This window comes from uncultured Polaribacter sp. (genome assembly GCF_947501385.1).
Classification (GTDB): Bacteria; Bacteroidota; Bacteroidia; order Flavobacteriales; family Flavobacteriaceae; genus Polaribacter.
Window position 1 is genome coordinate 1 of record NZ_CANMVP010000002.1, and the last position, 115,343, is coordinate 115,343.

Sequence of the window (115,343 nt, forward strand, 5' to 3'; positions counted from 1 at the left end):
TTTCTGCTCATTCTTAAAAATACGAAATTCTTCAAAAAAATGCAAAAAAAAAGACTGCCTTTTCAGACAGCCTCTTTAATTTATTAAATGATAAACTTAATTATTCATTAGAACCAATGTTTCCTTGTGCTACAATAGTTCCTAATGCTGCTGCACTTAAATGTACATTGATATAACCATCATAGGTTAAAATTTCATCGTATGTAACAGCTGTATTATTATCTAAAGATCCTACTTGTGTACTACTTAAACCTGTATCTCCATCTACAGTATTAAAAGTAAATGCAATTGCTCCTCCCGTTGCTGCATCATTTTCATGAATATGCGCAGGATGCATTCCACCTTGAGGCGTATTTAAAATTGATAAAACAGCCAATGCAGTTCCGTTTACTCTTTTATAGAAAGTAGCGGATCCTGATATTCCTGTTACATCTTTTTCAGCTAACGCATAAGCCTTAGAGTCTCCAGTTAAATCATTTTGTCCTATATCTCCTTGTGCTACAATCGTTCCTAATGCATTTGCACTCAAATGAACATTTACATATCCATCTAAACCTTCAATATCTGCGTACACGAAAGCAGAACCGTCATCATAAGTAGCAACGTTAGTTGCACTCATTCCCGTATCTCCATTTACTGCTGTAAAAGAAAATAAGATGTCTCCACCTTCCACTGCGGTATTTGCATGAATATGTGCTGGGTGCATTCCTCCTGCTGGAGTTCCGCTTAGCATGATTTCAGCTAAAGCTTCTCCGTTTACTCTTTCAGAGAAAGTAATATCTCCAGAAATTCCAGCTACTGCTTTTTCGCCTAAATCATAGGTTTTTGTAGTTCCTGTTAAGTCATTTTGACCAATATCTCCTTGGGCTACAATTGTTCCTAGTGCATTTGCACTTAAATGAACATTTACATATCCATCTAAACCTTCAATATCTGAATACATAAATGCAGATCCATCATCAAAAGCAGCTAGGTTAGTTGCACTCATTCCCGTATCTCCATTTACTGCTGTAAAAGAAAATAAGATATCTCCACCTTCCACTGCGGTATTTGCATGAATATGTGCTGGGTGCATTCCTCCTGCTGGAGTTCCGCTTAGCATGATTTCAGCTAAAGCTTCTCCATTTACTCTTTCAGAGAAAGTAATATCTCCAGAAATTCCAGCTACTGCTTTTTCGCCTAAATCATAGGTTTTTGTAGTTCCTGTTAAGTCATTTTGACCAATATCTCCTTGGGCTACAATTGTTCCTAGTGCATTTGCACTTAAATGCACATTTACATACCCATCTAAACCTTCGATTTCCGAAAAATTATATGTATCAAAATTAGTTGCACTCATTCCTGTATCTCCATTCACAGAAGTAAATGTTAGCAAGATATCACCACCTTCTACCGCAGTATTTGCATGGATATGGGCTGGATGCATTCCCCCATCAGGAGTTCCGCTTAACTTGATTTCAGCTAAAACTTCTCCGTTAGCTCTTTCATAAAAAGTTATGTCTCCAGAAATTCCAACAACTGCTTTTTCTCCTAAATCATACATTTTTGTAGTTCCTGTCAAGTCATTTTGACCAATATCTCCTTGCGCTACAATAGTTCCTAATTCGGTTGCACTTAAATGAACATTAATGTATCCATCAAAATTTAGCAATTGATCATATGTTAAAGAAGTACCATCATTTAATGCATTCACCGTGATACTACTTTTTCCAGTATCTCCATTAACAGGCTGTAAAGTTAAAGCGATATCTCCACCTTCTACTGCTGTATTGAAATGTATATGAGCTGGATGTTCTCCTCCAGCAGGAGTTCCAGAAATATCTAAAACCACAGTTACAGATGCATCTGTATTTTCTATAAAAGTTGCTGAGCCTGAAATTCCTGTGACAGCTTTTTCACCTAAATCATAGATAGTTGTTTTACCAGATGGTAATGGTAACATTATTTCATCGTCATTATTATTACAGTTGTAAAACAATAATGACATTGCAATTACTATTACAATTGAATTTAATTTTTTCATGATATTTTTGTTTAATTATTTCAATGTAAAGTTAAACAACTTTAATCTTTATTTTTTGTGCTATTTATAATTTTAACAAACCTTTAGTAATTCGAGAATAATATAAAAATCAAAACAAGTCGTTATTTAAGCTAAAAAAAAGAGACAATATAAAATATTTTTCTACAAAAAAAATGATGAAATGAAGTTTAGTAAAAACATAAACAGTTTATGTTTAATGACATATATTTAAACATTTTAAAGAGATTTATTCGATTATCTTAATTAAGAAAAAAGATATAAATAAAAAACTGAAAAAATTATTAATAATTTTAATTTGAAACTTAATCAAAAACCTCTAAAGCTTTATTGTAAGCACTTTCAAAACTCATGGGTTTTATATTTGTATTTGCTTTTTCAGCAGTAAAATAAGAAAGTAATTTTTCTGTAGGCATGTTTCCTGTTAGTTCATCTTTTGCCATTGGGCAACCTCCATAGCCTTTTATAGCACCATCAAAACGGCAACAACCTGCTTTAAAAGCTGCATCTACTTTTTCGTGCCATTTGTCTGGTGTTGTGTGTAAATGTGCACCAAATTCAATTGCTGGATATTCTGGAATTAAGTTTGAAAATAGGTAATCAATTACTTCGGGTGTAGAACTACCAATCGTGTCTGAAAGCGATAAAATTTTTACACCCATTTTAGACAATTTCTCTGTCCACTCGCCTACGATTTCCACATTCCAAGGATCTCCATATGGATTTCCAAATCCCATAGATAAATAGGCAACTACTTCTTTTTTAGATTTGTCTGCAATATTTAAAATGGTATCTAAAGCTTCTATAGATTGCGCAATTGTTTTGTGCGTATTTCGCATTTGAAAATTTTCTGAAATTGAAAAAGGATACCCTAGATAATCAATCTCTTCGAATTGTGCAGCGTCACTTGCACCTCTTACATTTGCAATAATGGCCAACAATTTACTTTCGGTATTAGACAAATCTAATTTCGCTAAGACGTCTGCAGTATCTCTCATTTGCGGAATTGCCTTTGGAGACACAAAACTGCCAAAATCAATAGTATCAAAACCTACTTTTAATAGCGAATTGATATACAATGCTTTCTTTTCTGTAGCAATAAAATGAGATTTTATTCCTTGCATCGCATCTCTAGGACATTCTATGATTTTGACTTTTTTCATCTTCTCAAAGATATATAAACTAATGAAGTTGCAAAATGTTTTCAGTTGATTATTACATCCTTTTTGTACTTTCGTTCTCTTTATGAAGAAATCGAATTTTATACTTCCCATCATTGTCATTTCTCAGTTTTGTTGTACTTCTTTGTGGTTTGCAGGAAACGCTGTATTGAATGATTTGATCGTAAACTTCAATTTAAGTAGCAACGCTTTGCAAAATTTGACTTCTGCGGTGCAGTTTGGTTTTATAGTAGGAACACTTTTGTTCGCTTTATTTACAATTGTAGATCGATTTTCTCCTTCTAAAGTGTTTTTTATATGCGCGATTTTAGGCGCGCTGTTTAATAGTTGCTTGATTTTAGAGCGCAACACATTATCTAGCTTAGTTTTATTGCGTTTTTTAACAGGATTTTTCTTAGCTGGAATTTATCCTGTGGGCATGAAAATCGCTACAGACTATTATCAGAAAGGTTTGGGTAGATCCTTAGGTTTTTTGGTGGGCGCTTTGGTTTTAGGAACCGCTTTGCCTCATTTGTTAAAAGACATCATGCCAAGTTTTTCTTGGAAAAACATCATACTCTTTATTTCTATCTTAGCCATTTTTGGAGGATTTCTATTGTTTCTTTTGGTACCAAATGGACCTTATAGGAAAAAGGGAACCTCTTTAGATTTTTCTATCAGTTATAAAGTTTTTAAAAACACCACTTTTAGAAAAGCTGCTTTTGGTTATTTCGGCCATATGTGGGAATTGTACACCTTTTGGGCATTTGTACCTATATTTCTAAAAATCTATGATGATTTGTATGCTTCAGTTCATTTTAATATTCCTTTACTTTCTTTTTTGATTATAGGAATTGGAAGTATTTCTTGTGTTCTAGGAAGTTATTTAGCTGCAAGATTCGGAACTAAGAAAATAGCTTTTTCATCTTTATTACTATCTTGTATTTGCTGTTTAGCTTCTCCATTCTTTTTTATGATTGAAAATGAAATCATATTTATGCTATTCTTACTTTTCTGGGGAATGGTGGTTATTGCAGATTCGCCTTTATTTTCTACTTTGGTTGCGCAAAATGCTCCTGAAAAAGACAAAGGAACTGCGCTTACGATTGTCAATTGTATTGGTTTTTCTATCACCATTATTAGCATTCAAATTATAAGTCAGCTATACAATTTAACGAATTCTAACTTTGTATTTTTAATGCTAGCAATTGGTCCTATTTTGGGCTTGATTGCTTTAAGAGAGAAAGAACTATTTTAAATCCTAATGTTTTCACTCTTGATTTTCTCCTCAAAAAAATATAACTTAGCTAATTCCAAAACATCGGAATTAAAAAATAGGTAAAAAACACACGCTATGAAAACTAAAATATTAATACTTTTTACAGCTGCTTTATTTACAATAAATTTCCAAATAAAAGCACAAGAAAGCACTTCTAATTTATTAAAAAAAGCAACTGCAAAAGCAAAAAAAGAAAAGAAAGCCATCTTTATAAAGTTTGAGGCTTCCTGGTGTGGTTGGTGTCATAAAATGACCAAAGACATGAATGCAAAGAGCACAAAAAAATTCTTTGAAGATAATTATGTAATAGTGCCAGTTGTTGTAAATGAATCTAAAGGAAAAGAGAATTTAGAAAACCCTGGTGCCAGAGATTTGTTAAAGAAATACAAAGGAGATAAAGCCGGTTTACCTTTCTGGTTAATTTTAGATGCAGATTTGCATATAATTACAGATTCTTATGATGCTAACGGTCAGAATTTAGGGGGTCCTGCAAGTGTAGAAGAAGTGAAAGAATTTATCAAAAAGATAAAAAAAACAGCCAAAAAAATTACGGATGAAGATGTTGCCAATATTACAGAACAATTTGTAAAAATATAGATCAAGTTTACACAAAAGAGCTCAAGTCTTAAAACTTGAGTTTTTAACTTTATGGATTCCTAACAAAGCTAATGTTGAGTAATAATTCTACATTAATTGGATCTTTTAATTTTATTCCAATCAAAAAAACATTAATAACTACGACGATTGTGGTGGGATTTCTGGCAATTTATTTTTAAAACTTGGTGCGTTATCTCTGTAAGAAACTAGTTTCTTCTTAGATACCAAAACGAGCAAATCTTCATCTAAAGTAAATAAAGTACCTGTTCTAAAAGAAGCCAATAATAGTTTTTCTAATTCAACAATTGCCTCACTTAATGAGAATTTCTTGAATTTATGCTCTTCAGTATAACGGTATTTAAATTCGAAGGTTTCTTTTCCATCAATGGTAAATAAACGCATGTATACATTTAACAAGCCCTCACTCTTTTTAATAGGTTTGCTTAAGGTTAGCTTTACAAAAGCGTCATTTGTAAGGCTTTGTTGTAATGTTTCAAAAAAAACTTTAAATTCACTCATACTGCAAAGATAAAAAAGCTCAAGTTTTAAAACTTGAGCTTGTGGTATTTTATAATTTACTATTGATTATTAGATTCCTGCCTTCGCAGGAATGACAATAACTCTTAATACTTTAATAAAAAAATTATGCTTTAAAAGTAATTTTACGCATACGTAAGCTTTCTGGAGTCACTTCTAAATACTCATCTGCTTTAATGTATTCCATATTTTCTTCTAGAGAAAAATCTATTTTAGGAGCAATTTTCATGGCATCATCTGTTCCCGATTTACGCATGTTTGTCAATTGCTTTCCTTTAATTAAGTTTACAGCCATATCATCTGATTTGCTGTTTTCTCCAATTACTTGACCAACGTAAATTTCTTGATTGATATCAATAAAGAAACGTCCTCTATCTTGTAAACGGTTTAATGCATAAGCAGTTGCTTTACCAGCAGCAGATGAAACAATAGCTCCTTTAATTTCTTCTGTAAAGTCTCCTTTATAAGGACCATATTCAGAAAAACGATGATTGATAATTGCAGTACCTGCAGTAGCTGTTAAAATTCTGTTTCTTAAACCAATCAAGCCACGAGATGGTATTGTAAATTCTAAGTGTTGTAAATCTCCTTTAGGCTCCATAATCATTAAATCTCCCTTACGTAAAGAAACTAAGTTTACAGCTTTCGAAGCCACTTCTTCTGGCACATCAATAGATAATGTTTCCATGGGTTCGTGTTTCTTACCATCAATCATTTTAATAATTACTTGCGGTCTTCCCACTTGCAATTCATAGCCTTCTCTACGCATGGTTTCAATTAAAACAGATAGGTGTAAAACTCCACGTCCAAAAACATTAAATTTATCTTCAGAATCTGTAGTTTCAACTTTTAATGCTAAATTCTTTTCTAATTCTTTAAACAGTCTGTCTCTAATGTGACGAGAGGTTACATATTTTCCTTCTTTCCCAAAGAAAGGAGAGTTGTTAATGGTAAACAACATACTCATGGTAGGTTGATCTATTTCTGTTCTTGGCAACGCTTCTGGATTTTCTAAATCTGCAATGGTATCACCAATTTCAAAACCATCAATACCTGTAATTGCACAAATATCTCCACAAGGCACTTTGTCTACCTGCGCTTTACCCATTCCTTCGAATACGTGTAATTCTTTAATTCTTACTTTTTTGGTTGAACCATCAGCTTTACATAACATGTAATCTTTACCTACTTCTAAATCTCCTCTAAAAACACGTCCAATAGCTATTCTACCTGTAAAAGAAGAAAAGTCTAAAGAAGTAATTTGCATTTGCGGTGTTCCTTCGTTATATGTAGTTGCTGGAATCGATTCTAAAACAGCATCTAATAATGGAATGATATTATCAGTTTCATTTTTCCAATCTGTAGACATCCAATTGTTCTTTGCAGAACCATAAATAGTTGCAAAATCTAATTGCTCTTCTGTAGCTTCTAATGCAAACATTAAATCGAAAACTTTTTCATGTACAATATCTGGCGTACAGTTTTCTTTATCCACTTTATTTACAACTACAATTGGTGTTAATCCTAATTCTAAAGCTTTACCTAGTACAAAACGAGTTTGTGGCATTGGACCTTCAAATGCATCTACTAATAATAAAACACCATCAGCCATTTTTAAAACACGCTCTACCTCTCCACCAAAATCGGCGTGACCAGGAGTATCAATAACATTTATTTTTGTATTTTTATACATTACAGAAACGTTTTTAGAAAGAATTGTAATTCCTCTTTCTCTTTCTAAATCGTTGTTATCTAACAATAAATCTGTACGTTCTTTACGATCGTCTAGCACCTTTGCTTGATCTATAATTTTATCTACTAAAGTTGTTTTTCCGTGATCGACGTGGGCAATAATTGCGATGTTTCTAATTTCCTGCATTTGTACTTTCTTAAATTTCGTGCAAAAGTAGTTGTTTCTAAGTAATTTAAACAAATTCTAACCGCTTATTTTTAGTTGCTGATGATTCTTAAACGGTTATTGTAGGAAATATGGCTATTTTTAAAGATCTTTCTAAATAATTATCTAATATATAAAACCCTTCAGGTTTTAAAAACCTGAAGGGTTTGTATGTCGTAATTTAAATTTTAAATTTTTCAGAATTAAAAAAGTTGCCAAAATGTTCGATCAGACATCTAACTATTCTGCATCTATATGACTTCCAAACTAAAAGTTATCTTTCTTTTGGAGCATCTCTAAATGCTGAGGGTAAAATATCTGGTATTAATTTTATTAAAAGTGGTAATAACAGCGCACCTCCAGGAAGCATAAAAACAGTAAATGCGGGTATTACTTTACAAATATCTAATAATTGAATTTTAATTTTTAACCGCTCCTCTTCTGTTAATTGTGTATGCGTCGCTTTTTTTATTAGATGCATTGCTTCTTTACTTTGTATCAACTCTTGGTGAAGTCTCAACTTATTTCTATGAAGCAACATCTTTATTTCATCTAAAGTTTGCATTATATTTTCCTACGTTTTCTTTCCGTTTTTATCAAATTTAATTCTCTGCTTGTTTGACCAGCTACAGATGTATTTTCTTCTGCTCTTCTTATTAAGTAAGGCATCACATCTCTTACAGGACCAAAAGGTAAATACTTAGCAACATTATAGCCTTCATTGGCTAAATTAAAACTGATATGCTCGCTCATGCCATATAATTGACCGAACCACAAACGTTGGTCGTCTTTAGAAATATGGTGTTTTTTAGCGAGCTCCATCACTAAATAAGAACTTTCTTCATTATGAGTTCCTGCAAAAAGTGCCATCTTTTTATGTTCCATCATATAGGTAATAGCAGCATCATAATTAATATCTGTTGCTTTTTTATCTGCACAAATTGGAGACTCGTAGCCTTTTTCTTCTGCTCTTATGCGTTCTTTTTCCATATAAGCACCACGTACTACTTTTAAACCAATGTAAAAACCTTTTTCTTTGGCTCTTTCATGTAAGCCTTTTAAATAGTCTAATCTATCATGCCGATACATTTGTAATGTATTGAAAATTAGTGCTTTTTCTGTGTTGTACAATTCCATCATTTCTTCGACTAAGTTGTCTGCAGCATCTTGCATCCAACTTTCTTCACCGTCGATTAACAAAGGTACATTTTGTTTAAAAGAAGCTTTACACACCGTATTAAAACGTTCTCGAACTCTTAACCATTCAGATTTTTCTTCTGCTGTCAATTCCTTCTTTTCAGATATTTTTTGAAACAAAGCAAAGCGTCCGAATCCTGTAGGCTTAAAAACTGCAAATGGAATCGATTCTTTTTCTTCTCCGAAATTGATGATTTTTAGAATTTTAGTTACCGTATCATCAAATTCCTTTTCATCTTCTTTCCCTTCTACTGAATAATCCAACACCGATGAAACTCCCTTTGTATACAACTTTGCTATGTTTGGCAAGCAATCCTCTTCTGTTACACCACCACAAAAATGATCAAAAACAGTAGAACGAATAAGCCCTTCTACGGGTAAGTGTGCTTTTAGAGCAAAATTGGTAACAGCTGTACCGATTCTTACCATTGGCTGGTTTTGAATCATTTTAAAAAGAAAATAAGCTCTTTCTAACTCAGAATCTGACTTTAATGCAAAAGCGATTTCAGTATTATCAAAAAGTTTCATTGATTTGTTTTTTATTTGAAACAAAGATAGGTGAAGACTATAAATAATTCAATAATTTCTATTTAATTTGCACATTCAATATTTTTATGATGAAATCTATAAAAGCAGCAAGCTACCCTGTTCATTTTCAGGAAAAAGGATACCAAGAAATCTCTAGTTTAATTTCTAAAAACAACTATTCTACTATCTTTATTATGGTAGATGAGAATACTTTTGAACTTTGTTATCCTAAATTTATTCAAAACTTAGAGACAGACAAAAGAATTGAAGTCATAGAAATTGAATCTGGAGAAATTCATAAAAACATAGAAACCTGTATTGGTGTTTGGAATGCCATTACTGAATTAGGCGGAGATCGTAAAAGTGTGTTGATTACTTTAGGTGGTGGCGTAATTACAGATTTAGGTGGTTTTGTGGCTTCTTGTTTTAAGCGTGGAATTGATTTTATAAATATTCCGACAACATTACTTTCTATGGTTGATGCTTCTGTTGGAGGAAAAACGGGTGTTGATTTAGGTGTTTTAAAAAATCAGATTGGTTTGTTTGCAAACCCAGAAATGGTATTGGTAGATACTGATTATTTAACCACTGTTTCTGAGAGAGAGATTAAGTCTGGAACTGCAGAAATTATCAAATATGGGATCACGTATGATCGTAAACTATTCAATGAAATAAAGAATAATAAAGGGTTAAATATCAATGATTTAATATTTAGATCTATAGAAATAAAAAACGAAGTTGTTTTACAAGATCCTAAGGAACAAAATCTACGTAAAATTTTAAATTTCGGACATACTTTAGGGCACGCAATTGAGTCTTTTTATTTAAAGTCTAAAGACAAAGAAAACTTAACACATGGTGAAGCGATTGCCATTGGAATGGTTTGTGAAAGTTATATGTCTGAGAAATTATTGGGTTTCCCAGCAAATAAAGTAAGCGAAATAAAAGAAGTTATTTTAGCGATCTATAAGAAAACAGCTCTCTTGAAAAAAGATTTTTCTGCGATTATGGATTTGCTAAAACATGATAAGAAAAACGTAAACGGACAAGTAAATTTTGTACTTTTAAAAGATTTTGAAGATTGTCAACTAGATTGTAAAGTTCCTGAAGAACTGATTATAGAGAGTATGGAGTTTTATAATAGTTAAAAAATATTTGCCGTAAGATAAAAAGAGTCTTTAGCTTTTAAAAATCTAAAGTTAAATATTATTTCATTTTCTTTCCTTCTAAAATCATTTTTGATTGCCATTTTAACCTTTCTAAAGAACCAATATCTAAAGCTCTTTGTCCTGAGAGCATTCCAGAAAAGATAATCGGAATTTTTTTATTGTTTAATTCAATTTCGTATGTTCCTATTTCATAATTAAATGTTGACTTTTTATTTTTTCTTTCATCATTATAAAAAAATAAATCAAAACTTCTCCATATATTATTTAAAAGATGATGCTTTGCTTTCATTTTGCCAAAAAACTCAGAAGCGAATGCATTTGATACAATAATTAACTTGGGTTCAGATTTTTCTATAATTTCAAATGAAATTCTTAATTGTGCATTTAAAAATTCTATATTTTCTAAACTTAGTTTTTCTATTATTTTTTGATTTGTTTCTCTTAGAAAAAATAAATCTAAATGTGTCCATTCTGTTTTGCAAAAATTTGCAACTTCTTTTATTTTCTCAAAATATGGAATATCTTTTTTACTTTGATCTAATTGTTCTGAGTAAAACCCAATATCATTATTTTTATCTTTTTCTGGAATTGTTGAACCTTTAGTAAAAGAAGGGTTTATTCCAATAAATAGGAGTTTATTTTTATAAACTTTTTCAGGTAAAAGAGGATATCTTCTATATTCTTTTTCTGCATCAGAAAATATATTAGAATTTTCAAAATCTTTCCAAATCTGCTTAACAGTTTGTTTATAATCAGCCTCTATATCAATAAAATATTCTTTCATTATTAACTGAATTATACAGACCCTTCAGGTTTTAAAAACCTGAAGAGTCCAATTTATACTTTTCTAAATCTAGAATTCCCTTTTCCCAAATTCACTATCAATAAATTTCGATTTATTTTTAGCCGCATTAAACGTATAAGAAAGGTTTAAAGAAACCATATCAACTTCATATCTATAGTTTGTAGTAGTATAAAACTGATTTGCTCTAGACGTTGTTATTCGTTGTTCGTTTGTATTTAACAAGCCCATATCTATATTTTGCCATTGCAATGTTGCCGTTAATTTATCATCTAAAAATGTTTTTCTAAAGGTGAAGTTTGGTGAATAAAATCGAGAATCTTCACCCATAGCGGTATTTCTATCTGATACATAGTTAAAAGTGAATTGTACAGAAGCATTTTCCCAAAAACTATAGGTAGCATTTAAATTGAAAGAGTAAATAGTTGCTTTGGTATCTATGTTGTAACTTCTTTCCACGCCATCTCTATGCCTAAAGTTTAAAGTACCATCAATATCATACTTATAAATATTTGCACCAATAAAGTTTGTCCAGTTTTTGGTAGGTTTTAAGGTTGCGCCAATTTCTAAACCAATCGAATTACTTTTTCCAACATTCGAATATACTCTATTGATAATGCTATCTATAACAGCTCCATTAGACTCATAAGCCAACGTATTCACACGATTTATTACGTTTTTTACATGCCTATAATATGCTGTTGCATAGATAGAATTTCCACCTTTTAACTTTTTTGTTAAGCCCAATTCAACCAAATCTATAAATTCTGGCAATAAGGTGTTGTCTCCTTGTTCAAAAACTTCGGAATGTTCGCGTTCAGCAAAACTATTCATTTTAAAAGTGGTTGTACGTTCAACTCTTTTACTGTATGCTGTTTTTATGTTTGTTTTATCATCAATTTTGTATTGGAATGATGCTGATGGAAACAGTCTTACAAAATCATAATTGTATACACTTTCAACAGTTTCACTTTGCAGCGCTTCTTTATATACTCTATCCATAGATTCTAAACGCACGCCAGCTGCATAATCCCAATTGCTTTTTGCTCCAGTAACTTGTGCATATCCAGAATGAATGACTCTTTTTAAACTTACGTCACTAGAAAATTCAGGAACTAAAACACCATCTCTTTCATAAACAAACTTCCCAGTATGGTCTAAATCACGGTATTGATATCCTGTTTCGAAGATTCCAAAAGAAAATGGTTTCCATTGGTAATCTAAGTTAAATCGTGTTCCGTACAAAGGATTGTCATTTGTATTGAATTCTTTTTGATATACAATCGTATTATCTGGAAAGCCTAAATTGTCATTTTCTGTGGGACCTCCTAAAAAAGTATATTCATATAGAATGGAAGTCGAAATTTTAGATTCGTTTGAGAATGTATGCGAATAGTCAAAACTTCCTAAAGCAAAATCTCCTTTTCTAACTCTTAAATTATGGTTGAAATAGGTAAATTCATACAACACATTGTTACTACCAATGGGCGAAACTACAGAATTACGATATACTATATCTGCTAACCTCTCTTTGGTACGTTTTCCTGCGAAAAAACCCAAGGAAAAATGATCCGGTTTATTTGGTGTATAATCTATATGAAATCTTCCGTTATAGGTTATTTCATCGAAACTTCGCTCTCCGTCAGAAGGCAAAAACGTTGTTTTATTTTCTGGAGTATTTATAATGAATAAATCTCCTTCTCTTCTACCCGTCTTATCATTTCTTTGATAACTTGCACCAATAGAAACATTCCAATTGTCTGTTCTTTTATTTACAGTTGCATCAATTCCGTATCTTTTTGCAGCTACTTGCGTATCGTACTCTTCTATGGATGGAAATCCGCCACGAATATTCACCTGCGTAAATGTTCCGTTAATTGCGCCTTTTTTAGTAATGATGTTTAAAATACCTCCTTTTCCTTCAGGATCGTATTTTGCAGAAGGTGCCGTAATCAACTCAACACTTTCTAAAGCATTTGCTGGCAATTGCGCTAAGATTGAATTGGCATCTCCTTGAGTTGGTTTTCCATTTATTAACACGGTAAACCCCTTGCTTCCTCTTACACTTATTTCTCCTAAACCATCAACAGTAATAGACGGTAAATTCCGAACCACATCTACCGCATTTCCTCCAACCGTGTTTTGGTATTTCTTAGTATCAAAAACTTGTCGGTCTATTTTATGAGAAACTGTTTGTTTTTCTGATTTTACAATGACTTCATTTAATTGATTTCCAGCACCTAACACTAATTTGATACTTCCTAAATCTTTCTTTTCTCCTTTTTTAGTGATTGAAATTGATGGAATTTTATTTATTTGATACCCTATAAATGAGGCTTCTATATAGTAGTTTCCTGGTTGTATGTTTTCAATGATAAAAAAACCCTCCTTGTTTGTAACAACTCCAGTAACTAATTTTTTATCTATTGTTTCATAAACTGCTACACTTGCGTATTCTAAAGAATACTTGTCTTTACTGTCTACTACTTTACCTGTAATTTGTGCTGCTATATTTTGAAAGCAAACAAAAAAAAGAAGTGTAGCAACTATTTTAGGAATATTTAGTTTCATTTTTATGATCAATGATGAATACGGAAACAAAGAAAATAAAATTTAGCAATCTTATTTGGCTTTTCACATTAAATTATTAAAAATAGTTCAAATCAAAAAAAAAAGCCTCTTCATTAAAATGAAAAGGCTCTGTTTATTTTTTTTTAAAAAGAAATAAATAATTTTTTGAAACCAATTATACTCGAAGCAGAGCCATAGAAGTATTTCGCTGGTTTCATACCCAATAAAATTGGGCACAAGCTTTGACCTAAAAAGGTCAAAAACCAAAATTTTATATTTAGATTCCCGTTTTCACGGGAATGACAATTTCAACGGAAACCCTGAGGCAGAGCCTCGAGGAATTCTTTTCGATTAAATCTTAGTTACTTTTACTGCATTCATACCGCGCATACCTCTTTCTAATTCGAAAGAAACCTTATCGTTTTCAGCAATTTCATCTACTAAACCACTAACATGCGTAAAATACTTCTCGTTATTTTCCATATCGATAATAAAACCAAAACCTTTAGAAGTATCAAAAAAGGAAACTTTTCCTTTTCTAACAGGATCTTCTTCTGGTAAGTCTTCTTTCTTAGTTACAGAAATCTGAATATCTTCTAATTCATATTCTACTTTTAATTCTGGATCTGGCGGAGTATCTGTTAGGTTTCCATTATGATCTACATAAGCAAACTGAATTCCTGTAGATCCATGTTCTTCCTTTTCGGCTTTTCTAGCCTCCATTTTCTTTAACTTGTCTTGACGTTTTTTTAAACGTTTTTTCTCTTTTTCACTTTTACTAAATGTCTGTTGCGATTTTGCCATTAAAATACAAAAGGTTTTTTTAATTAATATTCTGGGAAAGATAGAACACTTAACTGGAAAATTAAACTAAAGTTAACTAGTAAATTGAGTGGAGTGTATGCTGTCTTATTCCTGCAAATATACAATATAATAAGGAATTATTAGCAATAGAAATAAGCTAGATGTTAAAAAAAGTTTAAATAATTAAAAAATAATGCTATTTTAATAGCGTTACTATTATATTTGCAACCAATAAAATTTCACTTATGAAGAATTTATTATCAGTATTAAAAATCTCTGTACCAGATAAAATATTTATCAAAGATCCAGAAACATCAGATTTGGGAAAACGAATTGTTGAGAATAGTATCTTATTAATTGATGACATTGGTTTTGATAGTTTTACTTTTAAAAAATTAGGCACAAAAATAGGTTCTAATGAGAGTTCTATTTACCGTTATTTTGAAAGTAAGCATAAATTACTCTTGTATTTATCTTCTTGGTATTGGGCTTGGTTAGAGTATCAATTAGTCATAGAAACCTTTAGTATTTCTAATCCTTTAGAAAAGTTAGAAAAGGCAATAGCTATTGTAACTAGAACGGTAAAAGAAGATTCTAATTTTTCTCATATTAATGAAACTGTTTTGTACAAAATTATTGTGAATGAAAGTTCTAAATCGTTTTTAACCAAAGAAGTAGATTTAGAAAACAGAGAAGGTTATTTTGAAATTTATAAAAGACTCATTACCAGATTAAATGAAATGATTTTAGTTATAAAACCAAAATATACTTTCTCTTTAAGTTTGGCGAGTACAATTTTAGAAGGTGGTTTACATCAGCATTTTTTACAAAATCACTTTCCGTCTATTACAGATTCTAAAGATGAAGAATTACCTACAAAATTCTTTATCCAATTAACAAAAAACAACTTGCAGTAAACATGAAAGATGCGCAACTAACTCCTTGGAAACGCTTTGTTGGCTTATTACAACTCGAAAAGAAAGATATTTTTCAAATTTTTTATTATGCCATATTTGGCGGAATTGTTGCACTTACCTTACCGCTTGGTATACAGGCAATTATAAATCTAATTCAAGGAGCACAGATTTCTACTTCTTGGATCGTTTTAGTCGTATTAGTAACGGTAGGTGTTGTTTTTTCTGGTGCTTTACAGCTCATGCAATTAAGAATTATAGAAACCATTCAACAAAGAATCTTTACAAGAGCTTCTTTTGAATTAAGTTATCGTTTTCCTAAAATAAAAATGAAGGAGTTGCGAGATTACTATCCACCAGAACTAGCAAATCGTTTTTTTGATACGCTAACAATTCAAAAAGGACTCTCAAAAATATTATTAGATGTACCAACAGCATTACTACAAATTATTTTTGCGTTAATTTTATTATCCTTTTACCATCCATTTTTTATCATATTTGGTATTCTTTTACTTTTGTTAGTATACATTGTTTTTAAATTTACTGCACAAAAAGGTTTGCAAACTAGTTTATTAGAATCTAAAATTAAATACAAAGTTGCACATTGGATTCAAGAAGTTGCAAGAACCGTTGTTAGCTTCAAATTATCTGGAAACACCAACTTAGCAATCGAGAAAAATGATGATTTAGTAAGTAAATATTTAGAAGCTAGGGAGAATCACTTTAAAATTCTTATTCTACAATTTTCTCAAATGATAGGTTTTAAAGTAATTGTAACCGCAAGTTTGCTTTTAATTGGTGGCGGTTTGGTATTGAGACAAGAAATGAATATTGGGCAATTTGTTGCCGCAGAAATCATTATTTTATTGGTCATACAATCTGTAGAAAAATTAATTATTGGTTTAGAATCTTTTTATGATGTTTTAACTTCTATTGAAAAGATAGGTCAAGTTGTAGACAAAGAATTAGAGTCTCAAATTGGAGAAAAACCCATGTTTAAAAATGGTTTAACTATTGAATTAGACGATGTTTCTTATAGTGTAACCAATAGAAAAAAACATATTTTAAAAGATATTTCTCTCACATTAAATTCAAAAAGTAGAATTTTAATTCTGGGAGAAAGTGGTGCAGGAAAATCGAGCCTATTGCGTTTGTTAGCGGGTGTGAACGAACCTACTTCTGGTAATATTTATATCAATAATTTATCGTTAAGCAGTTTACATTTAAACCATTATCGCTCACAGTTGGGTTTGTCACTTTCAGATGAAACCCCTTTTGAAGGTACTATTAAAGACAACTTGGTTTTTGGAAATAGAGATATAAAAGATGATCTTATTTATGAAGCTCTAGATTCGGTTGGGTTAAATCAGTTTTTAAAAGAGCAACCTGACGGTTTAGACACCATAATTTATCCTGAAGGAAAACAAATGTCTTATACCATTGCTAAAAAAATAATTTTAGCGAGAGCCATTATCAAGCAACCAAAAGTAATGATTTTAGAAGATCCATTAGATCAATTTAACTTAGATGAAACTATAAAAATCATTAGTTATTTAACAGATTCAGAAAGACCTTGGTCTTTAATTGTAGTAAGTAGTAAAAAAAGTTGGAGAACTCAATGTAGTAAAATAATAACCTTAGACAAAGGAGAAATTAAATCTATAAATTAATAGCAATGTTAAATATTTCTAACAATCAATTACACAAACAAGTAGATTTAAAAAACTTTAAATCTGGTGAAAAAATTTTTACCAAAGAATATTACAAAGCATTAAACAAGTTTTTATTAGTTTTTGCTGTGATAGGTTTTATCATTTTATTTTTACCATGGACCCAAAATATCACTGCTCAAGGGCAAGTAACCACGTTAACTCCAGATCAACGACCACAAAGTATTCAATCTCAAATTCCTGGTAGAATTGAAGAATGGTTTGTAAGAGAAGGAGATTTTGTAGAAAAAGGTGATACAATTCTTAGAATTTCTGAAATTAAAAGTGATTATTTTGACAGTCGACTAATTGAAAGAACTAATGATCAGATTGATGCAAAAACATCTTCTGTAAGTGCATATCAAGGAAAAGTGCAAGCTTTAAAAAGACAAGTGCAAGCTTTAAAACAAGAACGTGGTTTAAAGACAGAACAAACAAAAAATAAGCTCTTACAAGCCCGATTAAAAGTGCAAAGTGATAGCATTGCTTTTGAAGCTGCAAAAACAAATTTGAAAATTGCAGAAAAGCAGTATGAAAGAACCGAAACTCTTCAAAAAGAAGGTTTAAAAGCGGTAGTAGATGTTGAACAGAAACGTTTAAAACTGCAAGAGACACAAGCAAAACTAATTGCACAAGAAAACAAATTATTAGCAAGTAAAAATGAAGTGCTCAATGCCAAATTAGAGTTGACAAGAATTGGTGCAACTTTCGCAGATAAAATTTCAAAGGCGCAAAGTGATATGTTTACTGCTCAATCTAGTGGTTTTGATGCAAAAGCTCAAGTTTCTAAATTAGAGAATAGCAATAGCAATTACAGAGTAAGAAATAGTCTTTTGTATGTTACAGCTCCTCAAAACGGATATATAAACAAAGCTATTAAAGGCGGCATAGGAGGTACTTTTAAAGAAGGAGAATCTTTAGTGGGTATTATGCCAGAAAAATATGATTTGGCAGTAGAAACGTTTGTGAGGCCTATAGATTTGCCCTTATTGCATATCGGTGAAGAAGTACGTGTACAATTTGATGGTTGGCCAGCAATTGTTTTCTCTGGTTGGCCAAACGTTTCTTACGGAACCTATGGTGCAAAGGTAGTTGCCATAGAAAATTTTATAAGTGATAATGGCAAATACAGAATTCTTTTAGCACCAGATGAAAAAGATCATAATTGGCCAACAGCCATTAGAGTAGGTTCTGGGGCAAGAACAATTGCACTTTTAGAAGACGTGCCAATTTGGTTTGAATTGTGGAGACAGTTAAACAGCTTCCCTCCTAACTACTATCAACCAGAAGGTGGAAAAAAAGGAAAATCTGACGTAAAAAAATAGTCGAATGAAAAATTATATAATTATTATATTTTTATTGATTTTTTCTCAACTAAAGGCACAAGATACAGTTAACAACATCATGACTTTATCAGAGTATTTGGGCTATGTAAAAAACTATCATCCTATTGTAAAACAAGCAAACCTTGTAATTAATAATAGTGAAGCTAAATTGCTAAAAGCCAGAGGTGCTTTTGATCCTAAAATTGAAGTAGATTTCGATAAAAAACTCTTTAAAGAGAAAGAATATTACAACCAATTAAACGGAGCATTCAAAATACCAACTTGGTACGGTGTAGAATTTAAGGCAAATTTTGAACAGAATGATGGGGTTTTCTTAAATCCAGAAAATAATGTTCCTTTAGACGGCTTATATAGTGCTGGTGTTTCTGTTTCTTTGGCTAGAAATTTGTTAATTAACAAACGAATGGCTTCCTTAAAGCAAGCTAAATTCTTTTTAAATCAAGCAAAGGAAGATCAACAAATATTGGTAAATACCATTTTATATGAAGCCTCGCTTACTTATTTTAATTGGCTAAAAACATTCAATGAAAAACTTGTGTATGACTCATTTTTAAACAATGCTAGAATTCGTTTTGAAGGAACAAAAAGAGCTTTTCAAGAAGGAGAAAAACCTGCAATAGATACTTTAGAAGCAGGAATCACGCTAAACTCTAGAAAACTAAATTTAGAAAAAGCACGAATTAAATTAGTAAAATCTTCATTAGAATTATCTAATTATTTATGGTTGAATGAAAATACTCCTATAGAATTAAGAGAAAATATAATTCCAGATTTAAATACAATCAATAAAATAGACGGTACATTTAATATCGCTTTGTTTAATAATGAAAATTTTGAAATTGATAACCATCCTAAAATTAGATCTTTAGAATTTAAAATCAAAAGCTTAGATGTAAACAGACGCCTAAAATTAAACAACTTATTACCAAAAATAGATGTTCAGTATAATTTTTTATCACCAAACGGAGATCAAATAAATTCTTTCAATACCAATAATTACAAAGCGGGGGTTAATTTTAGTATGCCTTTGTTCATCAGGAAAGAAAGGGGAGATTTAAAATTAGCTAAAATAAAATTACAAGACAAAAAACTAGAAAATGAGACTGCCAAAGTGGTTATTACAAATAAAATAAATGCCATTCAGCAAGAATTAGATTCTTATGTAATTCAAAACGATTTTACCTTTAGAATTGTTAGAGATTATGATGTGTTGTTGAAAGCAGAAGAACGTAAATTTTTCTTAGGAGAAAGCTCCTTATTTCTCGTAAATTATAGAGAAGAAAAGTTTATAGATTCTAAATTAAAAGCTATTAGCTTAGAAAACTCTTATTTTAAAGCGAAAGCTAGTTTGTTTAAAGAAGCAGTTATTTCTATCAATTAAAATATAGAAAACACCTAGTTTAGTAGTAAGAAGATGATTAGAATTATTATGTTAGTCATCTTCTTCTAGCTTAAAGAATTCGTTTACAGAAATCTTAAAAACAGCAGAAAGTTTTAAAGCCAACAATGTAGAAGGAACATATCTGTTTTTTTCAATAGAATTAATTGTCTGCCTAGAAACACCAATTTTTTTTGCCAAATCGTCTTGTGTTAAATCTAAAATAGCGCGTTGCACTTTTAGTGTATTTTTCATGTTATTTGTTCATTCTTTTTAAATTCCAAAATACCATCAACTGTACCAACAACATATAAAATAATACTTGAAAATAATCTAGACTTTCTAATTTTTCATTTTCATTAAACAATAAACCAACTCCATAATTAATGAAAGGTTGTACAAGAGTGTAAAGAATGACTAAAATAAATGCGATTCTATAAGATTGTGCTCTTAAGGTTTCAATAAATTCATCTTCGATTTTATCTTTTGAAATAGATAATAGCAACATTCCAACTAATAAAATCCCAGACAAAAGTGGTTTTACCCAATCTGGTTCGTCAAAAAATTTCTTTGCAATCATACCCCCAAAAGCAATAAAGGTGATATAATAACCAAATTTTTTAAATTTATGAGCCAATTGAAACTTATTCATTCTCTCTAAATAACTTCTTTCTCTTTCACAAATGGATGTATTTTTCATACTATATATTTTATAATTAGACAAGTTTACTTTATATAATGACAAATATACTTTACATTTTTGGATTTTACAATTTTTTTTTATTACATTTAAACAATCAATTCACTAAACTTTTAATTATGGAAATTAATTCAACAAAACCAACAACATCTTTTTGGATAATTGGTGTATGTGCGCTTCTTTGGAATTTAATGGGCGTAGGTGCTTACTTATTGCAAGTTTTTATGACAGATGAAATGATTGCCAAACTACCAAAAGAACAACAAGCAGAAATGATGATAACATATCCTGCTTGGATAACTGCCTTATTTGCTTTGGCCGTTTTTGGCGGACTTTTAGGATGTATATTCCTTTTAGCAAGAAAGAAAGTAGCTTATTATTTATTTATCATTTCAGGAATTTGCGCAACGATTCAGCAAGTATATATTTTAACAAATATTGAATTGAATATGATCATCATGCCAGTTATGGTTATTATTGTTTGTGCTTTCTTAATTTGGTATTCTAAGAAATGTATTCAAGATGGAATTCTAAAATAGTAATAATAACGATCTACTAAAAAAAAGCCTGCAACTTGCAGGCTTTTTTATTCGTATAAAGCCGCTAAAAATTCAGCGACACAGGCTGGTTTTTCTTGCCCTTGAATTTCTATAATACAAGAAAAAGTAGCTTTAATACCGTTGTTCGCTAGATCGTCAATGCCAATAACTTTTGCATGCATTCTTAATTTACTTTGTACAGTAACTGGATTTGGAAAACGGACTTTATTCAAACCATAATTCAAGCCCATCTTTAAACTTTTAATGACAAAAACATCTTCTAGTAATTTAGAAATCATCGCAACAGACATAAAGCCATGTGCGATGGTACTTTTATAAGGAGACTCTTTGGCTGCTCTAACTTCGTCTACATGAATCCACTGTTTGTCTAGTGTTGCATTGGCAAAATCATGAATCATTTCCTGGGTTACTGAGTACCAATTTCCTTTAGGTAAACTTCTACCTAGCATAGTTCTAAATTCATTTATATTATTAAATAATTGCCTATCCATACTTCTATCAGTTTAATTTTTTAAGCGTTAAGCTTTTTTTAACATATTAAAAATGTAACATCTTAGTTCAAATTATTAAATTAGGAAAAATTTAATAAATGAAACAACTAATCTTATTTTTTACACTTTTCTCCATATCAATATATGGTCAAAACAATCCTCAATGGATGAGACATTCTTCAATTTCTCCTGATGGATCACAAATTGCATTTACCTATAAAGGTGATTTATACAAAGTAAATTCAGCTGGCGGAAATGCGCAACAATTAACCTATCACAGTGCACACGATTATAAAGCTGTTTGGAACAAGGACGGAAGCAAAATTGCTTTTGCATCTAACAGATATGGTAATTTTGACATTTTTGTGATGAGTTCAAATGGTGGTCAAGCTACCAGATTGACCTTCCATTCTAATGATGAACATCCTTATTCATTTTCTGCAAATGATAATGAAGTTGTTTTTGGGGCATTGAGACAAGATGCTGCAAGTCATAGACAATTCCCTCACTCCTCACAATCAGAATTGTATAGCGTACCAATAAGTTCAGGAAAAGTAACACAACTCTTAACAATTCCTGCAGAATATGTACAATATTCTAAAGATGGAAAAAAGATGATTTATCATGATAAAAAAGGAGGTGAAAATGAATGGAGAAAACATCATACTTCTTCAATCACAAGAGATATTTGGACATATGATACAAAATCTGGTGCGCACAAGATGATTACTTCTCACCATGCAGAAGACAGACAACCTATTTTTAGTAAAGATGAAAAAAGTATTTATTATTTGAGTGAAAGAAGCGGCACTTTTAACATTCATAAGCTTTCTTTAGAAAACCCAAATCAAGATGAACAATTAACAAACTTTAAACTGCATCCAATTCGTTTTTTAAGTGTTGGAAATGGGGTGGTTTCTTTTGGTTATGATGGTGAATTGTATACAATGAGAGAAGGCGAAAAAGCGAAAAAAATATATGTAAATATCATTACTCAAGATAAAGAAAATACAGATAAATTTATTTCCGTAAATGGTGGCATTAATGAAATTTCTGTATCTCCGAACGGAAAAGAAATTGCTTTTATAGCAAGAGGAGAAGTTTTTGTTACTTCTGTAGATAAATCGTTCACCAAAAGATTAACAAATACGCCAGAAAGAGAACGTTTTGTTTCTTGGGGACCTAAAGGTGAATCTGTTATTTACAGTAGTGAAAGAAATGGAAAATGGAGTGTTTTTAAAACTAAAAAAACAAGAATGCAAGAACCGTTTTTTTACGCTGCAACTTTAATAAAAGAAGAAGTTTTAATTGATAATACGTTAGACAATTATTTAGCAGAATATTCTCCCGATGGAAAAAAAATAGCGTTCATTGAAGGAAGAAGAACTTTAAAAATTAGAGATGTAAAAACAAATAAAGAAGTAACACTTTTAACACCAAAAGATTTGTTTCACATGAGAGATGGAGACAAATATTTTACATGGAGTCCAGATAGCAAATGGTTATTAGTAGATTGGAGCAAAACATTAAGTAATAGTGAAGTTTTATTAATGGCAGCAGACGGTTCTAAAAGAATAAATTTAAACGAAAGTGGCTATTATGATGCTTCACCTAAATGGGTAAATGATGGTAAGCAAATGATATGGTTTAGTAATAAAAACGGATTGAAATCATACGCTACAAGTGGTCGTTCTCAAAATGATGTGTATAGTATGTTTTTTACGCAAGATGCTTGGGACGAATTTAACTTAAGTGATGAAGATTATAAATTAAAAGAAGCGATAAAAGAAGTAGAAAAAAAGAAAAAAGAAAAAGAAGAAAAAAATAAAAAGGATGATAAGAAAAAAGGTAAAAATAAGAAGGAGGAAAAAAAAGAAGAAAACCCTTTAACTTTTGATTGGGATAATATGAAAGATAGAACGAAGAGGTTAACCATTCATTCATCACGTCTAGGAGATGCTGTATTATCTAAAAAAGGAGACAAATTATACTATTTAGCGAGTTTTGAAGGTAAATCTAATCTTTGGAGTACAAATTTACGTACTCGAGAAACTAAAATGTTAATGAAACTAAATGTTGGTTTTGGAAGTTTACAATGGGATAAAGAAATGAAAAACTTATATCTTTTAAGTAGCGGAAAAATCACCAAACTAGATCCTGAAACTAAAAAACAAAAAGGAGTTCAAATTAAAGGAGAAATAAAATTAGACGAATATGCAGAAAGAGAAGCTATGTTCTCCCATGTTTGGATTCGTACAAATGCTATTTTTTATCATCCAGATTTTCACGGTGTGGATTGGGGGAAAATGAAGAATGAGTATCAAAAATATTTACCACATATTAGTAATACATATGAATTTTCTGAAATGTTATCAGAAATGTTAGGCGAATTAAATGTATCTCATGCTGGTGCAGGTTATAGAGGTAGTAATGTTTCAAATGCAGATACCACAGCTTCTTTGGGTATTTTTATGAACTATAATTATACTGATGATGGAATTTTGATTGAAGAAATTATTAAAGATGGTCCATTAGATAAAGCGAAATTTAAAGTTACTGCTGGAATGATTATCAAAAAAATTGATGGTGTTTCAATCGAAAAAAATGAGGATGTTGCAAAATATTTTAATAGAAAAGTAGGCAAATTTATGTTATTGGATATATTAGATCCTAAAACTAAAAAAACACAAACTATTACTATAAAACCAATTTCTTTGGGAGACGAAAATCGATTATTATATGATAGGTGGGTGAAAATAAATGAGAAAGAAGTTGAAAAATTAAGTAATGGGCAGTTAGGTTATGTTCACATTCCAGGAATGGGTGATGGTCCTTACAGAAGCATTTACCAAGATATGATGGGAAAATATTCAGAAAAAAAAGGGGTCATTGTTGATACGCGATTTAATGGCGGTGGAGATTTAGTGGCAGATTTAGCAATGTTTTTTACAGGTGTTCCTTTTATAACGTATGCAACTGAAGCTAAGGTTGTTGGTGGAGAACCAACTTCACGCTGGGTAAAACCAACTTTATCTATTTTTAATGAAAGTATGTATTCTGATGGACATTGTTATGCTTCTGGTTACACAGATCTAAAAATTGGAAAAACAGTTGGAATGCCAGTTCCTGGTACTTGTAGTTTTGCAGGATGGGAAAGTTTACCAAATGGATCTTACTGGGGAGTTGTTCCGATAAGCGCAAAAAATAAAGCAGGAGAATGGATGGAAAATAATCAAACTGAACCATTAATACAGGTTAAAAATATGCCTGGACAAATCGATAATGGAATAGATCAACAATTATTACGTTCTATAAGAGAATTGATGAAAGATGTAGAGTAAGTATAATGACTTAAAATAAAAGCGAAGTATTAACTTCGCTTTTTTATATTATTTACCAAAAATATCATCTTTTACCTTCGGAAGTTCTAAGTGGAATTTTACAGCAATCACTCTAATAATTACCACTATAGAAGCAGAAATGATAAAGTTTATATCTTCTTCAACTTTAAAATAATTTAAAATTAAATAGGTAATTCCACCTGCTAAACAAGCAGAGGCATATACTTCTTTTTCAAAGATTAACGGTACTTTATTTGTTAGAACATCACGCAAGACACCACCAAAAACAGCTGAAATCATCCCCATAATTAAGGCAATTAATGGGTGTAAATCATAAGTCAATCCTTTTTCTAAACCTAATAAAGTAAAAACACCCAAACCAATAGTATCAAACAAAAACATCGTTTTACTTAGTGGTAAAATTTTACTTTTAAAAAGAAACGTTAAAAAAACCGCCGAAAAAATAGTGTATAAATAATTTAAATCGCCAATCCAATTAATTGGATGCGCATTTATTAAAATATCTCTTAACATTCCGCCACCTACAGCAGTTACAAATGCAATAATTATCACCCCAAATAAATCGAATTTTTTATCTGAAGCGACCAAAGCACCACTTACTGCAAAAGCAAAGGTGCCTAAAATATCTAACGCATAAATAACATCCATTTTAGGCTGTAATTTCTGTGAATTTTATATGTAAGTCTTTTTGAATTTCATGAATTCTTTCCAATTCACTTGGTAAAATAAAAGCAATCGAATTCCCAGTTTTTCCAGCTCTTGCTGTTCTTCCACTTCTATGTGTGTAGTATTCTAATTGCTCTGGCAATTGGTGGTGGATTATAAACTCTAAACCTCTTACATCAATTCCTCTTGCAGCAACATCAGTTGAAATTAAGTATTGAACGCTCTCATTCTTAAAAGCTCTCATTGCTTTTTCACGATCTCTTTGCTGCATATCTCCTTCTAGAGCACCCACAGAAAAACCTTCGTCTTTTAATTGATTAAAAAGGTTTTGAACGCCTAATTTTGTTCTACAAAAAATAATTCCTCTTTCAGTTCCTCTTCTTCCTATATAAGAAATAATATCGTTCGTTTTTTGCTTAATGGTAGTCTTAACATATTGATGTCTAATATTCTCATTTACCAAAGAATTTCTATCAATTTCTATTCTTTGTGCATTAGCATCCATGTAGGTTTTAATAATACGTTGAATTTCATCTGGCATTGTTGCAGAAAACAACCAGGTATTTCTTTCTCCTGTTGTAAACTTCAAGATTCTATTTAAATCTTGTTTAAAACCCATAGACAGCATTTCATCTGCTTCATCTAAAACCAAGGTTTTAATATTGCTAATGTCAATTTCTCCACGTTCAATTAAATCTACTAACCTACCTGGAGTTGCAACCACAACATGTGTGGTTCTTTTTAATTTACCAATCTGAATGTCAATTTTCTCACCACCAAAAACAGCTTCTAAAAAGATTTTTTCAGAACAGTATTTTGTATATTTAAAAAGCTGTTTTTTAATTTGTTGCACCAACTCTCTTGTTGGCGATAAAATTAATGCTTGAATTTCATCTTTGCTTGTATCAATATGATGTAATATTGGCAAACCAAAAGCAGCCGTTTTCCCTGTACCTGTTTGCGCTAAACCTACAAAGTCTACTTTTGAGTTTAATAAAATAGGAATTGCTTTTTCTTGAATTTCTGAAGGAACTTTAATTCCCAATTCCTTTAATCCTTGAATGTATTCTTTTTGAATTCCTAACGCTGTAAATGTTGACATAATTGCTATTTCTAATATATTTTGCAAAGATACTTTTATTTAGGTGGTTGCAATACTTTCAATACATTTTCTCTAATTCTAGCGGGTTTGTAGCTTTTAGCATCTAACATTCCCCAAATAGTTTTTGCTTTTACTAATAACTCGTTGTTTTTATAAAATTCCATCAAACGTTCAGATTGAAAACCTCTTGTTTCTCCTACCCAAGTTTTTACGGTAATTACATCTCCTAAAACAGCTTGTTTTAAGTACTCAATTTCATGTTTTAACACCACCCAAATATATTCTGGTAAAGGGTTTTCTAAAGTTAGAAAAGACCAATGTTTAAAAGCAACGGTATCCATCCATTTTACGTAAACCACGTTGTTTACATGATTTAAATCATCAATATCTTCTGATGTTACTTCTAATTTTAGTTCAAAAATAGTTTCCATTATTCAATTTTTAACAAACTTAGAAATTTTAATAGTCCTATAATAATTATTGATGTTTCAATTTCGAAAAAACATAAATTATTTAGTTTCTTTGCACGACTTTTATGAACAAACTAGCAAGCGATTTAGGTACAGAAAAAATTAGTAAATTATTGATAAAACAAGCGGTTCCTGCAACTATAGGAATCCTTGTAATGTCTTTAAATATGATTGTAGACACGATTTTCGTGGGACAATGGATTGGTGTTTTGGCAATTGCTGCAATTACGGTGGTTTTACCTATTGCTTTTTTAATTTCTTCGATAGGAATGGGAATTGGTATTGGAGGAAGTTCCATTATTTCTAGAGCCTTGGGCGCCAATAATTCTGAAAAAGCCTTCTTAACTTTCGGAAATCAGATTTGCTTAACCGTTATTTTAGCCATTCTCTTTGTAGTGCTGGGAAATGTTTTTAGTGTTCCCATTCTGAATTTATTTGGAGCCAAAGGAGCTATTTTACCCATTGCATCCGAATATTTTGGCGTGATTATTTATGGCGTTCCATTTTTAGCCTTTGCAATGATGGGAAATCCTGTAATTAGAGCCGAAGGAAAACCCAAATTTGCCATGTATGCGATGATGGTTCCTGCCGTTCTAAACGTTCTGTTAGATATTCTTTTTATAAAAGTTTTTGATTGGGGAATGTGGGGCGCAGGTTTGGCGACTTCCATATCCTATGCAAGTTGTGGTTTGTATATTTTATCTTTCTTTTTATCTTCGAAAAGTGAATTGAAAATAATTCCAAAAAACTTTAAATTAGATTTTAAAATTGTAAAAGAAATCACGAAACTGGGTGGTGTTTCTATCGTAAGACAAGGTGCCATAAGTATTTTAATGATTGTTTTAAATTATTCACTTTTTACCTATGGTGGCGAAATTTCTATTGCCGTTTTTGGAATTATAAATAGAGTAATGATGTTTGCTTTATCTCCTGTTTTAGGGGTTTCTCAAGGATTTTTACCAGTTGCTGGCTTTAATATTGGTGCAGAAAAAAATGATCGTGTTAAAGAAACCATCAAGAAGTCTATTTATTTTGGATCCATTTTAGGAACTATCATTTTTATTGCAATTCTTATTTTTAAAGAACAAATTATTTGGATTTTCACCAATGATGCAACGCTATTAGAACAAACACCAGATGCAATGCTAGTTGTATTTTTGGTAACGCCAATTGTTACCATGCAACTAATTGGTTCCGCATATTTTCAAGCAGCAGGAAAGGCGATGCCCGCATTATTATTAACGCTTCTAAAACAAGGAATATTCTTGATTCCTCTAGCCTACTTTTTACCCATCTATTATGGAGTGAACGGTGTTTGGTGGTCTTTCCCAATTGCAGATACCTTATCTACAATAATAACCGTTTTGGTTTTAAAGCGTGAAGTTGATAAGAATCTAAAACCTCTTTAATTCCAACTTTAAACTTGGAACTTTAAAACCGTAAATCTAAAGAGTTTCTCCATTCAAATTAGTGGTTAAAATATCACTAAACAAATTAAAAAACGGACGTAAAGCCTTAAAACTCTTATCTACTTCTTCTACAAAATTAGGAGATAGCACTTCTGCATCTGTAAAATTTTTACTCGCTATAAATCCTTTTTTACGCAATAGATCAACATCTGGGTGTTCTTTATCAAAACCTCTGGGTGCCGTTTTTAACTCGCTAAAGCTTTCAAATTTACCGCCAAAATGTTTTTTATAATGTTTATTTTCTAAAATGTTTTTAATTTCTGAAGCGTCCAATTCAATTTCTTTTCTAATTCTAAATAAATCTTCTTTGTTTGGATCCCAAAATCCGCCAGCTAAAAAAGACTCTCCTGGTCTAATTCTTAAAAAATAACCACCTCTTAATTCTTTACCTAATCTAGAGTATGAATTTGCAAAATGAACCTTATAAGGAGTTTTATCTTTAGAAAAACGTACATCTCTATAAATTCGCATCATTTTAGATTTCTCTATTTCATCGTGCTTTTGCAAGTTGATGTGTATTTCTGCAAACACGTCTTTTGCATTTTGCTGTGCTTTTAAATAGGTATCTTTATGATCTGCAAACCAATCTCTGTTATTGTTTTTCTTTAAATTCTGAAGGTACTCAAAAGTGGATTTTTCAAATTGCATTTTTTAATAAAATTTTAGAGGATCAATTTACAAAATAGATTTGTAACTTCGAATTTGAAATGCATCAAAAAACAAAAGAGATTCAAAAAAGATTTGAAGGTTTTTTACAGACTTCTTGTTTGTGGAATGGTAATACCGTTTATGAATTAGATCAATTTTATATTCAATTGAAATCTACAAAAATAGATCTTGAAATTAATGAAAATTTACGTTTGGGAAAATATATAGAACGTTTTGTTTCTTACCAATTAGCTCAAGATTTATCCGTAGAAATCATATCAGAAAATATTCAAATTCAACAAGAAAAAAGAACTTTAGGAGAATTAGATTGTATTGTTTTAAGAGATCAAAAAACCATTCATTTAGAAATTATTTATAAGTTCTACCTGTATCATGCTTCTGTTGGAGAAACTGAAATTGAACATTTTATTGGTCCAAATAGAAAAGATTCTTTGGTTGAAAAACTTTCTAAATTGAAAGAAAAACAATTGCCACTACTCTACTCTGATGAATGTTCAGCCTATTTAAGTACCCTCAACTTAAATGCTAAAAACATGGAACAACAAGTTTATTTTAAAGCACAATTATTTGTTCCTTATGCTAATCTAAACATACAATTAAAGCAACTCAATCTAGATTGTATTGTTGGGTTTTATATCAATCAAAAAGAATTAAAACAGTTTTCTAATTGCAAATTCTATATTCCTAATAAAAAAGATTGGTTGGTAATTCCGAACCAAAATGTACCTTGGCTAAACTATACGGATTTTAATCAGAAATCTAATGACTATTTAGAAAGACAGTTTTCGCCATTGTGTTGGTTAAAAAAACAAAATGGAGAAATTAAAAAGTTCTTTTTAGTTTGGTGGGTTTGAAAATGGTTTGAGGTTTGAGGTTTAAGGTTTAAGGTTTAAAATTCAAGATTCCAAATAACACCTTAACAACATTAACTTTGTTAAGGTTTAGTTATCTCATGTAAAAGCTTTAAATAATTATTACAAACTATATAAAATAAAAAAGAGGAGCTTAAATAAATAAGTTCCTCTTTTTAAAATCAGCTAATTCTTAAAATTAGTTCTCTTTATTTTTATCATCTTTAGAAACTTTGTTCCAAATTTTTATTTCATCATCTTTGGTAACACCTGCTAAAACTTCTACATTTACGCCGTCTGAAGTTCCTAATTCTAAAGTTCTTTTTTCAAAAGTACCTTCGCCTGTTTTAACTTCTACATAAGGTTCTTCTGTTTTTTTATCAAACTTTAATAATCCTTCTTTAATAGAAAGAACACTGTCTTTTTTCACCAAAACAATATCTGCATTTGCACTATACCCTGCTCTTATAAAGAATTTATCATCTAAAGAAACATCTGCTTTAATTTTAAATTGTACTGCGCCACCTTCTTCGGTTCCTTTAGGAGCAATAAAGTTTAATTTTGCAGGAAATTTCTTACCTTCAATAGCACCAATTGAAACTTCAATATCTGTTCCATTCACTAATTTTCCAACTTCAGATTCATCTACTTTTCCTTCAAAAATCATTTTACTCATATCTGCTATAGAAGCAATAGTTGTACCTGCATTAAAGTTGTTAGATTGAATTACTTGATCACCCTCTTTTACAGGAATTTCTAAAATGGTTCCAGACATTTGTGCCATAATATTTGTGTTTGCTGAACCTCCAGAACCAGCAGAACCTCTTTTGATAATCAAATAATCATTCTGAGCATTTTTTAAATCTTGTTTCGCTTGATCATAAGTCAATTCTACACCTTCATATTCTGCTCTGGCAATTACACCTTTATCAAATAAATTCTTAGTTCTTTTGTAAGAAACTGCTGCATTATTTACTCTCAGTTTTGCATTGTCTACTCTACCTCTTGCACTTATTAAAGATTGCTCGTTTGGCACTACTCTTACCGTTGCAATCAAGTCTCCTTTTTTCACTTTAGAACCTTCTAACAACATAATTTTGTCGATAATTCCTGTTATTTGAGGCTTAATTTCAATTTCCTCTAAAGGTGTTACTTTACCAGTAGCAACTGTTTTTTTAATGATGGTTGTTCTAAACGGGGTTTCAGTTTCATATTCTACAATACCTTTTTTGTTCTTTTTACCGAACCAAACAAGTGCTGCAATAAAAAATACTGCGATAACTATTAAAATAATTTTTGATCTCTTACTCATGATTTGTTGTTAATTGATTTTATTCTTCTCTTAATGCTTCTATTGGTTTTACTACTGTTGCCATATGCGCAGGAATTAATCCTATTAAAGTTCCTAGAACTATTAGTGTGGCAAATGCTATCAAAATAATGGGAATATTTACTGTTGGGTTTATCAAAGCAGCATCTTCTCCTTGACCAAATGCGGAATCAATTATAAACAGCACAAAACTCCCAAATATAATACCTAGCATTCCTGCAATAGTTGTTAGAAAAACAGACTCTAAAATAATTTGTTGCCTGATGCTTTTAGGTGTTGCACCTAAGGCTCTTCTAATTCCTATTTCTTTTGTTCTTTCTTTTACAGTGATTAATAGAATATTCCCAATCGCAAAAACTCCTGCAATTAAGGTTGCAATTCCTACAAACCAGGTTAAAAACTGCATTCCAGTTATAAAACCTGTAATTTTCCCAATTTCTTTTCCTAAATTCACGCTACCAAAAGCTCTTTCATCTTCAGGGTGTACTTTATGAAGTCCTTTTAGTGTTAATAACACATCTTTCTCCATTTGCTCTATATCGGTTCCTTCATTTGCAGTAATCATCATCCAATCTACTTTATTGGCTGTATTGTATACTTTTCTAAAAGTCGTAAAAGGAATATAGGCACAATCTCCATCAAAATCTATGGTGTTTGAAGGTTTGTAAACTCCAATAACTTTATAATTAATACTATTTATTTTTATATATTGACCAATAGGCATTACATCCTTATCAAACAATTGTTTGTACATATCTTCTGATATGACTGCTACTTTTGCTGTTGACAAAATATCATTTTCATTTAAAAATCGTCCATATAACAAAGATTTCTTTTGAATTTGATCTAATACAGGATAATCTCCACTAACCCTAAAATCACCCGATTTAAAATCATGTATAATTAAGTTACTTGTTTGGTTTCTAGGTGCAAGTAATTTAATTTCTTCAGAATATTCAGAATTTAAAACGGCAATATCATTCATTGTCAATTTAAATCTTCTTCCTTCTTGAAAACCTTTAAAAGGGGTATCTGTAGATTGTGTCCATACAAAAACGCTATTGGTTGCAAAATTTCCAAATAATTTATTAAAACCGTTTTCCATACCTCTTGCAGCACCTAATAGCACTACTAAAAGAAAAATCCCCCATAATACTCCAATGATAGTAATTGCAGTTCTAACTTTGTTTTTACGGATGCTTCCGTAAATTTCCTGCCAAGTATCTGAATCAAATAAAAATTTCATAATTAGTCTGCTCTTAGTGCTTCAATAGGTTTAATATTTGCGGCTCTTTTTGCGGGTACGTAGCCTGCAATTAAGCCTGATAAGATCAATACAATTGTTGCTCCAATAACAATTCCAGGACTTACACTTGGGTCTTTGATAAAATAATCTTCTTCTAAACTGTCTCCAATTAAAGTTAAAATATAGGTTCCCAAGGAGAGCCCGAGATATCCTGCAATGGTTGTAATTAATACTGATTCTTGAACCACCATACCTACAATAGAAGACGGTACTGCACCTAAAGCTTTTCGAATTCCAAATTCTTTGGTTCTTTCTTTTATCACAAAAATCATAATATTAGAAATCCCAATAATTCCTGCCACTAAAGTTCCAGAGCCTATTAAAATTACAATGGCATATAGAATTCCCATAAACTGTCCTACACCTTTGTTTGCTTCTGCCATATTTCTAACAGAAAGTGCACTTTGATCATCTGGATGAATATTTAACTTCTTCCGTAAATCTCTTTCCATTTGATTCCCAAAAGCAATCGCTCGGTCTAAGCTCAAATTAGGATTATACCCCAACACAATCTGACTGATGTAATCATTATTACCATACATCATTTGTGCAGTAGTAACTGGTATATAAGCCATCCTCTCTTCATTATCACCACCTTCATCAGAAAAAATACCAATCACTAAATAAGAACTTCCGTTTACATTTACTCTTTTCCCTAAAGCAGGTCTTTCTCCAAATAAATCTTCTTTAACTAACCTTCCAATTACAATCGATTTCGATTTTTCTCTTAAATCTCTTTCATTTAAAAATCTACCTTCATCTATAATTGTTTTTTCTAAAAATTGATGATCTGGATTTACAGCTCTAACATTGTATGTGCTTGCTTCGTTTTTATATTTTATCGTAAAGTTTTTATAAATTCGTGCAGATTGGTATTGAATTTTATTTGCGTATTCGTCTGCAACATAATTATAATCGTCATTTCTAAGCTGAATTCTTCTTCCTGTTTGTAAACCCTTGAAAGGTTTAGAAGTTTTCCAAACACGAACTCTCATAGAGTTTTGAGCATCATCTGCAAAAGCACCTTTAAAAGAATTACTTAGTCCGCTTACAATACCAAATAATAATGTAAACAATAAAATTGCAAAAGCTACAGTAAAACCAGACATTACAGAACGTAACCTGTTTTTATTAATACTTTGAAAAATTTCTCTCCAACGATCTAAATCAAACATATTAAACCGCTTTAGCTGCTTTGGTTAACTCGTCACTAATGATGACACCATCTTTTAGACGAACAATCCTTTTTGTTTGGGCTGCAACTTCCTCTTCGTGTGTAATGACAAAGACGGTCATTCCTTTATCATTAATATCTTTTAATAGATCCATTACAGAATCTGTTGTTGTAGAATCTAAAGCTCCCGTTGGTTCATCTGCTAAAACTACTTTTGGTTTGGTCACCAAGGCTCTAGCAATAGCAACACGCTGTTTTTGCCCACCAGAAAGTTCATTTGGTAAGTGGTTTGCCCAATCTTTCAACTCTACTTGATCTAAGTAATCTAATGCTATTTTTAAACGTTCTTTTCTATTGATCCCTTTGTAATACAAAGGCAATGCCACATTTTCTAGCGCAGTTTTATAAGATATCAAATTAAAGGACTGAAAGACAAAGCCTAAGAATTTATTACGCAATTGCGCCGCTTTTTTCTCATTCATGTCTTTAATTAGCTGTCCATTCAAGTAATAATTACCTTCATCATGCACATCTAATAAGCCAACAATGTTTAATAGAGTAGATTTTCCAGAACCAGAAGAACCCATAATAGAAACAAATTCGCCTTCTTTTATATGTAAATCTATTCCTTTTAATACGTGTAAAGAATCTTTTCCTATTGGATAAGATTTGTGTAGTTGTTCTATTTTAATCATCAGTTGGTTTTTGATATAAAAGTATTGATTGCTATTGAGTACCGTTGCTAATTTTATGTTAAAAGCAACAAGAAAAACAATTCAAATACACACATAAGACGCCTCAAAATAAAATATGTTACAAGAAAATAGTTATTTTTTTAAAATCATCTTTTTTTTAATATTGGTAACTAAAAATGCTATTACTAAATCTCCCCAAAAAAAAATTATTTTAGATTCCCGTTTTCACGGGAATGACATTATCAATTGATACCTCTTGGAAAACCAAGAGGGAAATTTATTCAATTAAAAAAAGTTAAAGTATCTTTGCAATTCATAAAATTTAAGTAGTTAAATGATTGATATTCCCAAAAATAAGAAAGTAATTTTGTTTGATGGTATTTGTAATTTATGCAATAATTCAGTGATAAAAGCAATTCGTCACGATAAAAAAAATACTTTTTTATTTGCTGCAATTCAGTCTGAATCGGGAAAACAAATTATCGATTATTTAAAAATTGATACTTCTAAAACAGATGCTATTATTTTATATGAACCAGGAATTTCTTACGATGTAAAATCTACAGCCGCATTAAAAGTGATGAATGATTTTGGCGGAATGTGGAACCTGACCAAAGTTTTATGGATTTTTCCTGAGGGATTTAGAGATTTCATCTACGATTATATTGCTAAAAACAGATACCAATGGTTTGGACAAAAAGAAAGTTGTATGATACCCACTCCTGAATTAAAAGCAAAATTTTTAAATTAAAATGAATTTACCAATAGAAATTGAATGTGTCATATTTGATATGGATGGTGTTATTATAGATTCTGAAGAGATCCATAAAAAAGCCTATTACGAAACCTTTAACTCTTTAGGTGTAGCTGTTTCAGATGGACTGTACAAATCTTTTACAGGTTCTTCTACCATCAATGCTTTTCAAAGACTGGTTGCGCATTTTAATTTAGATAGCAATCCTGAAGAATTGGTTCTAGAAAAGAGAAAACGCTATGTGAACTTTTTTGAAAACGACCCAAATCTACATTTGGTAGACGGAGTCGAGGAAATTATCAATTATTTCTATAACAGGGGAATCACATTGATTTTAGCTTCCTCTTCTGCAATGATCAATATAGATCGTGTTTTTAAGAGATTTAATCTCAACCAATATTTTACGGCGAAAATATCTGGCGCAGATTTAATGGAATCAAAACCACACCCAGAAATTTTTGAAAAAGCGGCTGTTTTAGGAAATATACCTAAAGAAAATTGTATTGTAATTGAAGATTCTGATAATGGAATTAAAGCTGCGAATGATGCCAATATCTTTGTCTTTGGCTATGCTAATAAACTTTCTGAAGGTCAAACATTAGAAAATGCAGATGTTGTAATTGACAAATTCAATCAATTGAAAGCATTTGTTTAGAAAATAGGTGTTTCTCTGTTGATTTTCTCCTCAAAAAAATAGATCACTTAACTATCAGTAAATCTTCAAATTCAATAAAAAATGAATATTTACTGAATTATTTTCTTCAAAATTGTAAAGACTTTTTTTTCTTGAATGTCCACAGAGCCATCAGCAAAAAACACTTTTTTCACCTCTCTTAATAAGCTGTCTTTTTCTTCTTGTGTAAAATCATTTTCAAAATAATATTGCTCAATTTTATTCAAACTCACTTCGTCTGAATCTACTACAACTTCTGTATGGATTTTATGAAATGTTTTTTCATCTACTTTAGAATAAATATAATTTTGTTCTTCAATATCTTCTATATGGTTGCAATGCGCTGCATATAAAAGCAAATAGGCTTCAAACTCTTTTTTGGTCCAATCTAAATTCATAACTTATAATGAAATTGGTAAATGATCTGTACTTCCCCAGGCTGTCCAAGAACCGTCATAAACTGAAACGTTTTTGATGTTCGCAATTTCAGCTCCTAAAGCCAAAATAGCGGCAGTAATTCCTGAACCACAGGTAAAAATCACTTCTTTTTTATTTTGATATTCTTTAAAAATACTTTTTAACTCCTCGTTAGATTTCATTTTTCCAGCTTGCTGAACTTCGCCAAAAGGCAAATTTACAGAATTCGGAATATGTCCGCTTTTTAAATTATTTCTTGGCTCTGGCTCGGTTCCATAAAATCTTCCTTTAGAACGTGCATCTACAATTAAAGTTTCTTTGTTTTCTATGGAATTGAGAACATCTTCAGTACATTTTAATTTCTCTGATGTATAATCAACTTTAAAGTTTCCTTGTTTAGGTTGATGATTTTCAGGATTTTCTATCGGATAATTTTTTATTTTCCATTCAGGCAAACCTCCATCTAACACAGCGATATTTTTAAAACCCATCAGTTGAAACATCCACCAGACTCTGGGTGATGAATAGATGCCTAAATCGTCATAACAAACGAGTACTGAATCTTGGTTAATCCCTATTTCCTGTGCTTTTCTCTCAAATTCTATTGGTGGTAAAACCGTATTTGGAAATGCTGCTTTTGTATCTGAAAAATTATTTTTAATGTCAAAAAATAAAGCTCCTTTAATTTGTTTTTTTTCTTCAGAAATTATGGAATCATCTGTAACTTTAGGAAGGGTACAATCTAATATGATTAAATTTTTATTATTTAAAATTGTATACAACCAATCTACAGAAACTAAAGGACTTGGAATTTTTGGACTCATTTATATTTAAAATTGAGATTTTTTAATCGTATCTCTTTCTGAATGACAAACAAAACTGTTTACAAATACTCTCAACTGGAAACTATCTTACTTCACTTTATCATAATTATCATCCCAGTCTTTAGGTTTAGGATCATGTAATTTGCCTAAAGATTTTGCTACCATCATAGACACTGTTGCATCTCCTGTAACATTTACGGTAGTTCTACACATATCTAATGGTCTGTCTACTGCGAAAATTAATGCCAAACCAATTGGTAATAACTCCTCTGGAAAACCGATAGATTCTAATACAATAACCAGCATTACCATACCGGCACTTGGTACCGCTGCAGAACCAATGGAAGCTAATAAAGCCGTTAAAACAATAACCAATTGATTCGAAAAGGTTAAGCCTTCTGGCCAAATTACCTGCATGATAAAAACGGCAGCAATTCCTTGATACAAACTTGTACCATCCATATTTATGGTGGCTCCTACGGGTAAAACAAATCCTGAAACCTCTTTATCAACTCCTAAATGTTCTTCAACTCTTTCCATAGTTACTGGTAAAGTTGCGGCACTTGAGCTTGTTGAAAAAGCCAATAATTGCGCTGGACTTATTTGTCTTAAAAACCACATCGGTGATTTTTTTGTATACACACTTATTAAAATCAAGTAGAAACCAATCATTAATATTAAACCACCAACAACACATAAAGCATACACGAGTAGTTTTAAGAGTATTTCTGTATCATCAAAAGCAATAATAACGTTTGCTAATAGTGCAAAAACTGCGTAAGGAGCAAAAATCATAATTAAATCGACCATTTTCATCACCATTTCATTTAATGAATCAAAGAAATCTATTAATGGTTTTGCTTTTTTCTCTGGAATTAATAATAACGAAATCCCAACAAACATTGCAAAAAAGATAATTTGCAACATGCTTGCATCTACAAAAGATTGAAATATATTACTTGGAAAAATATCTACCAAAGCCTGTAATGGCCCTGCATCATTTTGGGCAGATGCTTTTACGAGCTTATCTGTTACACCCGAAGAAGTTTCGTACTTCATTTTAATTTTTTCGATGGTTTCTGGAGACATTCCTTCACCAGGTTTTACCACGTTTACAATGGTTAAACCTATAATTATTGCAATTAAAGTGGTACCAATGTAAATAGATATGGTTCTTAAACCCATTTTTTTAATTTTAGAAATATCTTTTAAATCAGATATTCCTTTTATTAAAGAAGCTAGTATTAACGGTACTGCTATTAATTTTAAGAGATTGATAAAAATGGTTCCGAATGGTTTGATCCAATCTGTTACAAAATCTTTACCTCCATCTACAGTATTCATTATAAAACCAAAAAGGATACCTAGTACCATTCCAATTAATATTTTCCAGTGTAATGCTAATTTCTTCATTAAAATATTTAAAATTATTTTGAATTTGAAAGATAAAAAAAAAATAAAAATATTGGTGACTTTAATTTGTATATTGTGTCAAATTTCAAGAAAACAAACATATTAATTATTAAATATATAAAATGGCAGGTATTTTAGACTTATTAAATAGTGATTTAGGAAAACAAATTGTTTCTGGCGTTGCAGGTTCTACTGGAACTGATACTACCAAAACAGGTAGTGTTTTAGCGATGGCATTACCCGTTTTAATGAAAGCAATGGAAAGAAATGCTGCTACTCCTGAGGGTGCTGCAGGTTTAATGGGAGCTCTATCTAATAAACACGATGGTAGCATCTTAGACAATCTAGGCGGTTTGTTTGGTGGTGGAGTTGATGAAAATGTAAAACAAGACGGAGCAGGAATTTTAAGTCATATTTTAGGTAATAAACAACAAGGTGTTCAGCAAATTATTGGGCAGAAATCTGGTCTAGATGCTGGTTCTGTTGCAAATATTTTAAAAATTGCAGCGCCTATTTTGATGGGTGTTTTAGGAAAACAAAAAAGAGAACAGAATGTTAGCAACTCTGGAGATTTAAAAGGTCTTTTAGGAGGTTTATTAGGAGGTAATTCAGTTAATAAAGATCAAAGTATCTTAGAAAAAATATTAGACGCAGATGGTGATGGTAGTGTTATTGATGATGTTGCTGGAATGTTTTTAGGTGGAAATAAAAAATCTGGTGGACTTGGAGGTATGTTAGGTGGACTTTTCGGAAAATAAATCAAAAGAATTTTAAGTAATAAAAAAGCTCAAACAATTAATTTGTTTGAGCTTTTTCTTTATACCTTACTTTTAAAACACGATTTATAAATATCTTCATAAACAGGAAGTATATTTTCTAATGAAAATCTTTTTGCATGATTTTTTGCGTTTTGTTTAAAACGAGCTAAAGTTGTATCGTCTTTTAAAATGGAAATGGCATTTTTTGCCATATCATGAACATCTCCTAAATTACTTAAATATCCCGTTTCTCCTTGAATATTTACTTCTGGCAATCCTCCTGTATTAGTAGAAATAACAGCGGTACCAGCAGCCATAGCTTCCAAAGCAGCCAAACCAAAACTTTCTGTTTGAGAGGGCAGTAGAAAAATATCTGTATAGCATAATATTTTTGCAACTTCGGTACTATTGCCTAAAAAGAAAACATCTTCAGCAATTTTTAATTCTTTCGTTAATTTTTTGGCTTTCACTTTTTCTGGTCCTTCACCAATCATTAATAATTTAGACGGAATTTTTTTTCGTACTTCACTAAAAACTCTTATAACATCTTCTACCCTTTTTACAGGTCTAAAATTACTAATATGCGTTAAAATTCTTTCTTCTGGTTTTGCCAATGCCAACCGTTTGCATTCTTCTTTATTGGCATTGTCGTATTTTTCTGTGTCAATAAAATTGTAAACAACCTCAATATTATTTGTAATATTGAATAATTTATTGGTGGTTTCCTTCAAATTATTAGAAACTGCGGTTACCACATCAGAATTATTAATACTAAATTCTACAGCAGTTTTATAGGTTGGGTGACTACCTACCAAAGTAATATCGGTTCCATGAAGTGTTGTAACAACTCTTACATCTAATCCTTTTTCTCTTAACATTTGTTTTGCCATAAAAGCGGCATAGGCATGAGGAATGGCATAATGTACATGTAAAACTTCTAATTCGTGTTTTCTTACTACTTCTACCATTTTACTAGACAAAGCGAGCTCATAAGGTTGGTATTCAAATAATGGGTATTCTTCTATTTGTACCTGATGAAAATGCAATTTATGTGAAAGAAAATCTAACCTAACAGGCTGATTGTAGGTAATGAAATGAATTTCATGTCCTTTGTCTGCCAAAGCAATTCCCAACTCTGTAGCTACTACTCCACTTCCACCAAATGTTGGATAACATACAATACCTATTTTCATATATACTCTTAAAAGATTAAATAATTATAAATTCAAAGATTAAAGATTGTTGAATCATTTTTGATTACAACTATTTTTTATTAGTTGTAAATATAAAGGTATTCTTACAGGAAAATTAAAATGAAATCATAAAAAAAAGAGCTTTTCAAAATTAATGAAAAGCTCTTTTTTAAATTTATTTATTAAGATTATTTTTTATAAAAGTTCCTTCCCTTTGGGAATCCCGAAGTTTCGGGAAGGATGGGCTATTAATAATCTCCTAAAGTGGCTGGGTTTTGAGCTAAAGCACTTTCTAACTGCTCCTCATTTGGTGCTTTTCCATGCCATGCGTGTGTATGCATCATAAAATCAACACCATTTCCCATTTCTGTATGTAGTAAGATACAAACTGGTTTTCCTTTTCCTGTTCTTGATTTTGCTTCAGATAAACCTGCCAAAACAGCTTCAATATCATTTCCTTTTTCAACATCTAAAACATCCCAATCAAAAGCTTCAAATTTTGCTTTGATACTTCCCATTGGTAAAACATCATCCGTGGCTCCATCAATTTGTTTTTCATTTACATCTATGGTACAAATAATATTGTCTACTTTTTTTGCTGATGCGTACATAATTGCTTCCCAGTTCTGACCCTCTTGCAATTCACCATCACCATGTAATGTATACACAATTTTAGCATCTCCATTTAATTTTTTTGCTTGGGCAGCACCCAAAGCAACAGACATTCCTTGGCCTAAAGAACCAGATGCAATTCTTACACCAGGCAAACCTTCGTGCGTAGTTGGGTGTCCTTGTAACCTAGAGTCTAACAATCTAAAAGTTGCTAATTCTTCCACAGGAAAAAAGCCACTATGTGCCAAAACACTGTAAAAAACTGGAGAAATATGTCCGTTTGATAAAAAGAAGAGATCTTCATTTTTTCCATCCATAGAAAAATCTGTATCATATTCCATTACTTCTTGATATAAACAAGTAATAAACTCTGCACATCCTAAAGAACCTCCTGGATGACCAGAATTTACTTTATGAACCATGCGTAAAATATCTCTACGAACTTGTTGCGTAAAATCTTGTAATTGTTGTGTTGTTGACATTTTTAGTTATAATTTGTTGCGAACAAAAATACAAAAGTGATTGGATTTGTATTCGCTTTAAAATTTATTTATTGAAGATTTATTAACAAAAAAACTGAATAGAAAAGATGAATAGTTTCTAATTTTATTGGAAACTAATTTCGAAAATTAACACGGATAAAAATCCTGATTACTCTTTGATTTAAAAATAGCTTTCAAATATTTCACAGAATAAAATTCACAGATTTTTTTTACAAAATTATAGCTAATCTGTGAAATCATTGTCATTCAAACATTTACGTTTTTTGCTTCTTCTTTTTAGCTGCGGGAAACAATACATTATTCAAAATTAAACGATATCCTGGTGATGTTGGATGCAAATCTAATTCCGTTTTTGGATCGCCAACCCTGTGTGTATAATCTTCAGGATCGTGACCGCCATAAAAAGTAAACATTCCTTTTCCTTTGGTTCCGTGAATATAACGTGCTTCTCTATTTACTTTATTTTCACCTAACACTAAAACGTTACTTTTTACTGTATTTCTATCGAACGAAGTGGTTTGCCCCATAAATCCTTTTACGATAGTAGTATGATTTTGCGTTAACATGCTAGGAACAGGATCCCATTTTGCGGAAAATTCTACCAATGAAAAATAATCGGATGTTTTTGGAATTTTTCTCTTTCGAGTCATGTCAATTGTTGAAAATTCATAAGTTGTTGGACTTCTAATCAATTGATAATTTTTAAATGCGAACGTTTTGTTATAATTTATTTTAGATTGATAATTGGGTGTGGATGCATCTCCGTCAAACATTGCTTCTGCAATATCTACTCCTTCTGCAGACAATGCAATGTCAAAACTATCGGTTGCAGAACACATCGCAAACATAAAACCGCCACCAACAACATAATCTCTAATCTTTTTTGCAACCGCTAATTTTTCTTGTGAAACTTTCGAATAACCCAATTCTGTTGCTAATTTTTCTGCTCTTTGTTTGCCTTTAATGTACCAAGGTGCAGTTCTAAACGCCCCATAGAAACGTCCGAATTGTCCTGTAAAATCTTCATGATGCAAATGCAACCATTCGTAAATTAATAATTTATCTTCTAAAACTTCTTTGTCATAAATAACATCAAACGGAATTTCTGCATAGGTTAACACCATGGTTACAGCATCGTCCCAAGGCATTTTGTCTTTTGGCGAATACACCGCAATTTTTGGTGCTTTTTCTAAAGTTACCGCATCTTGATTTGAAGATGGTGCCGCAATTTCTTGCAATATCAATTGCGATTTTGCATCTGAAATTATTTGGTACGAAACACCACGAATTTTACATTCATTTTCTACAATTCTATTGTTTTCAATTAAAAATGCGCCTCCATCGTAATTTAATAACCATTTCGATTTTAAACCCGCTTCTAAAGAGAAATAAACAATTCCGTATGCTTTCAAATGGTTTTTCTGATTATCATTACTCATCGGAACATATATAAAGGATGCCCAAATTGAGTTTGAAATAAAAAGGAATGTTACTATGGTAAGGAGTTTTTTCAAATTATAAGGTATTTAAAAATTCATCTGGAGATAATACTGGAATTGTAGATTTTTTAAAATCTTTACTATTTCTTGTAATTATAATATCACAATTAGAATCTATTGCATTGTAAAATTGAAGTGCATCTTCAAAATCAGTAAAATCTGAATTCAATCCTTTTTCAATAGTTTGTTCATTTATAATGCAAACCTCTGTAATTACTTTAAATTTTCGTAATTTTTGAATAGCAACTTTTGAACCTTCAGATTTTGTTAAGAAATAGCTAACAGTAGCATAAGAAATTGGTGACACAATTAAAGTATATTGGTTTTTATCAGAAAGCGACAATATTTTTGCGGCAGAAATATAAAAAGGTAACCTTTCTCCTAAAAAATCTAACATTACATTAGTATCTAGAAATATACGTTTTTTCATTTATATTTTTTTATCAAGTAATCTCCATACTCTTTTTTAATATCAATATCATTTGAAATACTAACTCCTGTAGAAATACTTTTTACAAAAGGTGAAATTTCAAATTCGTCCTCTTTTTTTTCTTTAGAAGTTAAAAGCGCTAAATAACTTTCAATCAAACGAGATAAACTTGTTTGATGCTCTTTTGCATATTCTTTTGCCTGTTCAATAACAGTTTTGTCTAACTTCAATGTGAGTTTTGAATCCATAATAATTAATTATACGTACAAATATAATAAATTTTTACGTGCAAATGAATTTGCTATTTAGTTTTAACTATTTTTTATACAGTTAGGTTATTGGAACATAAATAAATGATGTCTAAATTGAGTGTGAAATGAAAAGGAATCTTAATATTTAGGAGTTTTTTCAAAACTCTATTTATAGTATGTCTTAACTATTATAATTAAAATAGCTCTTATTTTCAAAAAACTAATTTAAATGTTTTGATAATCCTTCTAAATCTGGGAATTGAGATAAATAATTTATACCATATTGATTAAGCATAAATAAAAATTTCTTTTTTAATTGGTTTTCTAAAAGAAGTGAGAAGTAATTGTAAATCTTCTAAATTTTCAATTAGTTTTTTATTCATAATTAAAAAGGTAAGTTTTCATCGTCTCCACCAAAAGCATCTTTAGGCTCAATTCTTTGGTCTGGAAAAACATCATCTGGGAAATCTGCATTCATAGAAGATTGGAATTCTGAACTAAAACCTTCTTCTAAATCAGAGAATTTAGCCAAATGACCTGTAAATTTTAAACGAATATTATCCAAACCACCATTTCTGTGTTTTGCCACAATAAATTCTCCTTGTCCTTCACATGGCGTGTGTTCGTCATCATCCCATTCTGTCATTCCGTAATATTCTGGACGGAAAATAAAACTTACAATATCTGCATCTTGCTCAATGGCTCCAGATTCACGTAAATCTGATAATAGTGGTCTTTTAGATCCTCCACGCGTCTCAACAGCACGCGATAATTGAGAAAGTGCAATTACAGGAACTGCTAACTCTTTTGCCAGTGCTTTTAAGTTTCTCGAAATCATAGAGATTTCTTGTTCACGGTTTCCTCCTGCTTTTCCACCCGCTGTCATTAACTGTAAATAATCAATTACTATAATTCTAACATTGTGTTGCGATACCAATCTACGTGCTTTTGCGCGCAAATCAAAAATAGATAAAGATGGTGTGTCATCAATAAAGATAGGTGCATCAGATAATTTCTTAACTTTTACATTTAATTGTTCCCATTCATGAGGTTCTAAGTTTCCTTTTCTTAGTTTTTCTGAAGTCAAACCTGTTTCTGAAGAAATCATCCGCGTAATCAACTGTACAGAAGACATCTCTAAAGAAAATACAGCAACACCATGATTAAAATCGATGGCCATGTTTTTTGCCATTGAAATTACAAAGGCTGTTTTTCCCATACCAGGACGTGCCGCAATAATTACCAAATCAGACGGTTGCCAACCCGAAGTTAAAGCATCTAATTTGGTAAACCCTGTCTGTAAACCAGACATTCCTTCTTGATTTCCTATTTCTTGAATCTTCGCCAATGCTTGTTTTACCAAAGAACCTGCATCTTCTGAGCTCTTTTTTAAATTTCCTTGAGTTACTTCAAACAGTTTTCCTTCTGCATCATCTAATAAATCGAAAACGTCTGTACTTTCGTCATAAGCATTCTCTATAATTTCACTTGAAATTGAGATCAATCTACGTTGAATGTATTTTTGAAGAATAATTCTTGCGTGGAATTCGATATGCGCAGAAGAAGCTACTTTTTGTGTCAAACGAATTAAATAAAAGTCCCCACCAACAAATTCTAGCTTTCCGTTCTTTTTTAACAAATTAGAAACGGTTAAAAGGTCGATAGGTTCAGAATTCTGGAACAATTCATAAATCGCAGCATAGACTTCTTGGTGTTTTGAGTCGTAAAAAGCATCAGAACTCAAAATGTCAATTACATCATCAATTCCTTTTTTATCGATCATCATTGCACCCAATACAGCTTCTTCTAACTCTACTGCTTGTGGCGGAATTTTACCTTTTTCAAGGCTAATAATTCTGCTCTTATCTATCTTTTTGCCTGCGACCGCATTCGTTTTTTCCATGATTACAAATGTAATTTTTTACTTCGACTAACGTTTCTAAAATACAACTTTTATTTGTACACATTTATTGTAAACTAAATTGTTATTATCTTGTTAATAACCAGTCAACTTCTAAATTGATTCGCTATTTTTACCCACGAAGTAAGTTTTATTAAAATTTACTTTTCTGTTTTTTCAACTAAGAAAAAGGAGTATTTAAAATTGATGTTTATTTGAAAATTAATAAATTACATACTGCATTAGCTGTTCTCTTACCAATTCAAATTCTTTTGGTGCAATTGGCTGCTAAAAATTCTGCATTTATTGAACGTTATTATTCAAACGGAATTTATCCACCTATTTCTTCATCTTTAAGAATTCTGTTGGGTTGGATTCCTTTTTCTGTTGGTGATCTTTTGATTGCTTTTCTTCTATTTATTTTTATTCGTTTTTTATATCGATTGATAAAATATAAATTTAGAAATATTCTTCCTAAAATGATTCATTTCGTCTCAATTTTATCAATAATTTATTTTTGCTTTTACCTATTTTGGGGTTTGAATTATTACAGAGAACCTTTAGCAAAAAACTTAGGATACAATCCCTCTAAATATAGCACAGCACAACTACAGGAAGCAACAGAACACATCGTTAAAGAACTAAATTTCTATCAATTAGAGATTACTAAAAACGATACTTTAAAAGTTGAGAATCCATATCATCAAAAAGAAATGTACAACATGGCAATTGCTGGATATGACAAGCTATCCAATGACTTTCCGCAATTAACATATCAGCACAAATCTGTAAAAAGCTCTTTGATGAGTCTGCTACAAACCTATAATGGAACGTCGGGATATTTGAATCCATTAACAGGAGAAGCACAAGTAAATGACAGAATTCCTAAAACGAATTATCCAACAACAACTTGTCATGAAATGGCGCATCAAATTGGTTTTGCAGCCGAAAATGAAGCAAATTTTGTTGGTTTTTTAGCGGCGAATTATAATGAAGATATTTATTTTAAATATGCAAGTTATAGAATGGCTTTTGGCTATTGTATTTCTGAAATTAGAAAAAGAGACAAAAATTTATCAAAAGAACTCTGGAAAACGGTGAATAAGGGAATTCGAAAAGATTTTAATGCGAGTTATCAATTTTGGAAAGCTTATAAAAATCCGTTTGAACCCATTTTAAAAAAGGGATACAACGCTTATCTAAAAGCCAACAATCAAGACAAAGGAATACAATCTTACAATTACGTTGTCGACTTACTAATCACTTATTTTGAAACTTCCAAAGAAATTTAGATTTCTTAAAGATTTGTTAAATTAACTTGATTTAACAGTTTACAAATCACTTCTATTTAAATTTAGCAACTAATAACCTTAACTAATTCAAACTAATATGAGAAAACTACTTTTATTCTTCTCGCTACTATTGGCTTTTTCTTTGCAATCGCAAGATTATTTTCCAACAGACGCAGGAGTAAAAACAACCGAAAACACCTTAGTAGCTTTTACAAATGCTACTATTTATGTAACACCCGAAAAGATAATTCAAAAGGGAACTCTACTCATTAAAGATAGTAAAGTTGTAGCAACTGGAAAATCAGTAAAAATTCCTGTTGGCACAAAAACAGTTGATCTTACCGGAAAAACGATTTATCCTTCGTTTATAGATTTGTATTCCGATTTCGGAATTACAAAGCCCAAAAGAGCTTCTAGCAATGCTAGAACTACACAATATGCGGCTTCACGTGAAGGTTATTATTGGAATGATCATATTAGACCAGATGTAGATCCTTTAAAAGATTTTTCTTTTGATAAAAAGAAAGCTTCAGAAATGATAAAAGCAGGATTTGGCGTTGTAAACACACACATGCAAGATGGTATTATTCGTGGAAATGGGTTGCTAATTGCTTTGAATCCTAATTCTTCAGACGCATACAGAATCTTAGATACTGAATCTGCACAATATTTGTCCTTCTCTAAAAGTGCCCTCTCAAGACAAGCCTATCCAGGTTCTAGAATGGGCGCTATGGCTTTATTACGTCAAGTGTATAACGATGCAAGCTGGTACTCGAAAGGAAATATGAAGAACAAAGATTTGGCTTTAGAAGCTTTAAATAATAATAAAAATTTAGTTCAAATTTTTGAAACTGGCAATCTTTTAGATGCTCTAAGGGCAGATAAGGTAGGTGATGAATTCGGAATTCAATATACAATTGTGGGTTCTGGAGATGAATTTGAAAGAATTAGTGACATCAAAGGAACAAATGCAAACTTTATCATTCCTATTAATTTTAGCAAAGCGTACGATGTTTCGAATCCGCTTTTAGCACAACAAATCTCTTTAAGAGATATGCGTAAATGGAATCAAGAACCTTCTAATTTAAAGGTTTTGTCTGAAAACGGTGTTAATTTTGCGTTGACCACACGTTCTCTAAAATCGGTTGCTTCTTTTCATAAAAATTTACAAAAAGCGATTAAGTATGGTTTTGATACAAAAAAGGCATTGGCTTCTTTAACCACAATTCCTGCGACTATTATTGGTAATAATTCCGTTGGAAACTTAAATACAGGTAGTCATGCAAACTTTATCATCACTTCTGGTGATGTATTTGATGCAAAAACTACCATTTATGAAAACTGGGTGCAAGGTGATAAAAATGTCGTGAACGACATGAATATCAAAGACCTTACTGGAACCTATATGTTGTATGTAAATAATAAAAACTACGATTTAACAATTTCTGGTAAAGGAGCTAAACAAACGGCAGCAATCAAATTAGATAGTGCAAAAGTAAAATCTAAATTTTCTTTTAAAGACGATTGGATTTCTATCACCTTAAATGAAAATAATGGGTATACTAGAATGATGGGGAAAATCATCAACGCTTCCAATGTAATGCAAGGAACCGCTTTTGACACACAAGGGAATGAAACTGCTTGGTCTGCTAGTAAAAAAGTAAAAAAAGATCCCAAGAAAAAAGAAGATAAAAAGAAAAAAGAAGAAGCTATTGTTGTAGTACCTGTAAGCTATCCGAATCTTGGTTTTGGAAATTACACATTGCCAGAAGCGGAAACCATTTTAATTAAAAATGCAACTGTTTGGACCAGTGAAGTTGCCGGAATTTTAGAAAATACAGATGTTCTTTTAAAAGATGGTAAAATTGCTGAAATTGGTAAAAACTTAAAAGCAAGAAGGGCAACAGAAATTGACGGCACTGGCAAACATTTAACTGCTGGTATCGTAGATGAGCATTCACATATTGCCACTTCTGCAGTAAATGAATGGGCGCAAAACTCATCCGCAGAAGTAACCATAGAAGATGTTGTAGATCCTAATGACATCAATATTTATAGAAACCTTTCTGGTGGAACAACTTCTGCACAGATTTTACATGGTTCTGCAAATCCTATTGGTGGGCGTTCTGCAATTATCAAACTAAAATGGGGCGAAAATGCAGCAAATATGATTTATGACAATTCACCTAAATTTATAAAATTTGCTTTGGGTGAAAATGTAAAACAATCTAGAAGCCCCAACGGAACCCGTTTTCCGCAGACAAGAATGGGCGTTGAACAAATGTTTACAGATTACTTTACAAGAGCACAAGAGTATGAAGTTTTAAAGAAAAGTGGAAATCCGTATAGAAAAGATGAAGAAATGGAAACTTTGGTTGAAATTTTAAACGGAGAACGTTTTATATCTTGTCATTCTTATGTACAATCTGAAATAAATATGTTGATGAAAGTTGCAGAGAAATTCAATTTTAGAATCAACACATTTACACACATTTTAGAAGGATATAAAGTAGCTGATAAAATGAGAGAACACGGTGTTGGTGGTTCTACGTTCTCAGATTGGTGGGCGTATAAATATGAAGTAAATGATGCCATTCCTTACAATGCTGCAATTATGCACAATGCTGGGGTAACTGTCGCTATAAATTCTGATGATAGAGAAATGTCTAGGCGTTTGAATCAAGAAGCAGCAAAAACCATCAAATACGGAGGCATGTCTGAATTAGAAGCTTGGAAAACCGTCACTATAAATCCTGCAAAATTATTACATATCGATGATAAAGTAGGAAGTATCAAAGAAGGGAAAGATGCAGATGTTGTTTTATGGAGCCATCACCCAATGTCTATTTATGCAAAAGCAGAAAAAACAATTGTAGACGGTCGTGTTTTCTTTGACAGACAAGAAGACATCAAAAAAAGAGCTGCAATTACTGCAGAAAAAAGCAAATTGATGAACATGATGTTAAATGAAAAAATGAACGGTGGCAAAACACAAGCACCCGTAAAAAGAAAAGACAGAAATTTTCAATGTGATACTTTAGAAGAACTTAAAAACTAAAAATAATGAAAAAAATAATATATAGTTTGCTCTATTTCTTCTTAGTAGGAAATATTCTAGCGCAACAAACACCCGCAGAAAAACAAAGTACTCCTTTTTCTATTGAAGGTGCCACGGCACATTTAGGAAACGGGCAAGTAATAAAAAACTCGCTGATTATGTTTAATGATGGTAAAATTACCTTTGTTGGCAGTGCAATGGCTAAAATTGCAAGATCAGGAAATGTAATAAATGCAAATGGAAAACATGTATATCCTGGATTTATTGCTGCGAACTCTACTTTGGGTTTGGTAGAAATTGATGCTGTAAAAGCAAGTGATGACCAAAGAGAAATTGGAATTACAAATCCACATATTAGAAGTTTAATCGCTTATAACGCAGAAAGTAAAGTAGTGGAATCTATGAGACCAAATGGCGTTTTAATGGCACAAATAACTCCAAGAGGAGGCACACTTTCAGGAACATCATCTATTGTGCAATTAGATGCTTGGAACTGGGAAGATGCTGCTATTAAAGTTGATGACGGAATTCACATGAATTGGCCAGGGAGTTTTACTAGTGGAAGATGGTGGTTGGGAGAAGACCCTGCATTGAAACCAGATCCTAAATATGGTGAGAATTTAGATAAGGTAAAATCGTACTTTAGAAATGCTAAAAATTATTTAGCCAGCAATAAAGAAAAAACGCATTTACCGTATCAAGCTACAGCAGGTTTGTTTAATGGTTCTAAAAAGTTTTTTATTCATGTAAGCGGACAAAAAGAAATTACAGATGCCATTACTATTTCTAAAGAATTAGGCATTAACAATATTGTAATTGTACATGGACAAGGTGCTGATAAAGTAGCAGATTTATTAGTAAAAAATAATGTTGCTGTTATTCTAGACAGGCCTCATAGAAACCCTAATAGTGAAGACGATGCCTACGACTCTACTTATACAATTGCAAAAACACTAATAGACAAAGGTATTTTAGTAAGTTTAGGAATGGAAGGACAAATGGAACGTATGAATACTAGAAATCTGCCTTTTTATGCAGGTACTTTTGCTGCACATGGTTTAGACAAGGAAGTTGCTTTGCAATTACTCACTTTAAATACTGCTAAGGTTTTAGGAATTGATACTTTTACAGGTTCTTTAGAAGTGGGTAAAGATGCAACCTTATTTATTTCTGAAGGAGATGCTTTAGAAATGCGGGGTAATATTTTAACAGCTGCTTTTATTCAAGGTAGAAAAATTAGTTTAGAGACGCACCAAACAGAACTTTGGAAACGCTATTCTAACAAATACAAAACAAAATAGATCTAATGAAAAACCTCGACCCAAGGGTATGAGGTATCAAGTAGAAATTTATTTTTATTTCGACGCAGAGCGTCGGGGAATAAAACCCATAGATCCCGCTAAAAAAGCGGGATTAGTTCAGCTAGCAATTTTTAATTCATTGCTTCGCAACTTTTAAAAATTGAGTTTCACTAATTTATTTTGTTATAAAAAAGGCTCGCTTCCAAAATTTTGGAATAGCGAGCCTTTTCAATCAAAAATAGTTAACAGTAATAAAAGTTAATCAAGAATTTTCTTTTCATAACAAATCTTCTCTTCAAATAATGTGTCTAAACAAATAATAACTAATCTTTTATTACACTTACAAATATTGTGATAAATCTGTTTTTCTACAATACCTATAATTAGGTATATTACTTATCACAACTATAATAATCATACCCGTAATCTTTAGCGCCTATTCTTACCTTATTTACGTAAACATAAACGGATGAGTTTGACTTTACTAGATAATATGTTTTGTAAGTACCACTATTTCCATTCACATGAATTCTATCTGTAGTTTTTCCAGATTTTTTAATTTCATATTTTTCTCCAGGAGAAACTGCTTTATAACTTAAATGTATTTTTTCTCTATACCTGTTTCTAAATTCGATAGACCATCTTGTTTTTTTAGCGTACTTATTATAACCATCATTTCTAACTCTAAAATCTAAGCCTTCTAAACAATCTGTAGTATTCCAAGAACCCCAACCTTGATTGTTTATATTTTCTAATGGAATCTCAATTTTAATAAAATCTGATTCTAAATTTATTTTTTCTTTCTTAGTGAATGACATACTTATGAATCCGCAAAAAAGAATTAGCAATACATATTTTAATGTTTTCATAAAACTAAATTTTAAGTGAATAACAAAGATTAGAAAAAAAGAAACCTTTTGAAATACCTATAATTAGGTATATTTGCGTTTATGAAAGAAATTACCAGTATTCACAATTCATACATCAAAGAAATACTAAAACTACAAGAGAAATCTCGAGAACGTAAAAAAAAGGGGCTTTTTATTATTGAAGGAAAAAGAGAAATTACGCTTGCTATTCATGCAAATTATGAGTTTGACACCATCCTATTTTTAGAAGAAATTATTTCTGAACAAGAAATATTGCATCTCTTTAATGAAAATATAAATCGAATTAAAATTTCGAAAGAAGTATATCAAAAATTAGCCTACAGAGGTTCTACGGAAGGGATTATTGCTGTTACCAAATCAAAAAAATTCTCTTTAGAAAACATTCAATTTAAAACCGAAAAACCATTGATCTTAGTTGCAGAAGGCATTGAAAAACCAGGAAATATTGGTGCGCTCTTAAGAACAGCAGATGCTGCAAATATAGATGCTGTATTCATTGTAAATCCTAAAAGCGATTTATACAATGCTAATATTATAAGAGCAAGTGTGGGTTGTATCTTTACCAATCAAATTGGCGTTGGAACGTCCGAAGAAATTATTGAATTTCTTCAAGAAAAAGAAGTAAATATCTATGCAGCTACCTTACAAAACTCAAATGAATATCATCAAGAAAACTACAAAGAAAGTACAGCAATTGTGGTAGGTACAGAAGCTACTGGTTTAACGGAAGTTTGGAGAGAAAATGCAACACAAAACATACACATTCCCATGCAAGGAAAAATAGATTCTATGAATGTTTCTGTAGCAGCAGCTATTGTTTTATTTGAAGCAAAAAGACAAAGAGATTTTAAAATATAAGTGATGAAATTACTAGGCATAGATATTGGAGGTTCTGGAATAAAAGGAGCCATTGTAAATACAAAAACAGGCGAGTTGACAACAGAAAGACATCGCATTCCAACGCCAAAACCAGCAACACCAGAAGCTATTGCAGTAGTTGTGCAACAAATGGTCATTCACTTTAATTGGAAAAAAGCGGTGGGTTGTAGTTTTCCTACCACAATTGTAGATGGAAAATGCATTCACTCTGGTAATTTAAGTGAAAAATGGTTGAATATAAAAGTAGATAAACTTTTAAAAAAACATTGTAAATTGCCTTTTTTTGTTAGCAATGATGCAGATTTGGCAGGCTTAGCAGAAGTTCGTTTAGGTGCTGCAAAAGATGAAAAAGGAGTCGTTATTGTTATTACCATTGGTACAGGAATTGGTTCTGGGCTCTTTTACAACGGGAAATTAATTCCGAATGTAGAAATTGGTAAAATGCTACACACCAATGGTAAAATCATTGAATTTTACACAGCAGATTCTGTGAGGAAAAAAGAAAACCTGACGTTAGAAAGTTGGGCAAAAAGATTTGATGCTTTGCTAGAATATATTAGAATTGTGTACACACCCAATGTAATTATTTTGGGCGGTGGAATTAGCAAAAAACATGACGATTTCAAACAATATTTAACCACTGATGTAGAGGTAAAAGTTGCTGCATTTAGAAATAATGCTGGTATTATTGGTGCTGCAATGTATGCTAGCAAAAAAAGTAAGTAAAATTACATGTTAATTTATCACTTGACTTAAAAAAGGAATAATAAAATCGGTAATTTCGAAATTAGAAGTAAACAGAACCTAGCAAACTAAATGAACTCAAATACTTTATTCTATATCTTAATCGCAATTTTAGTCATCAGTTTTATGATTGATAAAATTTTAGACACCTTAAATGCAAAACATTTTGATGATAAAATTCCCGCAGCATTAGCAGACGTTTATGATGCAGAGGAATACAAGAAGTCTCAAGCTTACAAAAAAACAAACGAGAAATTTTCTAATATTACAGGTACTTTTTCATTTGTGCTCACCCTTGTTTTTTTCTTTTCAGATGGCTTTAAATATGTAGATGATATTTCCAGAAGTTTTACAGATAATTCTATTTTGGTGGCTTTAATTTTCTTCGGAATTATTATGTTGGGCTCAGATATTTTAACAATTCCTTTCTCTTACTACAAAACATTTGTAATTGAAGAAAAATTTGGTTTTAACAAATCCACAAAAAAAACGTTTTGGTTAGACAAATTAAAAGGTTTATTAATGACCGCTCTTATTGGTGGCGTAGTTTTAGCAATTATCATTTGGTTTTACGAGCAAACAGGAGCCGATTTTTGGATCTATGCTTGGGTTTTGGTCGCAGTTTTTTCATTATTTATGAATCTGTTTTATGCAAAGTTAATTGTGCCATTATTCAACAAGCAAACTCCGTTAGAAGATGGTGAATTAAAATTTGCAATTGAAAAGTATGCACAAAAAGTCGGTTTTAAACTAAATAATATTTTTGTGATTGACGGTTCTAAACGTTCTACAAAAGCAAATGCTTATTTCTCTGGTTTTGGTGCTCAGAAAAGAATCACCTTATTTGATACATTGATCAATGATTTAGAAACTGACGAAATTGTAGCTGTTTTGGCACATGAAGTAGGTCATTATAAAAGAAAACACATTATTTTTAACTTGATTACTTCCATCCTGCTTACAGGTTTTACACTGTATATTTTATCGTTTTTTATCAATGCGCCAATATTTTCTGAAGCTTTAGGCGTTGCAACACCAAGTTTTCATATTGGTTTAATTGCTTTCGGAATTTTATATTCGCCAATTTCTGAAATTACAGGTTTGTTTATGAATTACGTTTCAAGAAAGTTTGAATACCAAGCAGATAATTTTGCCAAAGAAACCTTTGCTGCAAAACCATTAATTACTTCACTCAAAAAATTATCTAAAAATAGTTTGAGTAATTTAACACCACATCCTGCCTATGTTTTTATGCATTACTCGCATCCCACTTTATTAAAAAGAGTCAAAAATTTAGATGCTTAATTAAAAAAGTTAGGCTTGCCTAAATGCTTCCTTTAAAATTGTCATTCCTGTGAAAACGGGAATCTAAATAATAGCATTTTGTAGTATATCATTTTTTATGAATGAAAAAAAATTCGTGAATTCGTAGCTAAAATTAGTATCAAATTCTTTGGCAACAAAGTAGAATTCTGCCCTACAAAAATTCTTTATTTCCTTGTTTGTTAAAATTCTTATTCCTAAATTCACTTTAGAATTTAATACAGATCTCTAAAGTTATTTATGGAATACAAAGCCACCATAGAAGAAGAAAATAAAGAAATTGCCAAAAGATATAAAGATCTATTAAAAGGTACTTATGAAATTTTGTCTAAAGAAGACAAAGAACTGATAAGAAAGGCTTTTGAAATTGCTGTAGATGCACATTCTGAACAACGCAGAAAAACAGGCGAACCCTATATTTTTCACCCAATAGCGGTGGCAAAAATTGTGGCTATGGAAATTGGTCTAGGCGCAACTTCTATTGCTGCTGCGCTATTGCATGATGTTGTTGAAGATACAAAATATACCACAAATGATATAGAACAATTGTTTGGTGAAACCATTGCTAGAATAGTAAACGGACTCACAAAAATTTCTCGTTTAAATAAAGAGCAAGACGCATCTATACAAGCCGAGAATTTTAGAAAAATGCTCTTAACATTAAATGATGATGTAAGAGTTATTTTAATAAAAATTGCCGACAGATTGCACAACATGCAAACGATGGATGCAATGCCTGCCTACAAGCAAGTAAAAATAGCTTCAGAAACACTTTACATTTATGCACCTTTAGCCCATAGATTAGGACTGTACAATATCAAAGCAGAATTGGAAGATTTGGGCTTAAAATATACAGAACCCGAAGTCTTTAAAGATATTGTAACTAAAATAAAAGAAAGTAAAGAAGAGCAACAAAAATATTTAGAAACATTTACAGAAACCTTAAAAAAAGGACTAGATCAAGAGAGTTTTACTTATGAAATAAAAGGACGCTTTAAATCTATTTATTCCATTCGGAAAAAAATGAGGAGTCAGAATGTAACTTTTGATGAAGTGTATGACAAGTATGCCATTCGTATTATTTTCACACCAATTACTGCAGATGAAAAATTTGAAGCTTGGAAAATTTATTCGATTGTAACAGATTACTTCAAACCAAATCCATCAAGATTAAGAGATTGGATTTCGCAACCTAAAACTACAGGGTATGAAGCTTTACACATTACCGTTGTTGGGCCAGATGCACAATGGGTAGAAGTTCAGATTCGCTCTAGTAGAATGAATGAAATTGCAGAAAAAGGCTATGCTGCACATTTTAAATACAAACAAGGAGATACTAATGAAAGTGGTTTAGAAGCTTGGTTAAATAAACTAAAAGAATCTTTAGAAAATCAAAGTTTAAATGCTGTAGATTTTGTTGAAGAATTTAAATTGAATTTATATTCGAAAGAAATTTATGTGTTTACACCCAAAGGAGATTTAAAATCTTTGCCAAAAGATGCTTCTGCCTTAGATTTCGCATTTTCAATACACACAGATATTGGTTTAAAATGTAGAGGCGCAAAAGTAAACGGTAAATTGGTTCCTTTAAGTCATACGTTAAAAAGTGGAGATCAGATAGAAGTCATTACAAGTGCTACAAACAAACCAAATGCAAGATGGTTAGATTTTGTAATTACAGCAAGAGCTAAGACGAAAATTAGAGCAGCTTTAAAAGACGAAGAAAAGAAAATTGCTGAAGAGGGAAAAGCCATTTTAATGAGAAAATTACGTCATTTAAAAATTCCTTTTAATGAGAAAACGACCAATGAACTTGTCAATTACTTTCAATTAAGAACAAGTTTCGATTTATTTTTTAGGATTGGAAATGGCGCTATAGACAATACAAAATTAAAAGCGTTTGTTGCGCAAAGAAATAGTACCATTTTAAATTTCTTTAAAACCAAATTAAGAAGATCTACATCCTCAAAAGATCTTGTTGATAGTGATGAGGTAACCAGTAAATATGATGCACTTGTTTTTGGGAAAGAAGAAGAAAAATTAGATTACAAACTTTCTAAATGTTGCAATCCCATTCCAGGAGATGCTGTTTTTGGTTTTTTAACCATTAATGAAGGTATAAAAGTGCATAAAAAGAATTGTCCGAATGCAATCTCGCTTCAATCTAACTATGCCTATAGAATTATGCTTGCCAAGTGGATCGATTCTACCAAACAAGACTTTAAAGCTATTTTGCACATTAGTGGTGTAGATCATAAAGGAATTGTTAACAACTTAACACGAATAATTTCTAATAATATGGATGTTTTTATTCACAGTATCAATATTACAGGAGATGAAGGTGTTTTTGATGGTAAACTGAGCATAAGTGTTAAAAATAGTGCACAACTTAGTAAAATGATACGTAGTATTCAAAAATTAGAAGGCGTAAAAAATGTAGAACGTGTTAATACTTTGTAAATATCATCATTAAAAAAAAGTAATTTATTCAGAAATAACTGTAAATTTGTTCTTTCGTAAAATTTTAAGAAAATGAGTAATTCTCTTGAAAATCAAGAAGTAGTAAAAAAAGTATTTACAACATATTTAGAAGAAAACAAACACAGGAAAACTCCTGAACGTTATGCTATTCTTCAAGAAATATATGATGCAGATGAGCATTTTGATATCGAGTCATTATATATCAAAATGAAAAATAAAAATTACAGAGTTAGTAGAGCTACGCTGTATAATACGATAGATATTCTTTTAAATTGTGGTTTGGTTAGAAAACATCAATTTGAAGGACAATCTATGGCGCGGTATGAAAAAAGTTACTTCGATAAAAACCACGATCATGTAATTTTTACAGACTCTGGAGATGTAAAAGAATTTTGTGATCCTAGAATTCAAATTATAAAGAAAACCATTGAAGATATTTTTGAAATTGACATTCATAACCATTCACTTTATTTTTACGGAACAAAAAAGAAAAAATAACACAAGAGAGCATGCTCGCTTGCACAAAACAACAAACAACACTCCCGAAATTTCGGGGCTAACTAAGACTAAAAAATGGCTGTAGATTTATTACTCGGATTGCAATGGGGAGATGAAGGAAAAGGTAAAATTGTAGATGTTTTAACCAAAAACTATGATATTATTGCGCGCTTTCAAGGTGGTCCAAATGCAGGACACACATTAATTTTTGATGGACACAAACATGTTTTACATACAATTCCTTCAGGAATTTTTCATAAAACGGCTTTAAATGTAGTGGGAAATGGTGTAGTCATAGATCCTGTTATTTTTAAAAAAGAATTAGAAAACTTAGACAAACATAAAATAGATTATACTTCTAAATTATTAATTTCTAGAAAAGCACATTTAATTTTACCAACACATAGATTGTTAGATGCAGCTTCAGAAACCTCTAAAGGAAAAGCAAAAATTGGTTCTACTTTAAAGGGAATTGGTCCTACTTATATGGACAAGACTGGTAGAAACGGAATGCGAGTTGGTGATTTAGAATTAGAAAACTGGAAAGAAAAATATGATGCTTTAACAGAAAAGCATATAAAAATGCTAAAGTTTTTTGATGTTAAAATTGAATACAACTTAGACGAATTAGAAGCAGAATTTAGAAAAGGAATTGATAAATTAAAAACACTCGCGTTTATTGATAGTGAAGAGTTTTTAAACCAAGCCATAAAAGACAAGAAAACAATTTTAGCAGAAGGCGCACAAGGTTCTCTACTAGATATCGATTTTGGAACCTATCCTTTTGTAACATCTTCTAATACAACCGCTGCGGGTGCTTGTACAGGTTTGGGGGTTGCGCCCAATAGAATTGGCGAAGTTTTCGGCATTTTTAAAGCCTACACTACCCGTGTTGGTTCTGGCCCGTTTCCTACAGAGTTATTTGATAAAGACGGAGCAGAAATGGCTAAAATAGGTCATGAATTTGGCGCAACTACTGGAAGACCAAGACGTTGTGGCTGGTTAGATTTGGTTGCTTTAAAGTATGCTGTAGATGTGAACGGAGTGACACAATTAATGATGATGAAAGGTGATGTACTTTCTGGATTTGACACCTTAAAAATATGTACTTCTTACAACTATAAAGACAAAGAGATTTCTCATTTCCCATATAATATTGAACCAGAAAACGTTTCTGTAAATTATTCAGAATTTAAAGGTTGGGATGAAGATTTAACAAAAATGACTTCTGAAGATCAATTGCCTAAAAATTTATTAGACTATGTGGCTTTTATTGAAAAAGAAACAGGAGTTCCAGTAAAAATAGTTTCTGTTGGTCCGGATAGAAAACAAACTATTATGAGAGCATAGAACCTTAATACCTTTCAAAAAAAGCATCTTTTAAATTCAAAAGATGCTTTTTTTGTGGGAATAAATTTTTAATTAAACTTTAAGTCTCTACGGATATTCTTTTCAGTATTTTTGCTTAAAATCATTTCTTTTGAAAAAAATACTTTTTTTATTTTTAATAGGTATGTCCTCTTTGTTGTTCGCTCAGTCTAAACAACTTGTGTATACTTCAGAATATCAAAACACTGACGAAGATAAATATCCTGGAGCTACCATGCTTATCGGGAAAGTTAAAATGACACAGGATGGAATTGTATTAACCTGCAAACAAGCATTGTATTATAGAAAAGAAAATTTCTTTAAGGCAATTGGAAAAGTTCTAATCAAACAAGGAGATACCATTACGCAAACGAGTGATTATGCAGATTATGATGCAAATTCTAAACAAGCTTTATCTTGGGGAAATGTCGTGTTAAAAGATCCTACAATGACATTGACTACAGACACTTTACAGTTTGATCGGTTAAATCAAAAATTATATTATAGAAGTTACGCAACCATTAAAGATGCTACCAACACTTTAAATAGTAAGTACGGAAATTATTATTTAGAAACCAAAAAATTTACAGCAACTACTAGAGTTACTGTGGTAAATCCTGAACATAATTTAGAATCAAATCACTTAGATTATTACACAAATTCGGGTTTGACCTATTTATACGGACCATCAACCATTACAAACACTCAAAATGAAAATAGAATTTATTGTGAACGGGGTTTCTACAACACAAAAACAGATATTTCTTATTTTGTAAAAAATGCAAAACTCTATTTAAAAGAAAGAACGGTAGAAGGTGATAGTTTGTATTATGATAAAAAGAAAGGTTTTGCTTCTGCAACTAATAATATTGAAGTAATAGATACCGTAAAAAACTTTGTTACGAGAGGAAATTATGCAGAAATTTTTGAAGAAAAAGATTCGCTTTTTATCATCAAAAGAGCAATTGCCATTTCTATTGTAGACAAAGATTCTACTTTTATTCATGGAGATACTTTATTGGTTACTGGCATTCCAGAAAAAAGAATTGTTAGAACGTATCACAATGTAAAGATTTTTAAATCTGACTTACAAGGCAAATGCGATTCTATTTTTACGGACCAACAAACGGGCTATACCAAAATGTTTAGAAACCCTGTTTTATGGTCAGATGGAAATCAAATTACGGGAGACACTATTCATTTAATATCTAATGTTGAAACCGAAAAATTAGACTCTCTAAAAGTACTGAACAATGCATTTATTGTCTCTAAAGATTCAGTTGCAGATAATGATTTCAACCAAATAAAAGGTAGAAACATGTTTGGTAAGTTTAAAGAAAACAAGCTCAATTTACTATTGGTAAAAGGAAATGCAGAATCTGTATATTATAATAGAAATGAAGAAACCAATATTTTAGAAACCATTACAAAAGAGATTTCTAGTAATATTGAATTTATTTTAGAAGACGGACAAATTGTAAATATCAAATACTTAAAATTGTCTGAAGGAAAAACATATCCGCCTTCGAAATTCCCTGAAGAAGACAGAAAATTAAAAGGTTTTGTTTGGCGAGAAACTGAACAACCCAAAACAAAAGAAGATATTTTTAAAAAAGATCAAGAAGAAAAGCCCCCAATTAAAAGCGATAAAGATCTCGTAAAACCGCTATTGATGAACGATCCTAAAAATACCAAAGAAGTTGTTTCTTCTAAAAAGAATTAGATGAAAGATGATTTCTTTAAATACCAAGCACAAACCTCTCCTCACCCACTTGCTTTAGAAATTTCTCACGCAAAAGGAAGTTATATTTATGACACTTCTGGTAAAAAATACCTAGATTTTGTTGCTGGGGTTTCTGCAAATAGTTTGGGGCACAATCATCCGAAAGTAACTGAAGCTATAAAAAACCAATTAGATGCTTATGCACATGTAATGGTGTATGGTGAGTTTATTCAAAAACCACAAGTAGATTTATGCAAGCTTTTGGTTGAAAATTCTCCTGAAAATCTAAACTCCGTTTACATTACTAATTCTGGAACAGAAGCTACGGAAGGTGCTTTAAAATTAGCCAAAAGAGTTACCAAAAGAGCTGAAATTATTGCTGCAAAAAAATCATATCATGGCAATACGATGGGTGCAATGAGTGTTTCTGGTGTAGAAGAACAGAACCAAGCATTTAGACCTTTAATACCTGGTACTCGGTATATTGAATTTAATAATGAAGCTGATATTGAAAAAATTACACATAAAACTGCTGCTGTCATTTTAGAAACAATTCAAGGTGGTGCAGGTTTTATAGAGCCACAAAATGATTTTCTTTCGAAAATAAAGAAAAAATGTGACGAAGTATGTACGCTTTTAATTCTAGATGAAATTCAGACTGGAATTGGTAGAACGGGTACTTTTTGGGGATTTGAAAACTATAATGTAGTTCCAGACATCATAATTACTGGAAAAGGTTTGGGCGGTGGAATGCCCATTGGTGCATTTATTGCATCCTTTAAAATGATGGCATTATTAAAAGACAATCCGAAATTAGGTCATATTTCTACGTTTGCAGGAAATCCTGTAATTGCTGCTGCAGGATATGCCACTGTTAAAGAGATTCTGAATCAAAATTTCCTTACAGAGAGTTTAAGAAAAGAGCAACTTATTAGAAAACATTTACAGCATCCATCTATAAAAGAAATTAGAGGAAAAGGTTTAATGCTTGCTGCTTTTGTAGAAACTCCAGATTTGGCAGCAAATATTATTCACAAATGTATAGAAAAAGGGTTAATTCTTTTCTTTCTTTTGTTTGAAGGTTGTGCTATGCGAATTACACCTCCATTAACTATTTCTGATGAAGAAATAAAATTAGGCTGCAAAATTATAAAAGAAAGCATCGATCAAATAACGAAGAAACTTCTTTAGTATTCGTTTTAACAATCTTCTTCACTTTAAAATACTTTAAATTCTTGATTATTTTTCGGTTGTTGAGAAAACATACAATTTTTCTTAATTTCAGTTAAATAGCGTTAATAAAATCCCAAACTCTAGAATACTTGAAACGTTTTTAGAATGAAACCGTCTTTACCATATAACATTAACCTAAAAAAACACTTATAATGAAGAATTTAAAAACAATTATCGCCGTTATTGCAATTAGTTTATCTACTGTATTTTCAGTTTCAGCAACAGACCCAAAGCCGAAGGATTCAAAAGAAACAAAAACATTAAGAAAAGAGATGTCTTCTTTTATTGGGAAAAACATTCCTATCGAATTGAAAAAAACCACTAAAGTTGAAGTTTCTTTTATCATCAATAATAGCAATGAAATTGTTGTGGTATCTATAAATTCTGAAGTCTCGAAATTGAATTCTTTTTTAAAGAGAAAATTAAATTATAAAAAAATTATTACCAAAGGAATAAAAAGAGGTGAAATCTATAAAATGCCTTTAAAAATAAATGTAAAGTAAAACAACTGGTTGGTTAGTTGGTGCCCGAATTAAAGTTAGACTTTGTTTGGGCATTTTTTTCTAAAATAATCTATAAAAAAACTCCTGAATAAATTCAGGAGTTTTCAAATTATAATTTACAAATTAGACTATATGTTTTCTAATTTAATTAAATTTAAAGCAGAACCTTGATTGTACCACTCTATTTGTCCTTGATTGTAGGTATGGTTTGTTACAATAATATCTTTTGTACCATCTGCATGAACAACTTCAATAGTCAAAGGTTTACCCGGTGCAAAGGCATTTAAATCTAAAAAGTTGAATGTATCATCTTCTTGAATTAAATCATAATCTGCTTCATTGGCAAATGTTAACCCTAACATTCCTTGCTTTTTCAAATTTGTTTCATGAATTCTAGCAAAAGATTTTACTAAAACAGCAGCGACACCTAAATGTCTAGGTTGCATTGCAGCATGTTCTCTAGAAGAACCTTCACCGTAATTATGATCTCCAACTACAAGTGTTTTAATTCCAGCCTTTTTATATGCTCTCTGTGTTGCAGGAACAGCGTCATAATCTCCTGTTAATTGATTTTTAACAAAGTTTGTCTTTTTATTAAATGCATTTACTGCACCAATTAAGGTATTATTGGCAATATTGTCTAAGTGACCTCTGTAGCGCAACCAAGGTCCAGCCATAGAAATATGATCTGTGGTACATTTTCCGAAAGCCTTTATTAGTAATTTTGCACCCGTTATAGAGTCTCCTAATGGAGTAAAAGGTTCTAGTAATTGCAATCTTTCTGAATCATCTTTTACAGCTATTTTAACGTGACTTCCATCTTCTTCAGGAGCCAAATAACCATCATCTTTTACTTCAAAACCTTTTGGAGGCAATTCCCATCCCGTTGGTTCCTCTAACATTACTTCTTCGCCGTTTTTATTGATTAATTTATCCGTCATTGGATTAAAATCTAAACGACCAGCAATTGCTACAGCTGCAACCATTTCTGGTGAAGCAACAAAAGCATGTGTATTTGGGTTTCCATCTGCACGTTTTGCAAAGTTTCTATTAAAAGAATGAATGATTGAGTTTTTCGGTGCATTTGCAGGATCACTATATCTTGCCCATTGCCCAATACATGGTCCACAGGCATTTGTGAATATTTTAGCATCTAATTTCTCGAAAATTCCGATGATACCATCTCTATCTGCTGTATATCTTACTTTTTCTGAACCTGGATTGATACCTAGTTCTGATTTCATTGTTAATCCTTTATCAATTGCTTGTTGTGCAATTGAAGAAGCTCTAGATAAATCTTCATAAGAAGAGTTTGTACAAGAACCTATTAAACCCCATTCAACTTTTAAAGGCCAATCATTTTCATTGGCTCTTTTCGTCATATCTGAACCTGCTTTTGTAGATAAATCTGGTGTAAAGGGGCCGTTTAATAATGGACTTAATTCTGACAAATTGATCTCAATAACTTGATCGAAATACATTTCTGGGTTTGTATAAACTTCATCATCTCCAGTTAAATACTCTTTTACTTTATTTGCTGCCTCAGCAACATCGCTTCTATCTGTAGCACGTAAATAACGTTCCATAGATTCGTCATAACCAAAAGTAGAAGTGGTTGCTCCTATTTCTGCACCCATATTACAAATTGTACCTTTACCAGTACAAGACATTCCTATAGCTCCATCACCAAAGTATTCTACGATAGCTCCTGTTCCTCCTTTTACAGTTAAAATATCTGCTACTTTCAAAATAACATCTTTTGGGGCTGTCCAACCAGAAAGTTTTCCTGTTAGTTTTACACCAATTAATTTTGGAAACTTTAATTCCCAAGGCATTCCAGCCATTACATCTACGGCATCAGCACCACCTACACCAATGGCAACCATACCCAATCCTCCTGCATTTACTGTATGAGAATCTGTACCAATCATCATTCCTCCAGGAAATGCATAATTTTCTAAAACTACTTGGTGAATAATACCTGCTCCTGGTTTCCAAAAACCTAAACCGTATTTATTAGAAACAGATTCTAAAAAATTAAAAACTTCATTACTTGTATTTAAAGCAGATTGTAAATCTGAACTTGCTCCGTTTTTGGCTTGAATTAAATGATCACAGTGTGTTGTTGTAGGAACAGCAACTTTTGTTTTTCCAGCTTGCATGAATTGTAACAAAGCCATTTGTGCAGTTGCATCTTGTAGTGCAATTCTATCGGGTGCAAAATCCACATAATCTTTTCCTCTTGAAAAAGTTTTACTTGGCGTTCCATCCCAAAGGTGAGCATATAGTATCTTCTCTGCTAGCGTTAAAGGTTTTCCTGTAATTTCTCTTGCTGCATCTACGCGTTCTACAAAGCTTGCGTACACATTTTTGATCATCTCAATATCAAAAGCCATATTCTAGTTAAATTTTATAAATTATAAGTAAAACAAATTTACATTTTTTAAGTCAATTTTAAAAGATAAATAATAGATAGCTACAATTAATGAATAAAGAAAAGCTATTTTTAAAAAGACTGATTATTCTGTAAAGAAAAGAAGTGAATTCTATAAAATAATAAAAATATGATAATTGTAAATATTAAAAAAGCAGGCTAATAAGCCGAATTCTGTTCCCTTAAAAAGGTTCTTATCATTTATCTAGTTCTAAAATTACTCTTAGAATCCATCTGTCTACCCTTTAGAATCGAGCGAGTAGCCCTCAAACTCTAATATACATGACATTGCACCTCATAGAGTTTACCTGGTTTCACTACAGCCGAACTGTACATTCTTTCTGTTGCACTGGTCCTCAACTTACGTTGGACGGTTGTTATCCGCTATGATTACTCTTTGGTGTCCGGACTTTCCTCTGTGTTCCGAACTTGATACGGAATCTTTTTCAATCATATTTCTATCATTTATAAGATACTGAAACAAGTTCAGTACAAAGCGATAAGATAAGCCTGCTATTTTTTTAATATTCTGTAAAATTACAAATTCTTTTTATAAAAAAACCCACTCAATAAATTGAGTGGGAAAAATTGCTATGAAAAAGAAAAAGTGTTACTGATAAATCAGCAACACCACAAATATATGCTAAATCTTATAAAAAAACGTTTTTTTACCGAAATATTTATATTATTTTATCCTTCTTTAATTCTATTTAAGAAAACATGTCTTTTACTTTTTCAAAAAAGGACTTATCTGAGGTATTTGGAGCGGGTGCAAAGTTCTCATCATCAGCCATATTTTCAAAGAACTGTCTTTGCTCTTTATTTAATTCTTGAGGTGTCCAAACATTAATATGAATTAAGAAATCTCCTGTTCCATATCTTTCAATACTTGGCAAACCTTTTCCTTTCAATCTTAAAATTTTACCAGATTGTGTACCTGCATCTATTTTAATTTTTACTTTTCCTGTAACTGTATCGACTTCTTTATTTACCCCTAAAACTGCTTCAGAATAGTTTACATACAAATCATAATGAATGTTTGTACCTTCTCTTTTTAAAGTTTTATGCGGAATTTCTTCAATTAGAACTAATAAATCTCCAGAAATTGAATTTTTACCTGGAGCGTCGTTTCCTTTGCCTCCAACTTTTAATTGTACACCTTCTGTTACACCTGCAGGAATGTTAATAGGTACCGTTTCTTCTTTTATAATTAAACCTTGTGCATCTGCACCACTTGGTTTAGAACTTATAATTTCTCCAGCTCCAGAACAAGTACCACAAGTTGTTGCCGTTTGCATTCTACCTAAAATAGTATTGGTAACACGCATTTGTTGGCCAGAACCATTACAAGTTGTACAGGTTTTATACTTTACGCCATCTGCTTGTACTTTTCTACGAACTTTTACCTTCTTCTCTACGCCCTTAGCAATTTCTTCTAAAGTTAGTTTTACACGAATACGCATATTGCTTCCTTTTACTCTAGCTTGCCGTTGGCCTCCGCCCCCACCAAAACCGCCAAAGCCACCTCCGCCTCCGCCAAAAATATCTCCAAACTGACTGAATATGTCATCCATATTCATTCCGCCACCGCCAAAACCGCCACCGCCACCTTGAGGACCTTCAAAAGCTTGGTGCCCATATTGGTCGTAACGCGCTTTTTTGTTTTCATCACTTAAAACTTCGTAAGCTTCTGCTGCTTTTTTGAAATTTGCTTCTGCAGTTGTATCATCTGGGTTTTTATCTGGATGATATTTAATCGCCATTTTTCTATAGCCTTTCTTTATTTCTGCTTGAGAAGCCGATTTTGAAATGCCTAATACTTCGTAAAAATCTTGTTTTGCCATTCTTTTTAGTTTTCAGTCTTCAGTATGCAGTTTTCAGTCAGTTACTTACTGCTTACTTTCAACTTTAGACTTCGTGATTTTTAGTTTACAACAGCAATTTTCAGCCAGTTTTACACTGTTTACTGAAGCCTGCCAACTGCCAACTCTTTTACCTACTGTCCTATTACCACTTTGGGGTAACGAATAATTTTATCTCCTAATTTGTATCCTTTTTCAACACAATCTATTACCTTGCCTTTTAAATCTTCTGAAGGTGCAGGAATTTGAGTGATTGCTTCATGAATTTCCGCATCAAAAAGATCACCAGCATTGGTTTCAATTTTTGATAACCCTTTCTGCTCTAAAGTATTGTAGAATTTTTGATAAATTAATAAAACTCCTTTTCTTAATTCTTCTGCTTCCTTATCTTCTTCAATATGAGTTAGAGCACGTTCAAAATCGTCAACAACTGGCAGTAAAGATGTCATTAATTCTTGTCCTGCAGTTTTAAACAACTCTATTCTTTCTCTTGTTGTTCTCTTTTTATAGTTCTCAAACTCTGCAAACAAACGTAAAAACTTGTCTTTTTCAGCTTGTAATAACTCTTCTGAAGTAGGCTCTTCTGTTACAATTTCTTCTACAACTTCTTGATTTTCTTCAACTTGTTGTGTTTCTTCTGTAGTATTTATTCCTTCTTCTTTTATATCTTCTTTCTTACTCATTTCTTTGTAATCATTAAATTATCTATCAATGATTGGCAAAAATGTTGCCAACAAAAAAATAGTGTCAAACTGACACTATTTTTTATACAACAAGGCACTTAAGTGTCTTGCTAGTCATTAATTCTTTCAATTTTCGCACCAATAGATTTTAAACGCGCTTCGATGTTTTCATAACCTCTATCTATTTGTTCTATATTATTGATGATAGATGTTCCTGTTGCTGAAAGTGCTGCAATTAATAAGGATATTCCTGCTCTAATGTCTGGAGAAGTCATCTTTGTTGCTTTTAAACTCGATTTAAAATTCATTCCAATCACAGTAGCTCTATGGGGATCGCACAAAATTACTTTTGCGCCCATATCTATCAATTTATCAACAAAAAATAAACGGCTTTCAAACATCTTTTGATGAATTAAAACAGTTCCTTTTGCTTGTGTAGCAATCACCAAAACAATACTTAATAAATCGGGTGTAAAACCTGGCCAAGGGGCATCTGCAACCGTTAAAACAGAACCATCTATATAATTCTGAATTTTATACGATTCTTGTGCTGGAATGTAAATATCATCGCCTCTTTTTTCTAAAGTGATGCCTAATTTTCTGAATACATTAGGAATTTGTCCAAGATTCTGCCAACTTACATCTTTTATGGTTAATTCAGATCGTGTCATAATTGCAACACCAATCCAAGAACCAATTTCTATCATATCTGGTAAAACCGTATGCTTACAACCACCCAAAGCATCTACACCTTCTACAATTAGTAAATTAGAACCAACTCCAGAGATTTTTGCACCCATAGCATTTAGCATTTTAGACAATTGCTGAATATAAGGTTCACAAGCTGCATTGTAAATTTTGGTAGTTCCTGTTGCTAAAACAGCCGCCATTAAAATATTTGCTGTTCCTGTTACAGAAGCTTCATCAAGTAACATTTCTACACCGTGCAATTCTTCTGCTTCAACACCATAAAAATGCTCTTCTTTGTTATATCTAAATTTTGCACCTAGTCTAATAAAACCTTCAAAATGGGTATCTAAACGTCTTCGACCAATTTTATCTCCTCCAGGGCGCGGAATGTATCCTCTTCCAAAACGTGCCAGTAATGGACCAACAATCATGATTGAGCCACGTAAAGAGCTTCCGTCTCTTTTAAAATTTGCAGATTCTAAATAATCTAAATTTACTTCATCTGCTTGAAAAGCATAAGAATTACTTGATAATTTTTCAACTTTTACACCTAATTCACCAAGAATAAAAATTAATTTATTTACGTCTATAATATCTGGAACATTGTTTACAACAACTCTTTCTGGAGTTAATAAAACTGCACAAAGTATTTGTAATACTTCATTTTTTGCTCCTTGTGGCGTTATGGTTCCGTTTAATTTATGTCCGCCTTCAATTTTAAATGATGCCATTAAATCTTATCTTTTTCTATTTTTATGTTGGTTGTTATGATGTGGTTTCTTGTGAACGGTTTTGGTATTGTTCTGCCCTTGAGAATTTCTTTTTCTCAACAAATTCTTACTTTCAGACAATTCTTCTTCAGAATTTCTTAGATCAAATTTTCCGTCAGATAAATCATATAAATGATTAAAAATTACAGCATCATCTACCGTGTCTTTGTTCCAATTTAAATAACACTTTTTCATGTGATTTGCAATAGTAAAAACCAATGCTTCTTTCTTATCACCATCTTCCCAACTTAGCGCTACATCTATCATCGTTTGAATATTATTTCCATAATAACGATATTTTGATGCATATTTAGGATATGGCAAGCTCTCTGGTTTTTCTTGCAATTCTTCTCTAGAAGGAATCGGATATGGAGATTCTGCGTCTAATTTAAAATCTGACATGATATACAACTGATCCCATAGTTTGTGCTTAAAATCTGGAACATCACGTAAATGTGGCTGTAAATTTCCCATGACATCTACAATTGCTTTTGCCATTTTATCACGTTCTTCTTTGCTTTCTAAAGCCACACAATGGTCTACTAATTTTTGTATATGTCTGCCGTATTCTGGTATTATCATTAACGGTCTTGCTGAATTGTATTCTAAATCGAATGTCATTTATTTATTTTAGTGAAGTCTTCTTGACTTAGACTCAAGAATGCTTATTGTATTGAAGTTATTTGAGGGTGCAAAATAACAATTTATTTTTAGTTTTTTTGAATGAATTTTACCCAATGACTTTTAATTTAGCAAATTGCAGTAATAATTTCTTCTTTCCTGCGGTTGCAAATTGAATTTCTGCCTTTTTATCGGGCCCTTTTCCTTCTACTCCAACAACGGTTCCTTTACCAAATCTATTGTGTTCAACAATATTTCCTGTAACAATATCACCATCAAAAAGATTTGTTTTTTGTACAATTTGAGAAACTTTTTTTAAGTTTTTAGGAACGATGATTTCTTTCTTTTGTGCCAAATCTCGCTCTATTTTTTTACGTTGAATGGGTTTTTGAAAACGAATTCCTTTAGGTGCATCTTCAAAAATACTTTTATCTACAAATCTATTTATAGAGGGTTCTGGTGCTTTTGGAGTAATATAATGTAAAAATTGATCGTCAATTTCCTCTAAAAACCTACTGGGTTCTGCATCAATCAATTTTCCCCATCTGTAACGGGTTTGCGCGTAGGTTAAATAGGCTACTTTTTCTGCTCTTGTTAATGCCACATAAAACAATCTGCGTTCTTCTTCTAATTCACTTCTTGTATTCATACTCATGGCAGAAGGAAATAAATTTTCCTCTAAACCCACAATATAGACATACAAATATTCCAATCCTTTAGATTGGTGAATGGTCATTAAAGAAACAGTTGGTTTGTCATCATTTTTTTCTGAATCGAAGTCTGTAGCCAACGCAACATCTTCTAAAAATGACGTTAAAGAAGCATCTTCTCCTTGTTCTATCTTATCGGTTATAAAATCTTTAATTCCGTTTAATAATTCTTGAATATTTTCTACTTTACTTACTGCCTCTGGCGTTCCGTCTTTTTCTAAATCTTTAATTAATTGAATTTGTTTTACAACAACTTCTGCAATTTCAAAAGCATTTTTTGTTTGCGATTCAATTTGCAAACGCAACATCATATTCATAAAGTTCTGCAACTTATTTTTTGTTCCAGAATTAATTTTTAAATCGATTTTATCAATATATTTTATAATATCGAAAATTGATTTTTTATAATGATTTGCAGCAATTGTTAACTTATCTATGGTAGTTGCACCGATACCACGTGCAGGATAGTTGATAATTCTTTTTAACGCTTCTTCGTCATTCGGGTTGATTAAAATACGCAAATAAGACAAAATATCTTTGATTTCTTTTCTTTGGTAAAAAGAAATTCCACCATAAATTTTATAGTCAATTCCTTTTTTTCTTAACGCATCTTCAATAGCTCTTGATTGTGAATTTGTTCTGTACAATACACAAAAATCATCAGGTGTTAATTGGTAATTCATTTGATTTTCCCAAATAGATTGTGCTACAAAACGCCCTTCTTCCCCATCAGAAATGGTACGCATTACGTTTATAGAATCTCCGGCATCATTAGAAGTCCAAACTTCTTTGTCTAATTTGGTTTTATTTTTTGCAATTACCGAATTGGCAGCATTTACAATATTACTAGTAGATCTATAATTTTGCTCTAATTTAAAGGTTTTTACGTCTGGATAATCTTTCTGAAAATTTAAAATATTCTGAATATTTGCACCCCTAAAGCTATAAATACTTTGAGAATCATCTCCAACCACACAAATATTTTGAAAACGATCTGCCAAAGCTCTTACAATAATGTATTGAGAATGGTTTGTATCTTGATACTCATCTACCATAATGTATCGAAAACGATCTTGGTATTTTGCCAAAGTTTCAGGAAAACGTGCTAATAATTCGTTAGTTCTTAATAATAAATCATCAAAATCCATCGCGCCTGCTTTAAAACATCGGTCTACATATTCTTTATAAATATCACCAACTTTTGGTCTGCTTGCATGCATGTCTGCTTCCTGCAAATCGGCACTATTAAAATAGGCTCTTACCGTTATTAAGCTATTTTTAAACGATGAGATTCTACCTAAAATCTGTTTGGGTTTATAGCGCTCTTTGTCTAAGCTCTTTTCTTTAATAATAGCAGAGATCAAACGAACTGAATCTTGCGTATCATAAATGGTGAAATTTGATGGAAAGCCTAATTTATCTGCTTCTGATCGTAGAATTCTTGCAAAAACCGAGTGAAAAGTTCCCATCCAAAGATTTTTTGCTTCACTAACACCAACTACAGTAGCAATTCTGTTTTTCATTTCTTTTGCCGCTTTGTTGGTAAATGTGAGCGATAAAATATTAAACGAATCTACACCTTGTTGCATTAAATGTGCAATTCTGTAAGTCAACACACGTGTTTTCCCAGAACCTGCACCAGCAATAATAATCATGGGGCCATCTTTTTGTAAAACAGCCTGTTTTTGAGCTTCGTTTAAAGAATTTAAGTAACTATTCAAGTGCTTTTTTTTTGGAAGTATTTAAAACGTGAATTTAGCCAAACTATTCGTTTATTTAAAGGATGCTTGCTGTTTTTTATTCACAAGTTTTTAGTGATACTATCTGTCTTAAAAACTGAATTATTTTGAAAACGTTTAAAATATCTGCCTGAGAGCAGATAAATTAAAATATCTGCCTGAGAGCAGATAAATTGAAATATCTGCCTGAGAGCAGATAATTTTGTTATATTAACGAATAAATTATACATTTGTCAGTAAATATAATTATTCATGACAAGTATTTTAACGGGAGATATTATAAATTCAAGAAAAAAAAAGGATGCTTTTTGGCTAGAAGCCTTAAAAAAGACGTTAAAAACTTTTGGTGAATCTCCTGAAAATTGGCAGGTTTATAGAGGTGATAGTTTTCAATTAGAGATAAAAAATAGTGAAGAAGCATTATTTGCTACTTTAAAAATAAAATCTCATTTAAAAAAAGCCGAAAATATTGATGTAAGAATTGGAATTGGCATTGGAAAAAAAGAATATAAAAATGCGCATATTACAGAATCTAATGGCGAAGCTTTTATAAATTCTGGTTTTGCATTTGATAATTACCTAAAAAAACAAAATTTAGCAATAAAAACACCTTGGCAAGATGTTGATGAAGAATTAAATATTGCGCTAGATTTAGCCTTATTAACAATAGATTCTTGGACACAAAATTCTGCGGAAGTTTTCAATTTTTCATTAGAAAAAGAAGATGCTACACAAAAAGAAATTGCCGATATTTTAGGAATTACTCAAGGCAGAGTTAGTGAAAGACAAAAACGTGCGGGTTTTGAACCTATTATGAAGTTAGAAAAGCGTTTTAGAAAATTAATTCAACAAAAAATAAATCAATAATTATGTTCTTGTTTTTAAAGATCTTATTGGCACATATTTTAGGAGATTTTGTTTTTCAATCAGAAAAATGGGTAAAAGACAAAGAAGAACAAAAAATTAAATCTTCTAAACTTTATCTTCATATTGCTATCCATGCTCTTTTATTATTAATTGTGCTTCAATTAAATTTGGCAACCTATGGCTTTGGTTTTATAATGATTATTATTTCTCACTTTATTTTTGATGTTGCAAAACTTTACTTTCAGAAGAAAAAAACAAAAAGAGTGTGGTTTTTTATAGACCAAGTTTTACATCTATCTGCATTAATTTTTGTAGCTGCTATGTATGCTAATTTTAATTTTTCTGTGGAAGATTTTTTTACAGATAAAACGTTATTATTAGCCATTGCAATTCTTTTAGTAACCAGTGTTTCAGCAATTATTATAAAAGTATTTATTACCCAATGGAATCCTGAGAGTAAAAATGAAAACGATGATTCTTTAGCAAAAGCAGGACGCTATATTGGTATCTTAGAACGCTTATTCGTTTTTGTTTTTGTCATTACCAATCATTGGGAAGCTATTGGCTTTCTATTGGCAGCAAAGTCTGTTTTTAGATTCGGAGATTTAAAATCTTCTAAAGACAGAAAACTAACAGAATATATTTTAATTGGCACTTTATTAAGTTTCGGGTTGGCAATTATAATAGGAATCTTATATTCGTATGTAGTTACAATTGTATAGTTTATGGAAGATAAAATTTTAGAAAGTATTGCATACATTTTGCCAGCTATTGTTACTGGTTTTGTAGCTTATTACATGTTTAAGGGATTCATCAATAATAAAAATTCTGAGAAGAAATTAGAATTGTTAGCGCAACAAAGAAAGGAAGGTTTGCCCATTAAACTAAAAGCTTATGAGCGTTTAATGTTATTTTGCGACAGAATAAATCCTGTAAAAATGTTGATGCGTATTCCGCCAATTTCAACAAATACAAATGATTATCTACAACTTTTAATTGCCAATATAGAACAGGAATTTGAACATAATTTAGTACAACAAATTTATATTTCTGAAAATGCTTGGACAGCAATTCACGCAGCTAAAAATGCAGTGACCAATAAGTTAAAACAAGTTGCAGAAACTTCTGCTTCTGCAAATGATTTAAGAGAAAATGTGTTGATTGACTACTCTAGAGCTGTTCCGCCTACAGAAACTGCAGTAGATTTCATTAAAAACGAAGTAAGAAAGCTTTTATAATGAAAAAGCCCTCTTAATGAAAAGAAGGCTTTCCTATTATATAAAACATATAAATTAGGGATAATTATAATTTTTTCTTTTTGAGTCTATTTTCTCTGCTCTAAAATTGTAACCTTAGGCCTACTTTATAGTTTCTGCCTCTTGTAGCATAACCAAAAATATCATCATAATCTTCGTTTAAAATGTTAGTAACAGCCGCGAAAACGGTAACGGTATCTCCTAGTAATTTATAATTGGTCATAAAATCTAATACTTGGTAACTTTCTAAAATAACATCTTCTCCTGCAGTTGTAAAAGAACCATACCTATCAAAAACTGTTCTTTCACCTACATTTCTATAGGTAAAATTAAAAAATACATTTTCAAATGGCGTTATATCTAATCCTGCAACAAATTTGTTTTCAGGAATGTAATCGTTAAAATCTTCAAATTGATCTCTATCAACATATGTATATGAAGCATTTATTGATAAAAAATGGGTAGGTATAATTCTAGTATTTACTTCAAAACCATTTGCATCTGAGGTTCCATTACCATACTTAAAAGTAGTATTGTCATAAATAATGGCATCGGTTTCTTTTCTATTGAAATAAACGGCATCAAACTGTAACCAATCTTTATAATTTACATCAAAACCAGCTTCAAAAGTTTCATTTGTTTCTGGTTTTAAATCGACGTTTCCAGCAAAACCATCGTATAGTTGATACAAACTTGGTGCAATAAATGCAGTACTGTAAGATGTAAATAATTTTACAGAAGCACTCTCATTTTTTAATACTGAATATGCTAAATTTCCATCGTAGACAAACTGATTTCCATATACATTGTGCATATTTAAACGTCCGCCAACGTTTACACTTAAACCGTAATCTGAGATATAAACAATACTCGCATAAGGATCGACTGTATTAAAATTAGCGATTCCTTTTTCAATCATTCCAAAAGGTGTCACTGTGTTGTTACTGTGAATTTGATAATTTAAACCTGTAATCAACTGAATATTGGTTGCAGAAAACTCATATTTATTTACCAAATCTACATTTACACTTCTTCCAACAAACTCGTAATTGTCTAAAGTATTTGCAAAAGAATTATACTGATCTAAATTTCTTTTGACCACATTCGCTGAAGCTAACACATAAAATTGTCCGTTATTATAAGTATAATTGGGTCTAATTCCTACTCTAAATTGTTGTTGATTTCCTTGGTTTACATCACTATCTGAAAACGCACCAGCATCAAAATCATAATCAAATTCATCATAATTTAAAAAAGATTCAATACTTAATTTTTTATTGACTTTATAGCCTAATTTCAACAATCCGTTTTTAGAATAAAAAGCATCGTTTTCAAAAACTGCATTGGTAGTGCTTTTTGCTGAAGACATTACGTCAACACCTGTTAAACTAAAAGAACCTAAAAAGTTGAAATCTCCTAAAGATCCGTTAACAGTTACATTTTGATTTCTGTCAGACAAACTACTTTCTGAAGTATTTGCCGTATTATTTGTACCTACGCTCGTTTCAAAAGAACCAGAAATTTTATCTTTTGCAGCTTTTTTCAAAATAATATTTATCACAGCTGTTGCTGCACCAGAACCATATAAAGTTGAAGACGCTCCTTTTAAAATCTCAATACTTTCTATTTGGTTTATTGCTAATAAACGCAAATCGAATTCTTGATTAATAGCAGATTGATCTGTTACGGGAACACCATCAATTAATACCAAAACCTGTCTACTTCTTCCACCTCTAACATTAATACTTCTTGGTTCCGACGGATTTGCATTTACTCCTCTTACATCAATACCAGCAATTGTATTTAAAATTTCAATAACAGATTTACCTGCATTTTGCTGCAGTTGTTTTTGTGTAATTTTATGAATTACTTTTCCTGTATTTTCTTTTTTCAGGTTGAATTTTGTTGCAGTTACCACAACTTCTTTTAACGTTTCTACGTTGTCTTTTTGCTTTACAGTTTTTTGTGCAAAAAGATTTGTGCTGACAAAACTACATGTCAAAGCACCCACAATTAATAATTGTTTCTTCATTTTAATACGTTTGATTTAGATTCCCGTTTTCAAGGGAATAACATTTTCATTAGAAACCTTTTCAGCAAAGCTAAAAAAGTGTCATTTTTTGAATAAATCAGGTAAATTTCGTGTACGAATATAAATTGGTACATAAACTTCTATCCCGAAAGTTTTTATATCTTGATATTAGGCAGGTCTCCTGACTTGTTTTTATGTTACTATGCCTTCCCAATAATAATTTATCAGTGGCAAAAGTTGAAGTAACATCCTTTAAAAAGGTGCTGAATGATACTGAAATAAATTCAGTACATGTTTCAACATAAACTTACAGTTGCGGGAACAGTTCTGGATTTTAACCAGATTCCCTTTTAATTTGATGCAAAACGATGGGTACATCAAAACCAAAAATCATGTCAAAAGTACTATAAAAATTGTTCTTACAACAATTGTTTTGTAATCTTGTTCTCAAAAATATTTCTGATGAAAAGTATCTCCTTAAAAATTTTATCCATTTTATTGCTAACTATTTCTATATCATGTAAAAAGGAAAAAAATACAGAAATACCAGAAATTGCATCCACAAGAATTAAATATGCGAAGGGTTTTGATATTGTAGATAAAAAAGGAATCAAACAATTAATTATAAAAGCTGCTTATCAAAACGCTGCAGAAGTTTTTGTATATACGATAGAGAAAAAAACAACTCAAAAATCAGCATCTAAAAGTGAAGTGCTACAAGTTCCTATTGATAAAATTGTAGTTACCTCTACCACTCACATTCCAATGGTTGAGTTGTTGGGCGAAGAAACTTCCATTGTTGGCTTTCCACATTCTAAATATGTTTCATCAGAAAAAACAAGACAACTAATTGATGCTGGAAAAATCACAGAAATAGGAAAAGAAAGCTCGCTAAATACCGAAATTTTATTGGATTTACAACCTGAATTGGTGGTAGGTTACAGTGTAACTTCTGCAGATAAAAGTCTAACAACTATTAAAAAATCGGGCATACATGTCATTTATAATGGAGATTGGTTAGAAGAAACTCCATTAGGACGCGCAGAATGGCTTAAATTTTTTGGTGTTTTATTTGACAAAGAAAAGCAAGCAGATAGTATTTTTAAAGTAATTGAAGCAAATTATTTAGAAGCTAAACATATTGCTTTCAAAGCGAAAAAACAACCAACAATTTTATCTGGCGCTATTATGAGTAAAGACATTTGGAATTTACCCGCAGGAGAAAGTTTTGTTGCCCAATATTTAAAAGATGCCAATTTGAATTATTTATGGCAAAATTCCGAAGGAAAAGGAAGCTTGTCTTTAAGTTTTGAAAGTGTTTTTGACAAAGCTAAAAATGCTGATTTTTGGATTGCTCCCGGCTATTTTTCATCGAAAGAACAGCTTTTAAAAAGTAATGGTTTGTATGCCGAATTTGATTCTTTTAAAAATGATAGAATTTATTCACCCGCCATAAAAAAAGGAAAAACGGGTGGTGTTCTTTACTATGAATTGGCACTTACAAGACCCGATTTGGTGCTAAAAGATATTATTAAAATTACACATCCTAATTTGCTACCTAATTACAGCTTAACTTTCTTTGAAAAGATGCAATAACTATTGATTCTTTTGAAGATTCGAAAATTCAAATGCGGCAGTTGCATGAATTTTAGTAGTATCAAAAATGGGTGCAGAAACGTCTTCTTGTTGAATTAATAGCGGAATTTCTGTACATCCTAAAATAATACCTTCTGCTCCGTTTTTAATTTGTCTATTGATAATATTGATGTAGTTTTCTTTAGATGTTGCGTTGAACTCTCCTTTTGATAACTCATCATAAATAACTCCGTGAATTTCTTCTCTATCTTCTGCATTCGGAATAATCACTTCAATACCAAACGAAATCAAGATCTCTTTAAAAAAGTCTTTCTCCATGGTGTATTTTGTTCCTAGCAAAGCTACTTTTTTTAATTTTTGATTTGTTATTTCTTTGGCTGTTGCTTCTGCAATATGAATCACAGGGATTTTTACTACTTTTCTTACAGCATCAATGCACAAATGCATGGTATTTGCGCAAATTAAAATACACGTTGCACCAGCATTTTCTAAACTTTTGCCAGCATTTGCCATCATTTCATTTAACAAGTCCCATTTTCCTGCTGATTGCAATTGAGAAACCTCACCAAAATCTAATGTATTTATAAGTATGGCTGCGGAATGTTTTTCGCCTAATTTAGAAGCATTTAATCGATTTAAAATTCGGTAATACAATATGGTCGATTCTGGTGTAATTCCACCAATAAGTCCTATTTTGTTCATTTTGATTGCAGATTTTCAAGCGTATTTGCTCTCATATATAAAAATAATGGAAAGGTAAATGCAATGGCAATTAAAAAAGTCAGCGGAATTAAAATCCACCAAAACTTAATTTTTAGTTTGATGCTCTCTGGAATCATAAATACAAAAAACGTTAACACAACCACGGTTAAATCTGCACCAAAAGATTTCCCAGCAAAATTGACTTGTGCGTCTTGCATAAAACTGAAGAAAGTAGGGTTTTCCACCGTTTGAAACCATTGTATATTGTAATACCAAGTATAACAAATACCTAAAACGGATAGTGCCAAATAGAGGTGCTTGAGTTTCATAGAAATATTATTATTTAATATTTTTTAAATCTTGTCTTCCAACAATTGTCATAATTTCTATAATATCGTTGTTCATTCTATAATAAATACTATCGGAACCACAAACACAGCGTCTATAACCTACTTTTATAAAATCTACAGATTCAAAAGAAAAAGGACGCTCTGTTATTATATCAAAATATTCGAAAAACATATTAAAATATTTATCTACCTGAAGCATTCCAAATTTTTCAACCGCATATTGATGAATTCTAATTAAATCTTCTTTAGCAATATTACTTAACCTATAATTCGTCATTCAATAAAGACTTTGATTCTGCTAAAATTTGAGCTTGAGTTTGATTTGTAAATCCACTTTTTTCTGCCAGTTCTATTTTAGAGCTAATCCAATCTATTTGTCTTTGTTGCTTTCTGGCTTGTCTAATTAAATCGTTTACCAATTCACTTTTACTAGAATACTCTTTTGTTTCTACTTGAGATTTTAGCCATTCATCATTAGGTTGTGTGAAAGAAATACTTTGTCTTGACATTTGATTCGTTTTTGATGTAAATTTACACCAAAAATATGTTTTTTTAAAATATTTTAATGTTATTTTGATTGAATTACTCTCTTTCCACAGATCATTCCGTAGGAATCTCTATGTGTTATTTAAGCAATGTTTAACTAAGTGGCTTCTCCTGCAAGGTCTTTATTTTACCTTGTAGGTATCATAAAATAACGGTACAAAAACACCTACAAGGTTTTTGAAACCTTGCAGGAGAACATAATTTCTAAAACAGTTTCTGTTGCGTATCATCATCAGTATTCTCTTTTTTCTTCTGAATTGCTTTCTTTAAAAGTGCCTCTTTTTTATCCTCTTTATTTAATGCTGAACTTGGTTCAGTATCTTTTTTCTCAACAATAGGCACATCCATAGGCAAGGTTTCTTCTACAATCTCTTCATCTACCACTTCTATTTCTTCTGTCTTTTCTTCTTCTGGTTCCTCAAAAGGCAAAGAATCTAACAAGTTTACCTGCTTAATTTTATTGGTGGTAAATACATTGCCTTGTGCCTTGATGCCTTTTACAGCAATAAAAGCTTCAAAATTAATCTTCTCATTTTCTAAACTTCGTTTCGAATACTGCACTTCTGCAACGGGTCTGTAATCTGTCGCAATAATTTCTAATTGACTTTTAGGGTGTTCAGAAATAAACAGTTCTTCTTTCTCTGTAGTTTCAATCAAGAAGCGTTTTACATAATAACGTTCTTTTTCTCCATCTAAATAAATGGCAGAAATGGGTTTGTTCGGCTTCCATTTTTCTAACACAATCATATCGTCTTCAAAATGCATGGCCAAATCTGGTTTAACCGCTTTTGCTTTTCCACTTTGGGTGATGATTAATAATTTATCTTCCGCCTTAAACTCCCCTAACAATTCGCCTCTATCATCTACATTTAAACGCTGTACAGCATCGTCAAACCAAATTTTACGCGGTTTTAACGTAGAAACTCCTTCCGATTTAAAATCGACAGACCTTATGGTATATTTTGTAATTGTATTTCCTCTTACCGCTCTGCCTTTTACCGCTAAATCTGCAAAGTCAATATCCCATTTCAACTTTTTAACACTTCCAACAGCACGTAAATTAATGGTAACCACTTCTGCTTCTCCATTTGGATTTGCAGAAAAATAGAGTACTTTAGAGCCTTTATTTCCGTTTGCTAAATCGTATTCTTTATCTCTTGTTACAGAAGTCACATTAAAACGTTTCATATAAGACGCACCTTTTACACCATCTTTATACATAAAGTTATATACTGTTCTTTTGTCTTTCTTTTTAAACACCGCAACATGAATGATGTCTTTACCTACAAAAGTTTTCGAATCTACTTTTGTCACCATCATTTTACCATCTTTTCTAAAAACGATGATATCATCTATATCTGAACAATCGGTTACAAATTCGTCTCTTTTCAAAGAAGTTCCAATAAAACCTTCTGTCCGATTTACATAGAGTTTTGCATTGTTCATCGCAACCTTTGAGGCAACAATGTCATCAAAAATTCTGATTTCTGTCTTCCGCTCTTTTCCTTTTCCGTAAGTATCTTTTAAACGTTTGAAATAATCGATTGCAAATTCAATTAGATTTGCCAAATGCCCTTTTACCACTTCAATTTTAGCTTCTAAACCTTCAATAAATTGCTTAGCCTTATCGATATCAAATTTTGATATTTTCTTAATTCGAATTTCTGTTAAACGAACAATATCTTCCTCAGTAATGGCACGTTTTAAATGCTTGATATGCGGTTGTAAACCTGTATCGATTGCTTTGATTACGCCTTCCCAAGTTTCTTCCTCTTCAATATCTCGATAGATTCTGTTTTCTATAAAAATGCGTTCTAAGGAAGAGAAATGCCATTGTTCTTCCAATTCATTTAATTGAATTTCTAATTCTTTTTTCAGCAAATCGACTGTTAAATCTGTGGAGTGTTTCAATATTTCTGAAACACCTACAAAAACAGGTGTATTGTCTTCAATGGTACAAGCCAAAGGCGAAATAGAATTCTCACAATTGGTAAAAGCATACAACGCATCAATGGTTTTGTCTGGCGAAACGTTTGGTGGCAAATGCACCAATATTTCTACTTCTGCAGCGGTATTGTCTTCAATCTTACGAATCTTTATTTTTCCTTTTTCATTGGCTTTTATAATACTCTCAATCAATGAGGTTGTTGTGGTACCAAAAGGAATCTCATTAATTACTAAGGTCTTTTTATCGAATTGTGCAATTTTTGCACGCACACGCACCTTTCCTCCTCTTTTTCCATCGTTATAATTGGTGAAATCTGCGATTCCGCCCGTTAAAAAATCGGGAACAATTCTAAAACTTCTTCCTTTTAAGTATTTTATGGAAGCATCAATCAGCTCAATAAAATTATGAGGTAATATTTTGGTAGATAAACCTACTGCAATTCCCTCTGCTCCTTGTGCCAACAATAATGGAAATTTTACGGGTAAATCGATGGGTTCTTTTCTTCTTCCGTCATAAGACATTTTCCAATCCGTAGTTTTCGGGTTAAAAACAACGTCAAGTGCGAACTTAGATAATCTAGCTTCTATATAACGAGAAGCCGCTGCGCGGTCGCCTGTTAAGATATTTCCCCAGTTTCCTTGCATATCAATCAGCAATTCTTTCTGGCCAATCTGCACCATTGCGTCGGCAATGGAAGCATCTCCATGTGGATGGTATTGCATGGTATGACCCACGATATTCGCTACTTTATTGTAACGGCCATCGTCTAAATCTTTCATAGAATGCATAATTCTACGCTGTACAGGTTTTAAACCGTCTTCCAAAGAAGGCACTGCTCTTTCTAAAATTACATACGAAGCATAATCTAAAAACCACTCCTTGTACATTCCTGTGACTTTGGTAATGGTTTCTACAGCATCGTTCTCATTATCAAGAATTTCTTCTTGATTTTCTGGATTCGTTAATTCTTCTTCGCGTTCGTTTTCGTTTATTTCTTCACTCATCTAAAAACGTTAAATCGTTTAATTCTGTACTTATTTATTTGGGCGTTCGAGCGGGCTTTCCGCTATATCTTTTTGTAAAAAAACAAAAAGGATGTCGCTTCAATCCCTAACGCGGGGGTATTTAATAACTAATTGTTTTAATCATCAGCTTTTTTATAGCCAATTTTAGTTCTTTCTTTTTCGTTCTCTTTTTTATCAATCAATTCATCTAAATAAGAAAACACCAACTCTATATTTTTACTTTGATTCGTTACTTTTTTCTTGATTTCTTCAATTTCCAATCGCAGACTCAAATTATCACTTAATAATTCTCGCATTTTCGTGAAAATCCTGATAATTTTAATGTTTACAGCAATCGCTCTATCACTATTTAAAACGCTCGATAACATGGCAACTCCTTGTTCTGTAAAAACCATTGGAAGATATTTTGAATGCTCTCCTCTCTTTAAGGTGCCAAATTGACTCCTTAAAGAATCGTATTCTTCTTTAGACATTTCAAACATAAAATCTTCAGGAAAACGATTTATATTTCTACGGACTTGTCTTTTCAAAATTTTAGTTTCCACTTGATATAATTCCGCCAAATGGCTATCTAACAGTACCTTTTGATTCCGAATCAGATAGATTTTGTTAGTAATAATTTCATCAGGAATTATTAAACTTTCTTTTGCTGTCATTTTTTATAATCTTGAGGTCATAGTTTGTGACCTCAAGTTTGTCTTTTCTTTTTCTCTTAATTGGAGGTCGCAAATTGCGATCTCCAATCTTTAGTCTCCAGACCTCACAGGTTTTTAAAACCTGTGAGGTCTTTATAAAATCTTAAGGTGCCAATTTTACACTTCACATTTCAATAAATATTGTTAGTAAATTCTCATAGAGTTTTTTTAAAACACTATTATTATCTAACTTTTCTTACCAATGCATATTTTACTTCTAAAAGTTCAATTTTATTTAAATCTAAAATATTCCCTCCATCATTTCCCTTAATCTCAACAATTATTGTACAATTTGAATTCGATTAGATCTGTAGAATTGTCATCACAAGCTACTTGTATTGTTTCAGTGTAATAGTAAGCTTTTCCACCAAAACCTGTTATATAATCTTGATCGATATTCCTATAACAATCTTCTTCTTTATTTGATGTACAACTTGCAAAAATAATTATTACAGTTACTATTAGTAGTTTTAATAATTTCATATGATTATTATTTTATTTATTAATTTATGTTAACTTGAAAGTTTATTTGTAATTAGTATTTACAATATTAAATTTAAAACAGTCAGTTTCATACTTCCTCCTCAATCGTATCCAACTCAACCTTCAAATTCTCAATAATAAATTTCTGTCTATCAGGTGTATTTTTTCCCATATAGAATTGCAACATTGCTTCAATAGACATTTCTTTATCTAACATTACAGGATCTAAACGAATGTCATCACCAATAAAATGAACAAATTCGTTTGGCGAAATCTCACCCAAACCTTTAAATCTTGTAATTTCTGGTTTTCCTCTTAACTTTTCAATGGCATCTCGTTTTTCTTCTTCAGAATAACAATAAAAAGTTTGTTTCTTATTTCTGACTCTAAACAATGGGGTTTCTAAAATATATAAATGTCCTTCTTTGATTAATTCTGGAAAAAATTGCAAGAAAAAAGTAATTAATAACAAACGAATGTGCATTCCATCCACATCGGCATCCGTTGCAATAACAATATTATTGTAACGCAGATCTTCTAATCCGTCTTCAATATTTAAAGCTGCTTGTAACAAATTAAATTCCTCATTTTCATACACAATTTTTTTACTTAGTCCGAAAGAATTCAAAGGCTTTCCTTTTAAACTAAAAACCGCTTGCGTGTTTACATTTCTCGATTTTGTAATCGATCCAGAAGCAGAATCTCCCTCTGTGATAAACAAAGTAGATTCTAAGTAATTATCTTTTTTAATATCTCCTAAATGAATTCTACAATCACGTAATTTTTTATTGTGTAAACTCGATTTTTTAGCTCTGTCTCTTGCCAATTTCCGAATACCAGAAAGTTCTTTACGTTCTTTCTCAGCTTGCATTATTTTTTTTTGAAGCATTTCTGCTACAACCGTGTTCTTATGTAGGTAATTATCTAATTGTGTTTTTACAAAATCGTTGATATAGGTTCTAACCGTCGGCAAACCATCGCCCATTTCTGTAGATCCTAACTTTGTTTTTGTCTGACTTTCAAATACAGGTTCCATCACTTTAATCGCAATGGCAGAAATAATGGATTTACGAACATCTGAAGCTTCAAAATTCTTTCCGTAAAACTCACGAATCGTTTTTACAACCGCTTCTCTAAATGCCGCTTGGTGCGTTCCACCTTGTGTGGTATGTTGTCCGTTTACAAATGAATGGTATTCTTCTGAATATTGTGTCTTACTATGTGTAATGGCAACTTCAATATCATCACCTTTTAAATGAATTATGGGATACAACATATCTTCTTGATTGTTGTTATCTTCCAATAAATCTTTTAAACCATTTTCTGAAAAGAATTTTTCTCCATTAAAAATAATGGTCAAACCCGGATTCAAGTACACATAATACTTCAGCATTTTTGCTACATATTCATTTCTGTATTTGTATTTTTTAAAAATCTCTTCATCTGGAATAAAAGATACTTTGGTTCCTTTTCTTCTGGAGGTTTCTTCTAAAAATTCTTGATTTTCTAGATTTCCTTGGCTGAATTCTGCCGATGCAGATTTTCCATCTCTGGAAGATTCCACTCTAAAAAAAGAAGAAAGTGCGTTTACAGCTTTTGTACCCACTCCGTTTAAACCCACCGATTTTTTAAAGGCTTTCGAATCGTATTTTCCACCAGTGTTCATTTTAGAAACAACGTCTACAACCTTTCCTAAAGGAATTCCACGACCATAATCGCGCACCGTAACTTTGGTTCCTTGAATAGAAATTTCGATGGTTTTTCCAGCGCCCATCACATATTCATCAATAGAATTGTCTAAAACTTCTTTCACTAAAATATAGATTCCGTCATCCGCAGAAGATCCGTCACCCAATTTACCAATGTACATTCCTGGACGCATTCTAATATGCTCTTTCCAATCTAAAGACCTGATATTATCTTCTGTATATTTTGTTTCTTGACTCATAAAATGGCGTACTACAGTTAGCTTTGAAGTACTTGTAAAAATAGAGTTTCACAAAGAAAAATGAAATGGCTTTGACAATTAGTTATCAACAGGATTTCAACGAAAAATTAACGAATTTTTTCCGCGAATGCACGAATGAATAAAAAATAAAAAAAAGACACTAATTTCACGGATTTCACAAATAAAAATCTTTAGATTTTTTGTTTGTGAAACTTTTTAATTCGCATTTATTTGTGAAATGGGTGTGTCTTTAAAACTTTAATTCGTGCATTCGTGGTAAAATCAAACATTATTTTTAGCGTAAAAACCACAATAAAAAACAATTTGTTATATTTTTAAACAAATCAAAGTATATTAAACAATTTTATTACTTTTGAAGAAAAATAAAAAGATAGTATTGTGGAAAGAACGCAACTTTTAGAAATAGCAAACAAATACGGAAGCCCTATATATGTTTACGATACAGATAAAATCGAATCGCAATACAATAGGTTAACAGATGCTTTTAGCACGGTTAAAAACTTAAAATTGAATTATGCTGTAAAAGCACTTTCAAATATTAATATTTTAAAATTTTTGACAAATATTGGTGCTGGTTTAGATACAGTTTCCATTCAAGAAGTGCAATTGGGATTAACTACAGGAATCGACCCAAAGAAAATCATTTTTACGCCAAACGGTGTTTCTTTAATAGAAATTGAAGAAGTGGCGAAGTTAGGTGTTCAAATTAATATTGATAATTTGTCTATTCTAGAATTATTCGGTCAAAAACATCCTGAAATTCCTGTTTGTGTTCGTATCAATCCGCATATTATGGCAGGCGGAAATTCTAAAATTTCTGTAGGTCATATCGATTCTAAATTTGGAATTTCCATTCATCAGGTTCCTCATATCAAACGTGTTGTTGAAAACACAGGGATGAATATCAACGGTATTCACATGCACACAGGTTCTGATATTTTAGATATTGATACCTTTTTACGAGCTTCAGAAATCTTATTTGATGTGGCAAAACAATTTGAAAACATCGATTTTATCGACTTTGGAAGTGGATTTAAAGTACCTTATAAAGAAGGTGATATTTCTACAGATATTGAGCAATTAGGTTTGCAATTATCAAAAAGATTCAACGATTTTTGTGTTGAATATGGCAAAGAAATCACGCTAATGTTTGAACCAGGGAAATTTTTAGTGTCTGAAGCAGGTGTTTTTCTTGCAAAAGTAAATGTGGTAAAACAAACAACTTCTACCGTTTTTGCGCACGTAGATTCTGGTTTTAACCACTTGGTAAGACCTATGATGTATGATGCTTATCATCATATTACCAACATTTCAAATCCTACAGGAAGAGATCGTTATTACTCTGTGGTTGGTTATATTTGTGAAACAGATACCTTTGGCTCTAACAGAAGAATTGCAGAAATTTCTGAAGAAGATGTGCTATGTTTCTATAACGCTGGTGCGTATTGTTTCTCAATGGCATCTAACTACAATTCACGTTATTTACCCGCAGAAGTGATGGTATATCAAGGAAAAGACTATTTAATTAGAAAAAGACAAACGATTCAAGATATTTTACACAATCAAGAAATTGTTGAGTTTACTCCGAAAAATAAAAGCAAAAAAAAAGAAGAAGTACCTACTTAAAAATTTCTAAAAATAAATTAATTTAGCCACAGAAACACAAAATTATAATTTGTGAATTTGTGGCTATTTTTTATACCTAATTTATCAATGAAAATTCAACTTTCTAGTTTTGAAGATATTCCTAAAATCATGGTAATTATTGACGATGCAAAAACATACTTAGCCTCGCAAAAAATAGATCAATGGCAAAATGGATACCCCAATGCGGAACAAGTAGAAAACGATCTAAAAAATGGAGAAAGTTATATAGTTACAAATGATGAAAATCAAGTGATGGCCACTGCTATGTTTACTACAAACAAAGAACCAACCTACAAGACTATTGAAGGAAATTGGATCATTGATGAAACCGAAAAATATGGCGTAGTTCATAGAATGGCCATTAAAAAAGAATTTCGAAAATTTGGTTTGGCAACTTTTATGCTTCATGAATTTCATTTGCAACTGTTAGAAAAAAACATCAAAAGTTTAAAGATAGACACACATGAAAATAATTTAGGAATGCAATCACTAATAAAAAAATTAGGCTATATATATTGTGGCATTATTTATACTGATTATGGCGCTAAAAGATTGGCTTTTGAGAAAGTGATTTCTTAATATTTTTTTTGCCACAAATTCACTAATAAAAAGACATCTCGATACAAAATTCTTGAAAAAAGAATTTTACTCGATGTGATAGCACGTGAGTCGTTTAGCCCAACAGTAAGGAACACACTGTCACTTCTGTATAAGTTAACTAATTCGGAACCCAAGAAAAAATTGTCAAGCGGTTATAAATGACGTGAATTGGTCTATAAATATGTCTGTTCGAGACCCGAGAAAAAAAATTTCAAGCGATTGGAATGACGTGAGATAAATGCTTGTAAGCATGTCTGTTCGAGCGCAGTCGAGAACTAATAAGTATCTAATAATCAATAAATTAAATAAATACGTCAATGGTAACGTTCCGAAACTTCGGAAGAGAACTATTAAGTATCTAAAAATCAATAAATTTAAAAAACATATCAATGGTCTCGATTTTGTTGAAGAATTAAACAAAATTGTATCGAGAAGTTTTATCAATTTAGAAATTCGTGAATTCGTGGCTGATTTCAAAAAAATTCAAAATAAAAAATGCAATTACTTTCCTACATAATTCAACAAACACAGATTCCAGAGAAATCTATTCAAAATACCCTTTCATTATTAAATGAAGATGCCACCATTCCTTTTATCTCAAGATATAGAAAGGAAATGACTGGAAATCTAGATGAAGTTCAGATTGGAGAAATTGTAAAGTTTAAAGAAATTTTTGAAGGGTTAGAAAAGCGAAAAAAAGCCATTTTAAAGGCTTTGGAGGAACAAAACGTTCTATCATCTGAATTAGAGCAAAAAGTTAGTAACTCTAAAAATCTTATTTCTTTAGAAGATTTGTATCTACCTTTTAAGAAAAAACGAAAAACCAAAGCAGAAACTGCGCGTTTGCAAGGTTTAGAACCATTGGCAAAAATAATCATGAGTCAACGTGTAAATGATTTGGAGCATACGGCTTCAAAATACACTTCCAACGAGGTTGAAACCATTGAAAATGCTTTAGAAGGTGCTCGTTTTATCATTGCAGAATGGATCAATGAGCGCACAGATATTCGAAATAATATTCGGTATCAATTAGAGCGTTTTGCACAAATTTCATCAAAAGTGATTAAAACTAAAAAGGATGGTACTTCGACTGCGCTCAGTACAGGCTCTCAAGCACAAAAATTCAAAGATTATTTTGATTGGGAAGAATCTTTAAATAGAATTCCATCACACAGATTATTGGCAATTTTAAGAGCAGAAAACGAAGGTTTTATTCGCGTAAAAATAGCAATTGACAAAGAAAAAGCGCTTCAAAAAATGGAAGACCGAATGATTCGTTCTCAAAACGAGTGTTCAGAGCAAATTCAATTGGCAATTCAAGATGCTTATAAACGTTTATTATATCCCTCTTTATCAAATGAAGCGTTATCAATCGCAAAAGAAAAAGCAGATGAAGCTGCCATTGCAGTTTTTACAAAAAACTTAAAGCAACTATTATTGGGGGCTCCTCTAGGCGAAAAAAGAATTTTAGCAATTGATCCTGGATTTAGATCCGGTTGTAAAGTGGTTTGTTTGAATGAACAAGGTGATTTGCTATACAATGAAAACATTTATCCACATGCGCCACAAAATCAAACACGAGAAGCATCAGAAAAAATTAACTTATTAGTTGATACATATACAATTGAAGCGATTGCCATTGGAAACGGAACAGCATCTAGAGAAACCAAACAATTAGTACAGAAAATTCAATTTAAAAATGATATCGAAGTTTTTGTAGTGAGTGAAGCTGGTGCCTCTATTTATTCCGCTTCTAAAATTGCAAGAGATGAATTTCCAAATCACGATGTTACCGTTCGTGGTTCGGTTTCGATTGGACGTAGATTGCAAGATCCCTTGGCAGAATTGGTAAAGATTGATGCAAAATCAATTGGAGTTGGACAATATCAGCATGATGTGGATCAATTAAAATTAAAAAAATCTTTAGATACAACAGTTGAAAGTTGTGTAAACACAGTTGGGGTAAACATCAACACAGCAAGTGAATCTTTATTGAGTTATGTTTCAGGAATTGGACCAAAAATTGCAGAAAACATTGTGAATTATAGAAATAAAAATGGTTCTTTTACTTCAAGAATTGCCATTAAAAAAGTACCACGTTTGGGCGGAAAAGCCTTTGAACAAGCGGCTGGTTTTTTACGAATTAAGAATGCTAAGAATCCGTTGGATGATTCTGGAGTCCATCCAGAAAGTTATGCTTTGGTTGATAAAATGGCAAAAGATTTAAAAGTTAAAGTTTCCAATTTAATTGGAAATAAAGAAATCCTTCAAAAAATAAATTTAAAAAATTATATTTCGGAAATCATTGGTTTACCAACTTTAGAAGATATTATTAAAGAATTGGAAAAACCAGGTGTTGACCCAAGAGAAAAGGCAAAAGCATTTTCTTTTGATCAAAATATAAAGGCAATTTCCGACTTAAGAACTGGACAAATCTTACCAGGAATTGTAAATAACATTACCAATTTTGGTTGTTTTGTAGATATCGGAATCAAAGAAAGTGGCCTAATTCATGTTTCTAATTTATCAGATACTTTTGTAAAAGATGTAAATAGTATTGTGTCTTTAAATCAACAAATTAAGGTGAAAGTTTTAGAGGTTGATGTGGTGAGGAAGCGCATTCAATTGGCTTTGGTGAAGTAATTCTTGAACTCAAAAAAAAAATCTTATCTTTATAAAAAGAAAAAAAAATGGACATTCAAATAACAAAAATAGAATTAATTAAGGAAATTTTGGATATTGAAAATCCAGAACTAATAGAAAAATTTGTAAATCTTTTGAAAAAAGAAAAAAAAGATTTTTGGGATGAATTAAGTTTATCACAAAAAGTAGAAATTGAAAAAGCTGATTTAGAAATTCTCAATGAAGAAACTTCAGACTATAAAACCTTCATGGCTTCGCATAGAAATTCTAAATTAGATTTTGTCAAGGATTTTATTAATTTAAATGATGAAGAAACAATCAGGAAACTTGAAAATATTCTTTGGCAAAAAAAGGATTTTTGGAATGAACTAAGTGCTTCTCAAAAAGATGAAATAAATCTTGGAATCAAACAATTAGATGAAGGAAAAAAAGTGTCATTCGAATCTTTTTTAAACAAAGTATCTTAATGAAAGCTGTTCTTTCTGAACTTGCCGAGTCTAAATTATTAATACTATCTACTTATCTTACAGAAAACTGGAGTTTACAAGTTAAAAACAATTTCTTTAAGAAATTAGCCAATAAAGTTCATCAAATAGAATCTCAACCATACAGTTGCATAGAATCTTTTGAGTTTAAAGGACTTTATAAGTGCGTCGTGACAAAACAAACTACTTTTTATTATCGAATTTCCGAAAAACAACAAGAAATAGAAATAATTACAATCTTCGACACGAGACAAAATCCTAATAAGTTATACAAGGATTTATAAAACTTACTTAATATTTTATTACTTTCGATTTCTTAAAAATTATTATGAAAAAAATTAAATATTTTCTTTTCGCAGCTATTTTAGTATTTGTATTATCATGTAACTCGAATTCAAAAGATGATTGCACAAAAACAATTATTGTTCAGTATGAGTATAATATTACGACTCAATATGGTTCAATATATTACCCAGAAATTACACAAGAAGTGCCTTGTGATTTCCCTGACCCAGATCTAGTTGGAACAATTACAAGCCCTCCAAAATTAAAAGAATTTTCTTACGAAATATTAGAATTAAGTATAATAACTGATACTGGAAATAACACAAGCAAGATATCATACAAAATTCAACTCAATAATTTAAGTAATAATTTAGTTAATGGTCTTCCTTATTTAACAGTCAGATTAAATAATGATAGCTCTACGGTTTCTTATGCTTTTAAAGATGGATGTTCAGTGTTGGAGGCAAACTCTAATTGCATTATATCTTATGAAGCTGAAGATTCATTAGATTTAGGTATAATTACTGCTTTTTCAATTGAAAATGTAGAATATTTAATAATTAAATAATTAAGATTTTGAAAGTCTGTATTGCCGAAAAACCAAGTGTAGCAAGAGAAATTGCTAATATTCTGGGAGCCAACACAAAACGTGATGGTTTCTACGAAGGAAATGGCTATGCGGTCACCTATACTTTTGGGCATTTGTGTACCCTTTTAGAACCGAAAGATTACAAACCGCATTGGAAAAGTTGGGATTTGAACAATTTACCAATGTTACCAGAACGTTTTGATACAAAAGTTACGGGTGATGCAGGAATTAAAAAGCAATTTAATATTGTAAAATCTTTATTCGATAAGGCAGATGTTGTCATTAATTGCGGAGATGCAGGAACCGAAGGAGAACTCATTCAACGTTGGGTAATTAATCAATGTAATTACAAAGGAAAAGTACAACGTTTATGGATTTCTTCATTGACTGAAGAAGCGATTAAAGAAGGATTCAAAAATTTAAAACCTTCAGAACAATATGACAATCTCTATTATGCAGGATTTTCTCGCGCCATTGGAGATTGGCTGTTAGGTTTAAATGCAACTCGTTTATACACCGTAAAATATGGCGGCTACAAACAAGTTTTATCCGTTGGTAGAGTGCAAACTCCTACCCTAGCTATGTTGGTGAATCGTTTTGTTGAAATTCAGAATTTTAAACCACAACCGTATTGGGAATTACAAACAACGTATAGAAATACACTTTTTAATTATGAAGATGGACGTTTTCTAAAACAAGAAGACGGACAAGTTTTAGCGAATAAAGTAAAGGAATCAGATTTTGAAATTGTTTCTGTCACCAAAAAGAAAGGAAAAGAATACGCCCCAAAATTGTTCGATTTAACAGGTTTACAAGTGTATTGCAATAATAAATTTGGATTTTCTGCGGATGAAACCCTAAAAATGGTTCAGAAATTATATGAAATGAAAGTGGTTACCTATCCAAGAGTAGATACTACTTTTTTACCCAATGATGTATATCCTAAAATTGCTGGAATCTTATCTAAACTGACAAATTACAGTGCATTAACACAACCTCTTTTAGGAAGTAAAATAAAGAAATCGAAACGAGTTTTTGATGATAAAAAAGTAACAGATCACCACGCAATTATCCCAACAGGAATTCAAGGGAATCTGCAATACAATCAACAACAGGTGTATGATATTATCACCAGAAGATTTATTGGTGTGTTTTATCCAGATTCTGATGTTTCTAACACCTCTGTAATTGGTAAAGCTGCCGACGTTCCTTTTAAAACAACAGGAAAAGAAATTCTAACCAAAGGTTGGCGTGTTGCTTTCGAAACTGAAGAGAGTAAGATAAAAAAGGAATTAAATGAACAGCAAACATTACCTGCATTTGTAAAAGGCGAAAAAGGACCACACGAACCCTCGTTTTTAGAAAAGGAAACAAAACCACCAAGAAATTTTACAGAAGCAAGTTTATTACGTGCCATGGAAACTGCTGGAAAGCAGGTAGACGATGATGAAATGCGTGAGTTAATGAAAGAAAACGGAATTGGAAGACCTTCAACTAGAGCAAGTATTATAGAAACTTTATTCCGAAGAAAATATATAGAACGGAAGAAAAAACTAGTTTTACCAACACAAACAGGCATCGACTTAATCAATTTAATTGATAATGAATTGTTAAAATCTGCTGAACTCACAGGACGTTGGGAAAAGCGCTTAAAGGAAATAGAACGAGGAGAATTCAATGCAGGAACTTTCATCAACAACATGAAAAAAATGGTAGATGAATTGGTCTATGAAGTTCGCGCAAACAAAACTTCTAAACGAATTTCCTCTAACGATGTCCGTTCGAGCATTTCGACTTCGCTCAATACAGGCTCTGTCGAGAACTCATCAAAACCTCAAAAAACAAAAAACTCTGACAAATCCAAAAAGCAAGTTGTTGGAAAAACCTGTCCGAAATGTAAAAAAGGACAATTGATAAAAGGTTCTGCTGCTTTTGGTTGCTCTGAATATAAACACAATTGTGATTTAAAAATTCCATTTGAAATTTACGGAAAGAAAATTTCTGAAAATCAATTAATTCGTTTGCTTGATAAAGGTTGTACCACCAATTTAAAAGGTTTTAAAACAGATGCCAAAAAAGTTGATGGCTTAATTCGTTTTGATGAAAATTTTAATTTAAAATTAGAACCAAAAGCAACTACATCTAAAATGTCCCCTCGAGCGGAGTCGAGAGGTCAATCATCAAATAAAATACCTTGTCCGAAATGTAAAAAAGGAACTGTTTTAAAAGGAAAAGCTGCGTATGGTTGTTCAGGTTATAAAACGGGTTGTGACTTTGTTTTTACGTTTGAAAACATCAAAAAAATGGCTAATGGAAAATCTTTAACGAAAGAGTTGGTTTTAGATATTATTTCTAAATAGTTAATTTTTCTAACAATTATCATTCCTGTTAAAACAGGAATCTATATTTGGTAAATTGAAATTCTAAGAATGAATTATGGGTTCCTGCCTTCGCAGGAATGACAAGGAGATTGCTCCTCGTTCCTCAATCGGAATGATCTGTGTTAATTTTTTTTTTCTTTGTTAAACTAATCTCTATTTTAGAAATATAAATTTTGATGATTTTCATCATAATATCTCTTATTGGTAGCAATAGAAATATTTGTTTTATTAATTTATTTGCCAATACTACTTTCTGGTTTTCCTTTTTCTTTTAACTGTGTATGCATGACGTGCTAAATGGGATGAAAAAGTAAGACAAGCTGGTTTTAAAAGTTTCAACACAATCGCCAGAACAATGTCCATACATTATCAAAACATCTTAAACTACTTTGATAACCGAAGTACAAATGCGTCAGCAGAATCTTTCAACGCAAAGATCAAAGCATTTAGAGCACAATTTAGAGGGGTCAGGAACGTAGGTTTTTTTCTATTTAGATTAACCACAAGTTTTGGACTTGATCCTTGATCCTTTTTGACTTGATCGTTTTTAAATTTCAAATAAAATTTGAACCACAAAAAAAGCTCCTTATTTCTAAGAAGCTTTATTTTTTGGGTGGAAGACGGGATTCGAACCCGCGACCCTCGGTACCACAAACCGATACTCTAACCAACTGAGCTACAACCACCATATAATTGCGGGTGCAAATATAAATATTTTTTCTTTTCTAAAACAATAAAAATTAGATTAATTTATCTAAATTTTCTACGGCTACATAACGTTCTGAGGTAAAACCTTCTGCGCATTCTACTCCAATTAACCTTCCAAAATCTCTAGATCTATAATTAATACTATCTATAAAATTTTTACTTGTAATTGGGGTTTCTGGCTTGTTGCTATTCGGGTCGTAAAATTGAGAAGAATATGCCAAAACTGCTTTCATTTTAACACCCATAAAACCCGTAACATCTACTACAAAATCAGGTTTTATATTTTTCCATTGTATATAATGATATACATGTTTTGGTCTCCATTTTTCTTGTAATTTCCCTGCTACTTCAGTTTCAACCTTTAGCAATCCACTTAAAAAACAAGCGTCAGAAACCAACTTGCTACCTTTTCCATGATCTATATGTCGATCATCAATTGCGTTACACAACACGATTTCTGGTTGGTATTTACGAATCATTTTAATGATTTCTAACTGATGCTCTTTATCATTTGTAAAAAATCCATCCGCAAAACTTAAATTTTTACGAACCGAGACACCCATAATTTTCGCTGCATTGTTCGCTTCAACTTCTCGCAACGCTGCGGAACCACGCGTTCCTAATTCCCCACGAGTCAAATCTATAATTCCTACTTTTTTCCCTAAAGAAACTTCTTTAGTAATTGTTGCACCACAACCCAATTCTACATCATCAGGATGCGCGCCAAAGGCTAATATGTCTAATTTCATATATATTTATTCTTAATTTCTATAACAACTTGAAGGAATTCTTACTATTTTTTTCAATTGAAAGCATCAAATTGAAGAATTTACAAATCAAAAATAACTCTTTTTCAAAGATTATATATCAAGCTATTATATCTATTACGTTTTCGAATTCATTTTATCACAAAATTGTACTATAAATTTTAATAAAATCATAATAATTATATGATTCATAGAAGTATGATTTATGTCATAAAAAGGATTTTTTTCTAGTTATAAATTTACTCTAAAGTAAATAAATGCGATTCTGAACAACAAAATTATGATTTATACAATGCTCATCATATTAACAATTACAATCACATTATTTGTGTGGGGAAAATATTCACCAGATGTTGTTGCATTGCTTTCTATGTTGAGTTTATTTCTTTGTGGAATATTAGATTTAAGTGAAACTTTAAGCGGATTTAGCAATCCTACAGTTATAATGATTGCTTCATTATTTATAATTGGAGAAGGACTATCGCAAACAGGTTGGACAGCTTTAGCAGGTAAAAAGTTAATAGAACTAGCAGGGAAAAGTGTGCCAAAATTATTAGTCATTATTACATTAGGTGCTGGCGTTCTGTCTGGTTTTGTAAGTAACACAGGTACTGTAGCAACTTTATTACCAGCTTCAATTTCTTCTGCTTGGAGTATTGGTACAATGCCTTCTAAGATATTAATTCCTGTTGCATTTGGTTCTAATACTGGTGGATTATTAACTTTAACAGGAACGCCACCTAACATTATTGTAAATAATGCTTTAATTGAAGCTGGTTTAAAAGGTTTTTCTTTCTTCGAGTTTGGATTGATTGGTTTACCACTTTTAATAATTGCAATTCTTTATTTTAGATATATAGGCTTTAAGTTATTACCGAAAAATAAAACAAATAATAAGCCTATAAATATAGATGCTACATTACACGAATGGATAGAGGCGTATCAAATTGAAAACGATTATTATCGTTTAAGAATTAGATCTATTTCTCCGCTTATAAATACCAAAATCAGCAAATGGGATTTAGAAAACACCTATAAAATAAATATTATACGTCTAAAAAGAAGGCATCCGAATAGATTAAAAGGAACACCATCTTTTATTGAATTTCCAGAAAAAAATACAAAACTAAAATACCATGATATTATTACTGTAAAAGGAAATACAGAAGATATCAACAGACTAATGATTTCTTTTAGGTTAGGTTTATTACACAAAAAATCTGCAGAAAATGAATTAAGACATAACTTAATAAATCAAGAAGTTGGCATGTCTGAAGTTTTAATTACACCTAAATCCCGTTTAGTTGGAAGAGAAATAAAATTACATGAATATTTTAAAAGATACGGCATTCAATTATTAGCAACTTCTAGACATAGAAAACCTTATTTAGAAGACATTATTACAGTAAAAGTAGGAGATAGTTTTATTATTAGAGGCTCTTGGAAAAACATCGAAAAGTTAAAAGACCAACATCAAAACGTAGTAGTTCTTGGCAGACCAGAAGAAATGTTAAAAGATATAGATGAATTAACCCTAAAATCTTACATCGCTTTAGCAGCATTGGTTCTAATGATTGTTTTATTAGTTCTAAAAACTGTTCCAGGAGCAATAGCTGCATTAATTTCTGCAGGAATTATATTATTTGCTGGTTGTGTTCCTTTCTCTAAAGCCTATAAATGTATTAGTTGGACTAGTGTAATAATGATTTCAGCAATGATTCCTATGGGAATTGCGATACAAAAAACAGGAACCGCAGCATTAATTTCTAATTCAATTATAAATATTCTAGGACAAGAAAATCCGACTTTATTGGTAGGAGGAATTTTTTTACTAACAACAACATTTAGTCAATTTATAAACAATTCTGCAACAGCAGTTTTAATGGTGCCGATTGTTCTGTTAGCAGCAAATACATTACAAATATCTCCAGAACCATTATTAATTACAATTGCAATTAGTGCATCAACAGCTTTTTTAACGCCAATAGGAACCACCACAAATGCCATGGTTATGAGTTCTGGAAACTATAAATTTTCAGATTACTTTAAAGTAGGTTTTCCACTTCTAGTACTCTTTTTAATAACAACATTAATTCTCGTGCCAATTATTTGGCCATTTTAATACATTAATATTTAACCTTTAAATGAAACTATTATGAAAACAAAATCTATTATTCCAAAAAAATCAGACTTAGGCGTTTACGGTATCAAAAACGTAACTGCAAATTGGAACTTATCTCCTGAAGAACTTCAGAAAATAACTGTAGAAAAAGGAATGGGAAGAGAAACTAAGAACAGAACTTTAGCAATTAATACAGGAAAATTTACGGGTAGATCTCCACAAGATAGATTTATTGTAAAAGACGATTATACTGTAGATAAAGTTTGGTGGGGAAAAACCAACAAACCAATTTCTCCCGCAAATTTTGATAGACTTCAAAACAATGTTCAAGAATATTTATCAAACAGAGAATTATATGTTAGAGACGGGTACGTTTGTGCAGACCCAACATACAGGACTAATATTAGAACTATAACAGAATATCCTTGGTCTAATTTGTTTATTTACAATATGTTTTTAAGACCTACAGAAGAAGAATTAACAGTCTTTAATGAAGATTGGTTAATTTTATGTGCACCAGGTTATGTCTGCGATGATCCAAAAGGGTATGGAATTCGTCAAGGAAACTTTTCAATCATCAACTTTACTAAAAAAATAGCGTTAGTTGGAGGTTCTGCATATACAGGAGAAATGAAAAAAGGTGTTTTTTCTGCATTAAATTTAATTTTACCAGTAGAAAGAAATGTTTTACCAATGCATTGCTCTGCAAATGTTGGTGAAGATGGAGACACAGCCATTTTCTTCGGATTATCAGGTACAGGAAAAACAACACTTTCTGCAGATCCTAGTAGAAAATTAATTGGAGATGATGAACATGGTTGGACGGCTGAAAACACTATTTTTAATTTTGAAGGTGGATGTTATGCAAAAGTTATTGATTTAACAGAAGAAAAAGAACCAGAGATTTTTAGAGCAATTAAACCAGGTGCTATCTTAGAAAATGTGGTTTTTAAAGAAGACGGAGACGTAGATTATATGGATGCATCTATTACACAAAACACACGAGTAAGTTACCCAATATATCATATAGATAATATTCAAGAACCTTCTTTTGCAGGAAATCCTAAAAATATTTTCTTTTTAACTTGTGATGCTTTTGGTGTGTTACCCCCAGTTTCTAAACTAACTCCAGGACAAGCTGCATATCACTTTATATCTGGTTATACCGCAAAAGTTGCAGGAACAGAAGCTGGTATTACTGAACCTGTACCTTCTTTTTCTGCTTGTTTTGGTGAACCTTTTATGCCATTACACCCAACAAAATATGCAGAAATGTTAAGTAAAAAAATGACAGAAGCTGGCGTAAATGTTTGGTTGTTAAATACTGGGTGGTCTGGCGGACCTTATGGAACTGGATCAAGAATTAAACTAAAATATACAAGAGCAATGATTACAGAAATCTTAAACGGAAGTTTAGACAATGTAGCATTTGAACAACACCCAATCTTTGGTTTGTTTATGCCAAAGTATTGCCCTAGTGTTCCAATAGAAATATTAGATCCTATGAACACTTGGTTGCAAAAAGGTGCCTACATAAGTAAAGCAATCCATTTAGCACATTTTTTCCATTTAAACTTTGAGAAATTTGCTGATGAAGCTTCAGAATATATTATTGAAGGTGGTCCATTAATTGATCAGCACCATCATTTAGAACATATGTAGTTTCTTTTAAGGCTGGGTTTTTATGAGAATTAAAAACCTAGCTTTTTTAGTTCTTAATGTTATGAAAAAAACAATTTTAGGATTCCTCTTCTTTTTTTCTTTTATTCACTTAAACGCACAAACAAAAGCAGAAAAAAACTTCGGAAGTTGGTATATGTATTATGGCAACCATATAATTTCTGATAAATGGAGTATTCTTACAGGTTTCGAAGAAAGAAATTACCAAACGTTTCAAAACTATAATTTAGTACTTTATAACATTGGTGTAAACTATAAAATTTCTAAAAAGTTTACAGCAACTACAAGTTATATGTATTTAGATATTGATAGGACTTTTGATCCTGATGTAAATCCAAATACAATAGAACACAGATATTATGGACAAATTTTTTATCCAACGAACTATTTTAAAATTCCATTTTCTCATCGCATAAGAGTTGAACATAGAAATCTCAATGCTATCGGCATAAAAACATTAATAAACAGAGTTCGATATCGATTTAAAACAAAGATTCCTCTTTATAAAAAGCTTTACATTACTGCAAGTAATGAATCTTTCTTAAATTTTAAAGGAAATCTCTATGCAGAAAATAGATTTTATGCAGCTTTTGGATTAAAAGCTTCAAAAAATATTTCTATAGAAATTGGCTATTTAGGGCATTATATAAATGATCTTCATTTAGATAGATTACAAGTTGGTTTGTTTTTAAAAACAGATTTTAGAAAAAAAGTAAAGCATTAACTCTTTACTTTTTCAATCGCTTGTTCAATATCTGCAATTAAATCTTCTGCTTCTTCAATGCCTACAGAAAAACGAATCAACCCATCTTTTATTCCTCTTTCTAAACGTTGTTTTTCACTTAATAAAGCATGCGTAGTTTGTGCAGGACTTACCGTGGTGCTCTCTAAACCAGCCAAACTCATAGAAGGTTTTATCAATTGCAAAGCATTTTGAAATTCCATCGCATCAATACCTTCTTTCAATTCAAAAGATAACATGGCACCAAAACCTTTCATCTGTTTTTTTGCCAATTCATACTGTGGATGACTTTTTAAACCTGGATAATAAACGCGATCTATATTTTCATTTCCTTCTAAATATGTTGCCATTTCTTGCGCATTTTTAGTTTGTTCCTTTACACGAAGGTTTAATGTTTTTAAACTTCTTTCTAACAACCAAACGGTTTGGTCGCTTAAATTTCCACCAAAATTAATGGCTGTTTTCCAAATTTGTTCAATATGTTTTTTAGACGCAGCAATGGCACCAGCAGAAATATCTGAATGACCGCCCATATATTTCGTTGCAGAGTGCAAAATAATATCAATTCCAAGATCAGCAGGATTTTGATTGATGGGTGAAGCAAATGTATTATCAATCATTGTTAGCATTCCATGTGCTTTCGCTAAACTAGAAATTGCTGCTATGTCTGTAATTCCTAATAACGGATTTGAAGGGGTTTCAATATATAGAATTTTGGTATTATCTTTTATCAACGCTTTAAAATCTGCTACTTTATCAGACTCCGTAAAAGAATATTCAATTCCGTATTTATCAAATTCTGAAACAATAAAATTATAGGTCCCGCCATAAATTACTTGTTGAATAATTACATGATCTCCAGTTTTTAAAAAAGCAAACATCGCTGCGGAAATTGCTGCCATTCCAGAACTAAAAATTAATCCATCTTCTGTATGTTCTAAAGCTGCTATTTTCTTACATAACATTTCTTGATTTGGTGTATTAAAATACCGCGGATATCTTTTTATAGCTACATCGTCAAAAGCATATGATGTAGACATATACATTGGAGAAACTGCACCTTTAAATTGTTCGTCTTTTACTTCACCAACGTGAACGCAGCTTGTATTTATTCCTAGTTTTTTTGAATTATTCATTTTAAAAAATTTCTGTATGCTAATTTAAGAAAACAATTAGACTTGTACTGTTTTCCATTTTCCCTTTTTAAAGAGAATTATTCCAATAACTGCTATTAAAATTTCAGCTAGTGTAATTGAAATAAAAACTCCTATGGGTCCAAAATCTAAATACAGTGCAAACAAATACGCAAATGGTAACTGAAACAACCAAAAACAAACAAAATTGATATAAGTTGGAGTTTTTGTATCTCCTGCTCCATTAAAAGATTGAATTACAACCATTCCGTAACCATAGAAAATATAACCAGCAGCAATTATTTGTAAGCATAAAGCGCCGTTTTTAATCACTTCAGGATTGTCTGTAAACCAGCTTAAAAAAGTAGGCGCAAAAAAGATATAAATTATGGAAACAATTCCCATAAAATAAGCACTATATTTTCCTGTTTCCCAAACTGATCTTTCTGCGCGTTCTGGCTGTTTTGCTCCTAAATTTTGCCCAACTAAAGTTGCGGCAGCATTACTTAAACCCCATGCAGGCATCATAGTAAACATCATAATTCTTATTGCAATTGTATAACCCGCAAGAACTTCACTTCCAAATTCTGACATGATTCTCATAAGAAAAACCCAACTAGAAGTCCCTATCAGGAATTGTCCAATTCCTCCTAAAGAGACCTTTATTAAATTTACCATTATAGCAACTCTTAAAACAATATCCTTAAATAGAATTTTAATTTTCCCAACGCCATAGAAAAGAATAAAAAGTTGAGAAACAACAGCAGTTCCTCTTCCAATTGTGGTTGCAATTGCTGCTCCTTCTACTCCATAAGCAGGAACTGGCCCAAAACCGAAAATGAAAATTGGATCTAAAATAATATTCAATCCATTTGATAAAATAAGTGTCCACATTGCAATAGAAGCATTTCCTGCACCTCTAAAAATTGCATTTATTAAAAACAGCAACACCACTGTAATGTTACCGCCTAAAAGTACTTTTGTATAACCAGAACCTTCTTCAATTAAAGAAGATTCACCTCCCATTAATTGCAAAATTTCTTTTGAATAAATGATTCCAATAGCACTAATTATTACTGATAAAAAAAATCCTAAAAAAATAACTTGGACAGCAGCTTGATTTGCGCCTTCTCTGTCTTTTTCTCCAATTCTTCTAGCAACAACAGCAGTTGCAGCCATACTTAAACCAATAGCAATTGCATATACTAAAGTTAAAACTGATTCTGTTAAACCTACCGTAGCAACTGCATTTACACTTACTTGAGATACATAAATAATGTCTACCAAAGCAAAAATGGATTCCATCAGCATTTCTAAAATCATAGGAATTGCCAACATAAAAATGGCTTTTTTAATGCTTCCTTTTGTGAAATCTTGTTGTTTACCTACTATTGCGTCTTTAAAAAGTGAAAATATACTTTGTTTTGATTGTTGATTGTCTTCTGACATTTCTAAAAAAATTAAATGAATTAGATTTATCATTGAAAGAATTTATCAATGATGTAATTTGGGTATCGTTAAAAAAACGAAACAGACAAAATGTAGAATTATACAAACATAAGACTACAATTATACAAAAAAAGTATGAAAAATTTCAATATCTTCGCTCATATGATTTCTATTTTAATTGTTGGTAATGGAAATGTGGCAACACATTTATACAACGCTTTTTTAAAAGCTGACCAGCTTACTGTTACACAATTAAATTCGAGAAATCTTAGAGAAATTCCAAAAGCAACTATTACCATCATTGCCGTTTCAGATGATGCAATCGCAACAATTTCATCTAAAATCAACAATTCTTTAGTGGTGCATACTTCTGGCAGTGTTGCTATGGAAGATTTAAAAAACACGAGTAGTAAAGGTGTTTTTTACATGTTACAAACGTTTTCTAAAAACAAGAAAATCGACTTTTCTAGGGTTCCTTTTTGTTTGGAAGCTGAAAATAAGGAAGATTACCAATTATTAGCAATTTTAGCAAAATCAATTGGAAAAAAAATATACCCTGTAAATTCAGAACAAAGAAAAGCATTGCATGTTGCAGCTGTTTTTGTAAATAATTTTACAAATCATCTATATAAAATTGGGAATGATATTTGTATTGAAAACAATGTGCCTTTCGAAATTTTGCATCCTTTAATTTATGAAACTGCTCAAAAAATAAAAACACTTTCCCCAGAAGAAGCACAAACCGGGCCTGCAATTAGAAACGATAAGAAAACAATAAAAAATCATTTAGAGTTGTTGAATGATCAGCAACAGAAAATTTACAAATTGATTACAACATCTATAAAAAATTAAAATACCTCCTTAAATTGGAGTCGAATAATACTTTAAATAAAATATGGAAATTAGTTACAAGCAATTATTACCTAGAATTAACACCTTTATTTTTGATGTAGATGGAGTGCTAACAAACGGAATGTTAACCATAATGCCAGACGGTGAATTGGTAAGACACATGAATGTTAAAGATGGTTATGCGATGAAAAACGCTTTAAATAAAGGATATCGAGTTTGTATCATTTCTGGTGGAACAAATGAAGCCGTAAGAAGTAGATTGGCTATGTTGGGCATTGAAGATATTTATTTAGGTGCTCATGATAAAATAAAACAATATCAGGAATTGGTGACAAAATACAATTTACAACCAGAAAATGTTTTGTATATGGGTGACGACGTTCCGGATTATCCTGTGATGAAATTGGTTGGTTTAGCAGCCTGCCCTAATGATGCCGTTCAAGAAATTCAAAGTATATCAAACTATATTTCTAATAAAAAAGGCGGTGAAGGTTGTGTGAGAGATGTTATTGAACAAGTGATGCGCGTGCAACAAAAATGGGATGAAAATTTCGATGCCAGTTTATAATTTTTTTAACGGTATCTTTCTCAAATTATTTATAAATTTCAGGTCATTATTTCTAATAATTCATATTTCTTTAAAATGAAAAAAACACTTTCTACTATTTTATTTATAACCGTTGCATTTTCTATAAACTCACAAACAATTTTTGGTAAATGGAATTCCAAAAATGATGCTGGTAAAGTAGATTCGGTTTTAGAAGTTTACGAAAAAGATGGAAAAGCACATGCAAAAGTGGTAGAAATTTTAAATCCTAATAGAAAAGATGCACTTTGTCAAGATTGTAAAGGTGAATATAAAGACCAGCCAATTCTTGGTTTAAATATTTTATCTGGTTTAGAAAAAGATGATGACGAATGGTCTGGAGGTACTGTATTAGATCCTAGAAACGGTAAAGTCTATAAATGCTATATCAAACTTGTAAAACCAAATAAATTAAAGTTACGTGGTTATGTTGGTCTTTCTTTATTTGGAAAAACAGCGTATTGGGAAAGAGCTGAGTAATTAGTATTCAGTATTCAGTATTCAGTATTCAGTATTCAGTATTCAGTATTCAGTATTCAGTATTCAAAATTAAAAAATATTTTTTTAACACATATCATTTCGAGTGATTTTGACTTTTTGTCAAAATTGTATCTAATATAAACAATTCCAATTTATCTAACCAATGTCAGTCTGAGCTTGTCGAAGCCTTCTATTTTTTATTTATACTCCAACTTTTTATTTATACTTCAACAATCTAGACGAATCCTTTTGAGTTTTAATTGAGTTAAAAACAAACTTTCAACTTCGTTCTAAATCTAAAATTTACAAAATCAGCATTAATTCTTCTCCTCTAACATTGGTACAAAAGCAAAATCTCCTAATTCATGTTTTTCAAATTCTTTAGCAGATGTACGAATAAACAATGTCATGATTTGTGTTTTATCACCAACAGGAATTAACAGCTTACCTCCTATTTTTAATTGTGCCAATAAAGGATTCGGAACAAAAGGTGCACCCGCAGTAACAATTATTTTATCAAAAGGAGCTTGTTCTTTTAAACCTTTATAACCATCACCAAAAATAAATTTCTTTGGTTTATAACCAATTTTGGGTAAGAATAAAGATGTTTTCTTAAACAATTCTTTTTGTCTTTCTATAGAATATACTTCGGCTTTTAATTCCAATAATACAGCTGTTTGATACCCAGAACCTGTACCTATCTCCAAAACCTTTTCGCCTGCTTTTATTTCTAAAGTTTGCGATTGAAATGCAACTGTGTATGGTTGAGAAATGGTTTGTTCTGCAGCAATAGGAAACGCTTTGTCTTGATATGCATGCGCCTCGAAACTAGAGTCTATAAATAGATGGCGAGGAATTTTTCGCACCGCGTCTAACACATTTTTATCGGTAATGCCTTTTGCAATTAATACAGTAGCTAACTGATTTCTAAGCCCTTGATGTTTTGAAGTATCTTTCAATTTTAAGAATTTTCTAAAGTCTAAAAATAAGAATAAATCTAAATACATTCTTATAAAATTGTATCTTTGTTTTTGATGATTTTTTACATCGTAACATCATTTCGGGCGCACTTAAGAACATTAAAAGAACCTCTCGATTGCGCTTGAGAGTACAATAAAATTGTTTTATGCTAAAAGCTGGAGTATTAGGTGCTGGTCATCTTGGAAAAATTCATTTACGTTTACTAGAACAATCAGACAAATACGAACTGGTTGGTTTTTATGATCCATATACAGAAAATGCCCAAAAAGTTGCCAAAGAATTTGGTTATAAATTATTCGATTCTATAGAAGCATTAATTGCTGCCGTAGAAGTTGTAGATATTGTTACACCAACCTTGTCTCATTTTGAATGTGCCAAAATGGCTATTGAAAGTGGTTGTCATATTTTTGTTGAAAAACCAATTACAAAAACCGTTTTAGAAGCTGAAGCAATAAAAACCTTGGCCAGTCAATACCATGTAAAAGGTCAAGTAGGTCATGTAGAGCGTTTTAATCCTGCATTTTCAGCTGTAAAAGATAAGATTGATACACCAATGTTTATAGAAACGCATAGATTAGCAGAATTTAATCCGAGAGGAACAGATGTTCCTGTGGTATTAGATTTAATGATTCACGATATTGATATTATTTTATCTGTTGTAGACTCTAAAGTGAAAAATATACATGCTAGTGGAATTTCCGTAATTTCTGAAACTCCCGATATTGCCAACGCAAGAATTGAGTTCGAAAATGGTTGTGTTGCCAATTTAACTGCCAGTAGAATTTCTATGAAAAACATGCGTAAAACACGCTTCTTTCAAAAGGATGCTTATATTTCTGTTGATTTTTTAGAGAAGAAATCTGAAATTGTGAGAATGAAAGACGTTCCGAACAATCCAGATGAATTTGCAATGATTTTACAGAATGCAGAAGGTGTTAAAAAGCAAATTTATTTTGACAATCCTGATGTTGAAAATAACAATGCCATTCTTGATGAATTAGAAGCTTTTGCAGACGCCATTGAAAACGGAACAAAACCTGTAGTTTCTCTGGGTCAAGGAGCTGAAGCATTGCGTGTTGCTCAAATGATTATTGATTGTTTTTAGAAAAAACGAAAAATATTGAGCGTTAGATACAAGAAGAAGTTAGAGAACTAAAAACAATTTTCTAATCTTACAAAAAGTTAACAAATAAGTGCGTTAGGGATTGAGCGGTATGCTTGAGCTCTTTTTTAGGTGTCAATTCGTATAAATTTATGAGAAAGAAATAAATTAATCACAAAAGTTTCGGGAAAGAATAAACCTAAAAAAAGCGAGTAGCGAAAGCCCGTTAAAACGCCCAAATAATTATAAAAAAATTAAAAAAAAACACATGAAGAACATCGCTGTAATAGGAGCCGGAACAATGGGAAATGGAATTGCGCATACTTTTGCACAATTTAATTATAATGTTCATTTAATAGATATTTCTCAAGCTGCATTAGATAAAGGAATTGCAACTATTTCTAAGAATTTAGATAGAATGGTGGCAAAAGAAAAGATTTCTGAAGCTGATAAAACAAATACTTTAAACAATATTTCTACCTTTATTTCTATTCCAGAAGGGGTAAAAAATATAGATTTAGTAGTGGAGGCTGCTACTGAAAATGCTTCTTTAAAATCGAAAATTTTTAAGCAGTTAGATGAAGTTTGTGATGAAGATACCATTTTAGCAACCAACACATCATCGATTTCTATTACGCAAATTGCCGCGGTTACAAACAGACCCGACAAGGTTATTGGAATGCACTTTATGAATCCGGTACCCATTATGAAGTTGGTAGAGATTATTAGAGGCTATAATACCTCTGACATTGTGATGCGTACAATTGTTAATCTGTCTAAAGAAATCAAAAAAACACCTGTTGAAGTAAACGACTACCCTGGTTTTGTTGCCAACAGAATTTTAATGCCAATGATTAATGAAGCTATTGAAACCTTATATAACGGTGTTGCTGGTGTTGCTGAAATTGATACCGTAATGAAACTTGGTATGGCACATCCAATGGGACCTTTGCAATTGGCAGATTTTATTGGTTTAGATGTTTGTTTATCTATTATGAATGTGTTGTATGATGGTTTTAAAAACCCTAAATATGCTCCTTGTCCGTTATTAGTAAATATGGTTATGGCGGGAAAATTCGGAGTGAAATCTGGCGAAGGTTTTTATGATTATTCTGAAAATAGAAAGGCAGAGAACGTTGCTAAAATGTTTTCTTAAACTAGCTACTATATTTGAAATTGTAAAAAATACATGCAGCAACAACCAGCTCTTTTTCTTGTAATTCTTTTATTCTTTTTAAGTGCTGCTGCGCAAGAAACTAAAAAAGGAATTTTCAATATTAAAAAAGTAGGTTTTTTGTATAATCATGCTGATGAACAAAATTTTATTTTTGATGATAAAGATTACACCTACACTACAAACATTTTTAAACTACAAGGTTTTTATAATTTAGGAAAATGGAAAACTTTTAATTTTGAATTGATTTTACAACCACAAATTCAGGTTGTAAAGCATCAATTGCAAAATGAACAATTTGTACTGCCTTCAGAAGAGGATTATCAAGAAAAAAGAACTGAATTCACGACTCCAAAAACAATGCATTTATATGCTTTTGAATTGGGTTTTGTTATAAAAAAAGAAGTTATCAAAGACCTCCATTTTTTGGTAACCTTTGGTTTGGGTTTTGGTGCGGTTGATACGAGAACTGAACGTTTAGCAAAAGGGTTTACCTTCATCGAAAATGCGTCTTTAGGTTTTTCATATAAAACCTCGCAAAAAACCGCTTTGTATTTAGGAAGTAATATTGGGCATGTGTCTAATTTTGATACAAAATCGCCAAATAATGGCTATTCTTTTTTAGGTTTTGAACTTGGAGTATCTTACAAATTAAAATAGTAAACAAAGTAAAAACTGTCTACTTGAGCTGAGACGAAAAGTTATGAATCTACATTTATGTAGTTCTTTTTCGAAGCCTCGGAACGCTCAAACAGACAGTTTATAATGTAAACTTTTAAAATTATTTTCCTAACCAAGAATTTAACATCCAAATTGTTTTCTCTTGTTCTACAATTAAATCGCTCATCATGGCATTCGTCCCTTCATCATTAGATTCATCAGATGCATTTAAAATGGCTCTTTCTATTTTAAGTAACTCAGAAAGAGAATTCACCACCAAATTAACAGCTTCTACATCATTCGAAATATCTTTTCCAACAGGAACCGAAGAGTTTTCTATGTAATCTGTAAATGTGTGTAATGGTTTCCCTTGTAGGGTTAAAATACGTTCTGCAATGTCATCTATTTTTACTTGAGAGTCTGTGTAAAGTTCTTCAAATTTTACATGCAATTCAAAGAAATTTTTCCCTTTGATATTCCAATGCAATCCACGTAAATTCTGATAATATATTTGAAAATTTGATAACAATCCATTTAAATTATCTACTAAATTTGCGCTTTCTTCTTTGTCTAATCCTAAAATTGATTTGTTCATTATCTTTATTATTATTTTATATTTTCAAAATTAAGAGAAATTTAATAACAATTGCTATAATTATAATTGATAGTTTTAATATCTTTATCAAAATATTTGATTAAAGATGACTATTACCCAATTAAAGTACGTTTTATCTGTGGCAGAGTACCAAAACTTTACAGTTGCGGCAGAACATAGTTTTGTAACTCAGCCTACATTGAGCATGCAAATACAAAAATTAGAAGATGAATTAGATGTTAAAATATTCAATCGTTCTAAAAAACCAATTGAACTAACAGAAGTTGGTCGTAAAATTGTGGAGCAAGCAAAAGTGATTGTAGACGAAAGCAATCGAATTTTAGACATTGTACACCAACAAAAAGGATATATTGGTGGCGAGTTTAAATTAGGAATTATACCTACAATCATGCCAACATTGCTTCCTATGTTTTTGCAAAATTTTACAAAAAAATATCCGAAAGTAAAATTAATTATTGAAGAATTAACAACCGAAGAGATTGTAAGGAAATTGACAGACGGACATATAGATGCTGCCATTGCTGCAACGCCTTTAGAAAACGAAGCTATTAAAGAAAAGCCTTTGTACTACGAGCCATTTGTAGGACTAATACCTCAAAACCACAGATTGTTTAACAAAAAACAAATTTCTGCTGATGAGCTAGAAATGGAAGATATTTTATTGTTAGAAGATGGTCATTGTTTTAAAGACAGCGTAATTAATTTATGTAGAACGCATAAAATTGACAACAAAAAAGGATTTCAATTAGCTAGCGGAAGTTTTGACACGCTAATAAAGCTTTCTAAAGAAGGCTTAGGAATGACTTTGTTACCATATTTGCACACCCTAGATTTAAATGATATTGATAAAACTCATTTGCGCGAATTTACAAATCCTCCTCCAGCGAGAGAAGTCAGTTTAATTTACCATAAATCTCAATTAAAAATGCAGCTAATTGAAGCACTAAAAAAATCAATTGATGGTGTAATAAGAGGAGCTATTTCTTTTTCTGATGTAAAGATTATTAGTCCTTTATCAAAAAAATAAATGCCAACACACATAGCAAAAAAAAAAAGTTCGCAAAGATAAATTAATAACCTTTGCGAACTTTGCGAAAAACTTTGTGTGTCTGCGTTTAAAGCCTAAGCATACATCTTCTCGCGTAATTCTTTAATTTTTGGATCCGATAAAAATTCCTCAAAAGTAGTATATCTGTCAATGGCTCCTTTTGGCGTTAATTCGATAATTCTATTTGCTACAGTTTGCGCAAACTCATGATCATGCGTAGAGAACAAAACCGTTCCTTTAAAGTTGATTAATGCATTGTTTAAAGACTGAATAGATTCTAAATCTAAATGATTTGTTGGTTCATCTAAAATTAAAACATTTCCTCTTTTCATCATCATTCTAGAAAGCATACAACGTACTTTTTCACCTCCAGAAAGTACATTACTTTTCTTTAAAGCTTCTTCACCAGAAAAAATCATCTTTCCTAAAAAACCACGTAAATAAACTTCTTCGCGTTCTTCTTCGGTTTGTGCATATTGTCTTAACCAGTCTACCAAATTCAAATTTCCGTTTTGAAAAAATCCTGAGTTATCTAGCGGCAAATAAGATTGTGTGGTAGTTACACCCCAAGAAAACTTACCAGCATCTTGTTTTGCATTGTCTGTAATGATTTGATAAAAAGCAGTAATTGCTCTAGAATTTCTAGAAATAACAGCTATTTTATCTCCTTTATTTAAATTGATATGGACATGGTTAAAAAGTTTTTCGCCTTCAAATTCTTTCGACAAAGCTTCTACATTTAAAATTTGATCTCCAGCTTCTCTATCTCTATCAAAAATAATGGCAGGGTACCTTCTACTTGATGGTTTGATATCTTCTACATTTAATTTTTCAATCATTTTTTTACGAGAAGTTGCTTGTTTTGACTTGGCAACATTGGCAGAAAAACGTCTGATAAATTCTTCTAATTCTTTCTTTTTATCTTCTGATTTTTTATTTTGTTGTGCTCTTTGTTTTGCTGCTAATTGACTCGATTCATACCAAAATGTATAATTTCCAGAATAATGATTTATTTTTCCGAAATCGATATCAGAAATATGGGTACAAACTGCATCTAAAAAGTGTCTATCATGAGAAACCACAATCACTGTATTTTCAAAATTTGCCAAGAAATTTTCTAACCAAGAAATTGTCTCAAAATCTAAATCGTTGGTAGGCTCATCCATAATTAAAACATCCGGATTTCCAAAAAGTGCCTGTGCAATTAATACACGTACTTTTTGTTTACCATCTAGATCTTTCATTAATGTATAATGCAAATCTTCTCTAATTCCCAAATTAGAAAGCATGGCAGCTGCATTAGAATCTGCATTCCAACCATCCATTTCTTCAAAAGTAATTTGCAACTCTCCTATTTTCTCTGCATTTTCGTCTGTATAATCTGCATACAAAGCATCAATTTGTTTTTTTATCTTAAACAAATCTTTGTTTCCCATGACTACCGTTTCTAACACAGGAAATTCATCAAAAGCATAGTGGTCTTGAGTTAATACAGACATCCGTTTGCCTTTTTCTAAATGTACATGACCTGATGTAGGATCTTGTATTCCTGAAATAATTTTCAAAAAAGTAGATTTACCTGCTCCGTTAGCACCAATAATACCGTAGCAATTTCCTTGAAGAAATTGAGTATTTACTTCATCAAACAAAACACGTTTTCCAAATTGAACAGATAAGTTAGAAACTGATAACATAATAATCTTTTTAAATTTTGTGCAAAAATACAAATTACATTTTTCTTTTCAACTTATAAATACAATACTTTTAGAAGTTAAAGCATGTGAATTTTGGCACTTTATTTACAGGTATTTTAACAGTGAATTAACAAGCCCACCTCATTGTTATTTTTACATTTGTCTATTACAAACTGTTAATATATATATGACAAAAAAATTAGTTCATTTTATTAGTTTTTCTTTTCTACTATTTGCTGTAATACGTTGTGATGATAGCTCAAAAACATCAAATACGTATTTTGGTGGAAAAATTATAAATCCGAAAACTAAATTTGTTGTTTTACATGCAAATGATAAAATTATCGACACGCTTTTTTTAGACGAAAGAAATAAGTTTTTTGCCAATTATGCTGAGTTTGATGAAGGCTTGTATTATTTTCAACATGGCAATGAAAGTCAGTATATTTATTTAGAACCAAAAGATAGTTTAATGCTTCGTTTAAATACTTGGGATTTTGATGAATCTTTAGTGTTTGCAGGCAAAGGAGCAGAAAGAAATAATATTTTGGTTGATATTTTTTTAGAAGATGAAAGTGACAATAAATTTTATTATCAATTGAATGAATTGGCACCTAGAATTTATAAAAAGAAAATTGATTCTATTTTAGATTTTAAATTAGGAACTTATAATGATTATATAGAAAAGCATCCCAAAGAAACTTCTAGTTATTTTAAGATTTTAAAAGTTGCCCTAACACATCCTATTTATTCAAGATTAGAAAGATATCCTATACAGCACGTATATGCTCTTAGAAAAGACAATTTTCCAAAAATTGAGGCATCATTTTATGAGTATAGATCAGACATAGATTACAACAATAATTCTTTAATGTACTATACACCTTACACTCGATACATTAGAAATTATTTATACAATACCACATACGCCTTAGGTCATAAACCTATAAAAAATAATTTCTCATCAGAATTTACAGTCGATTTATTAAAAACCATCAATTCTAAAATCGATTCTGAAGACTCGAGAAATGCATTTCTAAAAAGAACAATTTTAGATCATTTTTATGAAAAATCTAGCTGTAATGTAAATCTAAATACTTTTGATACTTTTTTCGAACTATCGACTAATGAAAAAGATAAGGATTTGATTAAAGATCTTTTAGACAACAATAAGGCAATTCATAAAGGTGATGAATTAAAAGATTTTACAATTTCAGATTTTACAAATCAAGTTTTAGATATTGAAGATTTTGTGATCAATAAAAACTCTGTGCTGTTATTTTGGAATGAAAAATACATCTCAAAAGCTTTTATAGGTTCTAGAATTGCTTATCTACAAAAAAGATATCCTTCCTTAAATTTTGCCGTGATAGAAATTGATGGCAACAATACCAATAGAATAAAAAATATTGATATTAAAAATCAGTATTTTATCAATTCTCAGAAGCTTAAAAATAACTTTTTAAGTAGCAAACTGCACAGAACAGTTCTTGTTGATCAGAACGGAATTGTAGTGAATGGTTATGCTTCGCTTTCTTCTCTTAAAATTTACCATCAACTTAAAGAATTGAGTAAAAATAATTAAACTGGTTTTAAAATTGCCATTCATTTAATTTCGTGTACCTTTGCACGGTTTTATTTTTGGGTACAAACTCAATAAGAACAAGTCGAAAAATTATAAAAACGGGTTTGCAGATGGCGTTCTGTGAATCTACAAAAATCACAGTAATGTCATTATTTTTAGAATTAGGCCTAAAAGAGCCTATAAACAAAGCATTAACAGATTTAGGATATGAAAAACCTACTGTTATTCAAGAAAAAGCAATTCCTCAAATTATCTCTTCAACAGACGATTTAAAAGCATTTGCACAAACAGGTACAGGAAAAACAGCAGCCTTTAGTTTACCCATATTACAACTTTTAGATTCTAACAGTGGTAATGTTCAAGCAATTATTTTATCACCAACAAGAGAACTTGCAGTTCAAATTGGTAATAATATTAAAGACTTTTGTAAATATTTACCTAGCGTAAAAGTAACTACCGTGTATGGTGGTTCTAGTATGGAAGATCAAATAAGATCTTTAAAAAGAGGATCTCAGATTGTTGTTGGAACTCCAGGTAGAACTGTAGATTTAATTAAAAGAAGAGCTTTAAAATTAGGAAACGTTCAATGGTTGGTCTTAGACGAAGCTGATGAAATGTTAAACATGGGTTTTAAAGACGAATTAGATAAAGTTTTAGAAGCAACACCAGATACAAAACAAACATTATTATTTTCTGCAACATTTCCAAGAGAAGTTGAATCGATTGCAAAAAATTATATGACCAACCCAGTAGAAATTACTTCTGGTCAGAAAAATCAAGGTTCAGACAATGTAAATCATGAGTATTATGCAGTTACAGAAAGAACACGTTACCCAGCTTTAAAAAGAATTGCAGATTTAAATCCTAATATTTATGCAATCATTTTTTGTAGAACTCGAAGAGAAACTCAAGAAGTGGCAGACAATTTAATAAAAGATGGGTATAGTGCAGATGCTTTGCATGGAGATTTATCTCAAGGGCAAAGAGATTCTGTAATGGGTAAATTCAGAAAAAAAACAATTCAGATATTAGTGGCTACAGATGTTGCAGCGCGTGGTTTGG

100 protein-coding genes, 1 tRNA gene, 1 other RNA gene, 1 pseudogene and 1 riboswitch (1 of these 104 running past the window's edge) are annotated in these 115,343 nt (G+C 31.3%); of the genes and pseudogenes, 50 read left to right on the forward strand and 53 right to left on the reverse strand.

What is annotated here, in order from left to right; genetic code table 11:
• Positions 1-100 precede the first annotated feature (100 nt).
• Positions 101-2,023, reverse strand: coding sequence for a CHRD domain-containing protein (locus Q0998_RS01460; protein WP_299665203.1), 1,923 nt, complete (start codon positions 2,021-2,023; stop codon positions 101-103).
• 323 nt (positions 2,024-2,346) lie between these two features.
• Positions 2,347-3,204 carry a hydroxymethylglutaryl-CoA lyase gene (locus tag Q0998_RS01465; protein WP_299665206.1) on the reverse strand — a complete coding sequence of 286 codons (858 nt, stop codon included), beginning with the start codon at positions 3,202-3,204 and terminating at the stop codon, positions 2,347-2,349.
• An 82-nt stretch (positions 3,205-3,286) separates the two neighbouring features.
• Between Q0998_RS01465 and Q0998_RS01470 the strand changes: the two genes are divergently transcribed.
• Positions 3,287-4,459, forward strand: a complete 1,173-nt coding sequence (locus Q0998_RS01470) for an MFS transporter (RefSeq protein ID WP_299665208.1) — start codon at positions 3,287-3,289, stop codon at positions 4,457-4,459.
• 96 nt (positions 4,460-4,555) lie between these two features.
• The gene (locus Q0998_RS01475) at positions 4,556-5,077 is read left to right on the forward strand and encodes a thioredoxin family protein (RefSeq protein ID WP_299665210.1); all 522 of its coding nucleotides are present in this window, start codon (positions 4,556-4,558) and stop codon (positions 5,075-5,077) included.
• A 138-nt stretch (positions 5,078-5,215) separates the two neighbouring features.
• Here Q0998_RS01475 and Q0998_RS01480 read toward each other — a convergent pair whose 3' ends face one another.
• The 4 genes from Q0998_RS01480 to Q0998_RS01495 all read right to left on the reverse strand — a co-directional run bounded on the left by Q0998_RS01480 (position 5,216) and on the right by Q0998_RS01495 (position 9,236).
• Positions 5,216-5,596, reverse strand: a complete 381-nt coding sequence (locus Q0998_RS01480; RefSeq protein WP_299665212.1) for a hypothetical protein — start codon at positions 5,594-5,596, stop codon at positions 5,216-5,218.
• A 124-nt stretch (positions 5,597-5,720) separates the two neighbouring features.
• Complete coding sequence (gene typA / locus Q0998_RS01485) at positions 5,721-7,493, reverse strand: translational GTPase TypA (protein WP_299665214.1); 1,773 nt, start codon at positions 7,491-7,493, stop codon at positions 5,721-5,723.
• Between the two features lie 292 nt (positions 7,494-7,785).
• Positions 7,786-8,076: an LETM1 domain-containing protein gene (locus Q0998_RS01490; RefSeq protein ID WP_299665217.1), complete on the reverse strand. Its 291-nt coding sequence runs from the start codon at positions 8,074-8,076 to the stop codon at positions 7,786-7,788.
• On the reverse strand, positions 8,076-9,236 hold the full coding sequence (locus Q0998_RS01495) for a proline dehydrogenase family protein (RefSeq protein ID WP_299665220.1): 1,161 nt from the start codon (positions 9,234-9,236) through the stop codon (positions 8,076-8,078). Before Q0998_RS01495 ends, Q0998_RS01490 begins: the two co-directional genes overlap by 1 nt.
• Before the next feature lie 89 nt (positions 9,237-9,325).
• Here Q0998_RS01495 and aroB point away from each other — a divergent pair, with 89 nt between their 5' ends.
• Entirely contained in the window at positions 9,326-10,384 is a 1,059-nt protein-coding gene (aroB, locus tag Q0998_RS01500; RefSeq protein ID WP_299665861.1) for a 3-dehydroquinate synthase, read from the forward strand.
• A gap of 58 nt (positions 10,385-10,442) precedes the next feature.
• Here aroB and Q0998_RS01505 read toward each other — a convergent pair whose 3' ends face one another.
• The 3 genes from Q0998_RS01505 to Q0998_RS01515 form a co-directional block, all read right to left on the reverse strand.
• A complete protein-coding gene (locus tag Q0998_RS01505; protein WP_299665223.1) occupies positions 10,443-11,189 on the reverse strand; it encodes a hypothetical protein in 747 nt (248 codons plus the stop codon).
• A 69-nt stretch (positions 11,190-11,258) separates the two neighbouring features.
• The gene (locus Q0998_RS01510) at positions 11,259-13,778 is read right to left on the reverse strand and encodes an outer membrane beta-barrel protein (protein ID WP_299665226.1); all 2,520 of its coding nucleotides are present in this window, start codon (positions 13,776-13,778) and stop codon (positions 11,259-11,261) included.
• Positions 13,779-14,129: 351 nt separating this feature from the next.
• Positions 14,130-14,582 (reverse strand): cold-shock protein, encoded by a 453-nt coding sequence (locus Q0998_RS01515; protein WP_299665229.1) that lies wholly within the window; start codon positions 14,580-14,582, stop codon positions 14,130-14,132.
• A 245-nt stretch (positions 14,583-14,827) separates the two neighbouring features.
• On the opposite strand from Q0998_RS01515, the gene Q0998_RS01520 reads away from it, so the two are divergent.
• From Q0998_RS01520 to Q0998_RS01535, 4 genes are read left to right on the forward strand one after another with little or no spacing between them, the layout of a single operon-like run.
• On the forward strand, positions 14,828-15,499 hold the full coding sequence (locus Q0998_RS01520) for a TetR/AcrR family transcriptional regulator (RefSeq protein ID WP_299665232.1): 672 nt from the start codon (positions 14,828-14,830) through the stop codon (positions 15,497-15,499).
• A gap of 2 nt (positions 15,500-15,501) precedes the next feature.
• Positions 15,502-17,166, forward strand: coding sequence for an ATP-binding cassette domain-containing protein (locus tag Q0998_RS01525; RefSeq protein WP_299665235.1), 1,665 nt, complete (start codon positions 15,502-15,504; stop codon positions 17,164-17,166).
• 5 nt (positions 17,167-17,171) lie between these two features.
• Positions 17,172-18,530, forward strand: a complete 1,359-nt coding sequence (locus tag Q0998_RS01530; RefSeq protein ID WP_299665238.1) for a biotin/lipoyl-binding protein — start codon at positions 17,172-17,174, stop codon at positions 18,528-18,530.
• 4 nt (positions 18,531-18,534) lie between these two features.
• Positions 18,535-19,932 (forward strand): TolC family protein, encoded by a 1,398-nt coding sequence (locus tag Q0998_RS01535; protein WP_299665241.1) that lies wholly within the window; start codon positions 18,535-18,537, stop codon positions 19,930-19,932.
• 51 nt (positions 19,933-19,983) lie between these two features.
• Here the strand turns inward: Q0998_RS01535 and Q0998_RS01540 are convergent, their stop codons facing one another.
• Together Q0998_RS01540 and Q0998_RS01545 are read right to left on the reverse strand one after the other, a co-directional pair.
• Positions 19,984-20,184, reverse strand: coding sequence for a helix-turn-helix transcriptional regulator (locus Q0998_RS01540; RefSeq protein ID WP_299665244.1), 201 nt, complete (start codon positions 20,182-20,184; stop codon positions 19,984-19,986).
• Between the two features lies 1 nt (position 20,185).
• Positions 20,186-20,629 (reverse strand): hypothetical protein, encoded by a 444-nt coding sequence (locus Q0998_RS01545; protein WP_299665248.1) that lies wholly within the window; start codon positions 20,627-20,629, stop codon positions 20,186-20,188.
• A 119-nt stretch (positions 20,630-20,748) separates the two neighbouring features.
• Here Q0998_RS01545 and Q0998_RS01550 point away from each other — a divergent pair, with 119 nt between their 5' ends.
• Positions 20,749-21,168 (forward strand): hypothetical protein, encoded by a 420-nt coding sequence (locus Q0998_RS01550; RefSeq protein ID WP_299665250.1) that lies wholly within the window; start codon positions 20,749-20,751, stop codon positions 21,166-21,168.
• 47 nt (positions 21,169-21,215) lie between these two features.
• Here the strand turns inward: Q0998_RS01550 and Q0998_RS01555 are convergent, their stop codons facing one another.
• Positions 21,216-21,680 (reverse strand): MaoC family dehydratase, encoded by a 465-nt coding sequence (locus Q0998_RS01555; RefSeq protein WP_299665253.1) that lies wholly within the window; start codon positions 21,678-21,680, stop codon positions 21,216-21,218.
• Between the two features lie 98 nt (positions 21,681-21,778).
• On the opposite strand from Q0998_RS01555, the gene Q0998_RS01560 reads away from it, so the two are divergent.
• Positions 21,779-25,021 (forward strand): S41 family peptidase, encoded by a 3,243-nt coding sequence (locus Q0998_RS01560; RefSeq protein WP_299665256.1) that lies wholly within the window; start codon positions 21,779-21,781, stop codon positions 25,019-25,021.
• Positions 25,022-25,069: 48 nt separating this feature from the next.
• On the opposite strand, the gene Q0998_RS01565 is transcribed toward Q0998_RS01560, so the two are convergent.
• Genes Q0998_RS01565 through Q0998_RS01575 form a run of 3 tightly spaced genes read right to left on the reverse strand, consistent with a single transcriptional unit; the run spans position 25,070 to position 27,241 of the window.
• A complete protein-coding gene (locus tag Q0998_RS01565) occupies positions 25,070-25,690 on the reverse strand; it encodes a trimeric intracellular cation channel family protein (RefSeq protein ID WP_299665259.1) in 621 nt (206 codons plus the stop codon).
• 1 nt (position 25,691) lies between these two features.
• Positions 25,692-26,810 carry a DEAD/DEAH box helicase gene (locus Q0998_RS01570; RefSeq protein WP_299665261.1) on the reverse strand — a complete coding sequence of 373 codons (1,119 nt, stop codon included), beginning with the start codon at positions 26,808-26,810 and terminating at the stop codon, positions 25,692-25,694.
• Between the two features lie 35 nt (positions 26,811-26,845).
• A complete protein-coding gene (locus tag Q0998_RS01575) occupies positions 26,846-27,241 on the reverse strand; it encodes a thioesterase family protein (protein ID WP_299665264.1) in 396 nt (131 codons plus the stop codon).
• A gap of 104 nt (positions 27,242-27,345) precedes the next feature.
• Between Q0998_RS01575 and Q0998_RS01580 the strand changes: the two genes are divergently transcribed.
• Positions 27,346-28,689, forward strand: coding sequence for an MATE family efflux transporter (locus tag Q0998_RS01580; protein ID WP_299665267.1), 1,344 nt, complete (start codon positions 27,346-27,348; stop codon positions 28,687-28,689).
• A 36-nt stretch (positions 28,690-28,725) separates the two neighbouring features.
• Here Q0998_RS01580 and Q0998_RS01585 read toward each other — a convergent pair whose 3' ends face one another.
• Positions 28,726-29,397, reverse strand: a complete 672-nt coding sequence (locus Q0998_RS01585; protein WP_299665270.1) for a DUF2461 domain-containing protein — start codon at positions 29,395-29,397, stop codon at positions 28,726-28,728.
• Positions 29,398-29,456: 59 nt separating this feature from the next.
• On the opposite strand from Q0998_RS01585, the gene Q0998_RS01590 reads away from it, so the two are divergent.
• Positions 29,457-30,272, forward strand: a complete 816-nt coding sequence (locus tag Q0998_RS01590) for a DUF1853 family protein (RefSeq protein WP_299665272.1) — start codon at positions 29,457-29,459, stop codon at positions 30,270-30,272.
• A 196-nt stretch (positions 30,273-30,468) separates the two neighbouring features.
• On the opposite strand, the gene Q0998_RS01595 is transcribed toward Q0998_RS01590, so the two are convergent.
• The 4 genes from Q0998_RS01595 to Q0998_RS01610 are packed head-to-tail and all read right to left on the reverse strand — an operon-like array spanning position 30,469 to position 34,774.
• Entirely contained in the window at positions 30,469-31,581 is a 1,113-nt protein-coding gene (locus tag Q0998_RS01595; RefSeq protein WP_299665275.1) for an efflux RND transporter periplasmic adaptor subunit, read from the reverse strand.
• A 19-nt stretch (positions 31,582-31,600) separates the two neighbouring features.
• Positions 31,601-32,845, reverse strand: a complete 1,245-nt coding sequence (locus Q0998_RS01600; RefSeq protein WP_299665278.1) for an ABC transporter permease — start codon at positions 32,843-32,845, stop codon at positions 31,601-31,603.
• A 2-nt stretch (positions 32,846-32,847) separates the two neighbouring features.
• On the reverse strand, positions 32,848-34,080 hold the full coding sequence (locus Q0998_RS01605; protein WP_299665281.1) for an ABC transporter permease: 1,233 nt from the start codon (positions 34,078-34,080) through the stop codon (positions 32,848-32,850).
• 1 nt (position 34,081) lies between these two features.
• Positions 34,082-34,774 (reverse strand): ABC transporter ATP-binding protein, encoded by a 693-nt coding sequence (locus tag Q0998_RS01610; protein ID WP_299665284.1) that lies wholly within the window; start codon positions 34,772-34,774, stop codon positions 34,082-34,084.
• 334 nt (positions 34,775-35,108) lie between these two features.
• Between Q0998_RS01610 and Q0998_RS01615 the strand changes: the two genes are divergently transcribed.
• Positions 35,109-35,525, forward strand: coding sequence for a thiol-disulfide oxidoreductase DCC family protein (locus Q0998_RS01615; RefSeq protein ID WP_299665287.1), 417 nt, complete (start codon positions 35,109-35,111; stop codon positions 35,523-35,525).
• Position 35,526: 1 nt separating this feature from the next.
• Positions 35,527-36,183: an HAD family phosphatase gene (locus tag Q0998_RS01620; protein ID WP_299665289.1), complete on the forward strand. Its 657-nt coding sequence runs from the start codon at positions 35,527-35,529 to the stop codon at positions 36,181-36,183.
• A gap of 89 nt (positions 36,184-36,272) precedes the next feature.
• Here Q0998_RS01620 and Q0998_RS01625 read toward each other — a convergent pair whose 3' ends face one another.
• From Q0998_RS01625 to Q0998_RS01635, 3 genes are all read right to left on the reverse strand, one after another.
• The gene (locus Q0998_RS01625) at positions 36,273-36,599 is read right to left on the reverse strand and encodes a hypothetical protein (RefSeq protein ID WP_299665292.1); all 327 of its coding nucleotides are present in this window, start codon (positions 36,597-36,599) and stop codon (positions 36,273-36,275) included.
• Positions 36,600-36,602: 3 nt separating this feature from the next.
• Positions 36,603-37,442: a sulfurtransferase gene (locus tag Q0998_RS01630; protein WP_299665295.1), complete on the reverse strand. Its 840-nt coding sequence runs from the start codon at positions 37,440-37,442 to the stop codon at positions 36,603-36,605.
• An 87-nt stretch (positions 37,443-37,529) separates the two neighbouring features.
• Positions 37,530-38,855, reverse strand: a complete 1,326-nt coding sequence (locus tag Q0998_RS01635) for a dicarboxylate/amino acid:cation symporter (RefSeq protein WP_299665297.1) — start codon at positions 38,853-38,855, stop codon at positions 37,530-37,532.
• Between the two features lie 122 nt (positions 38,856-38,977).
• Between Q0998_RS01635 and Q0998_RS01640 the strand changes: the two genes are divergently transcribed.
• Positions 38,978-39,613, forward strand: coding sequence for a DUF937 domain-containing protein (locus Q0998_RS01640; RefSeq protein ID WP_299665299.1), 636 nt, complete (start codon positions 38,978-38,980; stop codon positions 39,611-39,613).
• A 59-nt stretch (positions 39,614-39,672) separates the two neighbouring features.
• On the opposite strand, the gene bshA is transcribed toward Q0998_RS01640, so the two are convergent.
• The 6 genes from bshA to dnaB all read right to left on the reverse strand — a co-directional run bounded on the left by bshA (position 39,673) and on the right by dnaB (position 46,004).
• The gene (gene bshA, locus Q0998_RS01645) at positions 39,673-40,806 is read right to left on the reverse strand and encodes an N-acetyl-alpha-D-glucosaminyl L-malate synthase BshA (RefSeq protein ID WP_299665300.1); all 1,134 of its coding nucleotides are present in this window, start codon (positions 40,804-40,806) and stop codon (positions 39,673-39,675) included.
• A 248-nt stretch (positions 40,807-41,054) separates the two neighbouring features.
• Positions 41,055-41,900: a transketolase gene (locus Q0998_RS01650; RefSeq protein WP_299665301.1), complete on the reverse strand. Its 846-nt coding sequence runs from the start codon at positions 41,898-41,900 to the stop codon at positions 41,055-41,057.
• Between the two features lie 275 nt (positions 41,901-42,175).
• Positions 42,176-43,435, reverse strand: coding sequence for an asparagine synthetase B (locus Q0998_RS01655; RefSeq protein ID WP_299665302.1), 1,260 nt, complete (start codon positions 43,433-43,435; stop codon positions 42,176-42,178).
• A 1-nt stretch (position 43,436) separates the two neighbouring features.
• Positions 43,437-43,850 carry a PIN domain-containing protein gene (locus Q0998_RS01660; RefSeq protein ID WP_299665304.1) on the reverse strand — a complete coding sequence of 138 codons (414 nt, stop codon included), beginning with the start codon at positions 43,848-43,850 and terminating at the stop codon, positions 43,437-43,439.
• A complete protein-coding gene (locus Q0998_RS01665) occupies positions 43,847-44,098 on the reverse strand; it encodes a DUF6364 family protein (protein ID WP_299665306.1) in 252 nt (83 codons plus the stop codon). Before Q0998_RS01665 ends, Q0998_RS01660 begins: the two co-directional genes overlap by 4 nt.
• Positions 44,099-44,486: 388 nt before the next feature.
• The gene (dnaB, locus tag Q0998_RS01670; RefSeq protein ID WP_299665308.1) at positions 44,487-46,004 is read right to left on the reverse strand and encodes a replicative DNA helicase; all 1,518 of its coding nucleotides are present in this window, start codon (positions 46,002-46,004) and stop codon (positions 44,487-44,489) included.
• Between the two features lie 212 nt (positions 46,005-46,216).
• Here dnaB and Q0998_RS01675 point away from each other — a divergent pair, with 212 nt between their 5' ends.
• The 3 genes from Q0998_RS01675 (at position 46,217) to Q0998_RS01685 (ending at position 51,652) form a co-directional block, all read left to right on the forward strand.
• Positions 46,217-47,293, forward strand: a complete 1,077-nt coding sequence (locus Q0998_RS01675) for a DUF3810 domain-containing protein (protein ID WP_299665310.1) — start codon at positions 46,217-46,219, stop codon at positions 47,291-47,293.
• 97 nt (positions 47,294-47,390) lie between these two features.
• A complete protein-coding gene (locus Q0998_RS01680; protein WP_299665313.1) occupies positions 47,391-50,351 on the forward strand; it encodes an amidohydrolase family protein in 2,961 nt (986 codons plus the stop codon).
• 5 nt (positions 50,352-50,356) lie between these two features.
• A complete protein-coding gene (locus tag Q0998_RS01685; protein ID WP_299665315.1) occupies positions 50,357-51,652 on the forward strand; it encodes an amidohydrolase family protein in 1,296 nt (431 codons plus the stop codon).
• A 392-nt stretch (positions 51,653-52,044) separates the two neighbouring features.
• Here Q0998_RS01685 and Q0998_RS01690 read toward each other — a convergent pair whose 3' ends face one another.
• Positions 52,045-52,521, reverse strand: coding sequence for a hypothetical protein (locus Q0998_RS01690; protein ID WP_299665318.1), 477 nt, complete (start codon positions 52,519-52,521; stop codon positions 52,045-52,047).
• Positions 52,522-52,602: 81 nt separating this feature from the next.
• Between Q0998_RS01690 and Q0998_RS01695 the strand changes: the two genes are divergently transcribed.
• The 9 genes from Q0998_RS01695 to Q0998_RS01735 all read left to right on the forward strand — a co-directional run bounded on the left by Q0998_RS01695 (position 52,603) and on the right by Q0998_RS01735 (position 63,294).
• Positions 52,603-53,400 carry an RNA methyltransferase gene (locus Q0998_RS01695; RefSeq protein WP_299665320.1) on the forward strand — a complete coding sequence of 266 codons (798 nt, stop codon included), beginning with the start codon at positions 52,603-52,605 and terminating at the stop codon, positions 53,398-53,400.
• 3 nt (positions 53,401-53,403) lie between these two features.
• Positions 53,404-54,147, forward strand: coding sequence for a polyphosphate--glucose phosphotransferase (gene ppgK, locus Q0998_RS01700; protein WP_299665322.1), 744 nt, complete (start codon positions 53,404-53,406; stop codon positions 54,145-54,147).
• Between the two features lie 90 nt (positions 54,148-54,237).
• Positions 54,238-55,470, forward strand: coding sequence for a M48 family metallopeptidase (locus Q0998_RS01705; RefSeq protein WP_299665324.1), 1,233 nt, complete (start codon positions 54,238-54,240; stop codon positions 55,468-55,470).
• A 258-nt stretch (positions 55,471-55,728) separates the two neighbouring features.
• On the forward strand, positions 55,729-57,948 hold the full coding sequence (locus Q0998_RS01710) for a RelA/SpoT family protein (RefSeq protein ID WP_299665326.1): 2,220 nt from the start codon (positions 55,729-55,731) through the stop codon (positions 57,946-57,948).
• A 72-nt stretch (positions 57,949-58,020) separates the two neighbouring features.
• Positions 58,021-58,467, forward strand: coding sequence for a Fur family transcriptional regulator (locus tag Q0998_RS01715; protein WP_299665328.1), 447 nt, complete (start codon positions 58,021-58,023; stop codon positions 58,465-58,467).
• A 75-nt stretch (positions 58,468-58,542) separates the two neighbouring features.
• Complete coding sequence (locus Q0998_RS01720; RefSeq protein WP_299665330.1) at positions 58,543-59,817, forward strand: adenylosuccinate synthase; 1,275 nt, start codon at positions 58,543-58,545, stop codon at positions 59,815-59,817.
• A 130-nt stretch (positions 59,818-59,947) separates the two neighbouring features.
• On the forward strand, positions 59,948-61,558 hold the full coding sequence (locus Q0998_RS01725) for an OstA-like protein (RefSeq protein WP_299665333.1): 1,611 nt from the start codon (positions 59,948-59,950) through the stop codon (positions 61,556-61,558).
• Entirely contained in the window at positions 61,559-62,749 is a 1,191-nt protein-coding gene (locus Q0998_RS01730) for an aspartate aminotransferase family protein (RefSeq protein WP_299665336.1), read from the forward strand.
• Positions 62,750-62,943: 194 nt separating this feature from the next.
• Entirely contained in the window at positions 62,944-63,294 is a 351-nt protein-coding gene (locus Q0998_RS01735; protein ID WP_299665338.1) for a hypothetical protein, read from the forward strand.
• Positions 63,295-63,422: 128 nt separating this feature from the next.
• Here Q0998_RS01735 and Q0998_RS01740 read toward each other — a convergent pair whose 3' ends face one another.
• From Q0998_RS01740 to Q0998_RS01770, 7 genes are all read right to left on the reverse strand, one after another.
• The gene (locus Q0998_RS01740; protein ID WP_299665340.1) at positions 63,423-65,690 is read right to left on the reverse strand and encodes an aconitate hydratase; all 2,268 of its coding nucleotides are present in this window, start codon (positions 65,688-65,690) and stop codon (positions 63,423-63,425) included.
• A gap of 186 nt (positions 65,691-65,876) precedes the next feature.
• Positions 65,877-66,244, reverse strand: an RNA gene (rnpB, locus tag Q0998_RS01745) — RNase P RNA component class A.
• A gap of 194 nt (positions 66,245-66,438) precedes the next feature.
• Entirely contained in the window at positions 66,439-67,572 is a 1,134-nt protein-coding gene (gene dnaJ / locus Q0998_RS01750) for a molecular chaperone DnaJ (protein ID WP_299665343.1), read from the reverse strand.
• Between the two features lie 152 nt (positions 67,573-67,724).
• Complete coding sequence (locus Q0998_RS01755; RefSeq protein ID WP_299665346.1) at positions 67,725-68,273, reverse strand: nucleotide exchange factor GrpE; 549 nt, start codon at positions 68,271-68,273, stop codon at positions 67,725-67,727.
• Between the two features lie 110 nt (positions 68,274-68,383).
• On the reverse strand, positions 68,384-69,694 hold the full coding sequence (gene murA / locus Q0998_RS01760; RefSeq protein WP_299665349.1) for a UDP-N-acetylglucosamine 1-carboxyvinyltransferase: 1,311 nt from the start codon (positions 69,692-69,694) through the stop codon (positions 68,384-68,386).
• Between the two features lie 6 nt (positions 69,695-69,700).
• Entirely contained in the window at positions 69,701-70,354 is a 654-nt protein-coding gene (locus tag Q0998_RS01765; RefSeq protein ID WP_299665351.1) for a DUF4290 domain-containing protein, read from the reverse strand.
• Positions 70,355-70,463: 109 nt separating this feature from the next.
• Entirely contained in the window at positions 70,464-72,785 is a 2,322-nt protein-coding gene (locus tag Q0998_RS01770) for an ATP-dependent helicase (protein ID WP_299665353.1), read from the reverse strand.
• A 270-nt stretch (positions 72,786-73,055) separates the two neighbouring features.
• Between Q0998_RS01770 and Q0998_RS01775 the strand changes: the two genes are divergently transcribed.
• From Q0998_RS01775 to Q0998_RS01785, 3 genes are read left to right on the forward strand one after another with little or no spacing between them, the layout of a single operon-like run.
• On the forward strand, positions 73,056-73,670 hold the full coding sequence (locus Q0998_RS01775) for a SatD family protein (protein WP_299665356.1): 615 nt from the start codon (positions 73,056-73,058) through the stop codon (positions 73,668-73,670).
• Between the two features lie 2 nt (positions 73,671-73,672).
• Positions 73,673-74,392, forward strand: coding sequence for a DUF3307 domain-containing protein (locus Q0998_RS01780; RefSeq protein ID WP_299665359.1), 720 nt, complete (start codon positions 73,673-73,675; stop codon positions 74,390-74,392).
• Between the two features lie 3 nt (positions 74,393-74,395).
• Positions 74,396-74,908 carry a hypothetical protein gene (locus Q0998_RS01785; protein ID WP_299665362.1) on the forward strand — a complete coding sequence of 171 codons (513 nt, stop codon included), beginning with the start codon at positions 74,396-74,398 and terminating at the stop codon, positions 74,906-74,908.
• Positions 74,909-75,008: 100 nt separating this feature from the next.
• On the opposite strand, the gene Q0998_RS01790 is transcribed toward Q0998_RS01785, so the two are convergent.
• Positions 75,009-76,958: a TonB-dependent siderophore receptor gene (locus Q0998_RS01790; protein ID WP_299665365.1), complete on the reverse strand. Its 1,950-nt coding sequence runs from the start codon at positions 76,956-76,958 to the stop codon at positions 75,009-75,011.
• Between the two features lie 153 nt (positions 76,959-77,111).
• Positions 77,112-77,361: riboswitch (cobalamin riboswitch) on the reverse strand.
• A gap of 59 nt (positions 77,362-77,420) precedes the next feature.
• Here Q0998_RS01790 and Q0998_RS01795 point away from each other — a divergent pair.
• Entirely contained in the window at positions 77,421-78,554 is a 1,134-nt protein-coding gene (locus Q0998_RS01795; RefSeq protein WP_299665368.1) for an ABC transporter substrate-binding protein, read from the forward strand.
• Here Q0998_RS01795 and Q0998_RS01800 read toward each other — a convergent pair whose 3' ends face one another.
• From Q0998_RS01800 to Q0998_RS01835, 8 genes are all read right to left on the reverse strand, one after another.
• The gene (locus Q0998_RS01800) at positions 78,555-79,256 is read right to left on the reverse strand and encodes an aspartate/glutamate racemase family protein (RefSeq protein WP_299665371.1); all 702 of its coding nucleotides are present in this window, start codon (positions 79,254-79,256) and stop codon (positions 78,555-78,557) included.
• Positions 79,253-79,585 carry a DUF2834 domain-containing protein gene (locus Q0998_RS01805; protein ID WP_299665374.1) on the reverse strand — a complete coding sequence of 111 codons (333 nt, stop codon included), beginning with the start codon at positions 79,583-79,585 and terminating at the stop codon, positions 79,253-79,255. The genes Q0998_RS01800 and Q0998_RS01805 overlap by 4 nt, the downstream gene beginning before the upstream one ends.
• 10 nt (positions 79,586-79,595) lie before the next feature.
• The gene (locus tag Q0998_RS01810) at positions 79,596-79,883 is read right to left on the reverse strand and encodes a type II toxin-antitoxin system RelE/ParE family toxin (RefSeq protein WP_299665377.1); all 288 of its coding nucleotides are present in this window, start codon (positions 79,881-79,883) and stop codon (positions 79,596-79,598) included.
• Positions 79,870-80,115 carry a CopG family transcriptional regulator gene (locus Q0998_RS01815; RefSeq protein ID WP_299665380.1) on the reverse strand — a complete coding sequence of 82 codons (246 nt, stop codon included), beginning with the start codon at positions 80,113-80,115 and terminating at the stop codon, positions 79,870-79,872. The genes Q0998_RS01810 and Q0998_RS01815 overlap by 14 nt, the downstream gene beginning before the upstream one ends.
• Positions 80,116-80,356: 241 nt before the next feature.
• Positions 80,357-83,104 carry a DNA gyrase/topoisomerase IV subunit A gene (locus tag Q0998_RS01820; protein WP_299665383.1) on the reverse strand — a complete coding sequence of 916 codons (2,748 nt, stop codon included), beginning with the start codon at positions 83,102-83,104 and terminating at the stop codon, positions 80,357-80,359.
• Between the two features lie 137 nt (positions 83,105-83,241).
• On the reverse strand, positions 83,242-83,781 hold the full coding sequence (locus tag Q0998_RS01825; RefSeq protein ID WP_299665419.1) for an ORF6N domain-containing protein: 540 nt from the start codon (positions 83,779-83,781) through the stop codon (positions 83,242-83,244).
• Positions 83,782-84,093: 312 nt separating this feature from the next.
• Complete coding sequence (locus Q0998_RS01830; protein WP_299665422.1) at positions 84,094-84,303, reverse strand: hypothetical protein; 210 nt, start codon at positions 84,301-84,303, stop codon at positions 84,094-84,096.
• Positions 84,304-84,391: 88 nt separating this feature from the next.
• Positions 84,392-86,251, reverse strand: a complete 1,860-nt coding sequence (locus tag Q0998_RS01835; protein ID WP_299665424.1) for a DNA topoisomerase IV subunit B — start codon at positions 86,249-86,251, stop codon at positions 84,392-84,394.
• A 399-nt stretch (positions 86,252-86,650) separates the two neighbouring features.
• Here Q0998_RS01835 and lysA point away from each other — a divergent pair, with 399 nt between their 5' ends.
• The 8 genes and pseudogenes from lysA to Q0998_RS01875 form a co-directional block, all read left to right on the forward strand.
• A complete protein-coding gene (gene lysA, locus Q0998_RS01840) occupies positions 86,651-87,898 on the forward strand; it encodes a diaminopimelate decarboxylase (RefSeq protein ID WP_299665426.1) in 1,248 nt (415 codons plus the stop codon).
• A gap of 87 nt (positions 87,899-87,985) precedes the next feature.
• The gene (locus tag Q0998_RS01845; RefSeq protein ID WP_299665429.1) at positions 87,986-88,498 is read left to right on the forward strand and encodes an N-acetyltransferase; all 513 of its coding nucleotides are present in this window, start codon (positions 87,986-87,988) and stop codon (positions 88,496-88,498) included.
• Between the two features lie 516 nt (positions 88,499-89,014).
• Positions 89,015-91,162: a Tex family protein gene (locus Q0998_RS01850; protein WP_299665432.1), complete on the forward strand. Its 2,148-nt coding sequence runs from the start codon at positions 89,015-89,017 to the stop codon at positions 91,160-91,162.
• A gap of 47 nt (positions 91,163-91,209) precedes the next feature.
• Positions 91,210-91,629, forward strand: a complete 420-nt coding sequence (locus Q0998_RS01855; protein WP_299665435.1) for a hypothetical protein — start codon at positions 91,210-91,212, stop codon at positions 91,627-91,629.
• A complete protein-coding gene (locus tag Q0998_RS01860) occupies positions 91,629-91,931 on the forward strand; it encodes a type II toxin-antitoxin system RelE/ParE family toxin (protein ID WP_299665438.1) in 303 nt (100 codons plus the stop codon). Before Q0998_RS01855 ends, Q0998_RS01860 begins: the two co-directional genes overlap by 1 nt.
• A 44-nt stretch (positions 91,932-91,975) precedes the next feature.
• On the forward strand, positions 91,976-92,500 hold the full coding sequence (locus Q0998_RS01865; RefSeq protein ID WP_299665441.1) for a hypothetical protein: 525 nt from the start codon (positions 91,976-91,978) through the stop codon (positions 92,498-92,500).
• Between the two features lie 8 nt (positions 92,501-92,508).
• Complete coding sequence (locus Q0998_RS01870; RefSeq protein WP_299665444.1) at positions 92,509-94,881, forward strand: DNA topoisomerase 3; 2,373 nt, start codon at positions 92,509-92,511, stop codon at positions 94,879-94,881.
• Between the two features lie 325 nt (positions 94,882-95,206).
• Positions 95,207-95,428: pseudogene (locus Q0998_RS01875) on the forward strand (transposase); the annotation flags it as partial.
• Between the two features lie 85 nt (positions 95,429-95,513).
• Here Q0998_RS01875 and Q0998_RS01880 read toward each other — a convergent pair.
• Together Q0998_RS01880 and bshB1 are read right to left on the reverse strand one after the other, a co-directional pair.
• Positions 95,514-95,589: transfer RNA gene (locus tag Q0998_RS01880), tRNA-His, on the reverse strand.
• A 53-nt stretch (positions 95,590-95,642) separates the two neighbouring features.
• A complete protein-coding gene (gene bshB1, locus Q0998_RS01885; RefSeq protein ID WP_299665447.1) occupies positions 95,643-96,359 on the reverse strand; it encodes a bacillithiol biosynthesis deacetylase BshB1 in 717 nt (238 codons plus the stop codon).
• 298 nt (positions 96,360-96,657) lie between these two features.
• Here bshB1 and Q0998_RS01890 point away from each other — a divergent pair, with 298 nt between their 5' ends.
• From Q0998_RS01890 to Q0998_RS01900, 3 genes are all read left to right on the forward strand, one after another.
• On the forward strand, positions 96,658-98,499 hold the full coding sequence (locus tag Q0998_RS01890; protein ID WP_299665450.1) for an SLC13 family permease: 1,842 nt from the start codon (positions 96,658-96,660) through the stop codon (positions 98,497-98,499).
• A 33-nt stretch (positions 98,500-98,532) separates the two neighbouring features.
• On the forward strand, positions 98,533-100,161 hold the full coding sequence (gene pckA / locus Q0998_RS01895) for a phosphoenolpyruvate carboxykinase (ATP) (protein WP_299665453.1): 1,629 nt from the start codon (positions 98,533-98,535) through the stop codon (positions 100,159-100,161).
• A 61-nt stretch (positions 100,162-100,222) separates the two neighbouring features.
• Complete coding sequence (locus tag Q0998_RS01900; RefSeq protein ID WP_299665456.1) at positions 100,223-100,903, forward strand: DUF2490 domain-containing protein; 681 nt, start codon at positions 100,223-100,225, stop codon at positions 100,901-100,903.
• Here the strand turns inward: Q0998_RS01900 and Q0998_RS01905 are convergent.
• Entirely contained in the window at positions 100,900-102,057 is a 1,158-nt protein-coding gene (locus Q0998_RS01905; protein ID WP_299665459.1) for a PLP-dependent aspartate aminotransferase family protein, read from the reverse strand. The two genes, Q0998_RS01900 and Q0998_RS01905, sit on opposite strands and share 4 nt — an antisense overlap.
• Positions 102,058-102,093: 36 nt before the next feature.
• Positions 102,094-103,503 carry an MATE family efflux transporter gene (locus Q0998_RS01910; RefSeq protein ID WP_299665864.1) on the reverse strand — a complete coding sequence of 470 codons (1,410 nt, stop codon included), beginning with the start codon at positions 103,501-103,503 and terminating at the stop codon, positions 102,094-102,096.
• Between the two features lie 162 nt (positions 103,504-103,665).
• Between Q0998_RS01910 and Q0998_RS01915 the strand changes: the two genes are divergently transcribed.
• The 3 genes from Q0998_RS01915 (at position 103,666) to Q0998_RS01925 (ending at position 105,421) form a co-directional block, all read left to right on the forward strand.
• On the forward strand, positions 103,666-104,355 hold the full coding sequence (locus tag Q0998_RS01915) for a Rossmann-like and DUF2520 domain-containing protein (RefSeq protein ID WP_299665867.1): 690 nt from the start codon (positions 103,666-103,668) through the stop codon (positions 104,353-104,355).
• Between the two features lie 43 nt (positions 104,356-104,398).
• Positions 104,399-104,923, forward strand: a complete 525-nt coding sequence (locus tag Q0998_RS01920; RefSeq protein WP_299665462.1) for an HAD family hydrolase — start codon at positions 104,399-104,401, stop codon at positions 104,921-104,923.
• A gap of 75 nt (positions 104,924-104,998) precedes the next feature.
• Entirely contained in the window at positions 104,999-105,421 is a 423-nt protein-coding gene (locus tag Q0998_RS01925) for a DUF2147 domain-containing protein (protein WP_299665465.1), read from the forward strand.
• 317 nt (positions 105,422-105,738) lie between these two features.
• Here Q0998_RS01925 and Q0998_RS01930 read toward each other — a convergent pair whose 3' ends face one another.
• Positions 105,739-106,380 (reverse strand): protein-L-isoaspartate(D-aspartate) O-methyltransferase, encoded by a 642-nt coding sequence (locus tag Q0998_RS01930; RefSeq protein WP_299665870.1) that lies wholly within the window; start codon positions 106,378-106,380, stop codon positions 105,739-105,741.
• Positions 106,381-106,547: 167 nt separating this feature from the next.
• Between Q0998_RS01930 and Q0998_RS01935 the strand changes: the two genes are divergently transcribed.
• The 3 genes from Q0998_RS01935 to Q0998_RS01945 all read left to right on the forward strand — a co-directional run bounded on the left by Q0998_RS01935 (position 106,548) and on the right by Q0998_RS01945 (position 109,338).
• A complete protein-coding gene (locus tag Q0998_RS01935) occupies positions 106,548-107,507 on the forward strand; it encodes a Gfo/Idh/MocA family oxidoreductase (protein WP_299665468.1) in 960 nt (319 codons plus the stop codon).
• A gap of 265 nt (positions 107,508-107,772) precedes the next feature.
• On the forward strand, positions 107,773-108,660 hold the full coding sequence (locus Q0998_RS01940; RefSeq protein WP_299665471.1) for a 3-hydroxybutyryl-CoA dehydrogenase: 888 nt from the start codon (positions 107,773-107,775) through the stop codon (positions 108,658-108,660).
• Positions 108,661-108,693: 33 nt separating this feature from the next.
• Positions 108,694-109,338: an acyloxyacyl hydrolase gene (locus Q0998_RS01945; protein ID WP_299665474.1), complete on the forward strand. Its 645-nt coding sequence runs from the start codon at positions 108,694-108,696 to the stop codon at positions 109,336-109,338.
• Between the two features lie 121 nt (positions 109,339-109,459).
• On the opposite strand, the gene Q0998_RS01950 is transcribed toward Q0998_RS01945, so the two are convergent.
• The gene (locus tag Q0998_RS01950) at positions 109,460-109,933 is read right to left on the reverse strand and encodes a Dps family protein (protein WP_299665477.1); all 474 of its coding nucleotides are present in this window, start codon (positions 109,931-109,933) and stop codon (positions 109,460-109,462) included.
• Between the two features lie 106 nt (positions 109,934-110,039).
• Between Q0998_RS01950 and Q0998_RS01955 the strand changes: the two genes are divergently transcribed.
• Entirely contained in the window at positions 110,040-110,981 is a 942-nt protein-coding gene (locus tag Q0998_RS01955) for a hydrogen peroxide-inducible genes activator (protein ID WP_299665480.1), read from the forward strand.
• A 95-nt stretch (positions 110,982-111,076) separates the two neighbouring features.
• On the opposite strand, the gene Q0998_RS01960 is transcribed toward Q0998_RS01955, so the two are convergent.
• Positions 111,077-112,696 (reverse strand): ATP-binding cassette domain-containing protein, encoded by a 1,620-nt coding sequence (locus tag Q0998_RS01960; protein ID WP_299665483.1) that lies wholly within the window; start codon positions 112,694-112,696, stop codon positions 111,077-111,079.
• Between the two features lie 187 nt (positions 112,697-112,883).
• Between Q0998_RS01960 and Q0998_RS01965 the strand changes: the two genes are divergently transcribed.
• Positions 112,884-114,281: a hypothetical protein gene (locus Q0998_RS01965; protein WP_299665486.1), complete on the forward strand. Its 1,398-nt coding sequence runs from the start codon at positions 112,884-112,886 to the stop codon at positions 114,279-114,281.
• 143 nt (positions 114,282-114,424) lie between these two features.
• Positions 114,425-115,343 carry the 5' portion of a DEAD/DEAH box helicase gene (locus Q0998_RS01970; RefSeq protein WP_299665489.1) on the forward strand. It continues 905 nt past the right edge of the window, so the window shows 919 of its 1,824 coding nt (coding positions 1-919); its start codon is at positions 114,425-114,427; the stop codon falls past the right edge of the window.

Coding starts and splice junctions, on each gene's coding strand:
- Q0998_RS01460 (WP_299665203.1), bottom strand. CDS start 2,023: ATGAAAAAATTAAATTCAATTGTAATAGTAATTGCAATGTCATTATTG.
- Q0998_RS01465 (WP_299665206.1), bottom strand. CDS start 3,204: ATGAAAAAAGTCAAAATCATAGAATGTCCTAGAGATGCGATGCAAGGA.
- Q0998_RS01470 (WP_299665208.1), top strand. CDS start 3,287: ATGAAGAAATCGAATTTTATACTTCCCATCATTGTCATTTCTCAGTTT.
- Q0998_RS01475 (WP_299665210.1), top strand. CDS start 4,556: ATGAAAACTAAAATATTAATACTTTTTACAGCTGCTTTATTTACAATA.
- Q0998_RS01480 (WP_299665212.1), bottom strand. CDS start 5,596: ATGAGTGAATTTAAAGTTTTTTTTGAAACATTACAACAAAGCCTTACA.
- typA (WP_299665214.1), bottom strand. CDS start 7,493: ATGCAGGAAATTAGAAACATCGCAATTATTGCCCACGTCGATCACGGA.
- Q0998_RS01490 (WP_299665217.1), bottom strand. CDS start 8,076: ATGCAAACTTTAGATGAAATAAAGATGTTGCTTCATAGAAATAAGTTG.
- Q0998_RS01495 (WP_299665220.1), bottom strand. CDS start 9,236: ATGAAACTTTTTGATAATACTGAAATCGCTTTTGCATTAAAGTCAGAT.
- aroB (WP_299665861.1), top strand. CDS start 9,326: ATGAAATCTATAAAAGCAGCAAGCTACCCTGTTCATTTTCAGGAAAAA.
- Q0998_RS01505 (WP_299665223.1), bottom strand. CDS start 11,189: ATGAAAGAATATTTTATTGATATAGAGGCTGATTATAAACAAACTGTT.
- Q0998_RS01510 (WP_299665226.1), bottom strand. CDS start 13,778: ATGAAACTAAATATTCCTAAAATAGTTGCTACACTTCTTTTTTTTGTT.
- Q0998_RS01515 (WP_299665229.1), bottom strand. CDS start 14,582: ATGGCAAAATCGCAACAGACATTTAGTAAAAGTGAAAAAGAGAAAAAA.
- Q0998_RS01520 (WP_299665232.1), top strand. CDS start 14,828: ATGAAGAATTTATTATCAGTATTAAAAATCTCTGTACCAGATAAAATA.
- Q0998_RS01525 (WP_299665235.1), top strand. CDS start 15,502: ATGAAAGATGCGCAACTAACTCCTTGGAAACGCTTTGTTGGCTTATTA.
- Q0998_RS01530 (WP_299665238.1), top strand. CDS start 17,172: ATGTTAAATATTTCTAACAATCAATTACACAAACAAGTAGATTTAAAA.
- Q0998_RS01535 (WP_299665241.1), top strand. CDS start 18,535: ATGAAAAATTATATAATTATTATATTTTTATTGATTTTTTCTCAACTA.
- Q0998_RS01540 (WP_299665244.1), bottom strand. CDS start 20,184: ATGAAAAATACACTAAAAGTGCAACGCGCTATTTTAGATTTAACACAA.
- Q0998_RS01545 (WP_299665248.1), bottom strand. CDS start 20,629: ATGAAAAATACATCCATTTGTGAAAGAGAAAGAAGTTATTTAGAGAGA.
- Q0998_RS01550 (WP_299665250.1), top strand. CDS start 20,749: ATGGAAATTAATTCAACAAAACCAACAACATCTTTTTGGATAATTGGT.
- Q0998_RS01555 (WP_299665253.1), bottom strand. CDS start 21,680: ATGGATAGGCAATTATTTAATAATATAAATGAATTTAGAACTATGCTA.
- Q0998_RS01560 (WP_299665256.1), top strand. CDS start 21,779: ATGAAACAACTAATCTTATTTTTTACACTTTTCTCCATATCAATATAT.
- Q0998_RS01565 (WP_299665259.1), bottom strand. CDS start 25,690: ATGGATGTTATTTATGCGTTAGATATTTTAGGCACCTTTGCTTTTGCA.
- Q0998_RS01570 (WP_299665261.1), bottom strand. CDS start 26,810: ATGTCAACATTTACAGCGTTAGGAATTCAAAAAGAATACATTCAAGGA.
- Q0998_RS01575 (WP_299665264.1), bottom strand. CDS start 27,241: ATGGAAACTATTTTTGAACTAAAATTAGAAGTAACATCAGAAGATATT.
- Q0998_RS01580 (WP_299665267.1), top strand. CDS start 27,346: ATGAACAAACTAGCAAGCGATTTAGGTACAGAAAAAATTAGTAAATTA.
- Q0998_RS01585 (WP_299665270.1), bottom strand. CDS start 29,397: ATGCAATTTGAAAAATCCACTTTTGAGTACCTTCAGAATTTAAAGAAA.
- Q0998_RS01590 (WP_299665272.1), top strand. CDS start 29,457: ATGCATCAAAAAACAAAAGAGATTCAAAAAAGATTTGAAGGTTTTTTA.
- Q0998_RS01595 (WP_299665275.1), bottom strand. CDS start 31,581: ATGAGTAAGAGATCAAAAATTATTTTAATAGTTATCGCAGTATTTTTT.
- Q0998_RS01600 (WP_299665278.1), bottom strand. CDS start 32,845: ATGAAATTTTTATTTGATTCAGATACTTGGCAGGAAATTTACGGAAGC.
- Q0998_RS01605 (WP_299665281.1), bottom strand. CDS start 34,080: ATGTTTGATTTAGATCGTTGGAGAGAAATTTTTCAAAGTATTAATAAA.
- Q0998_RS01610 (WP_299665284.1), bottom strand. CDS start 34,774: ATGATTAAAATAGAACAACTACACAAATCTTATCCAATAGGAAAAGAT.
- Q0998_RS01615 (WP_299665287.1), top strand. CDS start 35,109: ATGATTGATATTCCCAAAAATAAGAAAGTAATTTTGTTTGATGGTATT.
- Q0998_RS01620 (WP_299665289.1), top strand. CDS start 35,527: ATGAATTTACCAATAGAAATTGAATGTGTCATATTTGATATGGATGGT.
- Q0998_RS01625 (WP_299665292.1), bottom strand. CDS start 36,599: ATGAATTTAGATTGGACCAAAAAAGAGTTTGAAGCCTATTTGCTTTTA.
- Q0998_RS01630 (WP_299665295.1), bottom strand. CDS start 37,442: ATGAGTCCAAAAATTCCAAGTCCTTTAGTTTCTGTAGATTGGTTGTAT.
- Q0998_RS01635 (WP_299665297.1), bottom strand. CDS start 38,855: ATGAAGAAATTAGCATTACACTGGAAAATATTAATTGGAATGGTACTA.
- Q0998_RS01640 (WP_299665299.1), top strand. CDS start 38,978: ATGGCAGGTATTTTAGACTTATTAAATAGTGATTTAGGAAAACAAATT.
- bshA (WP_299665300.1), bottom strand. CDS start 40,806: ATGAAAATAGGTATTGTATGTTATCCAACATTTGGTGGAAGTGGAGTA.
- Q0998_RS01650 (WP_299665301.1), bottom strand. CDS start 41,900: ATGTCAACAACACAACAATTACAAGATTTTACGCAACAAGTTCGTAGA.
- Q0998_RS01660 (WP_299665304.1), bottom strand. CDS start 43,850: ATGAAAAAACGTATATTTCTAGATACTAATGTAATGTTAGATTTTTTA.
- Q0998_RS01665 (WP_299665306.1), bottom strand. CDS start 44,098: ATGGATTCAAAACTCACATTGAAGTTAGACAAAACTGTTATTGAACAG.
- dnaB (WP_299665308.1), bottom strand. CDS start 46,004: ATGGAAAAAACGAATGCGGTCGCAGGCAAAAAGATAGATAAGAGCAGA.
- Q0998_RS01680 (WP_299665313.1), top strand. CDS start 47,391: ATGAGAAAACTACTTTTATTCTTCTCGCTACTATTGGCTTTTTCTTTG.
- Q0998_RS01685 (WP_299665315.1), top strand. CDS start 50,357: ATGAAAAAAATAATATATAGTTTGCTCTATTTCTTCTTAGTAGGAAAT.
- Q0998_RS01690 (WP_299665318.1), bottom strand. CDS start 52,521: ATGAAAACATTAAAATATGTATTGCTAATTCTTTTTTGCGGATTCATA.
- Q0998_RS01695 (WP_299665320.1), top strand. CDS start 52,603: ATGAAAGAAATTACCAGTATTCACAATTCATACATCAAAGAAATACTA.
- ppgK (WP_299665322.1), top strand. CDS start 53,404: ATGAAATTACTAGGCATAGATATTGGAGGTTCTGGAATAAAAGGAGCC.
- Q0998_RS01705 (WP_299665324.1), top strand. CDS start 54,238: ATGAACTCAAATACTTTATTCTATATCTTAATCGCAATTTTAGTCATC.
- Q0998_RS01710 (WP_299665326.1), top strand. CDS start 55,729: ATGGAATACAAAGCCACCATAGAAGAAGAAAATAAAGAAATTGCCAAA.
- Q0998_RS01715 (WP_299665328.1), top strand. CDS start 58,021: ATGAGTAATTCTCTTGAAAATCAAGAAGTAGTAAAAAAAGTATTTACA.
- Q0998_RS01720 (WP_299665330.1), top strand. CDS start 58,543: ATGGCTGTAGATTTATTACTCGGATTGCAATGGGGAGATGAAGGAAAA.
- Q0998_RS01730 (WP_299665336.1), top strand. CDS start 61,559: ATGAAAGATGATTTCTTTAAATACCAAGCACAAACCTCTCCTCACCCA.
- Q0998_RS01735 (WP_299665338.1), top strand. CDS start 62,944: ATGAAGAATTTAAAAACAATTATCGCCGTTATTGCAATTAGTTTATCT.
- Q0998_RS01740 (WP_299665340.1), bottom strand. CDS start 65,690: ATGGCTTTTGATATTGAGATGATCAAAAATGTGTACGCAAGCTTTGTA.
- dnaJ (WP_299665343.1), bottom strand. CDS start 67,572: ATGGCAAAACAAGATTTTTACGAAGTATTAGGCATTTCAAAATCGGCT.
- Q0998_RS01755 (WP_299665346.1), bottom strand. CDS start 68,273: ATGAGTAAGAAAGAAGATATAAAAGAAGAAGGAATAAATACTACAGAA.
- murA (WP_299665349.1), bottom strand. CDS start 69,694: ATGGCATCATTTAAAATTGAAGGCGGACATAAATTAAACGGAACCATA.
- Q0998_RS01765 (WP_299665351.1), bottom strand. CDS start 70,354: ATGACATTCGATTTAGAATACAATTCAGCAAGACCGTTAATGATAATA.
- Q0998_RS01775 (WP_299665356.1), top strand. CDS start 73,056: ATGACAAGTATTTTAACGGGAGATATTATAAATTCAAGAAAAAAAAAG.
- Q0998_RS01780 (WP_299665359.1), top strand. CDS start 73,673: ATGTTCTTGTTTTTAAAGATCTTATTGGCACATATTTTAGGAGATTTT.
- Q0998_RS01785 (WP_299665362.1), top strand. CDS start 74,396: ATGGAAGATAAAATTTTAGAAAGTATTGCATACATTTTGCCAGCTATT.
- Q0998_RS01790 (WP_299665365.1), bottom strand. CDS start 76,958: ATGAAGAAACAATTATTAATTGTGGGTGCTTTGACATGTAGTTTTGTC.
- Q0998_RS01795 (WP_299665368.1), top strand. CDS start 77,421: ATGAAAAGTATCTCCTTAAAAATTTTATCCATTTTATTGCTAACTATT.
- Q0998_RS01800 (WP_299665371.1), bottom strand. CDS start 79,256: ATGAACAAAATAGGACTTATTGGTGGAATTACACCAGAATCGACCATA.
- Q0998_RS01805 (WP_299665374.1), bottom strand. CDS start 79,585: ATGAAACTCAAGCACCTCTATTTGGCACTATCCGTTTTAGGTATTTGT.
- Q0998_RS01810 (WP_299665377.1), bottom strand. CDS start 79,883: ATGACGAATTATAGGTTAAGTAATATTGCTAAAGAAGATTTAATTAGA.
- Q0998_RS01815 (WP_299665380.1), bottom strand. CDS start 80,115: ATGTCAAGACAAAGTATTTCTTTCACACAACCTAATGATGAATGGCTA.
- Q0998_RS01820 (WP_299665383.1), bottom strand. CDS start 83,104: ATGAGTGAAGAAATAAACGAAAACGAACGCGAAGAAGAATTAACGAAT.
- Q0998_RS01825 (WP_299665419.1), bottom strand. CDS start 83,781: ATGACAGCAAAAGAAAGTTTAATAATTCCTGATGAAATTATTACTAAC.
- Q0998_RS01830 (WP_299665422.1), bottom strand. CDS start 84,303: ATGAAATTATTAAAACTACTAATAGTAACTGTAATAATTATTTTTGCA.
- Q0998_RS01835 (WP_299665424.1), bottom strand. CDS start 86,251: ATGAGTCAAGAAACAAAATATACAGAAGATAATATCAGGTCTTTAGAT.
- Q0998_RS01845 (WP_299665429.1), top strand. CDS start 87,986: ATGAAAATTCAACTTTCTAGTTTTGAAGATATTCCTAAAATCATGGTA.
- Q0998_RS01850 (WP_299665432.1), top strand. CDS start 89,015: ATGCAATTACTTTCCTACATAATTCAACAAACACAGATTCCAGAGAAA.
- Q0998_RS01855 (WP_299665435.1), top strand. CDS start 91,210: ATGGACATTCAAATAACAAAAATAGAATTAATTAAGGAAATTTTGGAT.
- Q0998_RS01860 (WP_299665438.1), top strand. CDS start 91,629: ATGAAAGCTGTTCTTTCTGAACTTGCCGAGTCTAAATTATTAATACTA.
- Q0998_RS01865 (WP_299665441.1), top strand. CDS start 91,976: ATGAAAAAAATTAAATATTTTCTTTTCGCAGCTATTTTAGTATTTGTA.
- bshB1 (WP_299665447.1), bottom strand. CDS start 96,359: ATGAAATTAGACATATTAGCCTTTGGCGCGCATCCTGATGATGTAGAA.
- Q0998_RS01890 (WP_299665450.1), top strand. CDS start 96,658: ATGATTTATACAATGCTCATCATATTAACAATTACAATCACATTATTT.
- pckA (WP_299665453.1), top strand. CDS start 98,533: ATGAAAACAAAATCTATTATTCCAAAAAAATCAGACTTAGGCGTTTAC.
- Q0998_RS01900 (WP_299665456.1), top strand. CDS start 100,223: ATGAAAAAAACAATTTTAGGATTCCTCTTCTTTTTTTCTTTTATTCAC.
- Q0998_RS01905 (WP_299665459.1), bottom strand. CDS start 102,057: ATGAATAATTCAAAAAAACTAGGAATAAATACAAGCTGCGTTCACGTT.
- Q0998_RS01910 (WP_299665864.1), bottom strand. CDS start 103,503: ATGTCAGAAGACAATCAACAATCAAAACAAAGTATATTTTCACTTTTT.
- Q0998_RS01915 (WP_299665867.1), top strand. CDS start 103,666: ATGATTTCTATTTTAATTGTTGGTAATGGAAATGTGGCAACACATTTA.
- Q0998_RS01920 (WP_299665462.1), top strand. CDS start 104,399: ATGGAAATTAGTTACAAGCAATTATTACCTAGAATTAACACCTTTATT.
- Q0998_RS01925 (WP_299665465.1), top strand. CDS start 104,999: ATGAAAAAAACACTTTCTACTATTTTATTTATAACCGTTGCATTTTCT.
- Q0998_RS01935 (WP_299665468.1), top strand. CDS start 106,548: ATGCTAAAAGCTGGAGTATTAGGTGCTGGTCATCTTGGAAAAATTCAT.
- Q0998_RS01940 (WP_299665471.1), top strand. CDS start 107,773: ATGAAGAACATCGCTGTAATAGGAGCCGGAACAATGGGAAATGGAATT.
- Q0998_RS01945 (WP_299665474.1), top strand. CDS start 108,694: ATGCAGCAACAACCAGCTCTTTTTCTTGTAATTCTTTTATTCTTTTTA.
- Q0998_RS01950 (WP_299665477.1), bottom strand. CDS start 109,933: ATGAACAAATCAATTTTAGGATTAGACAAAGAAGAAAGCGCAAATTTA.
- Q0998_RS01955 (WP_299665480.1), top strand. CDS start 110,040: ATGACTATTACCCAATTAAAGTACGTTTTATCTGTGGCAGAGTACCAA.
- Q0998_RS01960 (WP_299665483.1), bottom strand. CDS start 112,696: ATGTTATCAGTTTCTAACTTATCTGTTCAATTTGGAAAACGTGTTTTG.
- Q0998_RS01965 (WP_299665486.1), top strand. CDS start 112,884: ATGACAAAAAAATTAGTTCATTTTATTAGTTTTTCTTTTCTACTATTT.